The sequence below is a fragment of the Parabacteroides chinchillae genome (genome assembly GCF_900108035.1).
Lineage (GTDB): Bacteria > Bacteroidota > Bacteroidia > Bacteroidales > Tannerellaceae > Parabacteroides > Parabacteroides chinchillae.
This window is the reverse complement of sequence record NZ_FNVS01000016.1, coordinates 1-96,703: the sequence shown is the minus strand read 5'-3', so window position 1 is coordinate 96,703 and position 96,703 is coordinate 1. Positions and strand designations below refer to the sequence as shown.

The 96,703-nt window shown below is 40.7% G+C and carries 79 protein-coding genes and 1 tRNA gene; 46 read left to right on the top strand and 34 right to left on the bottom strand.

What is annotated here, in order from left to right; all coding sequences use genetic code 11:
• The first annotated feature begins 30 nt into the window (after nucleotides 1–30).
• From C4S38_RS12740 to C4S38_RS12720, 5 genes are all read left to right on the top strand, one after another.
• Entirely contained in the window at nucleotides 31–276 is a 246-nt protein-coding gene (locus tag C4S38_RS12740; protein WP_103984026.1) for a hypothetical protein, read from the top strand.
• Between the two features lie 151 nt (nucleotides 277–427).
• Nucleotides 428–1,612: a glycoside hydrolase family protein gene (locus C4S38_RS12735; protein ID WP_103984025.1), complete on the top strand. Its 1,185-nt coding sequence runs from the start codon at nucleotides 428–430 to the stop codon at nucleotides 1,610–1,612.
• Between the two features lie 28 nt (nucleotides 1,613–1,640).
• Complete coding sequence (locus C4S38_RS12730) at nucleotides 1,641–4,391, top strand: heparinase II/III family protein (protein WP_103984024.1); 2,751 nt, start codon at nucleotides 1,641–1,643, stop codon at nucleotides 4,389–4,391.
• Between the two features lie 222 nt (nucleotides 4,392–4,613).
• The gene (locus C4S38_RS12725) at nucleotides 4,614–7,706 is read left to right on the top strand and encodes a SusC/RagA family TonB-linked outer membrane protein (protein ID WP_103984023.1); all 3,093 of its coding nucleotides are present in this window, start codon (nucleotides 4,614–4,616) and stop codon (nucleotides 7,704–7,706) included.
• An 11-nt stretch (nucleotides 7,707–7,717) separates the two neighbouring features.
• Nucleotides 7,718–9,319 (top strand): RagB/SusD family nutrient uptake outer membrane protein, encoded by a 1,602-nt coding sequence (locus tag C4S38_RS12720; RefSeq protein WP_103984022.1) that lies wholly within the window; start codon nucleotides 7,718–7,720, stop codon nucleotides 9,317–9,319.
• A 154-nt stretch (nucleotides 9,320–9,473) separates the two neighbouring features.
• On the opposite strand, the gene C4S38_RS12715 is transcribed toward C4S38_RS12720, so the two are convergent.
• The gene (locus C4S38_RS12715; protein WP_103984021.1) at nucleotides 9,474–10,484 is read right to left on the bottom strand and encodes an aspartate-semialdehyde dehydrogenase; all 1,011 of its coding nucleotides are present in this window, start codon (nucleotides 10,482–10,484) and stop codon (nucleotides 9,474–9,476) included.
• A 129-nt stretch (nucleotides 10,485–10,613) separates the two neighbouring features.
• Here C4S38_RS12715 and C4S38_RS12710 point away from each other — a divergent pair, with 129 nt between their 5' ends.
• Nucleotides 10,614–12,953, top strand: a complete 2,340-nt coding sequence (locus tag C4S38_RS12710) for a lamin tail domain-containing protein (RefSeq protein WP_103984020.1) — start codon at nucleotides 10,614–10,616, stop codon at nucleotides 12,951–12,953.
• Nucleotides 12,954–13,026: 73 nt separating this feature from the next.
• A complete protein-coding gene (locus C4S38_RS12705) occupies nucleotides 13,027–14,187 on the top strand; it encodes a clostripain-related cysteine peptidase (protein WP_200817976.1) in 1,161 nt (386 codons plus the stop codon).
• A gap of 171 nt (nucleotides 14,188–14,358) precedes the next feature.
• Here the strand turns inward: C4S38_RS12705 and C4S38_RS12700 are convergent, their stop codons facing one another.
• The 3 genes from C4S38_RS12700 to C4S38_RS12690 form a co-directional block, all read right to left on the bottom strand.
• Complete coding sequence (locus tag C4S38_RS12700; protein WP_103984018.1) at nucleotides 14,359–15,909, bottom strand: sulfatase family protein; 1,551 nt, start codon at nucleotides 15,907–15,909, stop codon at nucleotides 14,359–14,361.
• Nucleotides 15,910–16,208: 299 nt separating this feature from the next.
• Nucleotides 16,209–16,967, bottom strand: a complete 759-nt coding sequence (locus C4S38_RS12695; RefSeq protein ID WP_103984017.1) for a helix-turn-helix domain-containing protein — start codon at nucleotides 16,965–16,967, stop codon at nucleotides 16,209–16,211.
• A gap of 108 nt (nucleotides 16,968–17,075) precedes the next feature.
• Complete coding sequence (locus C4S38_RS12690; RefSeq protein ID WP_103984016.1) at nucleotides 17,076–18,605, bottom strand: glycoside hydrolase family 10 protein; 1,530 nt, start codon at nucleotides 18,603–18,605, stop codon at nucleotides 17,076–17,078.
• A 164-nt stretch (nucleotides 18,606–18,769) separates the two neighbouring features.
• Between C4S38_RS12690 and uvrA the strand changes: the two genes are divergently transcribed.
• The 6 genes from uvrA to C4S38_RS12660 all read left to right on the top strand — a co-directional run bounded on the left by uvrA (nucleotide 18,770) and on the right by C4S38_RS12660 (nucleotide 26,953).
• The gene (uvrA, locus tag C4S38_RS12685) at nucleotides 18,770–21,568 is read left to right on the top strand and encodes an excinuclease ABC subunit UvrA (RefSeq protein ID WP_103984015.1); all 2,799 of its coding nucleotides are present in this window, start codon (nucleotides 18,770–18,772) and stop codon (nucleotides 21,566–21,568) included.
• A gap of 23 nt (nucleotides 21,569–21,591) precedes the next feature.
• Complete coding sequence (locus C4S38_RS12680) at nucleotides 21,592–21,936, top strand: translation initiation factor (RefSeq protein WP_103984014.1); 345 nt, start codon at nucleotides 21,592–21,594, stop codon at nucleotides 21,934–21,936.
• Nucleotides 21,937–21,941: 5 nt separating this feature from the next.
• A complete protein-coding gene (locus C4S38_RS12675) occupies nucleotides 21,942–25,190 on the top strand; it encodes a UvrD-helicase domain-containing protein (RefSeq protein WP_103984013.1) in 3,249 nt (1,082 codons plus the stop codon).
• A gap of 70 nt (nucleotides 25,191–25,260) precedes the next feature.
• Entirely contained in the window at nucleotides 25,261–25,932 is a 672-nt protein-coding gene (locus C4S38_RS12670) for a phosphatidylserine decarboxylase family protein (protein ID WP_103984012.1), read from the top strand.
• Between the two features lie 11 nt (nucleotides 25,933–25,943).
• On the top strand, nucleotides 25,944–26,645 hold the full coding sequence (locus C4S38_RS12665) for a CDP-alcohol phosphatidyltransferase family protein (protein WP_103984011.1): 702 nt from the start codon (nucleotides 25,944–25,946) through the stop codon (nucleotides 26,643–26,645).
• Between the two features lie 47 nt (nucleotides 26,646–26,692).
• Nucleotides 26,693–26,953, top strand: a complete 261-nt coding sequence (locus C4S38_RS12660) for a DUF4834 family protein (protein WP_099463781.1) — start codon at nucleotides 26,693–26,695, stop codon at nucleotides 26,951–26,953.
• A gap of 23 nt (nucleotides 26,954–26,976) precedes the next feature.
• Here C4S38_RS12660 and C4S38_RS12655 read toward each other — a convergent pair whose 3' ends face one another.
• A complete protein-coding gene (locus C4S38_RS12655; protein WP_099463780.1) occupies nucleotides 26,977–27,417 on the bottom strand; it encodes a nucleoside deaminase in 441 nt (146 codons plus the stop codon).
• Nucleotides 27,414–27,641: a hypothetical protein gene (locus C4S38_RS12650; RefSeq protein ID WP_099463779.1), complete on the bottom strand. Its 228-nt coding sequence runs from the start codon at nucleotides 27,639–27,641 to the stop codon at nucleotides 27,414–27,416. The genes C4S38_RS12655 and C4S38_RS12650 overlap by 4 nt, the downstream gene beginning before the upstream one ends.
• A gap of 69 nt (nucleotides 27,642–27,710) precedes the next feature.
• On the opposite strand from C4S38_RS12650, the gene C4S38_RS12645 reads away from it, so the two are divergent.
• From C4S38_RS12645 to C4S38_RS12630, 4 genes are all read left to right on the top strand, one after another.
• The gene (locus tag C4S38_RS12645; protein ID WP_099464095.1) at nucleotides 27,711–28,076 is read left to right on the top strand and encodes a YraN family protein; all 366 of its coding nucleotides are present in this window, start codon (nucleotides 27,711–27,713) and stop codon (nucleotides 28,074–28,076) included.
• 19 nt (nucleotides 28,077–28,095) lie between these two features.
• Entirely contained in the window at nucleotides 28,096–28,449 is a 354-nt protein-coding gene (locus C4S38_RS12640; RefSeq protein ID WP_103984010.1) for an MmcQ/YjbR family DNA-binding protein, read from the top strand.
• Nucleotides 28,439–29,188, top strand: coding sequence for a biotin--[acetyl-CoA-carboxylase] ligase (locus C4S38_RS12635; RefSeq protein WP_394340855.1), 750 nt, complete (start codon nucleotides 28,439–28,441; stop codon nucleotides 29,186–29,188). The genes C4S38_RS12640 and C4S38_RS12635 overlap by 11 nt, the downstream gene beginning before the upstream one ends.
• A 96-nt stretch (nucleotides 29,189–29,284) precedes the next feature.
• On the top strand, nucleotides 29,285–30,211 hold the full coding sequence (locus C4S38_RS12630; protein WP_103984008.1) for a PfkB family carbohydrate kinase: 927 nt from the start codon (nucleotides 29,285–29,287) through the stop codon (nucleotides 30,209–30,211).
• Nucleotides 30,212–30,307: 96 nt separating this feature from the next.
• On the opposite strand, the gene C4S38_RS12625 is transcribed toward C4S38_RS12630, so the two are convergent.
• Together C4S38_RS12625 and C4S38_RS12620 are read right to left on the bottom strand one after the other, a co-directional pair.
• Entirely contained in the window at nucleotides 30,308–31,534 is a 1,227-nt protein-coding gene (locus tag C4S38_RS12625) for an MFS transporter (protein WP_103984007.1), read from the bottom strand.
• Between the two features lie 89 nt (nucleotides 31,535–31,623).
• Complete coding sequence (locus C4S38_RS12620; protein ID WP_103984006.1) at nucleotides 31,624–35,439, bottom strand: PAS domain-containing hybrid sensor histidine kinase/response regulator; 3,816 nt, start codon at nucleotides 35,437–35,439, stop codon at nucleotides 31,624–31,626.
• A gap of 216 nt (nucleotides 35,440–35,655) precedes the next feature.
• Here C4S38_RS12620 and C4S38_RS12615 point away from each other — a divergent pair, with 216 nt between their 5' ends.
• The 3 genes from C4S38_RS12615 (at nucleotide 35,656) to C4S38_RS12605 (ending at nucleotide 38,904) form a co-directional block, all read left to right on the top strand.
• Nucleotides 35,656–36,156, top strand: a complete 501-nt coding sequence (locus C4S38_RS12615; RefSeq protein WP_200817977.1) for a GNAT family N-acetyltransferase — start codon at nucleotides 35,656–35,658, stop codon at nucleotides 36,154–36,156.
• A gap of 359 nt (nucleotides 36,157–36,515) precedes the next feature.
• Nucleotides 36,516–37,739 carry a site-specific integrase gene (locus C4S38_RS12610; protein ID WP_009860060.1) on the top strand — a complete coding sequence of 408 codons (1,224 nt, stop codon included), beginning with the start codon at nucleotides 36,516–36,518 and terminating at the stop codon, nucleotides 37,737–37,739.
• Between the two features lie 25 nt (nucleotides 37,740–37,764).
• Nucleotides 37,765–38,904 carry a PDDEXK nuclease domain-containing protein gene (locus C4S38_RS12605; protein ID WP_103984004.1) on the top strand — a complete coding sequence of 380 codons (1,140 nt, stop codon included), beginning with the start codon at nucleotides 37,765–37,767 and terminating at the stop codon, nucleotides 38,902–38,904.
• Nucleotides 38,905–39,032: 128 nt separating this feature from the next.
• Here the strand turns inward: C4S38_RS12605 and C4S38_RS12600 are convergent, their stop codons facing one another.
• Nucleotides 39,033–39,782, bottom strand: a complete 750-nt coding sequence (locus C4S38_RS12600) for a DeoR/GlpR family DNA-binding transcription regulator (RefSeq protein WP_103984003.1) — start codon at nucleotides 39,780–39,782, stop codon at nucleotides 39,033–39,035.
• 222 nt (nucleotides 39,783–40,004) lie between these two features.
• Between C4S38_RS12600 and C4S38_RS12595 the strand changes: the two genes are divergently transcribed.
• The gene (locus C4S38_RS12595) at nucleotides 40,005–40,877 is read left to right on the top strand and encodes an EamA family transporter (RefSeq protein ID WP_103984002.1); all 873 of its coding nucleotides are present in this window, start codon (nucleotides 40,005–40,007) and stop codon (nucleotides 40,875–40,877) included.
• Between the two features lie 120 nt (nucleotides 40,878–40,997).
• On the opposite strand, the gene C4S38_RS12590 is transcribed toward C4S38_RS12595, so the two are convergent.
• From C4S38_RS12590 to C4S38_RS12555, 8 genes are all read right to left on the bottom strand, one after another.
• Nucleotides 40,998–41,717, bottom strand: a complete 720-nt coding sequence (locus C4S38_RS12590) for a hypothetical protein (protein ID WP_103984001.1) — start codon at nucleotides 41,715–41,717, stop codon at nucleotides 40,998–41,000.
• Nucleotides 41,718–41,721: 4 nt separating this feature from the next.
• Nucleotides 41,722–42,648, bottom strand: coding sequence for a relaxase/mobilization nuclease domain-containing protein (locus tag C4S38_RS12585; protein WP_103984000.1), 927 nt, complete (start codon nucleotides 42,646–42,648; stop codon nucleotides 41,722–41,724).
• Entirely contained in the window at nucleotides 42,614–42,997 is a 384-nt protein-coding gene (locus C4S38_RS12580; protein ID WP_004310825.1) for a MobC family plasmid mobilization relaxosome protein, read from the bottom strand. Before C4S38_RS12580 ends, C4S38_RS12585 begins: the two co-directional genes overlap by 35 nt.
• A 147-nt stretch (nucleotides 42,998–43,144) precedes the next feature.
• A complete protein-coding gene (locus C4S38_RS12575; RefSeq protein WP_103983999.1) occupies nucleotides 43,145–44,110 on the bottom strand; it encodes a toprim domain-containing protein in 966 nt (321 codons plus the stop codon).
• Nucleotides 44,111–44,271: 161 nt separating this feature from the next.
• The gene (locus tag C4S38_RS12570) at nucleotides 44,272–45,345 is read right to left on the bottom strand and encodes a P-loop NTPase family protein (protein WP_103983998.1); all 1,074 of its coding nucleotides are present in this window, start codon (nucleotides 45,343–45,345) and stop codon (nucleotides 44,272–44,274) included.
• A 5-nt stretch (nucleotides 45,346–45,350) separates the two neighbouring features.
• The gene (locus C4S38_RS12565; protein WP_004310673.1) at nucleotides 45,351–45,638 is read right to left on the bottom strand and encodes a helix-turn-helix domain-containing protein; all 288 of its coding nucleotides are present in this window, start codon (nucleotides 45,636–45,638) and stop codon (nucleotides 45,351–45,353) included.
• A gap of 124 nt (nucleotides 45,639–45,762) precedes the next feature.
• Complete coding sequence (locus C4S38_RS12560) at nucleotides 45,763–46,671, bottom strand: hypothetical protein (RefSeq protein WP_103983997.1); 909 nt, start codon at nucleotides 46,669–46,671, stop codon at nucleotides 45,763–45,765.
• A gap of 236 nt (nucleotides 46,672–46,907) precedes the next feature.
• Nucleotides 46,908–46,991, bottom strand: a tRNA-Leu gene (locus C4S38_RS12555).
• A gap of 152 nt (nucleotides 46,992–47,143) precedes the next feature.
• On the opposite strand from C4S38_RS12555, the gene C4S38_RS12550 reads away from it, so the two are divergent.
• Complete coding sequence (locus tag C4S38_RS12550) at nucleotides 47,144–48,226, top strand: mannose-1-phosphate guanylyltransferase (protein ID WP_099463773.1); 1,083 nt, start codon at nucleotides 47,144–47,146, stop codon at nucleotides 48,224–48,226.
• A 139-nt stretch (nucleotides 48,227–48,365) separates the two neighbouring features.
• A complete protein-coding gene (gene msrB / locus C4S38_RS12545) occupies nucleotides 48,366–49,430 on the top strand; it encodes a peptide-methionine (R)-S-oxide reductase MsrB (protein WP_103983996.1) in 1,065 nt (354 codons plus the stop codon).
• Here msrB and C4S38_RS12540 read toward each other — a convergent pair whose 3' ends face one another.
• The 5 genes from C4S38_RS12540 to aroQ form a co-directional block, all read right to left on the bottom strand.
• The gene (locus C4S38_RS12540; RefSeq protein ID WP_103983995.1) at nucleotides 49,431–50,660 is read right to left on the bottom strand and encodes an FtsX-like permease family protein; all 1,230 of its coding nucleotides are present in this window, start codon (nucleotides 50,658–50,660) and stop codon (nucleotides 49,431–49,433) included. It abuts the gene before it with no gap.
• 8 nt (nucleotides 50,661–50,668) lie between these two features.
• Nucleotides 50,669–51,004, bottom strand: a complete 336-nt coding sequence (gene rbfA, locus C4S38_RS12535; RefSeq protein WP_099463770.1) for a 30S ribosome-binding factor RbfA — start codon at nucleotides 51,002–51,004, stop codon at nucleotides 50,669–50,671.
• Between the two features lie 12 nt (nucleotides 51,005–51,016).
• Nucleotides 51,017–51,643 (bottom strand): O-methyltransferase, encoded by a 627-nt coding sequence (locus tag C4S38_RS12530; protein WP_099464093.1) that lies wholly within the window; start codon nucleotides 51,641–51,643, stop codon nucleotides 51,017–51,019.
• 9 nt (nucleotides 51,644–51,652) lie between these two features.
• A complete protein-coding gene (gene pyk, locus C4S38_RS12525) occupies nucleotides 51,653–53,110 on the bottom strand; it encodes a pyruvate kinase (RefSeq protein WP_103983994.1) in 1,458 nt (485 codons plus the stop codon).
• Between the two features lie 124 nt (nucleotides 53,111–53,234).
• The gene (gene aroQ, locus C4S38_RS12520; RefSeq protein ID WP_103983993.1) at nucleotides 53,235–53,651 is read right to left on the bottom strand and encodes a type II 3-dehydroquinate dehydratase; all 417 of its coding nucleotides are present in this window, start codon (nucleotides 53,649–53,651) and stop codon (nucleotides 53,235–53,237) included.
• An 85-nt stretch (nucleotides 53,652–53,736) separates the two neighbouring features.
• On the opposite strand from aroQ, the gene xerD reads away from it, so the two are divergent.
• Complete coding sequence (xerD, locus tag C4S38_RS12515; protein ID WP_200817975.1) at nucleotides 53,737–54,666, top strand: site-specific tyrosine recombinase XerD; 930 nt, start codon at nucleotides 53,737–53,739, stop codon at nucleotides 54,664–54,666.
• Here the strand turns inward: xerD and hflX are convergent, their stop codons facing one another.
• On the bottom strand, nucleotides 54,667–55,884 hold the full coding sequence (hflX, locus tag C4S38_RS12510; protein ID WP_103983992.1) for a GTPase HflX: 1,218 nt from the start codon (nucleotides 55,882–55,884) through the stop codon (nucleotides 54,667–54,669).
• Nucleotides 55,885–55,956: 72 nt separating this feature from the next.
• Here hflX and C4S38_RS12505 point away from each other — a divergent pair, with 72 nt between their 5' ends.
• Together C4S38_RS12505 and C4S38_RS12500 are read left to right on the top strand one after the other, a co-directional pair.
• The gene (locus C4S38_RS12505) at nucleotides 55,957–57,771 is read left to right on the top strand and encodes a T9SS type A sorting domain-containing protein (RefSeq protein WP_146059485.1); all 1,815 of its coding nucleotides are present in this window, start codon (nucleotides 55,957–55,959) and stop codon (nucleotides 57,769–57,771) included.
• Between the two features lie 51 nt (nucleotides 57,772–57,822).
• Entirely contained in the window at nucleotides 57,823–58,044 is a 222-nt protein-coding gene (locus C4S38_RS12500; protein WP_099463764.1) for a hypothetical protein, read from the top strand.
• Nucleotides 58,045–58,413: 369 nt separating this feature from the next.
• On the opposite strand, the gene ispF is transcribed toward C4S38_RS12500, so the two are convergent.
• The 7 genes from ispF to C4S38_RS12460 all read right to left on the bottom strand — a co-directional run bounded on the left by ispF (nucleotide 58,414) and on the right by C4S38_RS12460 (nucleotide 68,436).
• On the bottom strand, nucleotides 58,414–58,890 hold the full coding sequence (gene ispF, locus C4S38_RS12495) for a 2-C-methyl-D-erythritol 2,4-cyclodiphosphate synthase (protein ID WP_103983990.1): 477 nt from the start codon (nucleotides 58,888–58,890) through the stop codon (nucleotides 58,414–58,416).
• 8 nt (nucleotides 58,891–58,898) lie between these two features.
• Nucleotides 58,899–60,095 carry a type IX secretion system outer membrane channel protein PorV gene (gene porV, locus C4S38_RS12490; protein ID WP_103983989.1) on the bottom strand — a complete coding sequence of 399 codons (1,197 nt, stop codon included), beginning with the start codon at nucleotides 60,093–60,095 and terminating at the stop codon, nucleotides 58,899–58,901.
• Nucleotides 60,096–60,163: 68 nt separating this feature from the next.
• Nucleotides 60,164–63,553: a type IX secretion system sortase PorU gene (gene porU / locus C4S38_RS12485; protein ID WP_103983988.1), complete on the bottom strand. Its 3,390-nt coding sequence runs from the start codon at nucleotides 63,551–63,553 to the stop codon at nucleotides 60,164–60,166.
• Nucleotides 63,554–63,563: 10 nt separating this feature from the next.
• Nucleotides 63,564–64,178: a fumarylacetoacetate hydrolase family protein gene (locus C4S38_RS12480; protein WP_103983987.1), complete on the bottom strand. Its 615-nt coding sequence runs from the start codon at nucleotides 64,176–64,178 to the stop codon at nucleotides 63,564–63,566.
• Between the two features lie 2 nt (nucleotides 64,179–64,180).
• On the bottom strand, nucleotides 64,181–64,831 hold the full coding sequence (locus C4S38_RS12475) for a redox-sensing transcriptional repressor Rex (protein WP_103983986.1): 651 nt from the start codon (nucleotides 64,829–64,831) through the stop codon (nucleotides 64,181–64,183).
• A 1,087-nt stretch (nucleotides 64,832–65,918) separates the two neighbouring features.
• The gene (locus tag C4S38_RS12465; protein WP_103983985.1) at nucleotides 65,919–67,373 is read right to left on the bottom strand and encodes an aminoacyl-histidine dipeptidase; all 1,455 of its coding nucleotides are present in this window, start codon (nucleotides 67,371–67,373) and stop codon (nucleotides 65,919–65,921) included.
• A 49-nt stretch (nucleotides 67,374–67,422) separates the two neighbouring features.
• Nucleotides 67,423–68,436 (bottom strand): lysylphosphatidylglycerol synthase transmembrane domain-containing protein, encoded by a 1,014-nt coding sequence (locus C4S38_RS12460; protein WP_103983984.1) that lies wholly within the window; start codon nucleotides 68,434–68,436, stop codon nucleotides 67,423–67,425.
• A gap of 96 nt (nucleotides 68,437–68,532) precedes the next feature.
• Here C4S38_RS12460 and rsmA point away from each other — a divergent pair, with 96 nt between their 5' ends.
• The 8 genes from rsmA to C4S38_RS12420 all read left to right on the top strand — a co-directional run bounded on the left by rsmA (nucleotide 68,533) and on the right by C4S38_RS12420 (nucleotide 74,620).
• Nucleotides 68,533–69,336, top strand: coding sequence for a 16S rRNA (adenine(1518)-N(6)/adenine(1519)-N(6))-dimethyltransferase RsmA (gene rsmA / locus C4S38_RS12455; RefSeq protein WP_103983983.1), 804 nt, complete (start codon nucleotides 68,533–68,535; stop codon nucleotides 69,334–69,336).
• Between the two features lie 18 nt (nucleotides 69,337–69,354).
• A complete protein-coding gene (mgtE, locus tag C4S38_RS12450) occupies nucleotides 69,355–70,701 on the top strand; it encodes a magnesium transporter (RefSeq protein WP_099463756.1) in 1,347 nt (448 codons plus the stop codon).
• Nucleotides 70,702–70,900: 199 nt separating this feature from the next.
• Nucleotides 70,901–71,239 carry a CidA/LrgA family protein gene (locus C4S38_RS12445; RefSeq protein ID WP_103983982.1) on the top strand — a complete coding sequence of 113 codons (339 nt, stop codon included), beginning with the start codon at nucleotides 70,901–70,903 and terminating at the stop codon, nucleotides 71,237–71,239.
• Between the two features lie 3 nt (nucleotides 71,240–71,242).
• A complete protein-coding gene (locus C4S38_RS12440; protein ID WP_103983981.1) occupies nucleotides 71,243–71,941 on the top strand; it encodes an LrgB family protein in 699 nt (232 codons plus the stop codon).
• Between the two features lie 170 nt (nucleotides 71,942–72,111).
• Nucleotides 72,112–72,675, top strand: a complete 564-nt coding sequence (gene efp / locus C4S38_RS12435) for an elongation factor P (RefSeq protein WP_099463753.1) — start codon at nucleotides 72,112–72,114, stop codon at nucleotides 72,673–72,675.
• Nucleotides 72,676–72,739: 64 nt separating this feature from the next.
• Nucleotides 72,740–73,420, top strand: a complete 681-nt coding sequence (gene radC / locus C4S38_RS12430) for a RadC family protein (RefSeq protein ID WP_103983980.1) — start codon at nucleotides 72,740–72,742, stop codon at nucleotides 73,418–73,420.
• Between the two features lie 85 nt (nucleotides 73,421–73,505).
• The gene (locus C4S38_RS12425) at nucleotides 73,506–73,823 is read left to right on the top strand and encodes an SUF system Fe-S cluster assembly protein (protein ID WP_103983979.1); all 318 of its coding nucleotides are present in this window, start codon (nucleotides 73,506–73,508) and stop codon (nucleotides 73,821–73,823) included.
• A 17-nt stretch (nucleotides 73,824–73,840) separates the two neighbouring features.
• Nucleotides 73,841–74,620, top strand: coding sequence for a UDP-2,3-diacylglucosamine diphosphatase (locus C4S38_RS12420; RefSeq protein WP_103983978.1), 780 nt, complete (start codon nucleotides 73,841–73,843; stop codon nucleotides 74,618–74,620).
• Nucleotides 74,621–74,696: 76 nt separating this feature from the next.
• Here C4S38_RS12420 and C4S38_RS12415 read toward each other — a convergent pair whose 3' ends face one another.
• The 4 genes from C4S38_RS12415 to folP form a co-directional block, all read right to left on the bottom strand.
• Nucleotides 74,697–75,896, bottom strand: a complete 1,200-nt coding sequence (locus tag C4S38_RS12415; protein WP_103983977.1) for an acetate kinase — start codon at nucleotides 75,894–75,896, stop codon at nucleotides 74,697–74,699.
• A gap of 26 nt (nucleotides 75,897–75,922) precedes the next feature.
• Complete coding sequence (pta, locus tag C4S38_RS12410) at nucleotides 75,923–76,939, bottom strand: phosphate acetyltransferase (RefSeq protein ID WP_103983976.1); 1,017 nt, start codon at nucleotides 76,937–76,939, stop codon at nucleotides 75,923–75,925.
• Between the two features lie 125 nt (nucleotides 76,940–77,064).
• On the bottom strand, nucleotides 77,065–77,850 hold the full coding sequence (gene cdaA / locus C4S38_RS12405; protein WP_103983975.1) for a diadenylate cyclase CdaA: 786 nt from the start codon (nucleotides 77,848–77,850) through the stop codon (nucleotides 77,065–77,067).
• Nucleotides 77,851–77,866: 16 nt separating this feature from the next.
• On the bottom strand, nucleotides 77,867–78,715 hold the full coding sequence (gene folP / locus C4S38_RS12400; protein ID WP_103983974.1) for a dihydropteroate synthase: 849 nt from the start codon (nucleotides 78,713–78,715) through the stop codon (nucleotides 77,867–77,869).
• Between the two features lie 92 nt (nucleotides 78,716–78,807).
• Between folP and C4S38_RS12395 the strand changes: the two genes are divergently transcribed.
• From C4S38_RS12395 to C4S38_RS12345, 12 genes are all read left to right on the top strand, one after another.
• Nucleotides 78,808–80,091 (top strand): UDP-N-acetylmuramoyl-tripeptide--D-alanyl-D-alanine ligase, encoded by a 1,284-nt coding sequence (locus tag C4S38_RS12395; RefSeq protein ID WP_103983973.1) that lies wholly within the window; start codon nucleotides 78,808–78,810, stop codon nucleotides 80,089–80,091.
• A gap of 213 nt (nucleotides 80,092–80,304) precedes the next feature.
• Nucleotides 80,305–81,015: a UMP kinase gene (gene pyrH, locus C4S38_RS12390; protein ID WP_103983972.1), complete on the top strand. Its 711-nt coding sequence runs from the start codon at nucleotides 80,305–80,307 to the stop codon at nucleotides 81,013–81,015.
• Between the two features lie 154 nt (nucleotides 81,016–81,169).
• A complete protein-coding gene (locus C4S38_RS12385; RefSeq protein ID WP_103984028.1) occupies nucleotides 81,170–83,887 on the top strand; it encodes a hybrid sensor histidine kinase/response regulator transcription factor in 2,718 nt (905 codons plus the stop codon).
• A 458-nt stretch (nucleotides 83,888–84,345) separates the two neighbouring features.
• Nucleotides 84,346–85,023, top strand: coding sequence for a TonB-dependent receptor plug domain-containing protein (locus tag C4S38_RS16095; RefSeq protein ID WP_234999372.1), 678 nt, complete (start codon nucleotides 84,346–84,348; stop codon nucleotides 85,021–85,023).
• Nucleotides 84,948–87,506 (top strand): SusC/RagA family TonB-linked outer membrane protein, encoded by a 2,559-nt coding sequence (locus C4S38_RS12380; RefSeq protein ID WP_317044665.1) that lies wholly within the window; start codon nucleotides 84,948–84,950, stop codon nucleotides 87,504–87,506. The genes C4S38_RS16095 and C4S38_RS12380 overlap by 76 nt, the downstream gene beginning before the upstream one ends.
• A gap of 21 nt (nucleotides 87,507–87,527) precedes the next feature.
• Nucleotides 87,528–89,249, top strand: a complete 1,722-nt coding sequence (locus C4S38_RS12375; RefSeq protein WP_103983971.1) for a RagB/SusD family nutrient uptake outer membrane protein — start codon at nucleotides 87,528–87,530, stop codon at nucleotides 89,247–89,249.
• Nucleotides 89,250–89,368: 119 nt separating this feature from the next.
• The gene (locus tag C4S38_RS12370; protein ID WP_394340854.1) at nucleotides 89,369–90,976 is read left to right on the top strand and encodes a DUF4980 domain-containing protein; all 1,608 of its coding nucleotides are present in this window, start codon (nucleotides 89,369–89,371) and stop codon (nucleotides 90,974–90,976) included.
• Between the two features lie 25 nt (nucleotides 90,977–91,001).
• On the top strand, nucleotides 91,002–92,585 hold the full coding sequence (locus C4S38_RS12365; RefSeq protein WP_103983969.1) for a glycoside hydrolase family 32 protein: 1,584 nt from the start codon (nucleotides 91,002–91,004) through the stop codon (nucleotides 92,583–92,585).
• A 16-nt stretch (nucleotides 92,586–92,601) separates the two neighbouring features.
• The gene (locus C4S38_RS12360; RefSeq protein ID WP_103983968.1) at nucleotides 92,602–93,471 is read left to right on the top strand and encodes a carbohydrate kinase family protein; all 870 of its coding nucleotides are present in this window, start codon (nucleotides 92,602–92,604) and stop codon (nucleotides 93,469–93,471) included.
• Between the two features lie 5 nt (nucleotides 93,472–93,476).
• A complete protein-coding gene (locus tag C4S38_RS12355) occupies nucleotides 93,477–94,637 on the top strand; it encodes an MFS transporter (RefSeq protein ID WP_103984027.1) in 1,161 nt (386 codons plus the stop codon).
• A 232-nt stretch (nucleotides 94,638–94,869) separates the two neighbouring features.
• Nucleotides 94,870–96,045, top strand: a complete 1,176-nt coding sequence (locus C4S38_RS12350) for a 6-bladed beta-propeller (RefSeq protein ID WP_103983967.1) — start codon at nucleotides 94,870–94,872, stop codon at nucleotides 96,043–96,045.
• Nucleotides 96,046–96,329: 284 nt separating this feature from the next.
• The coding region (locus tag C4S38_RS12345; protein WP_146059484.1) for a hypothetical protein at nucleotides 96,330–96,703 on the top strand (374 nt) is incomplete at its 3' end.

Below are 96,703 nucleotides of genomic sequence, written 5' to 3'. Positions count from 1 at the left end.
CAAAATACCTTATTCATTTGATGCATAATTATGAGAGACTTAAATATAACAATAACAACAAAAAGGCAACGCACTGAATTATTGATCTTTGGTGTTTGTTTTGTACTGGCTTTCTTGCTGAATATCATTTCTATTATAGCCTTTGGTACGGAATGGAAAGAAGCATTTACACAGTTGCTATGGGTGCTTTGTCTAAGCATTGCTTTTTATGCTATTGCACTTTTCTTCCGTATCCTTTATTGGTTGATTTGTAATGTATTCGGGAGGAAGAAATAACAACTTATAGATGATAGATTGTCGGTTAGTTTGTAGAAAACTTTTATACTTACCGGTATAAAGAGTTTCGACCGGTCGGTATAACGACATTCTACAAAACGGACGCTTCTATCAGAATATTGACCACTAATAAAAGTAAATACGGATAAAAATGAGACAAATACTATTTGCCTTTTTGATTATACTTCTTCAGGTTACTATGTTACATGCCGGAGAATTGCAGAATAAAAACCATTCCGTTGCGGTTAAACCCGAAGACTTTGAAGGGAAAAACATCTCGGAACAGATATCTAACGCTCTGGATTTTATAAAAGAATGCAACGGTGGCACAATCCTGTTCAAAGACTCTCCGGTTTATCTTATATCAGAGGCAATTGCTTTGCCGTCTAACACAACGATGATTGTTGACGGATGTAAAATAAAGCTTGCCGATCAGGTGTTCGACAATATTATTCGTTCAGGAAATCTGGATATAGATGAAAATGATCCGAATGGGTATGTCAAGCAATTATTGCCTGCCGAGAACATTAAAATTATAGGATTGAACGGAGCAATAATAGAAGGTGCCGAAAATTTTTATGAAGGAGTAAACCCTAAGACGAAGGTGAAAGAAAAATGGTTGGGTGATTATTGGGGTTGGAGAAACTTTACGATATTGTTTTCTTATGTCGACGGATTTGAAATATCCGGATTGAAAGTACAGAAAACGCATAGTTGGGGAATTGTATTGACTAACGGATGTAAAAACGGATATGTTAATAATATAGATTTGCACACAACTGTTAAAAATGGCGATGGAGTAAGTATAATTCAGGGAGGCTCTGATATTGTGATTGAGAATATTACAGGAGAAACTTCTGATGATACGATAATCCTCGCTGCTTTTGACGAAACCCGGTGGAGCAATAATAAATATGTATTTCCTCTTCTTCCGGTAAGATATTCGGATTATTCTTATGGAGGCGACATACATGATATTACCTGTCGTAATATTGAAGCATCCGGTGTACATCACGTGATGATTCTGTTGCCTTCACAGCCTAAAATTTATAATATTTATTGTTCTAATATAAGCGACGGACCGAAAGGCGGAAAAAGAAAAGTTGTACGTATTTATGGAAATGGGCAATATGGACAAGGCTTTAAACCTGGAAATATGTATAATATCTTTATGAATGATATTCGCTCTTATAAGTCGGATATTGCTTTGGAATTTCTTGCTCCGGTATATAATTCGCATTTCAATAAAATCACACAACTTAACCCGAAAGGAAAAGATGTACAACTGGATCCAGGAAATGTAAATGTGAGGATAACCAATTCGGTAAAAAAATAATAATAGGATAAAGCAGAAAATTGCAACAATGAGTACATGTAAAAACCACATATTATTTTTTCTTGTTTTTTTTACAGCATGCATGGCTGTTACGGTCCTTTCTGCAGAGAATTATTCTCTGCAGAAAAGAACCGCAGAAGATGAAAAATATAAAGCGACTCTAACTGTAGACTATGCCAAGAATAACAATAAAACCACTAATGTAATCTATAAGACTGCTTCTCCGAAAACAAAATTATTGACTTTAAAAAAAGGAGTGAGCGAAAGAGTAAATACTGATACCGAAACCGATCCTGATATAGTATATAAAGTTAAGGTTCCTGAAGCCGGGAGGTACAGGTTATTTGCGGATGTGATTAGGCACGAGGTCATTAAACCCGGAATGAATGTAGAGACACGTTTGGTTAAGATTCAAATAAACAATCAACGTGTAACGAGACGTATCGTATCGAACCTGCATGAATATTCCGGGCATGATCTCGGCATATTTAATTTGGAAACAGGCCAGGAGTTAAAACTTTGGTTACCGGAAAAAATATCATTCGAAGCAATTCGTATAGAGAAATATGTTCCTCTGGAAGTACCGGCTGATGCTGCCAGTTATGTTCCAACGGTTGTTCCGCCTACAGACAGACCAAGACTATGGGTTAACAAGAATAATATTGCAGATGTAAGAGAGAACTTAACGAAAGGTGAAAATCTTGCGATATGGCAAATAGTAGAAAAAACAGCGAAAGAACCATTCCCTTTTCAATTCAATATACGGAAAGAAATATTTTATAATACGGAACTGGAAGACGCAGTCATTATTAAGTCTTTCTATTATCTTATGACCGGCAATCGCGAGATCGGAAAAGAAGCTGTTCGATTGGCGGTTGATTATTTATCAGTTTTAGAATTCGGTAATGTTAAATCCGGAGATATTACGCGTGAAATAGGAAAAGCTATTTATACGGCGGCAATTACTTACGACTGGTGTTATAACTTGCTGGACGAAAAAGATAAGCAAAGTCTTTATGATAACATGATGCGTCTTGCTCCGGATATGGAGATCGGGTGGCCTCCTTTCAAAGAGCATGTAGTAAATGGACATGCCAGTGAAGCTCAGGTAAACCGCGATTTTTTAGCGATGAGTATTGCTATATATGATAAAGACCCTGAACCATATCGTTATATCTCTTACTTGCTTCTGGAACATCTGATTCCTATGAGGGCATTTGAATATCAATCACCCCGTCATAATCAAGGTTTTGATTACGGGGCATATAGACATGGGTGGGAAATGCATGCTGCATGGATGTTTTATAGAATGACCGGAGTCCGCGTGTTTAACGATAATGTTGCTGATCTGCGGAAGTACTGGTTATATATGCGTCTCCCTGCTGGGGAGCGGATGTATGATGGGGATAAATTTTCCAAAACGCATTTTGCTTACCCCGAAACCTTATTGTTGGACTATTCCTATGCTGATGATGCTGTAACGAAAGGTGAATTTGAACGTCGTGGCGGATTGGAAAGAGCTAAAGACAATCCTGTTCTTTTTTTATTGGTGAATAATCCTGATTTAAAAGCAGAACATGATTTAACTTCTTTACCGTTATCTACAGAGTTTGGCCCTGTATTGGGAAGCCTGATTGCAAGAACCGGATGGAATATGGATAAAACAAGTAATGATGTGGTTGCCGAAATAAGAGGTGGAGGTTATCATTTCGGAAATCATAAACATGCCGATGCCGGTTCTTTTCAGATTTATTACCGTGGTCAACAAGTCGCAGATTTGGGAATATATGGAGCGTATGGCACACCATATGATTTCAACTTCTATAAAAGGTCTGTTTCTCACAATATGATACTTGTTAAAGATCCTGATGAAAAGTTGGCTAACAGAACAAAAATAAATGATGGAGGAAGCCGGTTTAATCAAAGAAATCCGAAATCACCCGATGAGGCTAAAAATGACCCCTGGTTTGATTACGGAACCGTACTTTCTGCAGATTTTGAAGCAAATACTCTGAAACCGTCATATAGTTATTTTAAAGCAGATTTGACCGCTGCTTACTATAGTAAAGTTGCTAATTATACCCGTAGTTTCTGTTTCCTTAATATGAATAGGGAAGATGTTCCGGCTGTAATTATTTTGGCAGACGATCTGTTTGCGTCCAAAGACAACTTTGATGCTTATTGGAAGATAAATACATTGAATAAACCAGGCCGTCTCGGTACCGACGTTGTATTACAAAATAATAAAGACGGCTTTGTTGGTAAGACCCATATTAATATGTTACTTCCATTACCGGAAAACCGGGAGATCGAAATTTCCAGCCTGAAAGATTCTTCTAGTGTATTAGGCCCTCAGTATCAGATTAAATCATCTTATCCCGAGGCAAATGGTTATCAGGTTGTTGCTTTTCCGAAGAAAAAAGAAAAGCACAATCGTTTCCTGACTGTTTTTCAAATGACAGCAGACAATACAAAGCCTATGCCTGTAGACTTTAAAGAAGAAAATGGCCAATATATTATATGTTTGCAAGATCGTATGGTATGCTTAAGCTCCGGTTATCAGCAAATACAAAGTCCGTTTACCTTAAAGGTTGATCAAAGTTCGGAATCCCAGATATTAATAACTGATTTGAAACCCGGTTTTTGGAATGTACAAAGCGAGAATGGGGCGATAAATATTAACTTCAAAGTTAAAACGGGTAAGAATACTATTTTCTTTAGAGGCGGTAAGGGAAGATATTTAATTACTCCCGGTCGCTCTTATGAGTTGGGTAAATAGTTAGAAGTTATTTGATTATAAAAAAAATTCCAGATAATACAGAATGACGTGATTTGAAGAATCTTTAGCTCGAATGTACTATTGAGAGGGTGAAAGAATCAATAGTTTTGCAAATCAAATGAAAGGAAGATAGATAACTGTTATTCTTCAAATTTGCTTTACGCTAATGGATAAGTAAAGATTGATTATTTCCTATAATCTAATGTCTAATTATAAATTAATATGAAAAACTACAAAAGATCTATTTTAGGAGTATTTCTTGGTTCCGCGATGTTGGGTTTACCCAATGTTGCTGCTTACGCGCATGTACCAGATAAGGTAGATGACAGCAGCAAAATTGGAATGCCGTCTCCTGCGCAACAAAAACAGTTGAGGGGTAGTGTCAAGGATGAAGCGGGCGAACCACTGATGGGTGCTAGTGTGGCTGTGAAAGGTACCACTAATGGAACAATGACTGATATGGACGGTAATTTCTCTCTTTCAGTAAGTCCGGGTTCAGTGCTTGTTATTACTTATCTCGGTTATCTGCCAAAAGAAATTACTGTTGATTCCAAAAATACCTATAATGTTGTACTGGCCGAAAATTCTCAAATGATTGATGACGTTGTGGTTGTAGGCTATGGAACGATGAAGAAACAGAATTTGACAGGTGCCGTATCTGCTGTTAGATTTGATGAATCGATGGAGAGTCGCCCTACAATGAATCTGTCTTCGGCATTGACCGGCCTGAGTGCAGGTTTAAATATCTCTCAGACATCGGCAGCTCCCGGATCTGAAGAAGTCTCTATTCTGGTAAGAGGTAAAGGTACAATGAATAATTCGGAACCTTTGGTTATTATTGATGGTGTACCGGGAGCATTAAATGATGTAAATCCGAATGATGTAGAAAGCGTATCTGTGCTTAAAGACGCTTCTTCTTCTTCAATCTATGGTTCCCGTGCTGCTAACGGTGTAATTCTGGTTACTACAAAGAGAGGAAAAGAAGGTAAAGTAAATGTTTCTTATAATGGTTATGTTGGATGGCAAAGTGCAGCGAAAACGGTCGACTTTGTAAGCGATATGGCTACTCACATGAGTTTGGTAAACGAAGCAGAAGGTTTTGAAAAGTATTCAAATAGTCTGATTGATCAATGGAGGCAAGAATCTGCCGCAGGTAATCCTCTGTATCCGAATACCAATTGGTATGATGAAATGCTTAAGACCTCAGTTTTGACGGAGCATAATCTGAATGTAAGAGGTGGTAGCGAGAAAATGAATTACTCATTGTCTCTTGGCTATTTGGACAATCAGGGAATTATTGATAATTCCGGCTCTAAAAAGTATTCATTCCGTTTAAATGTAGATTCAAAAGCAACAAGTTGGCTTGATTTGGGTGCCAACGTGTTTGGCTCATGGTCGGATAGTAAACCTATTAATACAAAAGACTTTTTCAACTACATCAGAAATACAACTCCGGGAGTTATTCCTCAATATGAGGATGGCCGTTATGGTGGAACTATGTTCAAAGACCTGGCAGAAGTTAGTAACCCGCGTGCTTATGTAGATAATATACGGGGTAACTATCAAAGACAAAAATTAGGATTGAAATTCTATGGAAAAGTGAAGTTCCTGAAGTTCTTTGAATGGGAAAGTAGCTTCGGCTTTAATTATGATAACAGATATAACTGGGAATATACCAATCCTTATTCTCTATGGGATTTCCAGTCTGGATATGAATACCAGCCAAAATCCAATATTGATAAACTGTTTAATGGTACACGAAGAGACTATTCAACTATTCTGAATACCCTTTTGCGTTTCAACTATTCATTAAATAAGGAGCATAACTTCGCGGTTTTACTTGGTTTCGACCAACAATATAGTCGTATGGATAAGTTTGATGCAAAGAAAAGCGATATACTTGGAAATGATGCCATATATATTATGGATGCCGGTGTTGAGAACGAATCTATAACCGGATCTGGAACCGATGATGCTCTCCGTTCTTATTTCGGACGTGTCAACTACGATTATAAAGGAAAATACCTTTTAGATATCAGTGCCCGTTATGATGGTTCTTCCAGATTTGCTCCTGCTAACAGATGGGGATTCTTCCCTTCTTTCTCTGCTGGTTGGAGATTAACAGAAGAATCTTTTGCCCAACCTTTGAAGACTGTTTTTGATGATATCAAGATCAGAGGTTCATGGGGTAAATTAGGTAACAACAGAATTGGAGATTATGCATATCAGGTTGTATATGGCTCTTCACCTTATTCTTTTGGCGGACAACTTCAGCAAGGTGTGGCTCCTGTAGAGTTGGCAAACAATAAAATTAAATGGGAAACAACAGCAATTACTAATATTGGTGTAGACTTTGTCTTGTTTAATAACAGACTATCCGTAAGTGCTGAGTATTATAATAAGAAAACCAGTGATATCTTAACACGTATTCCTATTTCATTGACAATGGGAAACTTTACTCCACCTTGGCAGAATATTGCAGAAATGACCAATAAAGGTGTGGAATTGCAATTGACTTACCATGGCAATGTTGGAAAAGATTTCTCATATAGCGTTAGTGGTAACTTAGCTACAGTGAAGAATGAAGTAACCAAGTTTAATGGCGACAGATCCATAGATAAAGCTATGATTACTATGGAAGGTAAGCCTTATAACAGTTACTACGTTCTTGAAGTAGATCATATCATTCAGGATCAAGCCGAAATAGACAAGTTGTTGGCTGACGGATATACTTTCGGAAGTGATATAGGCGGTACACCTAAACCTGGTGATTTCTTATATAAGAATACAAATGACGATAAAGCATTCAATTTGGAGGATCGCGTAGCAAAAGACTTTTCTTCCCTGCCTAAATTAACTTATGGTATTAGCATTAGTGCTGCATACAAAGATTTTGATTTTAATATCGTGGGACAAGGAGTCGGCAACGTAAAAGGTTATTGGGGTAATGACGGATTCAATACGTTCAATATTAACGAAGGATTCTTGATCAGAGAGAATGTTTTAAATCATTGGACTCCTGAAAACAGATCAACGGAATATCCTCGTTTGCAGACCTCAGGTTCGGCACTTAATACGGCATATAGCGATTATTGGTTGTATAATACTTCTTATTTCAGAATTAAGTCCATACAACTTGGATATACTTTGCCTAAACGATTGACATCTACCTTCTTGGTTGATAGATTGAGAGTATATACGAACCTTGAGAATTTCTTTACCTTTACAAGCTTCGACGGATATAACCCTGAAAACACAGATATATCTTATCCGTTAATGAAACAATGGGTAGTTGGTTTAAACGTAACATTTTAAATGAATAAGATATGAAAAAAATAATAATATCAATTATAGCATCTATATTCCTTCTGTCTTCTTGCAGTGATTTTCTTGACAGAAATTCATTGGTAGGACTTTCGGAAGGAGGATTTTGGAAATCGGAAGAAGATGCGATAATGGGCGTAAATTCATTATATAATGCGAATCGTGAATTTACAAACAGCATCGTAATATATGGTATGATGGACGACTTTACTGATATTTCGTACCAGTCATGGGCTACCGGATTGACAACCGGAAATTTCCCTACGAATGCTGTCTTTTATGAAACTTCATGGGGTATATTCTATAAAGGCATTTACCGTGCGAACACTGCTATTAAGCAGATTCCGGGTATCGAGATGTCGGAAGCTGTAAAGAACCGTACAATGGGTGAAGCAAAGTTTTTCCGTGGATATTTCTATTTTAAACTATGGGATTATTTTGGAGGTGTGCCTATTTATGATTATCCGATGAATGCAGACGAAGCTGATAAGCCTCGTAATACAGAACAGGAAGTGTATGATTTTATTGTGCAGGATATGACAGATGCTATTTCTTTATTGCCTGAAAGTTATGGACAATCAGACAAAGGCCGTGCTACAAAATGGGCTGCATTGGCAATGAGAGGTAAAGCACATCTGTGGGCTAAACAATATGACAAGGCTGCTGCCGATTTTAAAGAATTGATGGAAAAGAGCGACCGCAAGTTGGTGGATGATTTCCATTCACTATTCCGTGTTGCAGGAAATAATAACAGCGAAGTTATTTTTGATGTACAGTATGTTGCCGAAGCAAAACAAGGTATAGCAACAGACCGTAATTATGGAAATTCGGGAGGTGCAACATCCGGATCGCAGCGTACCCGTCCTACTCCGGCACTGGTAAATGCTTTTGAAATGGTTGACGGAACCTCTTTTGATTTCAAAAATTATAAAAATGCAAAAGGTACTACTTTTGATCCTAACAATCCGGAAGACTGGAATGATGAAGCCTCTGTTAGAAAATTGTTTGAGAACAGAGACCCTCGTATGCATCAGGCAATTATTGTTCCCTGGTCTGAATTTGAAGGAAAAAGTGGAACGCTCCTTTATAAATTTCCGGTTGATAAAACAGATCCGGGTGCTTTTGTTCCGGTTTGGGCAAATGGTAGCTATTCATGGAGAAAGTTTGTGGAAACAGGTTCTACATATACATTGCAGGATAATATGCCTCAGAACTTCCCTCTTATCCGTTTGGCCGATGTTATGTTGATGTATGCTGAAGCTCAGAACGAAGCTGTTGGTGCAGACCAATCTGTTTATGATGCAATAAATGCTGTTCGTAAAAGGGCAGGTATAAAAGAACTTCCTGCCGGGTTGAGTCAAGCTCAGATGCGTGAGAAAATTCGTCATGAAAGAATGGTTGAACTTTGCGGTGAAGGACAGAGATATTCGGATATCCGCCGTTGGAAAATAGCGAAAGATGTAGTGGATGGTGTTTGGATGACTGAATTTACAGGTGTGAAGATCCGTCAGAGAGGATTCCCTGATCACTACTATTTGTGGCCAATTCCTCAAAAAGAAATGGATTTGAATCCAGCTTTGAAGCAAAATCCGGGATGGAATTAAAATAAGTGGATAGTAATGTGTTGACCCCCGAAAGTTATTTCTAATTTTCGGGGGTATTTTTTTTATCAGAAGATAGACAGGTAAATAAGAAAAGAGGCCAACTAACTTTTTATTGTTAGCAGGCCTCTTTTATCTTGTAATATCAGGAAGTAAATTACCCTATATTCTTTACCTTAATCAGATATTCTGCAATCTGAACAGCGTTCAAGGCTGCACCTTTCTTGATTTGATCGCTTACTGTCCAGAATGTTAAACCGTTCGGATTTGTAAGGTCTTTTCGTATGCGGCCAACATAAACAGGGTCTTCTCCCGCAATGAATAATGGCATCGGGTAGTCTTTTTTTGCCGGCTCGTCTTGCAATACGACACCTTCTGCTTCAGCAAATGCTTTGCGGGCTTCTTCGATGCTGATAGGACGTTCTGTTTCAATCCAGGTAGATTCGCTATGAGCGCGCATAACAGGTACACGTACGCAAGTAGCACTTACTTCAATATCCGAATGCATGATCTTGCGGGTTTCGTTATACATCTTCATTTCTTCTTTTGTATAACCGTTTTCCAGAAATACGTCTACATGAGGAATGACGTTGTAGGCCAGCTGATAAGCGAATTTCTCCACTGTCGGTTCTTCGCCTTTCAACAGTTGCTCATATTGTTTTACCAATTCGGCCATAGCTGTGGCACCTGCACCACTGGCAGCCTGATAGGTAGATACATGTACGCGTTTGATATGCGACAGATTTTCGATTGCCTTCAACGCAACAACCATTTGAATGGTAGTACAGTTAGGGTTGGCAATGACACCGCGCGGACGATTCAGTGCATCTTCCGCATTGACTTCGGGAACGACCAAAGGTACATCGTTATCCATACGGAAAGCACTTGAATTGTCGATCATGACAGTACCGAATTTGGTGATTGTCTGCTCGAATTCGCGTGATGTACCTGCACCGGCCGAAACAAAAGCAACATCAATTCCCTTAAAGTCGTCGTTATGTTTAAGTTCCTTGACAGTAATCTGTTTACCACGGAAGTTATAAACATGTCCGGCACTGCGGGATGAACCAAAAAGGATAAGCTCATCCATCGGGAAGTTTCTTTCGTCGAGTACTCGCAGGAATTCTTGTCCTACGGCTCCACTTGCTCCAACAATTGCTACTTTCATTTTGAGCACTAATTAATTTGTTTGTAGAAAAAAATGTTATAATTTTACGTTGCATAGAAATATAAGTCTCTTTATGCTACAACGTTTTGAGGCACAAAGATATGCAAATTATAACAAAACCATATAACTATGAGACAAATTATTATTATTATCTTCTTGTTTCTGCCTTTTTGTGTTTTTGCACAACTCATCGAATCATTTGACGGACCAGATGTAAATTCTGGTAATCCCTGGGTTGCCCCAAAAGGCTTTTTTCGTATTGATAATGGATTGCTCCAATTTGACGGAAGTCGTTTAACCGGAGATTTTTCTTGCTATGTTCCTGTAATATACTCGAAAAATATGGAATGGCAGATAGATGTAAGTCTTTCTTTTAAGTCTTCAAATTCTAATCATGCCCGTATTTATGTATATGCAACCGATAGTCCGGCTTCAGTCCTTTATTATTTGCAAGTGGGACATAATGACCATAATGTCTCTCTTTATCGACAAAAGGGAAACGGAACTCCACAGCGAATTATTAACGGACGGAAAGATCTGCTAGGTACAGGCGCCTCTTCCGTGAAAATAAAACTAACGATGGAAAATGAGAGAATATGGACACTTTATACTTCTGTAAATGGAAATGTTTACAAACAGGAGGGACAACCATTTACAGATAATCCCTTGTCCAATATACGTCCCGGGGGCTATTTCAATATTACTTGCCGTTGCAAGGCCTCTTCTTTAAAGAATATGGTCTATGCATTTGATAATATCAGAATCATATCTGAAATAACTTCAACTCCAACTGTCCCCGAAAAGGAACCCGGCGGACAACCGGATGATAAACCTTCTACCGGAACTTCTATTCCCAAGCTTTTATCTTTGGCGGAGGAAGACCAATATTCGCTACTCCTTTCATTCGATCAGAAAGTGGATGCACGAAAAAGTGTGTTCCTGTTAGATGAAGATAAAGCCAATGAGGTCTATATTTCGGATGACGAGACAATGCTGAAGCCTGTTTGGGTAACCAGCCGACAAAAAGCAGCCGGTTATACATTGACTTATTCCGGGATAGTAGCAAAAGGAAGAACAGATGAATGTAAAGGAAATAAAGCTTTCGTTTCGACATTGGGAAATGATCCCGATGATTTTGAAAATGATCCTGATGGTTTTGAAAAACCATCGGGATGTTTTATTTGCATCAATGAGATCATGGCCGATCCCAGCGGATTGGATGTTTTGCCCCGGACAGAGTATGTGGAATTATATAATGCTTCTGCTACTGCCTGCCAACTGGAAGGGTGGATGTTTGTTTATAATGATATATCTGTTAAACTTTCGAGTCTATTGCTTCCTGCCGGAGGTTATGTGGTACTATATAAGGAAGGAAGGGAGGTGAAACTTGATCCTGCGGGTAACGAAATGCCTCTGGTTAAGTTTCCGGCACAACTGGCAAATAATGGCAAAACGCTCCAACTGAAATCCCCGACTGGCGAATTGATTGATCAAATTACATATCCGAAAGCTAAACCCGGTATTGCCTGGGAGCGTTCAGGACAAGGTTTGTATCTGTCTACCGATTCTAAGGGTGGAACTCCCGGTGCGGTAAATTCACGTCCGGATAACCCCCAACCTCCGACTGATTTGGAAGACACTTCTGTGAATCCTTTCGAGATGGTTTTTAATGAATTGTTGCCGGACCCTTATACCGGCGGTAGCGAGTATATCGAATTATATAACCGCTCAGACCGGAAATTGTCGGTAAAGGGACTGTCTATTGCCACCCGGAAGTCAGACGGTGCGTTAAGTACACATTATCCGTTGTCGTCGGTTCCTTTCGACATAGAGCCGAAAGGGTATCTTTTGTTGACAAAAGATGTAGAAGGTATTTCTTCTTTTTATCTTGTTTCTTCACCGGAATCGTTGCATCAGCAGAAATTGCCGGTATTGGCAAATACTTCATCTGCTTTGGTGCTGTTTCGGACGAAAGATGAAGAAGTGATAGATGAAGTTGCTTATTCTTCCAAATGGCATGCGCCTTCTGTAAAGAATGGGAAAGGTGTTTCGTTAGAGCGGATTGATCCGGATGCTGCAACGCAGGATGCTGCCAATTGGACATCGGCGGCCGAAACTACCGGCTCAGGTACACCGGGTTATCGTAATTCTCAATACAAAACAACAGGAACCGGGCATCCTGTTTCTGTTGAAGCTCCTGTATATTCCGAACTTACCGGAGAGTACACAATCCTTTATTATATGGATAAACCCGGATATAATTGCAGGATGTGGGTGTTTGATACAACTGGCCGGCGGTTGGCGGAAATAGCCAACCATGAACTGCTTGGAGTTGAGGGAAGATTGCTATGGAACGGTATAGGACAAAATGGTTGCCGGCCTTTGCCGGGAATCTATATATTGTATATCGAACTATTCCATCCTGACGGGACAACCAAATCCTATAAAAGGGTGTTTCTTATTCATTAAAATAGAGCTGGCCGGCAGGTAAGGACTGTTTTTTACTATCTTTGTATCCCTAACTAAATTTAAAGTTTGAGTCATGAAATATAATGTACTCTGTTTTCTTTTGTCATTTGCTATGGTGTTCTGTTCATGCAGCCGTGATGACGAACCGGTTAACAAAGCCCGTACTGTGTTAGTATATATGGTTGCCCAAAACTCATTGTCCGGTTTTGCTTCGAAGGATTATGAGGAAATGAAGCAAGGCATGCAGGAGGTAGATCCGGCATCTTGTAATCTGCTGGTGTATATAGATGATAATTTCGCTCCTCGCTTGCTGCATCTTACTAAAGATAAAAAAGGACAGGTTGTAGAAGAAGTGGTGAAAGAGTTTGGCGAACAGAACTCATTAGATATATCTGTTATGAAAGGTCTTCTGTCTGATGCTTTTCAAAGATATCCGGCCGAAAGTTACGGCCTTGTTCTTTGGTCTCACGGCGAGGGCTGGCTGCCTAAAAGCATGATGCGCTGGTGGGGGCAAGATGGCGATGACTATATGGATATTTCGGAACTACACGAAGTGTTGCAAAGCATCCCGCACCTGGATTTCCTCTTTTTCGATGCTTGCTTTATGGAGTCTGTAGAAGTTGCCTATGAATTGCGGGACTGTATGGATTATTTAATTGGTTCTCCAACCGAGATTCCGGGTCCGGGAGCTCCTTATCAGCTGGTTGCCCCCGCTTTCTTTGTTAAAGAAAATGCAGGATTGGCAATTGCCACTGCTTATTATGAATACTATAATGGATTGTATAAAGGTGGCGCCGGGCTTAGTAATTCTAACTGGACGGCCGGTGCTTCGGTGGCTGTGCTAAAGTGTAGTGAGCTGGAGCACTTAGCTTCTGCCACGGCAAAAGTGCTTCCTAAGTATATCCAAAACAAACAGGATATTGCTGTTTCCGGTGTGATGTGCTATGATAAACGCTACATGCAGTATTATTATGATTTGGAACGCTTTATTTATAAATTAACGGGGGGCAACAGCGATTATACCGAATGGAAGTCTGCATTTGATGCTGCCGTGATTTATTGGAAGACTACTCCGAAGAACTTCTCCGGACTGGTTCAAAGTATGTTTGCAATGGATCTTGATGCCGGCGGTGTTTCCGGATATGTTCCCCGCTCCTCGATGGCATCCGTAAATGCGTTTTATCAGAACTTGGCATGGTATAAAGTGGCTGGCTGGTCGCAAACAGGCTGGTGATGCCCGGGAGGCATTGACATTCCCCTGACGAAACCATCCCCCTACCTAGGGAGGTCTTTTCTCCTTACCTAGGGAGATCTTTTCCCCCTACTAGGGGAGATTCTTTCTCCCTACCTAGGGGGATTGGTCTGACAGGGGAGGTCGGGACGCCGGCCTCTTCACCTTCTGCTTCTATTTTTCAGGTGTAACTGTTTTATTTCTTGCTCCGGCCAGAATGCCTTGTAGTTTGTAAACCACTTGGGGGTGTAGGAGGGCTTGGTTGTTTTGCTCGCCCTCTTTTGTCATATCGTAGAGTTGAGGGTCTCTCGAATATCCGGTTTCTACATTCTCCCGCGGCATAAGCGGAGCGCCTGCGCTTGGTTCGATATACTTCCAGTCTTTTGTGCGTACGGATAGGGCGCGGTTTAATGCCTGTTCTATTACCCAGGGACGTCCTTCATTATCTTTGCCTAACCAGGCATTGAGGTAGTCGTAACTGTCGGGAGCGCTTCCTTTGGGCAGGCGCGAATTGGTTAATGCCGCCAATGAAGCAAGCCAGTCGATCTGGCAAACCAGGGCATCGGATACGGTGGCTTTCTTAATTTCTTTTGGCCAATGTACGATTGCCGGGATGCGTGTCCCGCCCTCAAATGCGCTGTATTTGTTGCCTCGTAGCGGGCCGGTTGGTTTATGGTCGCCCAATAATTCTACGGCTCTGTCTGCATAACCATCATCTACTACCGGGCCGTTGTCGCTGGATAGGATAATTAATGTATTCTCTGTTAAGCCCAGTTCGTCCAGTGTTTTCATTAATTGTCCTACTGCCCAGTCGAATTGGGCAATTGCATCTCCGCGTAGTCCCATCGGGCTCTTGCCGCGGAAACGGTCGTGCGGAAAACGGGGTACATGCACATCGTTTGTGGCAAAGTACATGAAGAAGGGTTTGCCTTTGTTTGATCTTACAAAGTCTATTGCATGTGTTGTGATAGAGTCGGCAATGTTTTCGTCTTTCCAAAGGGCTTTGCCGCCTCCTCTCATAAATCCGATACGGCTGATACCGTTAACGATAGACATATCATGCCCGAAGCTGGGCTTCTGGTTGTATAGGAGTTCGGGGTTGTCTCTTCCGGTAGGTTCTCCCGCAAAGTTCTTTTCGTAGCTTACCTCGATGGGGGCAGACGGATCGTAGTTTGCTACCTTGCCATTTTCTATAAAGACGCAGGGTACACGATCGGCTGTGGCGGCCATTATATATGAATAGTCGAAACCTAAGTCGCCTAAGGCTGTTGGCAGCGGAGCATTCCAATCCTGTTCTCCGGTTTTATCACCTAAGCCCAGATGCCATTTTCCTATCGCGGCTGTGGCATATCCTGCATTTTTGAACATGTCGGCTATTGTGTAGCGTTCGGGGCGGATAATCATACCTGCATTGCCGGCGGCAATATCTGTGCCGGGCACACGCCATGCATATTCGCCAGTGAGCATAGAATAGCGTGAAGGCGTACTGGTAGAAGCTGTTGCATAAGCGTTGGTGAAGCGGATGCCTTCGTTTGCCAGCCGGTTTACATTTGGTGTTTGAACACGTTTGGCTCCATAACATTCCAGATCTCCGTAACCTAAATCGTCGGCATAAATAAGGATTACATTGGGTGTTTTCTGTTGCGTTTGTTGTTGTTTCTGGGCATGTATTATACCGGTAGCCAGAAACGAGGCTCCGATACCCAGGATAAGTGTTGATTTCATGTTGGTAAATATTCTATTTCTTGTTTAGTTCGTAAAGATATGAATATTTACCGGATGGTTGCTGTTCCTGTGTTATCTTTCCATGCTTCGACACTTTGATTGAATTCAACACCGGTAGATGTAACAGTAACACTGATTGTTGTTGTACCTGCTTCTAATGTAGCAGTTGGCGTGAATTGATAATCTGTACCGTCTTTTTACATTCTCCCAAATCAGTATCCAGAAGTATTCTATTTAAAAACGGACTAAATTGTTTTTTCTGCTCAATAAGTTGTGAAATGTATGATATTTGTTGATTTTTATATGTTTCCGATCCTTTCATTACGTATGGTACGTGGTGATTTGCCAAAGTTGGCCCGGCAGAAATGTGAGAAATTGGCCAATGATTCGAATCCGTATTTATAGCAAATTTCGGAAATACTTTGGTTGGTGGTGATAAGATCGTTGTGAATGTCCTGGCATTTCTTTTTAACCATCCATTGATATGCAGGCTCTCCGAAGGTTTCTTTAAAAATACGCCGGAAGGTAGGGAGGCTATAGCCTCCTAGTTGAGCAAAAGATTCAACATCTTTTGCTTTCAGGTAATTTTGCATTACAAAATATTTAAAGCTCTTGGTGTATCTGTAAATCGGGGCATAAAAAGTAGCCAGTTCTTTAAGAGGATAATAACAATTAAGTATGTATATTAATTCGGTTCCTTTCGCTTGAAGGAAGTTGCAACATAACATAGCGTCGTTTATGTATTTCTTCATTCCTTCCAGATATAATACGAGTGGAGTACAGGAATTCATTACTATGGGAGTAACGGTCATGTTTCCGGCCATGGTTTCCCCGCTCAGAAAGCGGTCATTACATACGTTTTGCGGACGGTCGAAAAGGTAAAGAATACATTCGCATGATTCGAGAATGTGGAATTCTACCCGCGAACCTATCGGTTGAAGGATAAATTGTCCGCTCGAGAAAGTAGTCATCGGATGTTCTTCACTTTTTACAAGTACTTTGCCGGAGATGAGAAAATAGATAGTGTTCTGCATACATCTGGCCTGAGGTATCATCATTCCCCTAGGATATGCACGGTATTTGAATATATTCGTCTGGTAAGACTTGCACGAAGAACAATCCGTGAATTTGGCCTATCTTTGATCGGACATAATTATATGAGCGACTTAGAGTTTAACTTTCTTACTTTTTCCTTTTTTTGTTTCATTATGGAAACGATCTACAGCTGTTACTATATAGCGATATTTACGCTTACCATCATTGTAAGGTAACAGATAATTCGTTTTACGTGTAATGGCAGCTATTTTAGCCGGATTACTTAAATCTACCGGTTCTTTATCATCAAAACGGTAAATTACAAAATAGGATGCGAGTTCGGGGTTGGTCTCACTCTGTTCTGCTATCCAATGGAGCATATAGCCTTGCGGAGTCCATTCTGTTTTTAGTTTCTTTACTTCCTGCGGAGCACGGTTGTGCATGTGTGTGTATGCCGGAATTAATGCCGGATAGCGATGATAATTTCGTTTCAAGCTGTCGGCAACGCCTTTGTTGTTCCATAAAATTTCGTTGGCCGGCCAGAAACAATTACCACTGACATGAGGTAAGGCTCTTTCATAACGCATCTTTCGTGTCAGCTCATTGGCTTTCATTGTGCGGGCTACATCTTGCCCGATATAAAGATGACTTCCGTTTGTATTTTTGTCCCACCATTTAATTAGTGTGATATAGTCTGCTGCCGGATGCCCTATTTCCCAGTATATTTGTGGCATGTTGTAGTCTATCCATCCTTGCTTTACCCAATAAAGTATGTCGGCATATAAATCGTCATAATTTTGTAGACCGTTGGTTTCGCTGCCGGAGTTGTCGGGGGTATTTTTCTTGTTCCTATAAATACCGAACGGGCTGATACCGAACCGTACCCAGGGTTTGGACAGCAAAATGGTGCGTTTGATCTCTTTTATCAGTTTATTTACGTTTTCTCTGCGCCAGTCATTCCGTTGGGCTTCTGTATATCCTTTGCGCAAACCGTACTTGTAGAAACTGTTATCGTCGGGAAAAGAAAGCCCTGCTGCCGGGTATGGATAAAAGTAATCATCCATGTGGATGGCATCTACGTCGTAGCGGGTAACAATATCACGAACAACCCTACAAATAAACTGACGGCTTTCGGGTAATCCCGGGTCGAAAAGTATTTGTTTGTTATAAGTAACAAACCATTCCGGGTGGCGATAGTAGATATGTGAATCGGCAAATTTGGTATTACCGGCAGTGCTCACCCGGTAAGGATTTAGCCAGGCATGGAATTCCATGTTTCTTTTGTGGCATTCTTTAATGAGAAAGGCCATCAGGTCGAAGTTGCCGGCTGGAGCTTTTCCCTGTTCTCCCGTATAAAAACGGCTCCAGGGTTCTATTTCTGATTTATAAAAAGCATCTGCTTCCGGACGTATCTGAAAAATGATGGCATTAATGCCGCAATTTTGTAGATAATTAAGTTTACGAATGAAATCTTTTTTCATTTGAGATGGAGTCATGTCTTTGTATTCGCCCTGAAAAGCTGTTTGAATCCATGCTCCTCGGAATTCTCTTTTTGCTTCTTTTTGGCCTGTCGTTTGACGCGGAATTTCCCGGACGGTTGAACATGAAGACATAGCAATAGATAATATCGCCAATAGCAGACGGAGATATTTTATATACATTGTTCTATTTATTTGTTTTTATGTACGAAAACTCAACAAAAATACATGAATATCTTTTAAAAACAAAAGGTTTCGTAACTTCTAATGTGAATACTTATTGATTGTTTGTCAAAACGGCATTACTTTTCTAACTTTGCAAGTTAAGAAAAATAGGAAAAGGTATTATGTCTGAGAGCAATTCTATATTTATAAAAGGTGCACGTGTTAATAATCTGAAGAATATCGACGTGGAAATTCCACGTGATAAGCTTGTGGTGATAACCGGTTTGTCTGGTAGCGGAAAGTCTTCATTAGCTTTTGATACTTTGTATGCGGAAGGACAAAGGCGGTATGTTGAAAGCCTTTCGGCATATGCCCGCCAGTTTCTGGGCAGGATGAGTAAACCGGAATGTGATTATATTAAAGGTATTCCTCCTGCAATAGCCATTGAGCAAAAGGTAAATACCCGTAATCCGCGTTCTACGGTAGGTACATCAACTGAAATATATGAATACTTACGTCTTTTGTATGCCCGTATAGGGAAAACCATATCTCCTGTTTCCGGTGAAGAAGTAAAGAAACACCAGGTTAGCGATATTGTTAATATGGTGTTGGCTTATCCTGATGGGACTCGTTTTGCTGTTTATGCTCCGGTTGTGTTGCCTGAGGGACGAAGTATGAAGGAACAATTGGAGATTTTACAAAAAGAAGGATATACGCGTCTGGCAATTAATGATAATGTTTATCGTATAGGAGAAGTGATTGGAGATGAAGCGTTGCAGAACTCCCAAAATGTTGAATTGCTGATCGACCGTTTGACCATATCGGATGACAAGACATTGAAAAGCCGTTTGGCAGATTCAGCAGAGACTGCTTTTTTTGAAGGGCATGGCACTTGCATAATCCGTATCTATACTCCTGAAGAAACGGTGACGAAAGAATTCTCCAAACGGTTTGAAACGGATGGTATAGTTTTTACGGAGCCTACGGATATGATGTTCAGTTTTAATAATCCTCTAGGAGCGTGTCCGGTATGTGAAGGCTTCGGCAAGATTTTGGGCATAGACGAAAATCTTGTGGTGCCGGATAAAAGTTTGTCGGTGTATCAGGGAGCTGTTGTATGTTGGAAGGGAGAAGTAATGGGCGAATGGCTGAAGGAGTTTGTAGCCAAAAGCGAAAAATACAAGTTCCCAATTCACCGGCCTTATTATGACTTGACGGATAAGGAAAAAGATTTACTTTGGCATGGTGCTCCGGGATTGCATGGCATTGATGATTTCTTCAAATTTGTGGAAGAAAATTTATATAAGATACAATACAGGGTTATGCAGGCGCGCTATCGTGGAAAGACTACTTGCCCGGTTTGTAAAGGCGCCCGGTTGAAACCTGAAGCCCTTTATGTACGGATAGGAGGAAAAAACATAGCTCAACTGGTAACATTGCCTATTACAGAAGCAAAAAGTTTTTTTGATAATCTGGAGCTCGATGAAACGGATGCAGCTGTAGCTAAACGCTTGCTGACAGAAATAAACAGCCGTCTTCAATTTCTTTTGGATGTAGGTTTGGGGTATCTTTCATTAGACCGTCTGTCATCTTCTCTTTCGGGAGGAGAGAGCCAGCGTATTAATCTTGCTACTTCTTTGGGCAGTAGCTTGGTTGGGTCTCTTTATATATTGGATGAACCAAGTATCGGTCTTCATTCAAGAGATACGGATTTGCTGATTAATGTATTAAGGCAGTTGCAATCGTTGGGCAATACGGTAGTTGTGGTGGAGCATGATGAGGAAATAATCCGTGCTGCTGATTACATTATAGACATTGGGCCTAAGGCCGGACGGTTGGGGGGGGAAGTCGTGTATCAGGGAGACATTAATAATCTGCAAACAAATAGTGAAAGCCATACGGTGCGATATCTGACTGGTGATGATAAAATAGATGTCCCTTCTTTCCGTCGTCCTTGGAATAATTATATAGAAGTAAAAGGAGCACGTAAGAACAACCTTAAAGGAATAGATGTAAAGTTCCCATTGAATGTAATGACTGTTGTGTCGGGTGTCAGTGGATCAGGCAAGAGTTCATTAGTGCGTGATATTTTTTATGAAGGAGTAAAGCATTATCTGGATGAAGCTGCCCGGTTAATGGTTGATTGCTCAGGTTTGGAAGGGGATATGCATATGATACAATCGATAGAGTTTGTAGACCAGAATTCGATTGGGAAAAGTTCGCGTTCCAATCCGGTAACTTATATAGGCGCTTATGATGAAATACGTAAATTGTATGGAGATCAGCCTTTGGCAAAGCAGATGGGGTATAATTCGGCTTATTTCTCTTTTAATAAAGAAGGCGGACGTTGCGAAGAATGTAAAGGTGAGGGTAAAATAACTGTTGAAATGCAGTTTATGGCCGATATAACATTGGAATGTGAAGCTTGTCATGGTAAACGTTTTAAATCCGAAATCCTGGAAGTGGAATACTGCGGAGCTAGTATTTATGATGTATTGGAAATGACGGTTAACCAAGCTATCGAGTTTTTTGGACAGTCTTCCGGATCGCAGGAGAAGAAAATCGTTAAAAAGTTGAAACCTCTTCAGGATGTGGGCTTGGGATATATTAAACTGGGACAGACTTCCTCCACTTTGTCGGGTGGGGAAAACCAACGTGTGAAACTGGCATATTATCTGGGGCAAGAGAAACAGCAGCCTACTTTATTTGTCTTCGATGAACCGACAACCGGACTTCATTTTCATGATATTAAAACGTTATTAAAAGCATTCAATGCTTTGATAGATAAAGGGCATACTGTTGTTATCATTGAACATAACATGGATGTGATTAAGTGTGCTGACTATGTGATAGATTTGGGGCCAGAAGGAGGAAAAGCCGGAGGTGGTTTGGTTTGTACCGGAACGCCTGAAGATATAGTGGCTTGTAAGGAATCGTATACAGGTAAATATTTAAAAGAAAAATTAGATATTGCTTTATAGTTTTAATCTGATAAAATGTTGATATGAAGAGTAATGACTGGAAAGGCCGTTTAGGGGTAATGTATTCTACCAATCCGGATTTTCAATATAATACAGAAGATGGGGAGGAAGAAGAAACGCTTCCGAAAGAAAAACAACAGTTGCGTATTTCCCTGGATAAACGTAATCGGGGAGGGAAGGTAGTTACGTTAATAACCGGTTTTCGTGGAACTCCAGACGATCTTACTTCTTTGGGAAAACTCCTGAAAGTGAAGTGTGGGGTTGGTGGTACCGCAAAAGACGGTGAGATTGTTGTACAGGGTGATTTACGTAATAAGGTACTTGAAATTCTGCGGAAAGAAGGATATATCAAGAGTAGAATTATATAAATAATATGTTAACGGTTTACAAAGCTTCTGCCGGTGCAGGAAAAACACATAAACTTACGGGTGAATACCTTTTGTTGCTTTTTACGCAACCGGGGGCATATAAGCGTATTTTGGCGGTAACCTTTACTAATAAGGCTACCGATGAGATGAAAAACCGTATTGTCGAGGAGCTCTATAATTTAGCATCCGGTAATAAATCCGATTATGTCAGTCTGTTAATGTCTGCTAACTCTCTTACCGAAAAGCAGGTCAGGCAACAAGCCCGGCGAATTTTAATTCTTATTCTTCATGATTATTCGGCATTTAATATAAGCACGATCGACCGTTTCTTTCAGCAGACAATGCGTGCCTTCACCCGTGAGATCGGTTTACAGGGTGGCTATGGAATAGAAATGGATCAGGAATTGGTCTTGGCAGAGTCGGTAGATAAATTGCTGGCCGATCTGGAAAAGCCTGAAAGTAAAGAATTACTGGGGTGGCTTCTCCGTTTTGCGGAAGAGAAGATAGAAAATGGCGGAGAGTGGAATCTGCGCCGGGATATTATGGCTTTGAGCCGTGAGGTATTTAAAGAGAGTTATAAGGCTTTTAGTGATGAGGTGTCTCGGGATATTGAAGATAAAGACGCACTGGAAGAGTATAAAAATGACTTATATGCTATTATCCGCTCTGTAGAAAGGGAAGCAAAGCGTTTGGGAGAGAAGGGAATGGCATTGCTTAAGCAATATGGGCTCCAACCTTCCGATTTCAAAGGAGGAAGCCGTTCACCTTTGTTCTTCTTCGAAAAACTGGCTAACGGAGAGATGAAAGAACCTTCTGCTACTTTTATGGGGCTGGCAGATAATCTGGACGGTTGTTTTACAAAAACAACCTCACAATCCCTCCGTTTAGTTATAGGATGTGCATTTGAAGGAGGACTGAACGAATGCATAAAGGGAGTGGTATCTCTTTTTTCCGATCTGACTGCTTATAATACGGCTAAAGAAGTGGTCCGTTTTTATTATACACTGGGAATTTTGACAGATGTATCACGACAGATTGCTGCATATCGTGAAGATAAAAATGTAATGTTGATTGCCGATACGACCGAATTGCTGAATAAAATCATAGATGGTAGTGATGCTCCGTTTATTTATGAAAAAACAGGAACTCATGTAGATCATTATATGATAGATGAATTTCAGGATACCAGTGGTATGCAGTGGAATAACTTCCGTCCGCTTATTCAGGAAAGCATGGCACACAGGTATGCAAACCTGATTGTGGGGGATGTAAAGCAGAGCATCTACCGTTTTCGTAATTCTGACTGGAAATTGTTGGATGAACAGGTACAAAATGATTTTATTCATGAAGAAATCAAAGAAGATACTTTAAAGGAGAATTGGCGTAGTTGCCGTCATATTGTGGAAGTAAATAATGCTTTGTTTTCTGTTACTCCAGCCTTGCTTCAACATTATTATAACGAAGCTCTTGATGCGTCTTCTTTGAAAACTGAAGAACGGATAGGTTATTTTACCAAGATCATGTCTGCTTATAAGAAAAGCTATCAGCAGATTCCCGCTCCTTTTCAAAAAAAAGATGGACATGTGAAAATAGAGTTTTTAACCGGTGAAGATGATAAGGATTGGAAAGAAGAAGCTCTAGAAAGACTTCCGGGGGTATTAGAACAATTGCAGGATAACGGATATACGTTGAAAGATATAGCAATCTTGGTACGTACCAATATGGAAGGTGCTATGGTGGCTGATACGTTGTTGTCTTATAAGGAAATGCATTCTTCAGAACAGTATCGTTATGATATAATATCAGATGATGCGTTGTATGTCAGTAGTTCGCCGGTTGTGCGTTTTCTCGTAGCAACATTACGTTATTTAAAAAATCCTGAAGATTTGACAAATGAACAGATTGCTACATTTTCCTATATTGTTTTGTCTGGTGGATGGCAAAAGGATGCAGAACTTGTATCGTCTTTTTCTATTCCTGCAGATATAAAACAAGAGTTGCTAGGGCTTTCACGTCAATCTTTATATGAGATAACGGAAGGCTTGTTCCGGTTGTTTGCTGAGCGATTTCCTGATAATGAACAAGTTTTTGTGCAAGCATTCTTGGATATGGTTTCGGAGTATAGCCAAAAAGAGAGTCCGGATTTAAATCGTTTCTTGAAATGGTGGGATGAAACGGGATATAAGAAAACAATTGCTACACCGGATGAACAGAACGCTATTCGTATACTTACCGTACATAAATCTAAGGGGCTGGGCTTTAAGGTTGTAATTATACCGTTTGGAGACTGGGAAATAGATCATAAGCCATCTAAACCTGTTATTCTTTGGTGCCATCCGGATAAAAGACCTTTTGACCGTTTGCATTTGGTTCCGGTGCGCTATGGGCAGGCATTGGGTAGTACAATCTTTGCAAAAGACTATTTCAAGGAACGGTTGCATGCCTTTATTGATAATCTGAATACATTATATGTTGCTTTTACCCGTGCTAAAGAAGAATTATTGGTCTTTGCGCCCCGGCCTAAGAAAATGGATGAGAAGAGCGGAGATATAGAGAAGATTACTTCTATAGGAGATTTACTTTGGGCAGGATTGAATACTCAGGTAGATGATGTGGAAGAAGGAGAGCCATTAATAAATTTGCCGTATTCTTTCAATATTGCAGATGGAGTGTTTGAATTGGGAAACTGGTGGCATCCGTCTGAAGAACAGAATAAAAAAATGGGCGTTGAAGAAATTTCGATGGACCGGATTCGTTCGGTTTCTTCGGATGACCGTTTGCAATTACGTTTACATGGAAAAGGATTCTTTTTTGATAATGAACGCCGTAAGCACGGAGCATTAATGCATGAAGTGTTAAGTGGTATCCGTACTGAAAAAGATATACCTGTTGCTGTAGAGAACTATCGTTTGGCTGGTGTGGTAAATAGGGACGAAGCCGAGAAATTATGTGTCCGGCTATCTGATTTGTTGAATCAACCTGAGGTTGCACCATGGTATGATGGATCGTCACGTGTTTTGAATGAGGTAGATATTCTTTTTGGAAAAGGTCTTTCCAAACGTCCTGATCGCGTGATGATAAATGGAAATGAAGCAGTTGTTGTCGATTATAAATTCGGGGAAAAACAAGAGAAACGCCATTATAGTCAGGTTAAAAATTATTTGAAACTGATTCGCCAGATGGGATATGAAAAGGTAAGCGGCTTTTTATGGTATGTCGAACTAAATAGGGTGGAAGCGGTTAATGAATTATGATATATTTTTGATATTCCGTAAAAATGAATATTTTTGCAAATTCTTATTATCAAACGCAGTAGAATAAAGGATGAAAGTACATAGAGAAGGAACAGGACTATTATTGACGTTGTTTACAATATTATTTATTGTGAATGTCGTCTTATACCACACAATCGGTAAGGGCGGGCTGTTCTATTCTGTTGCATTGATTTCTACCATATTATTTTTATTGGTATTGAATTTCTTTCGTAGTCCTTTCCGTCGTTTTCCTTATGATTCGGAAGGGCTGGTGATTGCCCCTGCCGATGGGACGATTGTTGCAATTGAAGAAGTTATGGAAAATGAGATATTGCATGAAAAACGTTTGCAAATCTCTATTTTTATGTCAATTTTCAATGTTCATGCCAACTGGTTTCCTGTAAACGGAACAGTGAAGCATGTGTCTCACCAGAACGGACGTTTTATGGCGGCTTACTTACCTAAGAGCAGTACGGAGAATGAGCGTTCGGCAGTTGTTATTACTACTAAAAACGGTATTGATATTCTGGCGAGGCAAATTGCCGGAGCAATGGCACGGCGTATAGTTACTTATGCAAAACCCGGAGAAAAGTGCCATGTAGACGAACAAATGGGATTTATTAAGTTCGGTTCCCGCGTGGATGTTTATTTACCGGTGGGAACAGAAGTTTTGGTAGAAATGGATCAGAAAGTTACCGGAAACCAAACTCCTATAGCCCGTTTAAGTAAGTCTAACGGATAATAAAGGAAAGAATGAGTATCAAGAAATATATACCTAATACAATAACCTGCTTTAGTCTTATATCAGGTTGTGTAGCCAGTGTTATGGCTTTAAACGGTGATTTACTGCTTGCTGTTGTCTGGATTATCATTGCTGCTGTGTTTGATTTTTGCGATGGTTTTGCCGCACGCATGCTGAAGGCTTATTCCGCAATAGGGAAAGAACTGGATTCATTGTCTGATATGGTTAGCTTTGGTGTTGCCCCCGGAATGGTATTATTTTGGTTGCTTTGTCAGGTAAGTCCTGTATTGCCTTTGGGGTCTTTGAATGAATATATTCCTTATCTGGCATTTGTTATTCCGGTTTTTTCGGGATTGAGGCTGGCTAAATTTAATATAGATGAACGACAGACTACTTCTTTCATAGGTTTGCCTGTTCCGGCGCATGCTTTATTCTGGGCTTCTGCCGGTTATTCTGTTTTACCCATCATACATGTTAATGAATGTATTTTTGCATTAGCAGCTATTATATTATCTTTTGTAACTTCTTTATTGCTGGTTTCGGAGATACCAATGTTTTCATTGAAAATAAAATCTCTTTCCTGGAAAGGGAATGAGTTGCGTTATATATTAGTTGTCTGTGCTATTCTATTCGTTGCTTTGTGGGGATTTCTCGGTATATCGGGAACCATTCTGCTCTATATAGTCTTGTCTATTTTTAACAGAAACAGATAAACAAGATTTCTTATCTTTGTGTTAATAAACTAACTAAGGATCGCATTATGTTTAAATTTTTATTTGTCATATTTTTCTTTTTTATCCTGTTGGTATTTCTGATGGGCTTTTCTATTTTGAGAACATTTAAAAGAATATTATTTGGTAGTGGCAGTAATAGCAATTCGAATGAAAAGCGCCATCGTGGGGGCAATTCAAGCAATACTTCCAATAATATGTATCAGGATGAAAACCAAAGAAGTCAGCAGCGAAAGAAAATCTTTGCGAAAGATGAAGGAGAATATGTCGATTATGAAGAAGTTAAATAGTGATTTTTACTTAGATATATTCCTTAACGTCGTTGTTTGAAAAAAGCTTTCATCTCTGCAGCGCAATCTACTTCTAATACTCCACTCTTTACGATAGCTTTTGGGTGAAATGCATCGGGCGCATATTTTTTATACCCTCTTTTTTCATCAGAAGCTCCATATATTATTTTGTTTAATTGCGACCATCCGATTGCCCCGGCACACATAATACAAGGCTCTACAGTAACATATAAGCTGCATTCTGTTAAATATTTGGCTCCAAGTACACCTACTGCCGCTGTTATAGCAAGCATTTCAGCATGTGCTGTTGGATCATTCAAACGTTCTGTCTGATTATGTGCACGGGCTATTATCTGATTATTACAAACAATAACAGCTCCTACCGGAACTTCACCTTCTTCCGCTGCTATACGGGCTTCGGCTAATGCCTGTTTCATGAAATATTCGTCGTCGAAAGGTTTCATCTCCGCATTTCGTTTTCGTTAAACAACGTAGGATAATCCTCTTCCAGGGTTTTAAGTATATGAGACATTATAGTTTCACGGTACCAACGTGATTTATTGGCAATTCTGTATTTTGTAAGGTAGCGGGAAATGGTTTTATGCTCGTCATCATTAAGCATAAAAGTAACCTTATGGATGCGTGGGTGATTCGGTTGTGCAATAGAATATTTTCGTACCTTTTTCATACATTTGCAAATGTACAAGTGAAAGCTTAAATAAAAAAGAAAATAGCTATATTTGTGCAAATTAATCAAATGGCTGAACGAAACGAAACAGGGAAAGATGGTGAAGTTTTTGCCCGCGAATTTCTGATAAAACGCGAGTATACAGTGTTGGAAACCAATTGGCACTGGCATCATTATGAACTCGATATTATTGCAGTTAAAGATAATGAGTTGGTGATTGTTGAAGTAAAAACACGTTCAGGAAATTTTCTGCTTTCACCGGAGGAGTCCGTAGATAATAAAAAAATACGGCGAATCGTTTCTGCTGCGGATGCTTATGTCCGTAACTATAATATTGGCCTGCCTGTCCGTTTTGATATAATTACATTGGTTAAGACGGAGAGAGGTTATCGTGTTGAACACATCGAAGATGCTTTTTACGCACCGTGTCGTTAATTTGGAAATAACAGGGAATATGAATATTGAAGAAGTCCGGGAATATTGTTTGTCGCTGAGAAACGTAACAGAATGTTTGCCATTTGATGACGTTTCTTTGGTATTTAAAGTGGAAAATAAGATGTTTTTGTTGCTTCCTTTGGATGCGCTAGAGCCATGCCTGTCTCTTAAATGCAGTACCGATTATGTAGAAGATCTCAGAGAACGTTTTAAAGCTGTGGAACCTGCATGGCATTTTAACAAGAAATACTGGAATACTATTTATTTGGAACGTGATATGGGAGATGGAGATATAAAATACTGGATTTGTCATTCATACCGTGAGGTTATTGCTAAACTCCCGAAGAAAATACGTGATTTATATAATGAATAATTCAAAGACCATTCCCCAGATTATCCGTTTGGAAGAAGCTTCTTCAACGAACCATTATCTTCGTGACCTGCTGGCCAGAGGGCCGTTGCCGGAAGGCAGTGTTGTTGTAACTGAAAATCAAACGGCAGGCCGCGGGCAAATAGGTAATGTCTGGGAATCGGAACCGGGTAAAAATCTTACGTTCAGCCTTGTTCTGTATCCGGATTGTATTCCTGCCAACCGCCAGTTTCTGATATCGCAAATAGCAGCATTAAGCGTTAAAGAAACATTGGAGGCTTATACCGGAGACGTCACTGTTAAATGGCCGAATGACATTTACTGGAAAGATAAGAAAATATGTGGAATGCTGATTGAAAACGATTTATCAGGGCATAATATGTATTGTTCCGTAATAGGTATAGGCATTAATGTTAATCAGAAAGTGTTTCGTAGTAACGCCCCTAATCCGGTTTCCCTTTGGCAAATTGTAGGTGAAGAAACGGATAAAGAAGCCATTTTGAACCGTTTCTTGCATATTTTCTATAACTATTATCTTTGGCTGTTGCAGGAAAAGCAGGATGAGATTCGCAACTTGTATCGTAAGTCTCTATACCGGGGAGATGGATTTTTTTCGTTTGCTGACGAACATGGTATTTTTGAAGCATCTGTTTATGATATTGAATTAACCGGTCATCTCATTCTTCGTTTACATAATGGCGATTTAAGGCGGTATGCATTTAAAGAGGTTTCTTATGTATAATGCTGATAATATTGGTCAAAAACGTGAATAATAGTCCCGTTTAATATAATGAATTACTGATTTTCACTAATTTTGCTGCTTCAAAAATAGAAACTAATGAATATACATGACCTTTGTTGCGTGGGACATATCACGCTTGATAAGATTGTGACTCCCAAGAAAACGGTACATATGCCCGGAGGTACGTCTTTTTATTTTTCACATGCCATCAAGCATTTTGACGACATAGATTATACGTTGGTAACAGCTTTGGCTGAATCGGAGATGGAAACAGTTCATGAACTTCGTTCCGAAGGAATAGATGTAGCTGTAATGCCAAGTAAACATTCTGTTTATTTTGAGAATATTTATGGGGAAAACCAGGATAACCGTAAGCAGCGGGTTCTGGCCAAGGCGGATCCTTTTACAATAGATTACCTGGAGAACATAGAAGCTCGTATATTCCACCTGGGAAGTTTATTGGCAGATGATTTTTCGTTGGACGTAATTAAATATTTATCGCAGAAAGGACTTATTTCTGCTGATTCGCAAGGCTATTTACGTGAAGTAAGAGATACAAAGGTATATGCGGTAGATTGGGCGGAAAAGACGGAGGCACTGAAATATATCCACTTCCTGAAAGCGAATGAACATGAGATGGAAGTTTTGACCGGTTATACGGATGTACCTAATGCTGCTAAGCAACTTTATGCCTGGGGAGTGAAGGAAGTGTTGATTACCTTGGGTAGTATGGGGTCTGTAATTTATGATGGTAAGACGTTCTGCAAGATTCCCGCTTATAAACCGAAAGATATAGTAGATGCTACCGGTTGTGGAGATACTTATATGACCGGTTATCTTTATCAACGAGCAAAGGGAGAGAGCATAGAAAAAGCTGGTTGCTTTGCCGCAGCAATGTCCACATTGAAGATAGAAGGCAGTGGCCCGTTTAAAGGAACAAAAGAGGATGTTGTCCGTTGTATGGAAACAGCCGGACAAACATTGCCGGATTTGAATATAACATTTGGTTCAAGCAGGAATTAAACAAAGGAGAAAAAAGATCCCGATCATTTTATAAAAAGTCCCCGATGATTTGAAAAAATCATCGGGGACTTTTTATATATATCCGATTCATATATTTTATTTTCCTTTTGGCTCTTCCACTTTGAATGCTTTGCAGAAGGTGGTCATCAGCAGAATACATAATCCTAATACGCCTACTGCCATATATGCATATTTCATATTGAAAGCCTGGGATATTGCACCTATTAACAGTGGTGCTATGAGTGAACCAATAAAGCTGATACTGGATAAAATGGTAAGGGCTATGCCTACCGGAGTTTTCGATTTTGCACCTACCAAACTATAGATGGTTGGTACCATACATGAAATACCTAAACCTACTAACATAAAGCCCAGCGAATTTACAATTACCTTGATTGCCATAGAGCCGAACAATCCGGCAAACAAAGCCGAAGTGAAAAAGCCTATGAAAATGAATGCGCCTGCAAGCTGTAATACGCGTTGTTTACCTAATATATGATAAGCATAGTTAGTAAGAAAACGTCCGGCTGTCATCATCACCATAAAGACCAGAAAGCCTATCTGAAGGGACTTGGGGACTTGTAATACAGATTCGAAATAAACTCCGCTCCAGTCGAACATCGCACTTTCTACAACCAAAGCAAATAGTCCGACAATTCCTAATTGAATCAATAATATTTCCGGCTTTTTCAGGAAACTGGTTAAAGCCGGGGCTTCAGCTTTTTCTTCTTGTGGTTCCGGTTCTATGTCATTCTGCAAATATTTTCGACCGAAAAGGGTTATTAGAAGGATAATAATGGTTATCAAACTAAAATGCCAGAAGGGTTGTACGCCGGATATAATCATAATAAAACCGATTAATGCTCCAAAGCAAGCAGCCAGACTCCATCCTCCGTGGAAAGATGCCATAATAGTACGCCCATAAAGACGCTCTATGCCGATACCCTGTGTGTTAAGTGATATATCGCATAAGTTCCAGAAGACTCCGAAACAAAAGAGGAAAGCACCTAACATGTAGATATTGAATGCCGTCCCGATGGCAAATAAAGATAATGCATAGCCCAGAATGCTTATTTGTACCATTATACGACTTCCTAATCTGGAAACCAGATATCCGGCTAATGGTATGGCTACAAACTTGCCGACGGGTATGAGGAATAATACCAATCCCCAGTAAAATGCGTAATTTACTTCAAAAACATCCTTTATATCCGGTATACGGCTTGCCCAGCTTGAAAAGCATAGTCCCTGGGCTAAAAAAAAGGTTAGGACAGCGTAACGTATTTGTTCTTTTGGGAAAGAACTTCGTTTTTCTATTTCCATTTCCTGTAGTTAGTTCATTATGATTTAATAATTCCACAAAAGTAACCTTTTAGGCTTAATAAAAGGCATAACCGATTATGTTATTTTGGTCATAATAATGCTTTTAATAGTTCTTTTAGCTGTTTTTTGTTGACCGGTTTAGCCAAAAAGTCAGTACAGCCGGCATTCAGTGCTTGTTTGCGATTGTTGTCGAAAGTATATGCCGTAAGGGCTACGATTGGGATATTAAGATCATGTTTGCGTATTTCTTTTGTGGCTTCCAGGCCATTCATAAGCGGTAATTTTATATCCATTAAGATCAAATCAGGATGGGTTTCATGATATAACCGCACTGCATCTTTGCCATTTGAGGCTCTTATTATCTGATAATCCTTTTTCAAGATATGAAGTAACGATAAATAATTGTCGTTATTATCTTCTGCAACCATGAGTGTGTATTGTCTGTTGGCTACCTTGTCCTTAGTTGAAATTTTTATTTCTGCTTTTTGATCTTTAACTGTGGTTGCAGGTCTGGATGGTTTGGTTTTGCATGGAAGTGTGAACCAGAATAAAGAACCTTTGTTTAATTCGGAATCTACTCCTATTTCGCCCCCTAAATGGTGGATAATTGACTCGCAGATAGAAAGTCCTAATCCGGTACCTTGCACAAAACTGTCGAATTTGGCAAACCGGTTAAAGACAAAAGGTATATTTTCGGGAGAAATTCCTTTGCCCGTATCTTGCACATAGAAGCGTAAGCTATCGGCTGTATAAGAATAGCCCATCCGGATTGAGCCGGAGGTAGTGAACTTGCTGGCATTACTGAGGAAATTGGAAATAACTTGTGTCAACCTGTTTTTCTCCGAATAAATTATACAGGATTGTTCCGGCAAGTCTGTTTCCAGAGAGACGCCTTTCTTTATGCGGTATTTATAAATTTGTTCCAGATCATAGAATATCGTGGAAACATTTACGTCGGAATAGTTAAATTCAAGTTGTCCGGCTTCAATTTTAGATAAATCGAGAATATCATTTATAAGTTGTAATAATAACTCATTGTTTGCTTCGATAATATGGCTGTATTCTTCAATTTCGCTACGGTCATCCGTTTCAATGATGAGGTTTGAAAATCCTACGATAGCATTTAAAGGAGTACGTATCTCGTGGCTCATGTTTGCAAGAAATGCACTTTTTAAACGGTTCGATTCTTCGGCTTTATTTCGTAACTCAATGAGTTCGTCAGTCATTTTTAAGTCGGTTATATCCCAACGCACGCCTATTATACGGCATACTTTGCCTTCTTTATCACGTTCAAAAACGAGGCCATGTATTTCATACCATCGCATTTCTTTTCCGGGGAAAGCAACCCGTACCTGGATATCCATTGATTTAATGTCTCCACTTATTAAATCCTTTATGCCGTCTCTAAGAAGATGCATGTCTTCTTGATTCATGTATGTCAGGTATTTATCCAGTGAAACGTCGGTATATTCAAAAACAGCCGGATTGGGCGATGAGAATATATTGGTGCTTATATTATATTCCCAGGGTATAATTTGGGCTGCATCAAATGCAAACTCTAATTTGAATTTATTCTCTTCCTGCTCTTTTTGTTTCCTGATTTCTTCTGAAATGTCTTTTTCTGTGCCGACTACGCGTTTTACTTCTCCTGTTTTTCCGGAACGGATAATCATCGCATAGGTTTCGTAAAAATTGTATGAGCCATTACGCATGAAACGGAAAACCTGTCTTTGTTTTTCTTTTTCTCCGCAGGAAAGCTGTCTTATAAATTCACGGTATTTATCTACGTCGTCGGGATGTATGAATTCCATACAATGGTCAAGTGAAAAGCCATTTCCCGTAACCGATTCTTTATATAAGGAAGAAAACCATTGCTTTTTTACGTCATACATCCATGCAGATAATGAACCGGCATCAAGTGCTATAGATAGCTCTTTTCTTGTATTTTCCAGTTCCAGTTCTTTTTTTCGTATTTCTGTTGTATCTACAATAACAGATATGATATAAGAGGAACCATCGTTGTTGAGCAACCTGCTTTTGGTGATAATGCCCCATTTGCAAGGCTGTTTTGTTTCTTTATCTGTAATAATCCGTTCGAAAGAAAGAGGTGTTTTGCTATTGGAAGTCATAATATCTTCCTGACGGAATAATGCAGCTTCCGGATCATGGACTTCAAAATCGTTTTTGCCTAGCAAATCGCTACTATTAGTGTCTCCATAAAATTCGCAGGCTTTATCGTTGTAGAAAAGGTAACGAAATTCGTTGGACATATCCTTTACCGACAATCCGATTGGCAGGTTGTCTATGACGGATTGTAAGAATGTCTGTAATTTTAATACTTTACGTTCTGCTTCTACATGTATGGTAACATCGTGACAGAAATAAATAACATTGTCTTTGTTAAATGGAACAGTGCGTGCACGGCCATAATGAATGTTGTCGTCGATTTTTACTTGATAATCGAAAGAAAATACTTGCTTTGTGTCTTTTGTGCGGATTAAATTTTTAGTAATTATGGAAGCCGCTTCTTTAAATGCTTCTATTGGAGCGATGGCATCTTGTAAGCTTTTTCCTATCATCTCCTGCCAATCAAGACCTAATAAAACATTTTCCTGAGGGTTGATTATGTCTGTTATTTTTAGTGAAGAATCAAAAATGAATGCCATATCCGGCATTGCTTTTAATAGCCTCATCATGCGTTGATTTGCTATTTTATACTGTTCTTCTTTACGTTTGCGGAAATGGAGGATAACAATAAATAATATCGACATGAGTACAATAACCATTACAAATAAAAATACTTCCATCGGATATTCTTTAATGAGGGAAGGAGCCTCGTTGTAAAATATAGTGTTTGGAGGAAGATTTTTAGGATTGATACCATAATATTGTAATGTCGGATAATTAATATGGTATTGAGGCAATGATGGTGTCATTTGGAAAGAAGGACTGTTCTTAATCCCTTTTGTCAAGACATCATAAGTAAGGTTGGCAATGTCGTTTCCCAGATTTTTTCCTAGAATAAAATAGCCTCCTAAGAAATTTAAACTTGAAAAATCCTGGTCACGTACTTGGTAAAGTACGTGAGATTTAGAACGGGATAGTTCGTTATGCAACATGGTATAAGCATGAGGATAGTGGTTGACGTCGGTATACCAACCCGCTGATAATAATGCATGACGGCTATCCATATTTGATATGGAATCGATTAGTTGTGTCGTGGAAAGTTTGTCTCCACTTAAAAAGCAAACATCCAGTGAATCGATTTCATCAAACAACGAACACAGGTAATCGGAAAAGTATCGTAATGAATATCGGTTGTCATAGTAAAAAGCAACATAGCGCACTTCGGGTTGCAGTTTTTTTATTAGTTGCAGATTTTCTTTGATGAAATCGTTGTAAAAATATCCTGTAACCTGGGAATTATCGAATGTAGTTTCCATTTTAGGGAACTGTGTTATGTTTGTGATAGAATCTGTTTGGGCCAGCTTCTCATAATCTATAAATATAGGTTTGACGTTTCCTAGAATGACCGGAATAGTATGCCATTCCGGAATACATACTTTGCGATATACACTCCATGCTTCATTGCCCAGCAATACGACAGCTGACGGCGGTTCTTGATAAGCTTTGAATAGCTGTTTCATCCAAATAGCCCATGTTTTGAAATTTGGTGAAGATTCGCTATCCATATATTCAATTGAAATTGAAACGTCGGTTTTGTCTTTTAATGTTTTTTCAAAAGAGGAAATAATATTTATGCCTCCTTCTTTTAAAGGAGAATATGAGCTTATCAATAATACTTTTTCCTTTTTGCCTGTATTTTGATTCGCCAAAGTAGTTTCCGGACACAATATAAAAGCTAGTATTAATACTAGTAATGTTTTTATAACCCCAATTTCCATTCTTGTTTTATAGAGTGTACAAAGATATGTATAAATCAATATGGTTGCATTGAAAATCGTTGAATTTTATAAGATTTAATTAATTATTCAAATTTATGATAATAATATGATACTTTTATTATCTTTATCGGGGTTGTGGATTATCGGTTTTTATAACATCGGGGTATTTAGGAATGGCGATAATTCCTTGAATGCTCTGGAAATCAATAAACAATGATGAATATAAGAAATACAACGTTAGCCGATTTAAGTCATGTGATGGAAATCTATGACTACGCTAAAAGATTTATGCAAGAGCATGGCAACGGGAATCAGTGGATTAATGGTTATCCTTCAACGGAATTGATTGTTAGGGAAATAGAAAAAGGGCATAGCTTCGTTTGCGAAGATGAAAAAGGGGAAATAGTCGGGACATTCTGCTATATAGAAGGAATAGATCATACTTATTTACGTATTTATGAAGGTAAATGGCTTAATAATGAACCTTATGCGGTGATTCATCGTATGGCATCAAATGGAAAACAAAAAAATGTATCTTCCGAATGTTTGGAATGGAGTTTTAGGAAATGTAATAACATCCGTGTGGATACGCATCGCGATAATGTTGTAATGCAGGCTATTTTAAAAAAACATGGCTTTATGCAATGTGGTATTATTTATGTTGATAACGGAACAGAGCGGTTGGCCTTTCATAAAGTGATAGATTGTCAGCCTTAGTTTTTTATATTCTTATAATCCTTGGTTTAATTCTTTTCCCGGATACGCTTTGTAGAAAGAAAAAATCCTGACAACCAATCGGCCATCAGGATTTCTTTAAGTACCCAGACCCGGTACAAACCATAGAAATCATAGGAAAATAAAAGAATTTATCTTCCTTATTATCAATTACTTGAATGTTTCCTATTTTCTCTATTTTTGCCATATTTTGCCCATTTTCCGTTATTCAGTACACTTTTAGTACACTTTGAAATATCATTTTCTTTTGTACCTTTGCAATATCGGAAAACAAAAGAAAATCAACTATTTAGCGTAATCACCCGGTTATGGTACCTAAATCGGGATAAAACCTCTAAACAATGGCAAAGTTAGAAAATAAAACGAAAGAAAACCCCAAGTTAGAGCAAAATAAGCTCTCGGATGGTAGAATCAGCCTTTACTTAGAATATTATTTAGGTAGAGAGGAAAAGCCCGTATTAGATGAAAACGGCAATCAAGTGTACTATGATAGTGGAAAGATGCAAGGTAAGCCCAAGTTTGCAGTAAAGCACAACAGGCGAAAAGAAAACCTTAGTCTGTATCTGATAGATAAGCCCCGTACCCCTGCGGAACGCCAGCAGAACAAAGAAACATTGGAGCTTGCCACAAAGATACGTGCGGAGCGTGAGCAGGAGTTTAAAGAAAGTATGTTAGGCTATCGGTTAAAAAAAGATAGAACGGTCAATTTCTTAGACTATTTCCAAGCCTATATCAACAGTTATACCAAGAAAGATATTCGCATGGTACAAATTGCGCTTAGCCGTTTTAAGGACTTCTTAAAAGAACAATACCCCATGAATGAGTTTAGTATCAAGCCGGAACTTATCACCAAAGAAATGATGGAGCAGTTTGTTGCCTATCTGCAATCCCGAAGTGTGGGTGAGGGTGCTAAAAGCATTTACCAGCGTTTCAAGAAAGTTATTCGATACGCGATTGACCACGATGTAATGTTGAAAGACCCATGTAAAAGCGTTACCTGCAAAGTGGATAGCCAAATGCTTCGGAAAGATGTTCTCTCTCCCGAAGAAATCCAAAAGTTGGCAGCTTGCCATTATGACAACGAGAACCCGAATGTCAGACGTGCTTTTATCTTCTGCTTATACTGCGGTCTGCGCTTCTGTGATGTAAAAGACCTTACCTATAAGAATGTGGATTACGCTAATCGGTTATTGAAATTTGAACAAAGCAAGACAAAGGGACATTCTGCCAGTAGTGGTGTGGTTATTCCTCTGAATGATGGTCTATTGTCTATCATTGGTGAAGCCCCGGCAGATAAAAACTGTTTGATATTCGATTTACCTACTTACGAAAGTTGCTGTAAATCAGTAAAGCGTTGGGTAAAGAGAGCCGGGATAGACAAACATATAAGCTGGCATTGTGCCCGGCATTCGTTTGCCGTGAACATTCTGAACAATGGGGCTAATATCAAAACCGTAGCCAGCCTTTTAGGGCATAGCGGATTGAAGCATACGGAGAAATACACCCGTGCGGTGGATAAATTGAAAGAGGAAGCAATAAACAGCTTGCCCGAACTAAAGTTTTAACCATAAAAGACTTATCTTTGTAACTATGAACTTTGAAGCATTAGTAAAACATATCAGCACGATACAGAACACGTTGCAGGCACAAGCCGCACACGCTGTAAACCTTGCCCTTACTTCCCGTAACTGGCTTATGGGGTGCTATATCGTGGAGTTTGAGCAGAACGGAGAAGACCGTGCCGCCTACGGTGAACAATTGTTGAAAAAACTGGAACAACGACTGAAAACAAAAGGTCTGAATGAACGTAGATTCCGTGAATTTAGGCGGCTGTACCTCGTTTATCCACAACTAAAAGAACCTGTTACACAACACATTGCATCACAAATTCAAATTCGGCAGTCATTGACCGCCGAATTCACTGAACCAATTCGGCGGTTGGTGACCGCCGAATCTGAAAATGGCGTTTGGAAACTATCAACAGAATACCCACAAACCGAAACGTGGATGATTCCGGCTGATAGATTATTCAACAGATTATCTTCCACCCATTTAAATACCATATCGGGAATTGAGAACCCGGTAAAACGTGCTTTCTATGAAATGGAAACCATGCGTGGCTGCTGGTCTGTAAAGGAGTTAGAGCGACAAATCGCATCTTTATATTACGAACGTAGCGGACTATCCAAAAACAAAGAAGCCCTCTCCGCTTTAGTCCAGCAACAAGCAACCTTATTACAACCTAAAGATGTTATCAATACCCCTGTTACTTTGGAGTTCTTAGGGTTGAATGAACGTGCATTAGTGACGGAAAACGATTTGGAACAATCCATTCTTGACAACTTGCAACGCTTCCTATTGGAAATGGGACATGGCTTCTGCTTTGAAGCCCGGCAAAAACGCATCTTGATTGATGAAGATTATTTCTTTGCCGACCTTGTGTTCTATCATCGTATCTTGAAATGTCATGTTATTGTAGAATTGAAGATAGACAAGTTCCACCATGAGTATGCTTCGCAACTAAATATGTATCTGAACTATTTCAAAGCGGAAGTGATGCAGCCGGATGATAATCCACCTATCGGTATTCTGCTTTGCACTGAAAAGGGAGATACATTAGTAAAGTATGCCACTGCCGGATTAGACCCGAATATCTTTGTACAAAAGTACATGATAGAACTTCCAAGCGAGGAAGAAATAAAAGCATTCATCGCTTCCTCAAATTACTAACCTGTCATCAAAAATAATACTGGCGAGAAGAAAAATACTGTTTTTCTTTTCGCCAGCACGTATATTTTGCTGCTAATAGAAAAAGGTTTAATCCGTTTTGGATATATAAACAAAAGTACAAACTAAACTTATAGAACTTGATATGTATAAGAAGTCCAATTTTGTTTGATATAATCCACCTTGCAATTCTCCGTAACGATATAATCTATTTCAGCCAAAGAAGCAAAGGGGTAATTCCGTGCTGTATTTAGTTTTTCACCCGACACAAGGACAACTCGCTTGCCACCTTGTTTTATCATGCAACGTTTTATAACGGCTTCTTCCCTATCTGCTGTGGTCAAACCTTTCTGTGGATGAATATCACTTACCCCTATGACAACCCAATCAGGATAAACAGACTGTATCATTTGAAAGACCGACACACCAACTGTCACTTGTGAGGGAGAAAACACCCTACCCCCTAAAAGAATTAAATCGACATTCGGATAGCTGGAGAGTTCGTTAGCAATGGGTAAAGAATTTGTATATATCGTAAACTTCTTGTCTTTAGGCAATTGTCGCACAACTTCTAAATTAGATGTACCTCCGTCTATCAATATCACATCTCCTTCTTTGAATAGAGGAACTAATTTAGCCGCCATTTCTTGTTTGATGAGAGTGGCTGTATTTAACCTTTCCGAAAACTGTATGGAAATGCCAGATTTGGCGATTGCACCTCCATGTACTTTGGTAAGTAATCCCTGATTTTCCAACTCTACCAAGTCTCTTCTCAATGTATCATCAGAAATATTTAATTCTGCACTCAAATCGGTAACAAAGATTCGGTTATCCTTGTTTATTCGGTCAATTATATACCTATGTCTTTCTTCTTTCAGCATAATCCTGCATCGTTAATGTTGCATATTTCCGCAAATATACTTATCTTCAAACAAAAAAATCAGTATTTTGTGATGTTTTTAAATATAAAATGCGGATTTATGCAACATTGTATGTTCTTGAGGATAAAATACAAAGAACTGGCAGAAAAACCGCATTCATTCTAATTCTCCATTTGCTGGTTTCTTAGAAAAAAACAGTTAAACAATATTAATATAAGAACAATGTTTGCAACAACTCTTTCACTCCTTTTACGCATCCTATCCAATCCGATAGGAAACGTGTTTCAAAAGAAACTGACTGAAAAACAAAATCATCCGTTATTGGTCAATTTTCTGACTTTTTTCATCTTAAGTATTTTTTGCATTATCCCGGCATGGCAGTTGGATTGGAAACAAGTTTCCAACTATAGTTGGTATTATGGAGCCGTAGCCGGAATATTTGGTGCAGTAGGCAATGGGCTTTTAGTAAAAGCCTTGCAAGGGGGAGATTTGTCCATCTTAGGACCTATCAATTCCTACAAATCAGTAGTGGGTATCTTGATAGGTATTATCTTTTTGCATGAAATTCCTAACATTTGGGGAATTATCGGCATTGTTCTCATTATTTATGGTAGTTACTTTGTACTGGATACTATGGAAGAACATTTTTCTTGGGCTTTACTGAGAAATAAAGAGATACAATACCGCATTTGGGCAATGATATTGACAGCTATCGAAGCCATATTTATAAAAAAGGTGATTCTTTATTCCTCCACTACGATTTCTTTTTTCTTTTGGTGTTGGTTCGGAGCATTTTTTTCTTTTGTACTCTTATTCTGTTTCAAAGTTCATTTTCCAAAAGAATTGAAGAAGATAAAGTATAGCCATTTACCAATGTACGGTTTGTTGGTTTTATGTATTGGAACGATGCAATATACTACTAATTATGTTTTCTCACATATGAATGTAGGTTACGCCTTAGCCTTATTCCAATTATCCACTATAGTAAGTATTATCTTAGGGTATAAGATATTCAAAGAACAGAATATTAAAAAGAAACTGTTAGGTGCAATAGTGATGGTTGTTGGTTCAATAGTTATTATTATGCTAAACTAATGCAATTAGTTTTTATCATTCAAAGTAAGTATCAAAAACCTGCAATACACAGAAAGAAAAAGAAGTGAATCTGAAAAGCCGGAATGGTGAATGTGCTTCATCCGTCCCGGCTTTCCCCGTTTATGGCTTGCCCAACTTATCGGCTTCCTCCTTTAGCTGTTCGGCTTGCTCGTTCAACAGCCTTGCACGTTCCAGTGCTTCCGCCTGCTTTTGGCTGCGGTATTCAAAATCCATCACGGAATCGGTCAAACTTCGGATAAAGCCGTTATCCCGTTGCCATTTGAACTTGTTTTCCAGCATATCAAAAGTTTCTCCGTCTGCCTGTCCTTGCATCAGCAAATAGCGGTATTTCATATCGTTGTCCTGCAACTGCTGCATACGTTCAGCCAAACGGACATTCAAGAATATGGAAGCGGAACAGATAACCAGCACTGCCGAAAAAAGAAACAATCCCGGACGAATCCAAGAAGCGACCTTGTTGTAAATCCGTTGATAGAGCGGTAAGGGCGCAGCTTCCTCTTTATCCGTCTTGCAAGAGCCCAAAGCATCAATCATTACCTTGAAACAACGGTAGGTTTCCAATACTATTTTCTTGGTGTCCTCGATATGTTTCTGCTGACCCTGCATCCTGTTCCTTATCTCGTCAAGCTGGCTTCGGATAGCCTGCAAATCCTTTTCGGGAATAGCCGGGTTACTGTGCAGTTCCGACAATGCCTGTTCGATTGCGTTCAGTCTTTCGAGAGTTTCCTCCCGACTGGCTGGCGTTACCTGTGCTTCCTGCTTCTCTTTCAGTTCTGTGACCATTGAGAGAAGCCCCTCTAAAATCAAATTTTCCTCCATACGCTTATAACTTTAGTTGTTTTTTCTTTTTTTTCTTCTTCTTTCTCAAAAAGGAATCATCGGGCATTTCATCAGCCGGGGCTGACAAACCGGAAAACAGACCGCCAAAACCTGTTATAAAAGAATTATCCGCTTTGTCGGGTGCTGATACTGATTTCTGAACAGGTGCAGTAACCGTCTGCTTATTGCTTCCGACTGTCGTCTGCCCTACATCCCCAAAACGTTTATCCAGTTTGGAAAAACTGAAATTGCGGTCTATCTCCGAACCCTTGAACGTGTATTCGCCTTTGGAAAAGGAAACGCCTTGTATCTCGTTTGTCTGTCCCTTGTACTTGAACTGGACAGTAATACCCTTTTCCGCTAACCGCTCCTGTAACTGCTGCCAGTTCTTGGACTTCTCGATTTCATTCTTTACAGCGTTGTAAATCTCGTATTTCGATTTGTCCGGCTCTTTCAAGCGGTGCTGCTTCACCTGTTCTTTCCCACCAGCGAAATAAAGCCCGTGCTTGGCTTTCAGCTTCTTGCATACCTGCTCGTTGCGGTACATATCGTTTTTGTCCGAAATGGTCTTGCCGTTGTTGTCTATACGGTTGAACACGATATGCACGTGCGGATGCTCCCGGTCTTGATGGCGCACGATGATATACTGCGTATCGGTGATTTTCATCTCACGCATATATTCCTGCGCAAGCTGTATCATCTTCTCGTCTGTCAATTTGGGCGCATCCACTGCCGAATAGCTTAGCGCAATATGTCCGACCGGCTTTTTCAAGTCGGGATTCATCCCGGTCTGCATACAGAAGCTGCGGATTATATCTCCCCGGCTTTCTGTCAGTACCCCGTCCGCATGGAGCAAAGCCGCCTGTTCCTTGCCCAGTACATAGTTCACGCAGCCCTTAAACCCGCTTCCCTTTTTTATTTTTCCAATCATCCGACAACTGGTTTATAATTTCGACAATCCTGTTTTTGAGTTTCACCAGTTCCACCGCCACCAGTGCGAAACCTCCGGCATTCGCCCGGTGCGCCAACTGGTTGATGTTGTTGGCTTCCCCTGCCAGTTTGCGGATGGTGTCCGCATCCTGCCTGTTCAGCCGGGGTATGACCTCTGCCGAAACAACCGCTTGCCGTACATACTCACTGACACGCAACCCGGCTTCCCCGGCTCGCTTCCTGATGGCGTAATACTGCAACTCGGTCAGCTTCGTGCTGACTACCCGTTGCTGCTTCTCTATCCGTTTCTTTGCCGGACGTCCCCCCGGCTTATCCTTTATATTCGTCATAGGTTTTTACATTTAAATGATATCTTAAAAATTGCGACCAACGGGAGAAATTTTCTTTGCTGTCAAGCAAAGCAAGGTAGTTTCGGTTTACCGAAACATAACCTTGCTCTCCAAATTAAACCGCCTGCCGCTGGTAATCCTGCCGGACTAAATGCCCCTGCCCCTTTTCTGTCTTGGGGCGGCACGTTGTCCGGTTTCCTGCTTTATCGCCTGCGCTTGGCTGGTACTGTTCTTCTGTTCCTGCTTCCTGCCGCACAGGTAATCGTTCAAGTCCGAATAACCCCTATAATTGTCCGAGAAGTCACGCACACGGTAGGAGTATTCCAATTCGATAGCCCGTGTCGCTTCATATCCTGCCTTGTCATTGTCAAGCATACAGTGGATGCGTTCATACGGGTACAGCACGTCAATAGCTTTCGGCACATTGACAGTAGAGTTGAGTATGACATAATCCTGCCTGTCAAGGTCGGGCATGGTCGGACAGTTCTTCATCCGGAGCGTGAGGAAAGAAAGATAGTCCATAAAACCCTCGAATACCAAACACTTCTCTCTCGGCTCTCCCTGCTGCCGTATATGGGTGATGTCTTTCGGGGCGATGCAGCCTTTGAAAAAGGAATTGCGAACCTCGTAACCTCCTGCCATGTTCGGGAAACCGATAGCAAAGAACGGTCTGCCGTTATTGGTAAAATGGAGTTCCTTACATTCTCTTTTTGCCAGTTCGATATTGATACCCCGTCCCTGCAAGTAACGGAGCAATGCCGGATGGGTCAAGTCACGGACTTCCAAATGTTGGAAACTCGGTTCTGTCCTACGCTGGGGAAAAGAAAAACTGACCGGGCGGACGTGCGGTGTCTGTTCCGCTATCCGGTTTAAAAGGTATGGCAGGCTGTCGGAGCAATAGAGTTCCTTTGCCAGTGCAATGATGTTGCCGCCCTTGCCTGCACCAAAGTCATACCAAAGGTTGCGGTCAGTGTTCACCTTGAAAGACGGTTCGTATTCTTCCCTTAACGGTGATTTGTACCATAAGCCGTTGCCCTGCTGCTTGACAGGAGAGTAGCCTAAACTGTGCAGATAGTCTGCGATGGGTATTTGTTTCACATCTTCGATATTCATAACATTTTCTTTTTTTGGGATTAAAAAATAGTTGAAAAGTGCGCCAGTCCTGTTTAGTCCGTTATATATATCCGTACCATACTAAACCTGCCTGTTCCGATACAGGGAAATAGTAAGTCCGTTCCTCTTATATATACACCCGGACTAAACCAAACTGACTTTTAATAATGGAAATCGGGATTATAGCGGTAGCCCTTGCCCTCTTTCACAATCATGCGCTTGTTCACAAGAAACTTGTTAAGTTCCACATGGATATTGCGTCCACGCTTGTAGCCGATACTCGCATAACCCTGTTTCAAGGTCTTTAGGACATTCTCGTAACCATATATAATCTGTTTGCCAAAACCGTTTTCCAAAGCTATCCTGTGTTGTTGCTCCGTCAGTTCTGCCAGTGGAAAGCCCCTGTCTTGGCTGGGCTGCTTGAATACATAACCGTCCACAGCTTCCGGCAATGCGTTGTCATTGATACGGAATGCGAACGGGTCAAACTCCCGGTCACGTATGTGCATCGCCTTTACCTCGCTTATGTTGCCGTCCTGCTGGCTTTTCGTGATTTGCAGGATGGTTTCAGCCTTGTTGTTCAGTTCCGTACCGATATGTCCCCTTGTGTTATCATCCCCCTTGTTCAAATGCAGTACGGTATGGATATGCAGGTTATATCCGCTTGACCAGCGCATCAAGAGGTTGATTAGGTCAGTCGATTCGCTGGGGCTGTTGATGTCATACATCAAGTCACGGATTCCGTCAATGATGAGTAACCCCACATCGGGCATATTTTCAAGCATATAGCCGATAATCTGTTTCCGCTTGTCGGGGGTCTGCTCCCTTAGCACGATGAAAACAAAATCGTCCCTGTCCTTGTCGGTAGGCAGTCCGGCAAGCCGCAAAATACGCTCCATGACCTTATAGCAATGGTATTTGCTCTGCTCGGTATCTACATAGAGGATTTTCCGCTTGTTCGGTGGCAGGTATGCCGAATACTTCAGTACCTCGTCATTCTTCAACGCTGCCGCAACGATAGCGGAAATGTTGAATGTCTTTTTGCTCTTGGCTTTACCCGTGGATGCGCTGAAATTACCCAGCGTGCCAATGGTAGAGCCGTTCACCCAAAGTATTTCGGGCGGCACCTCGTAAGTGTCCGTTACCTTTAGATGAATGGTTTTCCAAAGGGCTGCGAAATCCTCTTTCTGCATGGTGATGTCCTGCCTGGCTTCTGTCGCTTTTCTATTTTCCATAGCCGTTATTTCTTTAGAGGACGGTTAAGGATATACTTCTGCGCTTCCTGCTCTATCTGCGCCTGCGTCTTGACCGGGTTCTGACGTAACCATGCTTCCAATTCCGCTTTCTCAAAATAAAGCATTTTGCCCTGCGGCTTGTAATGGGGTATCAAGTTACCCGAAGTCAGCTTGTACAGGTAACTTTTAGAAAGGTTCAAAAACTTGCTCGCTTCATCGAAGCTAAGCACGTTCTTTGAAAGGAACAACATTTTTTCGAGTTCGGAAACTCTTAACTCTAAATCTCTTTCCATATTGTTTAGGAATTTAGGTGAAACAATATGAAGGTGCGCACCCTCGTTTTTTTGTTAACGGGGGCAAAGTTAAGAGCTTGAAAATGAAGTCTAATTGACCTTTGTTTGAGCGTTCAATCTATGCTCAACCTTTTTGCAGTTGTTTGATGTATTTGTCTATGATTTCATATCCTTTCGGATAGATGTTTTTCGCTTGGTCTGTCGCACTCGACAGGTCAGTACGTGTAAGCGGTTCACCTTTTATCTTCTTCAATATCAGCTTATTGTTTGCTATGACAGACTGCCATTCATAAACGATGTAATTATAACAGCTAAGTTGCATCATAAGATAGGCTAACAGACGGGTATTATTAACTTTCAATACCCCATTCAGTTTGCAGTTGAAAAAATCGGTAAGTATTTTGGCACTGACGGTAGTAGTAAACATATTTGCTTCATTCACACAGTCGGTCAGAAGTTTGATTTCATTGGCTTTCAACGTGGACTTGAAAGGATTGCTTTTGCCCACAATCTTGGTTGGATTAGTATCTGCACTTTCCTCTTTCTCTTTTGGCAAGGCTTGCTCTTGGATGGCAACCGCATCTGTATAGTAATTGCTTTCCTGTTCTTGCAGATAGCGCAAATACTTGGAAAGCACGATAAGATTAACGATAATGGACAAATAGGGAAGCCGCCCATCATAACAGGACGGTTCATGCAAATATGCGTCCATATCAAAATCAGAGCAGCGGAAACCGATATACTTTTTTCTTTCATCAGAATTCAAGTCCTCAAAATAACCGCTTTCCCACAAAAAATCGGGAATATACATATCCAATACAATGTTACGCACGACACGGTATTTTTGTTGGATGGCTACAATATTTTCAGTCACACGGAAAATTTCTTGTCGCAAATAATCCTTTAGCTGGGCTTGCGTCAAATATTCACGTTTTAAAAATAGTGCATCTACTTTAGTTTTATAGTCATGAGCTATACAACTATCTAATATCTTCTGTATTTCTCTGAAATTGGTTTCTATATGATTTTCCATAATCGTGTGCCTTTAAACGTTCTTACTACAAATATAAGGTAAGAATCTCACTTTTCCCGAAAACATCGGCAATAATAAGGAAGAAAAGATAGGATAAGCGTTAAGAAATTATAAAGATATGGGGAAGAAAACTATTAAAGTACACCTTTTCTTTGTATTCGTCATTCAGTACACATTTAGTACGCCCTATAAAAGCAGAAAACCCTGATAATCAGGTGATTATCAGGGTTTATTTGTACCCAGAGCCGGGATCGAACCGGCATGGAAGTGAATCCACTGGTGTTTGAGACCAGCGCGTCTACCAATTCCGCCATCTGGGCATCTCTTGTTTTGAAATGCGTTGCAAAGGTAGGCATATTTTTGAACTTCGCAAGAGTTTTGTCGTTTTTTTTCAAATAATATATGGTGGAAGAATAAATAACAGATTATTTCGTTAGCTTTGTGGTGGATGTATAATTAAAACAGCTATATCATGAAAGATAATTACTGCGTTATCATGGGAGGAGGAATCGGTAGTCGTTTCTGGCCGTTTAGCAGAGAAAGTTATCCGAAACAGTTTCTGGACTTCTTTGGTACCGGTCGGTCGTTATTACAGATGACTTTCGATCGTTTTTCTAAAATTATTCCAACTGAAAATATTTATATCGTAACAAATGAACTGTACGCAAAACTTATCAAGGAACAATTACCCGAATTAAAAGACAATCAGATTTTACTCGAACCTACTCGTCGTAATACGGCTCCTTGTATTGCGTATGCGACTTATCATATAAAAGCATGTAATCCGAATGCAAACATAGTGGTTGCTCCTTCAGATCATCTTATATTGAAGGAAGATATTTTTTTGCGAGATGTGCAGAAAAGTCTGGATTTTGTAAAAGAGAATGAAGCGCTGGTGACATTAGGTATTAAACCGAGCCGTCCGGAGACTGGATATGGCTATATCCAAAGTAGTGATACGATGCTTGGCGATTTTACGAAGGTGAAGACTTTTACGGAGAAACCGAATCTGGAGTTGGCTAAAGTGTTTTACGAAAGCGGAGAATTTTTCTGGAACTCCGGTCTGTTCGTGTGGAACGTGAATACGGTGCTGTCTGCGTTCGAAAAGTTCCTGCCTGAAATAAGCGCTCGTTTTGATCTGGGAAAAGAGAAATTCAACACACCGGAAGAACGTCATTTTATACATGAAAACTTTCCTTATTGCCCTAATATATCAATAGATTATGGTGTGATGGAAAAAGCTGATAACGTATATATGCTTTGTGTGGATTTTGGTTGGGCGGACTTAGGAACCTGGGGATCTTTATTTGATATAGCACATAAAGATGAGAATAATAATGCTGTTCTTAAGAATAATAAGGCCCTGATGTATGAAAGTTCGAATAATGTCGTGGCTTTTGAAAATCCGAACCGTTTGGCTGTAGTGCAAGGTATTAATGACTGTATAATTGCCGAATCGGGAAATGTATTGCTTATCTGCAAGAAAGAAGATGAGCAGCGAATCAAGCAATATGTTGCAGATGCACAGATTAAGTACGGAAAAGAGTTTAATTAAACATAAGTATAAAAATTGCGGGTGAAAAGTGGTCTTTAATTCTAAAGGCCACTTTTTTTCTTTTATGGTTTGTCCGAATAAATCTGTGTTTTATCCGAAATATTTTTCTTTAATCTTGTTATATTAAAAACGGAGAGTCATGAGAAATATGTTTATTATTGCAATATTGCTGATAGGTAGTATTGCTGCTGTAAATGTACAGGGCGAAGTGGTTAACAATTTAAATATACAGGAGAAAAATGTAATGAAGAATCAGAGTGAAATATATTTTGCCGGAGGTTGTTTCTGGGGAACAGAGCATTTTATGAAACAAATAGATGGCGTAACGGCTACGCAAGTAGGGTATGCAAACGGGAATATTGATAATCCTACTTATGAACAGGTCTGTACGGATAAAACGGGCTTTGCAGAGACAGTGAAGGTGAAGTATGATCCGCAAGAAGTGAATTTGAGTCTGTTGATCGATCTTTATTTTAAGACAATTGATCCAACCAGCTTGAATCGTCAGGGAGGCGATCGAGGGTCACAATATAGGACCGGTATTTATTATACGGATGAAGCTGATTCGCCAATTATCCAATCTGCTATTAAAGAGTTATCCAAGAAGTATTCAAAACCTGTACTTGTTGAAGTAAAGCCGTTGAAGAACTTTTATCCGGCAGAAAATTACCATCAGGATTATCTGGATAAACATCCGGACGGTTATTGCCATATTAGTCCTGATCTGTTTGATTTTGCCAGGAAAGCGAATGCTCCTATCTCTTATACAAAGCCGGATGATGCAACACTCCGTAAGAAACTGACAACTGAACAATATGCTGTTACGCAGAAAAATGCAACCGAACCGGCTTTCCATAATGAATATTGGAATGAACACAGGGACGGCATTTATGTAGATATCACAACTGGCGAACCTTTGTTTGTCTCAACAGATAAGTTTGATTCGGGTTGCGGATGGCCTAGCTTCTCCAAACCTATAAAGAAAGATATTATAAAAGAAAATGTGGATACTTCGCACGGTATGGTGCGTACGGAAGTAAGGAGTAAAACGGGTGATGCTCATCTGGGGCATTTGTTTAATGACGGACCTGCCGAATTAGGAGGAATGCGTTACTGCATAAATAGCGCTTCGCTGCGTTTTATTCCGAAGGAGAAGATGAAAGAAGAAGGTTATGCCGGTTACTTATATTTGTTGGGAAAATAATTAACGGGCCTGTAACCACTTTTTGCCCAAATAACGAACAGGATACCAGGCTGCCAGGAGTCCGATAGTTAATACCGTAATAAATACGGTAATAATATCCGTCATTTCCAAACGAACAGGATAAGCGTCGATAATAAAAGCTCCGGCAGTCTGCCCCAGTTTTATTAAACCTAACTCTTGTTGCAACAGGCATAAAATTATACCTATTGTTATGCCTATCAAAGCACCGAATCCTGAAATCATCCAACCTTCAAACAGAAATATGCAGCGGATCAACTTATCGTCTGCTCCCATGTTGCGTAGCGTACGTACGTCTTCTTTCTTCTCGATCATTAACATAGAGAGCGAGCCAACAACGTTAAACAAAGCTATGGCCAGGATAAAACTCAATATCAGAAATGTCATCCATTTTTCTACCTGCATCATCTTGAAAGACGCATCCTGTTGTTCAAAACGGTCTTGAACTTTGAACTTGTCCCCTAATATCTCTTTTATCTGTTTTTTTACGGACGAAAGACTTGCACCATCAATCAGCTTTAGTTCTATGGCTGTAACCTCTTTGTCGTAATGAAATAAATTGCGTGCCAGATCCAGCGAAACAATCATAAGCCCTTCATCATAGATTTGTTGGTTAATGCAGAATACGCCGCCAATATAAGCATACTCTACATTAAAAGAAGCGGCCGGATTAGCCATGTTTACTTTCTCGTCCCGTTTGGGTGCATAAATTTCCATTGGAGATACAAAACCTGCATTAATTCCCAGTGCAGAGGCTAGTCCTATACCTAATGTAGCATAGTCTACGACATCTTCTCTGAGTGCAAATCTTCCGTCTACCAAAACACTGTCTATTCGAGCCAGATTTTCAAACTTATTATCTACTCCTTTAATCACGGCTACATTCTGCCGGTCACGATAACGAACCAAGGCATTGTCTTGTAATACTTCGCTGAAAATCGCAATTTCAGGAAGTGATTTTACCTTTTGTATCTCTTTCGTTGTGGGATCAAAAACTTTTCCTGTATTGGGAGTAATTTTTAATTCCGGATCAAAACTGCTAAATAATGCAGAGACAAGGTCGTTGAACCCGTTATATACAGAAAGAGCACAAACAAGAGCTATAGTAGCTACTACCACACCACAAACCGATACCATCGAAATGATATTGATGGCATTGTGCGATTTCTTCGAGAACAAGTATCTCCGGGCTATATAAAACGGGAAGTTCAAGGTGAAAGCTACTGTTTCAGGAGTTTGTCAATATTGTCGATATAGTCCAGAGAATCGTCAATGTAAAAACTTAGTTCCGGAATTTTGCGTAACTGTTTTCCTGTGCGTTGTCCCAAATCAAAGCGAATCGCTTTTGTGTTTGTCTGAATGGCTTCCAACAATTCCTTTGACTTTTCCGAAGGAAAGATGCTCAGGTAAGCACGCGCTACGCCCAGGTCTGCACTTACGCGTACACGACTAACTGATATCAAAACACCATGCATACCTTGTGTTTGCTTCTGAAATATGTCGCTTAACTCTTTTTGGATAAGACGCTCTATTTTGTTTAATCTAGTACTTTCCATAATCTCTATATTTTATTTTTTCCAAATCATTGTAAGGCCGTCACGTAAGGGTAGAATTACTTTTTCTATCCTTTCATCTTTCTTGATCTTTTCATTAAAAGCCAGAATACCGATGGTTTGTTTGTCCGACGTATGTGGCTTTTCCAGTACTTTGCCGTCCCATAATGTGTTGTCTGCCAAAATCAGACCTCCGGGGCGGACTTTTGGGAATATCATGTCGTAATACTCCGAGTACAAGCGTTTGTCTGCATCAATGAATACCAGGTCGAATGTTTCATCCAGTTGAGGAATAATTTCCATGGCGTCGCCGATGTGTAGACGGACTTTGTCTTTATGTGGCGAAACAGATAGGTATTTCTGAATGAAATCTTCCATTTCATCATTGATTTCCAATGTATGGATCAATGAATCCTCTTCCATACCTTCTGCCATGCAAAGAGTGGCATACCCTGTGTAAGTACCGATCTCTAGCACCCTGCGAGGACGTAGTATACGGCAAAACATTTTCAGTATTCTGCCCTGCAGATGTCCTGATAACATTCGCGGACGAAGAAGATTCACATTTGCGTCCCTGTTCAGGGTAGAAAGCAAAGCTCCTTCTTCATCGATGTGAGTTAGTATGTACTCGTCTATTGTCACGTTATTCAATTATTCTTTAAAAGTAGGCAGTTGATAATTGTCTCCTGCTTCTAATACTTTACCTACATTATTGATTTCGAGGAAAGTTGTTCCTCCTCCTTCTCCGAAGCTTCCGCTTAAATAAGCAACCATATCGTTATTGGTGATACGTCCGCTCTTTATTAACTGGTTCAAAGCATCGTAGAAATAGCCCCGGCGACTATCGTTCCAAGGTTGATATACTGCCCAAACACCATAAGATAAAGCCAGCATACGCATCACACGTGCATTGTAACAGATCGAAAACACAGTAGATGTACCGCGGAATGCTGCCAGAAACCGTGCTGTACGCCCTGTATAGCTATCTGTAATAATTGCTTTTACATGTAGTTTGGAAGATGATTTTACGGCTTGTTTTGCCAGATATGAGGTAACATCCAGGTCATTTCCTTCGATAGGTACACGAATATCGTTAGCTGCCAACTTCGTTTTCTCTGCTTCACGGGCAACCTTCGTCATTGTTTGTACGGCCTCTAAGGGATATTTGCCGTATGCAGTTTCGCCACTTAGCATTAACGCATCTGTACGATAATAAATTGCATTGGCAATATCTGTTACCTCCGCACGGGTTGGGCGAGGATTGTTTATCATGGAATGAAGCATCTGTGTAGCTACAATAACCGGTTTTTTTACCTCTACACATTTACGGATAAGTGTGCGCTGGATACCCGGTATTTTTTCGGCGGGTACCTCGATACCCAGGTCTCCGCGGGCAATCATTACGCCGTATGCCACTTCCAGAATCTCATCTATATTGTCAACTCCTTCCTGGTTTTCAATTTTTGCGATGATTTTGATCGGGCTGTTATATTCGTCCAGTATGCGTTGTATATCTAATACATCCTGTTTGTTGCGTACAAAGGAGTGGGCAATAAAGTCCAGTTCGTTGTTAATAGCCCAAAGGATGTTTTTACGGTCTTTTTCTGTTAAAGACGGAAGGTTGATACGGACACCCGGTACATTTACACTTTTGCGGTTACCCAGTGTTGCATCGTTTCCTACTTCGCAAAGCAGATAGTCGGGATGTTTTTCAATAACTTTTAGTTCCAGGTCTCCATCATCTATCAACACATCGCTGCCAATAGTTAAGTCTGATGCGAAATTCTTATAAGATACATAAATGCACTCATGCGAAGTTTCCTTGTCCGGATCGCCTGCAACTTTAACGTGTTCTCCCGTTTTAAATGAAATTGGTTCTTTATTTACTGCCACAGTGGTACGAACTTCGGGGCCTTTTGTGTCCATCAGTATGCCTATGCGGTCGGATACTGTACGTGTGTTAGTAACAACGCGGCTTAAGCCTTCTTCCATCATGTGTGCCGTATTAAGGCGCACAACATTCATACCTGCCTTGTATAGTGAGTCGATAAAATCAACATCACAGCGTTGGTCAGAAATAGTAGCAACAATCTTCGTATGCTTTAACATATACCTTTTATATTATAACCTTATTATTTATCTTTTATACTTATTCTAAAAAATGTTTCTTTCGGAAGAAATCGGATTTTCTTTCGAGAGAAATTGGAATTTCTTCCGCATGGAGGTGTTTTCTTTATAGAAAAGATTCAAGTGCCAACCGGTATGAATCCAGGCCGAACCCGAGGATAACCCCTTTGCAGGCGGCAGAAATCATAGAAACGTGGCGAAAAGATTCCCGGGCATGTACATTCGAAATATGTACTTCAACGACAGGTGTTGTTACCGCCTTTATTGCATCATGTAAAGCTATGGACGTATGTGTGTACGCTCCGGCGTTCATGATGATACCATCGTAATCGAAACCTACTTCATGAATTTTATCAATCATCTCACCTTCTATATTGCTTTGGAAATAAGCAATTTCACATTGAGGATATTTGTTACGCAATTCGCTCAGATATCCTTCAAATGAAGTGTTTCCGTATACTGTAGGCTCGCGTTTGCCCAGCAGGTTCAGATTCGGGCCGTTGATGATTTGAATCTTCTTCATTTTGTTGTAAGTTTATTACCTTTGCATTACCCTTCCGGGTTGAAAATATCCGGCAAAGGTAGTGATTTTATTTGACACATACATAATGGCACACTTAACAATGCAACAGTCGCAACAACAAAAGGAAATAATTAATAAATATCAAATCTATCTCCGTCTCGAAAAATCCTTGTCTGCCAATTCGGTGGATGCCTATCTGACGGATCTGGACAAACTGATCTGTTTTGCAGGGAGTGAGGGATTGGGAATAAAGGAGATTACTTATGAAGATTTACAACAGTTTGTTGCACAATTGCGTGATATAGGTATTCATCCCCGTTCTCAGGCCCGCATTATTTCCGGCATCAAATCCTTTTATCGTTTTCTATTGCTGGACGATTATATAACAACCGACCCTACGGAATTGTTAGAATCCCCGAAGATTGGTTTGAAGCTTCCTGAAGTGCTGACTGTAAATGAGATAAATAATATTTTAGATACAATAGACCTGTCATCGCCTGAAGGTCAGCGTAATCGTGCCATGTTGGAAGTGTTATATAGCTGCGGGTTGCGTGTGTCCGAACTTACTTCATTGCGTTATTCTGATGTTTATTTTGACGAAGGCTTTATCAAAGTGGAGGGAAAAGGAAGCAAGCAACGTTTGGTTCCGATTTCCGATACGGCTATTAAAGAGATAAAGAATTATTTATATGACCGGAATCGTGTTGCCGTGAAAAAAGGATTTGAAGATATTTTATTCCTTAGCCGCCGGGGAACGGCCCTGTCGCGTATTATGGTCTTTCACGTAATTAAGCAACAAACGGAAATGGCCGGTGTGCAGAAAAATGTAAGTCCGCATACATTCCGTCATTCTTTTGCCACTCATTTGTTGGAAGGGGGTGCAAATCTCCGTGCCATCCAGGAGATGCTGGGGCACGAGAAAATTACTACCACTGAAATTTATACACACATAGACCGTGAATTTCTGCGCAAAGAAATTCTGGAACATCATCCCCGCAGTAAGCATAGGGAATAGTTATATTTCCTCTTCATCGTATTGTTGGAAAAGAAAATCGTTATAAGGGAAGCGGGTTATGTGAATTTGCTTTACCCGTTCGTACAACATGCTTTTGAGTGCATCTATATTTGTGCGTTCTTTTGCTGAAATGAAGATGCAGTTATCCTGTAATTTGTTCATCCAGGTGCGTTTCAGTTCATCAAGATCAATGTTTTCGCGTGTACGGGGAGTCAGATCGTCTTCGTCTTTCGGCACAAAAGTGAATGCGTCTACTTTGTTAAAGACCATAATCATGGGCTTTTCGGTTTTATCTATTTCTGCCAGGGTTTTATTAACCACTTCAATTTGCTCTTCAAATGTAGGATGCGAAATATCAACAACATGTACCAGCAAATCGGCTTCGCGTACTTCGTCTAAGGTCGATTTGAAAGACTCCACTAATTCTGTCGGCAGCTTACGGATAAAACCAACCGTATCGGATAACAGGAATGGAAGGTTTTCGATTATCACTTTGCGGACGGTCGTGTCGAGAGTTGCAAACAGTTTGTTTTCTGCAAAAACTTCGCTCTTGCTTAACAGGTTCATTAAGGTTGATTTGCCAACATTGGTATAACCGACCAAAGCTACGCGAACCATTTTTCCGCGGTTCTTTCTTTGAACACTTTTTTGTTTGTCTATGTCAACCAGATCGTTTTTCAGTTTGGATATTTTATCCAGGATAATACGTTTGTCCGTTTCCAACTGTGTTTCACCCGGACCACGCATGCCTACGCCGCCACGCTGCCGTTCAAGGTGAGTCCACAAACGGGTTAAACGGGGTAACATATATTTATATTGAGCCAGCTCTACTTGCGTCTTTGCGTGGGCGGTTTGTGCCCGCCGGGCAAAAATATCGAGAATCAGGTTTGTGCGGTCTAATATTTTTACCTGTAGCTCTTTCTCTATATTACGAAGCTGCTTGGATGAAAGCTCATCATCAAAAACAACCAGTCCTATTTCATTTTCGACAACATATTCTTTTATCTCTTGTAGTTTACCTGTGCCGACAAAAGTTACCGGATTAGGATAATCCAGTTTTTGCCAGAACTTTTTGACGGTTTCGGCACCGGCCGTATCTGCAAGAAACTCCAGTTCGTCCAGATACTCTTTTACTTTTTGTTCGTTTTGATCGGGAGTAACCAACCCGACTAGCACGGCTTTCTCTGTCTGTGCTTCTGAGATAATAAATTCTTTCATGCGGCAAAGATAATAAATTCAATAATTTGTATACATTTGTAGACGTATTTACAAACCAAAATTATAGTAACTATGATAAAGAACAGTTTACGGGCTATAATGTATGTTTCTTTGTGCTTATTAATGGTAAACTTCCCTTTGCATGTTCAATCCCAGATTCCGGTTCCCGGTCAGTGGAACAATTTCGTACAGGATGTTTCACAGAATATACTGGTAAGAGATACTTTTCTGTTTCAATCTTTTGAGAATGATTTATCAGATACATGGAGTTATACGAAAACAGAAAATGTTAACCGTATAGATGTTTTTTCTTTATACGGAATTAAAGGACAAGGAGGAAAATATTCTTTAAAAATGCCTCCCGCATCCCAAGTTACGTTTACTTCGTTTGGACAATCGCCTTTATACACTGATATTCGTATTAATGCAACATTTGCCGCCAAAGAGTTAAGTAAAGGTGATAAATTATTTGTAAAGGCTGAAAGAAATGGAAAAACAGATCAATGGGAATGGTGCCGGTCTGGCTCAGATAAATACACGTTTCCTTACAGGACCTTGGCGACTCTTCCTGATAAATTGGGGAATCCGGTTCAGATTCCCGGAAATCCGTCTGATATAGTCTTGTTTACGCCTGGTACCAATTGCGGCAATTGCTATTGCATAGATAGTGTTTATGCATTTGGACTTATTCCCCAATATTCTCTTTTTACGGATAAAGGCGATTGGAGTGATGAAGATTTATGGACACATCTTCCGGCTTTGCGCCACCGCAATGCGTTGGTAAACGGCGATGTTTCTATCCTTTCGGATGTGCAATGTAAAGATTTGGCTGTTGGTAATGGGAGCGTTTATATAGCAAAAGATGCGTCTCTTGCCGTAAGTAATCTGATCCTTTATTCTTCGGATAAGGATGCAAAGGTCGATGTAGACGGACATCTTATTGTTCGAAAGCAGGTTGCAATAGAAAAAACTTTTAAGGAAAAAGGAAAATGGTATTTCCTTTCTTTTCCTTTTGATGTTTATTTGTCAGATATCGAGCCGGATTTTGAGCTAAAGGACGATGCACCTAATGACGGGGGAAACTATTTTTATGTATGTTGTTATAATGGTGACAGGAGGGCTTCTTTGGGAAGAAGTAATGACAATTGGGAGGTTTTAAAGGTAGATAATGTTTCCGGTTCCCAACCTGTCTTTGAAAAAAATAAAGGTTATCTGATAGCATTGGATAGCAAGGCTTCCAACCAAACACTTCGGTTTTCTTCGGCTATTGGAAAGTTGCCTTCTGATTTTGGAAAAAGCATGTCTGTGCCAATAAAAGCTACATTGGATGGCATAAAGGATGAAGATAACGGCTGGTATTTATGTGGAAATCCTTTACTGTCTCTTTTGCCGTTAAGGGCTATTGAATCTAATCCGTTATTAGACGGTTATGTTTATGTGTATGAAAGAGGAGATTATAAGCCTTATCCTATCGGCAGCAATTATGCTTTGCCTCCTTTTGCTGCTTTTTTTGTGAAAACACAGGCAGATACGGAGCTTGTTATCAATAATCAGTCCGGTTCGGACAATTGTGTACTGCTATCTATGCCCGATCCTTTATCGTCGATAAACTTGGAGCCGGGCAACAAAACAACGCCATTGCATACAGGAGCAGACTTCAATCAAAGGAATATAATTAGTTATATGGATGGTGACCGGTTAATCCTCGAGAATATCCCGGATAAGGGAAATATCCGGATTATGGATTTGGCCGGCAAGGTGGTTTTACAGAAAAAGATAGGAAAAGGCTGTTCGTCAATTAATTTGCCGCTGTGTCCGGGTTTATATATCCTAAAGATTGAAATGGAATGTTATTGTGCTTGCCATAAGATAGTTAAAGCCGGATAGGAAATAAAACAATTTGTATCTTTGTTACCTGTTAATGTAGAATAAGACAATATGAAAAAGGTAAATATTACCAGTATAGCATTGCTGGTATATCTTATAATTATGAGCGTGATTGGCTGGCCCGGCAATAATCCGGAAAATGGCTATACGGAATACTTTTGTATAATCGGGGCTACGTTGGCTGTTATTCTTTTACTTCGCTTTCTCCAGATCAAACGTCTTAAAATGCGTGGTAAAATAAATCATCCTGATGATTCTTCCAAAACATCCTGATGATTTAATAAAATGATCGGGATGATTATAAAAAGAAAACGCCAAAGAGTATTCCATCTAGTTTGAAATACCCTTTGGTGTTTGTCTGCCATTCCTTCTTCACAGAAGTTGTGGCAGATAGAACTTCATTTTTGTACTTTAGTATTAATATTCCACTTTTTCGCCCTCACGGGGTATTTGGTACATATTTCTATGTTATCCGCGTGGTTAATTAGAATTATGTGATTATAAATAAGTACAAGTCAAACAGGGGAGAGCGGAAAGTTGTTGCGAAGTTGAGATTAATTAACTTGTGGTTTTGGAGATAAAAAATGCTTGCCCTTTTGAAAAAGAAGACAAGCAGTCTATGAAAAAATAGTTGTATTGTTTTTATTTTTGGATAAGAACCGTAGCGTAAGCGGCAATACCTTCCTGCCGTCCGGTAAAACCTAATTTTTCTGTTGTTGTAGCTTTTATGGATATGTCGTCTGCATCTACTTGCATTACCTTAGCCAGGATTTGCTTCATTTCGGGAATATGCGGATTCAGTTTCGGACGTTCGGCAGCTATGGTTGCATCTATGTTTCCTAGTTCATATCCGGCATTACGGATCAGCTTCATCGTGTCACGAAGTAGTATTTTGCTGTCTATGTTTTTGTATTCGCCGGCTGTGTCGGGAAAATGAAATCCTATGTCACGCATGTTTGCCGCCCCTAACAGGGCATCGCAGATGGCGTGGATTAATACATCGGCATCACTATGCCCAAGCAGTCCTAGTGTATGCTCTATTTTAATTCCTCCTATCCATAGTTCGCGATCGGGAACTAGTGCATGTACATCATAACCGAAACCTACTCTGATCTTCATATTTTCTATTATCTGAACAGATTTCTTATGCCATCCATATCGAATGAAAGAGAGAAACGGAGGGTTTGATCCAATGGGTTGCTTTGTACAGTACTTACAAGGTAAGCTGCGTCCAGTTGGAATACACTCATACGGAAACCGGCACCTACTGAGAAATACTGTCTGTTACCCATATTCTTGTTTTCGTAATAATAACCGCCGCGTACGAAGAACTGTTCGTTGTAGCTGTATTCTAAACCGATTGAAGCCATTATTTCCTGCAATTCTCCTTTGAAGCCGTTTGGATTATCGCCAAAAGATTTGAAGATGCCGGATATGGAAGACAAAGATCTGTAATCTTCAAGCCTTTTTTGAAATTCTTCGTCTGTTTCGTCCGGGTTTTTATCCCCTTTTGTCGGATAGTTTGGAACCAGATATTTGCTGATGTCTAAATAAGCGCCTATACGGTTATAATCGTCTATCGGGTATAAAAGACCTGTTCCGACAGTTAACTTGGCAGGAAGGAAACGGCTGGTTTCTCCTCCGTCGAAAGATATTTTAGAACCAATGTTGGAAGCGTTAAATCCGAAACTCCATAAACATTCGCTATTACCAAGAATTACATATTTCTCAAGATAACCGGCAATGTCGGCAGCAAATGCGTTTCCTGCAGTTTGTCCGTCTGAACGTGAGTCGGCGCCTAAGTCCGAGCGTATGTATCGTAGAGCTACGGCCATAGAGAAGTTTTCCGAAAGCTTACGGCTGTAGCTGGCATCTACTGCCATTTCGTACGGGTTTAGTGTGACTCCGCTACCGCCTTGCCCCATATATTCCGAGTCGGATATTTCTCCAAGTGAGAAATAGCGTACAGAGGCACCGATAGCTTGCAGGTCGCTATCTCCGATTTTATAATAACCGGCAAGGTTCACCAATGCTACGTCATTAACCAACTTACGTAACCACGGAGTATATGACAATGAAACTCCGGCTTTACTGTAATTGAATGCGTATTTTGCAGGATTCCAATATTGGGAGTTTACGTCTGGCGTTGTAGACACGCCATTGTCACCCATAGCACCTCCGCGTGCATCCGGAGCAATAGACAATGATGGTACGGCCGTCTGGATAGGTGCAAATTGGTTTTTATCTTGTGCCTTTACTACAGCGGTTGCAGCAAACAGACAGAAGGATATAAGGAGTAAATAAATTCTCGATACTTTTCTCATACTGAAATTACTATTAATAAAAGAACGGACAATTGTTCGTTCCTACATATAACTGATTTACCGATTCTTTATTGTGCAAGAATGACTAATTTCTTTGTTTTTGTAGCTTCTTTAGAATGGTTAGAACTTATTGCCGCCCGGTATAAATAGATTCCGGGGTGCAGCCTGGCTCCGTTGTTATCGGTCAGGTTCCAGGTTACTATATAAGCTTTGAATAGTTCGTTCGAACCTGTTTCACTATGATTCCATAACAGTCTTCCTGCCATATCGTAGATCATAATATTTACGGCAACGTTGGTCTCCGGCCGGTTATGATACAGGCGGAATTCCACTTGTTCGCGGGCTGGATTCGGCGTACCGATTAGTTCGTACAGATTGGGTTTTAAACCTTCAACTACTTCAAAGCTGAAGGTTTTAGTCGTCGAATTGTTCTGTATATCCCATACTTTAAATTCTGCCGTATGAATACCCGGATTTAATGCAGGGATAGAGAATGTCACAAATCCTTCGCCCTCTTTACCCGGAACAGACTCATAATAACTGTTCAGGTTATAATTTAAAGCGGATTGGTTGTCGATTGTCAGTGTGATGTCATGCCCTACGCTGTTGCCGGTGATATTAACACCGCTTTTATCCCAAAGTTGGGCAACAAATAAAGGAGTCGTGTTTACTTGTCCTCCATCCGTGAAAGTGGAGTCGTTCAAATACAGGGCTTTGATTTCCGGGCCTTCTGTGTCTTTTTCCGTGTCATCAGATGTTCCTCCTACAATGAAGTTGATAAAAGACCCTTGCGCTTCTGTCCCTTTTGTTTCGTCGGAAGCATATAGGTTCATTTTACCATAATCGTTTGAATAGGAAATATCTTTGGGTACGGTGAAGGTGAAGCTGAACTTGCCGTTGCGTACGGAATCATTTCCTATAAATATCGTGTTCGGATAGTCGGTAAAAGAAAACGTCTGTCCTATATTGTTATTATCCAGTGTTGTAATTGTACGCTTACTGTCTAACACCGTCGGATTTACTATTCCTGTGAAATCCTCGGCTTTTTCTCCGTTGGGAGTAGTGATTTCTCCTTCTACAGTGACTTTTTGTAATGCTTTTAAAATAATAGGAGAACCGTCAACCGGTTCGCCATTGACGGATGTCACTTTTGCATGGTATTCCGGATAACTCAGTTTCATGGCGGGGTCTCCAACCAACAGGAAATTAAGCTTGTTGGAATCATTCCCCAGATTGCGTTTGGTTATTTTAATCACGTCTCCCAATGTTATACGCCGTCCGTTTTCTTTTTCAAATAAATTGGCAAGCAATTCCATGTTGATATTGAAATTCGGGCCGGATAAAACAACTCTTGTTGTGGAGAACAAAGCTATACCTCCGCTTTTTTTATTCAGGAAAACACTTTCGCCTGCAGATGTGGTTGGGGCATCGAACCGGGTAAAGTCGCAGGTAGCCGTAATCCATAAAGGCAGATTGGTATAGGTGGACTGATTGATGTCGCTTTGTGTTATTACATGTTCATCGGCTAAAGCTTCTGTGCCTCCGTGCCCTGTGTAATTAATCAACATTAACCCGCTTTTCAGAAGCTGTTGAATCTTCTTGTTTACATCGGGATAGGAGCTTTGCCCGCTATGATCTTTCTTGTAAGCGTCAAGGAATATTTTGTTGACAAGAAATTCCGGGTGGTTTCCTTCAATATAATCGGCTTCCTTATTTGCCTGATTCATATGATTTGTCGTAAATGTATCGGCATTGTTTCCGTCATCTGCAATAAAAGCAACTTTGTTTTTCCATGAACCGAATTGTGTATTGTTCATGTAGGCAATTGTTTTATCGACCATCAGGGTGGCTTCTTCTACTGTGCGTACGGGGAAGCGCCCAATTCCTATCTGTAATTTATCATTTGATAAATAGCTGCCCGATTGATCTTCCAGAAAACCGAAATAATCTTCTGTTACGTAAGAGTTTATGTCAAGGGAATTAGTGGATTGATAGGTGAGTAACATGTTTTCCTGAGGTATGTCTTTCAGGTCTTCACAAAGAAAACGGTTATCGTAGACACCATCGCCAAATAGTAATAAATATTTGGGCGCATCCGTTTCAGAAGTGCTGCGGTCGTAAAACATTTTCATGAAACGGCGGATGGCTGTGGCATCCGGTGTACCGCTCGAAAATTCGTTATATATCTTTTCCGGTTCTACCACTTCTACAGTCAGGTTATCGCGTTGGCGGTGTTCTTCCGCCAGACGTTCTGCCTGGCTTTTGAGGGTAGGAGCTGCTATAATCACCATATCTGTTTGTCCTAACTTGTGCAAATCTTGTGCAGCAACATAGCCATTGGCTCTTTCATAGCTGGGAAAAGTTTTGTCCGGTTGTACCAATGCAAATTCCCGTAACTCTCCTTGTGGAATGGTGAATGAAAGTTCTGTGCCGTTTAATGAAGTTTCCACTCGTTGTGGATTTTGGCTGTCTGTTATATCAAATACCAAAGTACTTGCATTTGCATTTTTGATGACGAAACGGGTGGTATTCCCCTTAGATGCCAAGCTACGGAAAAGTGTACTTGCTCCATAGGGTTGTAGAGTACGTTTTACTTGTAGCCTGATGTAATCGAGGTGTACGTTTGTATGTCCGCTTGGGTTATAACTAACAGTGACTTTTGGTGACTCACTTTTATCTCCTGTCCATGTAGCAGTGCCGGTTCTGGCTATGGCTTTTATATATTCCGGATAGTTATAACCATTGGCTGCAGGAATCGTTAAGTTTAGCAGATCTTGATTACTAATACTTAATGTTGCCTTTCCCGCACTTGAAGCTCCTCTGGCGATGAAGCGCATTGTGACTTTTGCGTCATCATTAGTGATACCCGGAATGGAGGGCATCGACAGGGTTTTTGTACGTGTCAGGCTGAAAGATTCACCAAATAAGTCCCGTCCGGATTTATTGACCGATATAAGATCTTCTTCATGGACAACATAATCGTCAAAAGTATTGACAACTAATGTTGCTCCTTCACCGGAGGCAGCAGTTGTCATTTCTTTTGTTTCTGTATTATCTGTCAGGAAGTAACATCCGTATAGTGAATACGGATTGTTGGTGTGTGCAAAAGTTCCGCTTCCTGAGTCATATTCCCATTTACGTACCCCCTTGCCATAAAAAAGCAGGTAGTCTGTTCCTTTGTAAACGGGAACAGTAGGAAGGTCGTCCAGGTAAGGTTTACGGAAGTCTTCATCCATGATCCATCCTCCGTAACCGTGGACGGAAACTTTTGAAGGATCGGAGAAGCCCATGTTCTTTAAGTCGGAAAAAGAGAGCTTGTACATCCCGTTTTCCTTTATTTTTATCTTAACCCATTTCCCTTGTGATAAAACGGAACTGGATGTATAGCGATCGCTGCCTGCCCATGCAGAGGACAAGAAGCAAAGACTTATCAGTAATGTGTATATAGTTCGTAACATAAATCAGTTATTACCGTACATAGAAGTCCAGCAATTTCCGTTCGCCGATATATCCTTGCAGATGGTCATCAATCTTAACCGGTCCTACACCGACGGGAGTTCCCGTATAAATCAGGTCCCCTATTTTCAATGTGAAGAAACGGCTAACGTAAGCAACAATTTTGTCTACAGAGAAAAGCATATCCGACGTATTGCCTTCCTGAACTTTCTGTCCGTTTATTTCCAGATGGAAAGGAATGCGGTCAATATCACCTGCTCTATCCAACGGGATAAACGTTCCTACTGCGGCCGAGTTGTCGAATGCTTTGCTGATTTCCCAAGGTAGTCCTTCTGCCCGTAATTTGTTTTGCAAATCGCGCGCGGTAAAATCGATGCCGACTGTTACTTCATCGTAGTAACGATGTGCAAACCGTTCGGCAATATTCTTACCCAGCCTGTTTATCTTTATTACAATTTCCGTTTCATAATGAATCTCGGACGAGAAATCGGGAATAAAAAAAGGTTTCCCGTCTTTCAAAAGAGACGAATCTGATTTCATAAAGATCGTAGGTTCTGATAATTCTAACGAATGATGTAGCTCTTTATTGTGGGCTGCATAATTCATTCCTACAGCAATAATTTTCATTTTTAGTGATTTATTGAATTCATCCGGTTGAACATAACCGCTAAATGTGCATACATGGAAGTATTTTGTACCACGATATGTTCCGGTACGCGGATACGGAAAGGTGTAAAATTCCAGAGAGCCTTGATTCCTCCGGCAATGATTTGTTCGGTAACCTCTTGTGCCTTTTCAACAGGAACCGTAATAATGCCGATTGTTGCTCCGTATTCCTTTTGTTTGGCAGGAAAATCATCGATATGGAATACAGGGATGCCGTGAATGCGTGATCCGGCCAGTTCGGGGCGGACGTCGAAACCTGCCACTATTTCCAATCCGTATTGATTCAGACCGGAGTCGTGTAATAACGCTGCTCCCAGGCTTCCTACACCGAAAAGGAAAGCTTTGTGTTGCACCGTGAAGCCCAGAAAGTCTTCCAAAACGTCTACCAGTGCATTTATATCGTAACCGACTCTGGTTTTTCCCGATATGTTTACAAATGACAGATCTTTAGCAACCTGGCTGGCGTCTACATTAATTTCTTTGGCAATTTGAGTAGACGACACAAATGTTTCCCCTTTCCCTTTCATCAGTTTTACAAAGGCGAGATACCACGGCAATCTTCTGAGTGTGGGTTCCGGGATTTTCCAAATTTCTTTCATTTCATCGCTGGCCATTGCTATATATTTAATGTAAGAGCACAAAAGTACAATAAATTTTAAATTTGACCGATATTCTTAGAGAAGCACTTACGTTTATTAACATGATTTTTAATGCTGTCTATTTGCAATGGTTTCAGAGTCCCGTATTACACAAATACAGACTTTGGATATGTCTCCCACCTTGTCACCTTCTTCGGGGCTTATCCCCAAATTGCAAAACGATCTGATATTGATTCTATATTATTTCACCGCTGTCTCAAAATCATACCTGTAACGCTTTAGTGCTTCCTGCGAACGTTTTTGTCACTTTTGGCTTGACCCAAAAGTAACCAAAAGGTCAAGGCTACACCGTCCGGGCTACTTCGGCAAAAGACTTCGCTGAACCAGCGGAACTCGCTTCGCTCAGACAGCCGCTGGTTTCGTCGCTGCGTCTTTTACCTGCGTTTAACGCCCGGCCGCTGATGCCGCTAACAAGAAAGCTAGGCTAAGCGCAGCTTTCTTTAGGGATGGCCGATATGGTCTGTTCTTTTATGGCTTTAGCCTAAGCTCAATTGCCGTCTGCTTCAGCTGACGGATTAAAGGAATATCTATCTTGATTGGCTTTAGCCAAATTTCTTTCTGGGAATTCTATGTCATTTGTATGCAATAAACAGCTTATTCAAGCATCAGGGAAAGTGTTTGCGGAAGTGTTAAAATGAAATCCGCATTGACTGTTTTAGGAGTTTGAAAAATGTGTTGATGTGTTGTAATATTGTCTATATTAGCAAATTGTATACTTGTGTAGAATGTCTATAGATATTTTTCACGTTTTGGAATACTCCCCCCCCGAAGGAGGTGACAGAAGGAGACAAAGTGAACCCTTAAATATCCCTTTATTGAGACTATGATCTGATACTTTTTAGGTAAGCTGCTAAATTGAATAGGGTAAGCAACCTATGAGGAAAGGTAGGCAACTAAAAAGGGTACAGATGGTGCAGGCAAGGCACAGATAAACGCAGACCTTACTGATTATTAATAAAAATCTGCGATATTCTGTGTGTTCTGCATCATCTGCGTTCAATATTAGCTTTTAGACATGTTTCCTTGATAATTCCGGAAAGAGTCAGATTCTTTCTAATGTAGCCTTTATAAATTCCCAAACCCGTTGTACGGATGAAATGCTGACGCGCTCGTCAGGAGAGTGGGGATGTTGTAAGTCCGGCCCGATGGAAATCATGTCCATTTCCGGATATGCTCCCTGTATGATGCCGCATTCGAGACCGGCATGCATAACCTTTACCGATGGTTTTTTACCGTATAAATCCTGATATACTTTCTCCATCAGATTCAGGACAGGTGAGTCTATGTTGGGTTGCCATCCATTGTAGGCTCCGCCATATTCCACTTTTGCACCGGCCAGGGCAAAGATGCTTTCCAGGCTGGAACAAACAGCATATTTACGGCTTTCGGAAGAACTTCTTACTAATATCTTTATCTCGATCAATTCGTTAGCTGTATGCACAATTGCCAGATTGGATGATGATTCCACTGTGCCGGGGAAATCATGCAGCATGCTGATGACACCGTTCTGGCATCCTTCGATAGCGTTGATCAAATCGTCTTGAATTTCTTCCGGGATCAGAGTTGACGGCATATCTGTCATTTCAGCCACAAAACTTATATTGTCTTCTATACCTTTGTATTCGGTACGGAAAGTGTCCTGGTAGTCTGCTATCAATTCCCAAAGGGATTCTACATTATCTCCCGGAATTGTTATCGTGGCAAATGCTTCACGTGGAATGGCATTGCGTAAGGAGCCTCCTTCAATGGAAGATAAACGTGCTCCATAATCGCAGACAGCTTCTTTCAGGAACCGGAACATTAATTTGTTGGCGTTTGCCCGTCCCAGGTGGATATCTACACCGGAATGTCCGCCTTTTAATCCGGTCAGGCTTAATTTAACGGCTGTATCGCCTTCCGGTATATATTGATCTTCTTTAAATTGGAAAGAGATATTCAGGTCTGCACCACCGGCGCAACCTACAAACAACTCTCCTTCTTCTTCCGAATCGCAGTTTAACAGAATATTGCCTTTCAGGAAACCGGATTTCAGCCCGACTGCTCCATCCATGCCTTCTTCTTCGTCTATGGTAAAGAGTGCTTCCAAAGGACCGTGTTGTAAAGAGTTATCGGCTAGTGCCGCCATAGCGAATGATGCCCCTATCCCATTGTCTGCTCCTAATGTCGTTTCATGAGCTTTTACCCAGTCTCCGTCTATGTAAGCATCTATAGGGTCAGTAATGAAGTTATGTTTTACTGATGCATTTTTTTGCGGAACCATATCGAGATGTGCCTGCAAAGTAACGGTCTTGTGTCCTTCTCTTCCGGAAGTAGCCGGTTTGCGGATCAAAACATTTCCTACTTCGTCCTGCAGGGTTTCTAATCCCAAGCTTTTTCCAAATTCGACTACATAACGGGTTACGGCCTCCATGTGTCCGGTTGGACGAGGAATTTGTGTAAGGTCATAGAAATAACCCCATACATGCTTTGGTAATAGATTTTTGATTTCTGCTGACATAGAAGTTACTGATTTAAGTTTATAACTCTTATTTAATACATGATTGTATTCATTCTGAAACAACAGCTGTTTTTTGTGTTCCTTTGTTGGTTAGCGGCAATGCTATTACGCCAAACAAACCACAAAGCCCTGTCCATACCGTCTGTACAGTGTGTACGACTAATGCAAAAGCTGCAGCGTCACTCTCGTTTACCCCGAAACAAACTAATGTTGCAATAACCATGAAGTGCCACGGACCGATGCCTCCCTGTACCGGAACGGCAACGCCTATACTACTCATCGTAAATGCTATTAATCCGACGGAAACTCCCAAGTCGCGGGTAAAATCGAATGCATAAAACGTGATATAGAAATAACAGAAATAGCCAGCCCAGATAAGCACTGTCTCCAACAAGAAACGAACTTTGTGTTTCATCAGCCAGATGCTTTTCATCCCTTCCCAAACATTCAACAACAGGGTCTTCGCTTTCTGTACCAGCGTAAAGTTACTCATATAAGTGAATATAAACCAAATTCCGACGCAAAAAACTATCAGAATCACATAAATCCAGATAGAATTGAACATAGATTGGAAGCCGTCAAGCAGTGCCGGGTTCTTGGCAAAGAAACTCGTGAAGAAATTAATGTTGAAGATGAATATCATCAAGGTAATAAGCCCGACCATGATTGTATCGCTTACACGGTCTATTAACAGGGTGCCCAGCAATTTGGAGAATGGAATCTTGTCGTATTTCGTAATCACACCACAACGCCATACTTCCCCGACGCGGGGCAGTACGAGGTTTACAGCATAATTACCTAATACGGCATAGATAACGTTGCTCATCTTGAACCGCTCGCCCAGCGAACTGATCAGCAATCCCCATCGGAGACCGCGTATTATATTGGCAGCAAGGCCGAATAATAAGGAAAACAAGATTATGTCATAACGGACACCTTCTTTTACTACTCTCCATATCTCACTGACATCCATCTTTCGATATAAAAACCAGAGCAGCAAACAGCCGAAAACCAGAGGTAAGCATATCTTAAGAATCGTGCGTAGAATGCCTTTAAAATCCATTACACGTAGGGTTCTTTTAATAATTTGTTGTATTTTTGTGCGTCTGCAAAGATACAATATTATTTAGATACGAAACACAATCTATTAAATAACTGGATGAGATTAGTTAAACCGAAAAAGGCATTAGGACAACATTTCCTTAAAGATTTGCAAATTGCCCAGCGTATTGCTGATACAGTAGCCGACTATAAAGGTACACCGATATTGGAGATAGGTCCTGGTATGGGAGTGCTTACCCAGTTCTTGCTGGAAGCAGGGCAAGATCTTACAGTTGTGGAACTTGACCGGGAATCGGTAGCTTATTTGGAACAGAATTTTCCTGCTTTGCGAGGGCGCATTATAGGAGATGATTTTCTGAAGTTGGACCTTTCCAAACTCTTCTCAGGGCCGTTTTGTGTGATTGGAAATTATCCGTATAATATATCCAGCCAGATATTTTTTAAGGTTCTTGATTATAAAGAACAAGTACCTTGTTGTTCCGGAATGTTGCAGAAAGAAGTGGCCGAACGCTTGGCTGCCGGTCCGGGTAGCAAGACATATGGCATATTAAGTGTATTATTGCAGGCATGGTATGATGTAAGTTATCTGTTTACAGTCAGCGAATATGTTTTCGATCCGCCCCCAAAGGTGAAAAGCGCCGTTTTGCGTATGGTGCGTAATAACCGGAAGGAATTAGGATGCGATGAGAAATTGTTTAAAACCGTTGTCAAGACCTCTTTTAACCAACGTCGCAAAACGCTGCGCAATTCAATGAAACCTCTTTTAGGCAAAGATTGTCCGGATTATGTATTGCCTATTTTTGATAAGCGCCCCGAACAACTTTCTGTAGAACAGTTTGTAGAGCTTACCCTGATTTGTCAAAAGAATAATGTGCTTGGCCGGATAACCCCTGCCCGATAGAAGAAACAACACGTTGCCATGATTGAATTAACGAAAGAATACATCGAGAACCTGAAAAATATCATCGAACGGAAAGAAGATGATAAAGCGCGCGAATTGTTGCACGAATTATATCCTGCAGATATTGCCGAATTATATCAGGAACTGAATCTTCGGGAAGCTATTTATCTCTATCTGCTGATGGACGGAGACAAAGCAGCCGACGTGTTGATGGAACTTGACGAAGAAGACCGTCATAAATTACTGAAAGAACTTCCGAGTGAATTGATTGCGAAGCGTTTCGTGGATAACATGGAAACCGACGATGCAGTTGATTTGATGCGTGAATTGGATGAAGACACGCAGGAAGAAATCTTGTCGCATATAAAAGATGTTGAGCAGGCCGGTGATATCGTAGACTTGTTGAAATATGACGAAGATACGGCCGGAGGTTTGATGGGTACTGAAATGATCGTTGTAAACGAAAATTGGAGTATGCCCCAATGTATTGACGAAATGCGTAAACAGGCTGAAGAGATGGACGAGATTTATTACGTATATGTAATAGATGACGACGAACGCCTGAAGGGTGTTTTGCCTTTGCAACGGCTTATCACCAATCCTTCTGTTTCCAAGATCAAACATGTAATGAAGAAGGATCCGATCTCCGTACATGAAAGTGACAGTATTGAAGATGTATCGCAGACTATTGAGAAATACGACTTGGTTGCGTTGCCTGTAGTAGATAGTATCGGACGTTTGGTTGGTCGTATTACTATTGATGACGTAATGGATGAAATCCGCGAGCAACATGAACGTGAGTACCAGTTGGCTTCCGGTATTTCCCAGGATGTGGAGACATCCGATAATGTGTTTATGCAAACGGCTGCACGCTTGCCTTGGTTACTTATCGGCATGATTGGCGGGTTAGGAAATTCGGTGATTCTGGGAGGCTTTGAGAGTAGTTTTGCGGCTAATCCTAAAATGGCTTTGTTTATCCCGTTGATCGGTGGTACGGGCGGAAATGTAGGAATACAGTCTTCTGCTATTGTGGTGCAAGGCTTAGCTAATAATACATTGAAAGAAGGACATATAGTTTCGCAAATATTAAAAGAATCTGTTGTTTCGCTTATTAACGCCAGCATTATCAGTCTGGTAGTATTTATATATAACTTTTTTATGCTGGGTGACAGAGCTATTACGGCGTCTGTGTCACTTAGTTTATTTGCCGTAGTCATGTTTGCCAGTATCTTCGGGACACTTGTGCCGATGACATTGAACCGGATGAATGTGGATCCAGCCCTGGCTACCGGCCCTTTTATAACGATTACTAACGATATTATAGGTATGATGATTTATATGTTTATCACCTCTGCATTAGCCTGATTTATCAAACCATCGTTACACACGCTTTTTTGTATCGCAAAAACTCATTCCGATGATTTGGAAAAATCATAGTTATGGGTTTGAAAAGTTATAACTATGAATCTGTTTTGTTAAACATAGGTTAATGTCTTATGTTGTAGAACATGTTTTTTGTTTATGTGTTATCTTTGCAGTCACTAAATAATTAGGTAAAAGGTTTATGCTGGCACAAGCGTTTTATATTTTATTCTTCTACTTTACGGGAGAGTTTATAAGCTATTTCATAGACGGTTTTATACCGGGTAGCGTGATAGGCATGGTGTTGCTCTTTCTGGCTCTTGCTTTTAAATGGGTAAAACCGGATAAAGTGAAACGGGTATCTACTATATTGACACAGAATATGAGCCTGTTCTTTGTTCCTGCGGCTGTGGGATTGATGGGCTCAGTGGGTATTCTTTCCCAGTATTGGGCGGTTATTCTTACGGCATGTGTGGTGAGTACGATTTTAGTTATTGCCAGCGTTGCTCTTGTGCAACAGAAAATGGAGAAAGGAAAATAGACGATGAATATGTTGGCTGATTCTGAAATATTTGCCCTGACCTTGGTGTTGGGAACTTATTTGGCGGCGATGGCTTTGTATAAGAAGACCCGTGTCAGCCTGTTGCATCCTTTGATAACCTCCGTGTTTGTAATTATAGTCGTGCTGCAAGTGCTTGGTGTTCACTATGAATCGTTTCAACAACATACGCATTTGATCCACTTTTTGCTTGGCCCTTCCGTTGTAGCATTAGGATATGTCCTGTACGAACAGATACAATACCTGAAAGGAAATGTAATCTCGATCCTGACCTCGGTATTTGTAGGAGCTATCGTTGGTATCGTAAGCGTAATTATAATAGGTAAAGTAATGGGAGCGGACCAGGCTTTAATAGCCACCCTTCAACCTAAATCGGTGACAACACCCATTGCTATGGGCATTGCAGAAAAGGCCGGAGGTATCCCTTCTTTAACAGCTGTTATTGTTGTTGTGGTAGGTATTTTTGGCAGTATAGTCGGGCCTGTTGTAATGAAAGTTTTAGGTATAGAAAGCCATATAGCCAAGGGGTTGGCACTAGGCGCTTCGTCGCATGGAGTAGGGACATCTGTTGCCATCCAGCTGGGAGCTATAGAAGGAGCCTTGAGCGGATTAGCTATTGGCCTGATGGGTATAATGACTGCTGTTTTGGTTCCTTTGATTGGCTTAATTCTGTCGATGTTCTGAATAAACAACCACGGGCATTTTCTCCTTCCAAATCATATTAGATTGATTTGCAACTCTTTTCAGAATAAAAATACGGCAATATGTTGTTACTTTCGTTTGAAAGCACTACTTTTGCACCCGGAAAATGACGAATTAATTCAATCGTATTACATAAATAAAAAATATAAAGTATGATCAATTCACAAGACATTAAGAAAGGAACTTGTATTCGTTTAGATGGAAAGCTATATTTCTGCGTGGATTTTCTTCATGTAAAACCAGGTAAGGGTAATACTATCATGCGTACGAAATTGAAAGATATTGTAAATGGCGGTACGCTTGAACGTCGTTTCAATATTGATGAAAAACTGGAAGATGTACGTGTTGAACGCCGTCCCTACCAGTTTTCATATAATGAAGGCGAACATTATCACTTTCTGAATCAGGAAACATGGGAAGATGTTATTATCGATAAAGAACTTATTAATGGTGTTGAATTCATGAAAGAAGGTCAGGTTGTTGATGTTGTTTCGGATGCTTCAACAGAAACTGTTCTTTTTGCTGATATGCCTGTAAAAGTACAATTGAAGGTTACTTATACGGAACCGGGTGTTAAAGGCGATACTGCAACAAACACATTGAAGCCGGCAACAGTGGAAACCGGTACGGAGGTTCGTGTTCCGTTGTTTATTTCTGAAGGTGAAACGATCGAAATCAATACACAGGACGGTTCTTATGTAGGACGTATCCGTTAATACTATATAGAGAAATAGGGGCGGCTAAAAGCCGCCCTTTTCTTTTTTATACCAAATACAAGCTATGAAAATAACAGATTGGGCGATAGAAGATCGTCCGCGTGAGAAATTACTTCATAAAGGAGCATCTTCCTTAAGTGATGCCGAGCTTCTGGCTATTCTGATTGGTTCTGGAAATCTGCAGGAAACGGCAGTTCAACTGTCCCAGCGTATTCTTCATTCTGTTGATAATAATTTGAATGCATTAGGCAAATTGTCCGTAAACGATTTAATCTCATCTTTTAAGGGTATTGGCGAAGCAAAAGCAGTTACAATTGCTGCTGCTTTGGAATTGGGTAAAAGACGCAGAGGTTGTGAACCGGTTCAACGGTTGGTTGTTCAGGAAAGCCGTGCGGCTTATTCTCTTTTTTATCCCTTGCTTTGTGATTTGCCATACGAGGAACTATGGATTGCTTTACTGAATCGTGCAAACAGAGTTATTGAGAAGGTTAAAATTAGTCAAGGTGGAGTGGGGGAAACCCATGCAGATATTCGTCTGATACTGAAAGCAGCTATCCAATCGCTGGCTGCAAGTATTATTCTTTGCCATAATCATCCTTCGGGAGTTACCCAGCCAAGTGCACAGGACGATGCGTTGACACAGCGGCTAAAGCAGGCGGTGCAGTTGGTGGATATCCGTTTATTAGACCACATTATCATATCAGACGACCGGTTTTATAGTTATACGGATGAAGGCAGGCTCTAGTAAAGTAGCTTTTAATAAACTTTTCAATGTATAGAGAGGTTCTTTAGTTAACTATTTCGTAATTTTGCATTTAAATAGAATTAAAATGAACAACGAATTCCTCCAGACAGAAGAAGCTATTGTTACCATGCTTAAAACCGTATATGATCCGGAGATACCGGTAAATGTGTACGATCTTGGCCTTATATATAATGTAGAGATTGACGACGATAAGAATGTTCGTATAGATATGACGCTTACGGCTCCTAATTGCCCTGCAGCCGATTTCATTGTGGAAGATGTCCGTATGAAAGTAGAATCGGTGGACGGTGTGAACAATGTGGAAGTGAACATTGTGTTTGAGCCGGAATGGGATAAAGATATGATGTCTGAAGAGGCTAAGTTGGAACTGGGCTTTTTATAATTCCTCCCGAAAGAAAAATGAACTCCTCCCGAAAGAAAATATATTTTGCTTCGGATGCCCATTTAGGCGCCCGTTTCCACAAAGACCCGTTGGCGGTTGAAAAGAAGTTGGTGCGCTGGTTGGACAGTATAAAAAAAGATGCTGCAGCTGTTTGGCTGTTGGGTGATATTTTCGATTATTGGTACGAGTATAAATATGTTGTTCCGAAGGGACATACGCGTTTTCTTGGTAAATTGGCCGAGTTGTCGGATAATGGAATTGAGATTCATATATTCATTGGAAACCATGATATATGGATGTTTGACTACTTGCCTCAGGAAATAGGCGCTGTCATTCATCGTGAACCGCTTACCATTGATTTATTGGGCAAACGCTTCTTTTTAGCACATGGAGATGAAGTGGATTATCGTAGTAAGCTTTTTCGTCTGATCCGGGCTGTTTTTCGCAATAAATTCTGTCAGTGGTTGTATGCGGGTATTCATCCCCGGTGGACATTTGGTTTTGCCTTAGGTTGGTCATTGAGTAGCCGTAAAAGTGGTTTGAAGAAAGAAGCTCTTAATGGTAATGTAAAAGCATATCAAGGAGAAGCAGGAGAGTACCTGATTTCTTTTGCAAAAGAATATTTGAAGGTGCATCCGGATATAAACTTCTTTGTTTTCGGGCATCGTCATATCATGCTGGATTTAATGTTGTCTAAGACGAGCCGTTTACTTATTACTGGCGACTGGATGCAATATTTCTCTTATATAGAATGGGACGGCGAGTCTCTCTCCTTGAATCAGTTTGAAATAGAATAAAAAAACAGTCCCAACCGATGCCGGGACTGTCTAAACACTAATCCTTTGTGTTTTGTAAGCTGTGAGGATTAGGATTTTATTTGTTTAATATATCCATCGTGTCGGAAGCAATCATATATTCTTCGTCAGTAGGAACAACAATAATAGTAACTTTACTGTCCGGAGCGCTGATTACCATTTCTTCGCCACGCATACCTTCATTTTTCTTCACATCGATTTTCATGCCCATATATTCCATGTTTTCGCAAACAACACGACGGGTTGCCCATTGGTTCTCTCCAACTCCACCAGTCCATACAAGGATGTCGCAACCACCTAAAACAGCTGCATAAGCACCGATATATTTCTTAATACGATAATTGTATACGTTTAATGCCAGGATAGCCTTCTTGTCTCCGTCGGCTATTGCGGCTTCGATTTCACGCATATCGGAAGACAATCCGGAAAGTCCTAGTACGCCGCTTTGTTTGTTTATCAGGTTAGACATGCCTTTAGCATCCAGACCTTCTTTGTCCATCAGGAATGTCAGTGCACCGGCGTCTACGTCTCCGCAACGGGTACCCATCAATAAACCTTCTACCGGAGTTAATCCCATGGAAGTATCTACGCATTTACCGTTTTTGATTGCAGCAATAGAACCTCCGTTGCCTACGTGGGCTGTGATAATACGTTGTTTTTCGTATGGGACGCCTAATATTTCGCAAGCACGTCTTGATACATAACGATGGCTTGTCCCATGGAATCCATAGCGGCGGATACCGTATTTCTTATAAACGGAATAAGGAAGTCCGTACATATAAGCGTAATCCGGCATTGTCTGATGGAAAGCCGTATCGAATACACCTACCTGGCGAATACCCGGAATCAATGAGCTCATCGCACGAATACCTTTCAGGTTAGGAGGGTTATGAAGAGGGGCCAGATCAATACATTCTACCACTTTTCCAATCACTTCGCTTGTGATTTCAACACTTCCGCTGAATGCTTCTCCTCCGTGTACTACCCGGTGTCCAACAGCGTCTATTTCATCATATGATTTGATGCAACCATATTTTTCGTCGGTTAATATGCTTAGAATAAACTGAATTGCGGCATTGTGTTCCGGCAATTCTTTTTCCAAGATCACTTTTTCTCCATTAGGCAATGTGAATTTGAGAAAAGAACCGGGTAATCCCAGTTTCTCGACACCGCCTTGAGCCAGTACTTCATGTTTGTCCATGTCAAACAATTTGTACTTTACAGAAGAACTTCCGCAGTTAAGAACTAATATCTTCATGTGTTTATATTGTTATTTTGTGATTCTTACTTTTTTGTAGCTTTCAAACCTATCGATTGGTTGCAGGCTATAGCAACCATCTTGTAAATATCGTCTACCGAACAGCCACGTGACAGATCGTTTACAGGAGCAGCCATTCCTTGAAGGATAGGGCCTACAGCTTCTGCATCTCCAAGGCGTTGTACAAGTTTATAAGCAATATTGCCTACTTCCAGAGTAGGGAATACCAATACATTTGCTTTGCCGGCAACTTCACTACCCGGTGCTTTTAAAGATGCTACCTTTTCAACTAATGCAGCATCAGCCTGAAGTTCACCGTCAATTTTCACGTTCGGAGCCATTTCTTTGGCCATCTTGGTAGCTTCTACAACTTTGTCTACCATTTCGTTTGAAGCACTTCCTTTGGTAGAGAAGCTTAACATGGCAACCTGAGGTTCCATACCTACGATATCCCGTGCTGTTGCAGCTGTTGCGATTGCAATGCTGGCCAGTTCGGGAGCTGTGGGGTTAGGCATTACAGCACAATCGGCAAATACAAGTATGCCGTTTTTACCGTATTCCTGTTTTTTTGTGAACATGATAAATGCACCTGAAACGCAGCTCATACCCGGAGCTGTTTTTATAATTTGTAATGCAGGACGCAAAACATCGCCTGTTGTGTTTTGGGCGCCGGCGATTTCTCCATCGGCATCTCCCGATTTGATCATCAAACAGGCAAGAAACAACGGTTCTTCAACCAATACGGCTGCTTTCTCCGGAGTCATGCCCTTTTTCTGACGTAATTGGAAAAGCAAATCGGCATAAGCTGCCTTCTTTGCATGATTTTTAGGGTCGACGATGGTTGCTTCGTTAATGTGGTTCAATCCAAAATCTGTAGCAAGTTTTTTAATTTCGTTGGGATTGCCGATCAATACAATGTCTGCTACTTTGTCGGCCAATAAGCGGTCGGCTGCTTTCAGAGTTCTTTCCTCTGTTCCTTCGGGAAGAACAATGCGCTGCTTGTTAGCTTTAGCGCGTGCAATGATGTCTTGCATTAAGTCCATAATAGGAATTTTTATATTATTTTGTAATTGTCACCGTAATCGGTTACAAAAGTATACAATAATGCAATATGGAGTTTGCAAAACGAGCAAAAGAATTACATGTTAAGTTGTCACTTTCAGAACTTTTAACAATAGTTTATCACTTCCCGTTCGCCTGAGAGTATTTGTTGGAGCTCTTCTGCAGTCACATTCACACTTAGCTTACCTTTGTGGGCTACTGATATTTTTCCGCGTTCTTCCGAAACAATGATAACGAGGGCATCTGTTTCGAGTGACATGCCTAATCCTGAGCGATGCCGCAATCCCATATCTTTGGGTAGGGAAGCGTTTTGTGCGACAGGAAGGATGCAGCCTGCTGCTTTGATACGGTTGTCTGCAATGATCATGGCTCCATCATGTAGAGGGCTGTTTTTGAAGAAAATATTTTCTATCAGGCGTGCATTAACATCGGCATTAAACATTTCCCCTGTATGTTCGTATACCGATAAGTCGATATCCTGTTGAATGACAATCAATGCTCCTGTTTTTTTACGTGCCATATTCATACAGGCAAGTACAACCGGTGCTATGAACTTACCTTCTTTTTCTTTGGTTTCATCCTTTTTCGAAAACAATTTGCCCAAGAATTTCCATCCGCGGTGTGAGCCTAGAGCCACCAGAAAGCGCCGTATTTCGTCTTGAAATAAAATAACCAGTACCAGAAACCCTACACTGATGAACTTATCGAGTATGGCTCCCATCAGTCTCATTTCCAGAACTTGCGAAACGAGTATCCATACTATAATAAATGAAACGACGCCACTGAAGATTGCCAGTGTACCCGAACTTTTCATTAATTTATAAGTCTGGTACAGGAAGAAGGCTACCAGTAGTACATCAATCAAATCTTTTATGCCAAAGTGCATCCACATAATAATAATAGATCGTTTACAGTTGACAATTGACAGTTAGTTTCTCTGTAATTCTGACAGCTTCTACGGCGGCTCTTACATCATGCACACGTAGAATATCAGCGCCGTTGAGCAAAGCAAATGTATTTAAAACAGTTGTCCCGTTCAAACTTTCGGTTGGCGTTCCGCCCAGATATTTATAAATCATGCTTTTACGCGAAATACCAACTAGTAACGGTAGTCCGAATAATCCGAATTCTTTCAAATTGCTCATTAGTTCATAGTTCTGGTCCACTGTTTTACTGAAACCAAAACCGGGATCCAGTATAATATCGTTAGCTCCCATCAAGTGCAGGCGTTTCACCTTTTCTGCAAAATATTGTATGATTTCGCTCATCATGTTTGTGTAGTTTGTATGCTGTTGCATGGTTTTGGGTGTGCCTCGCATGTGCATCATGATATAAGGAACACGCAAATCGGCAACGGTTTCAAACATGTTTGGGTCTAATTCGCCGGCTGATATATCATTTATAATAGCCACCCCGTATCGTTCTATGCAACGGCGTGCAATATCTGCACGGAACGTATCTACCGAAATAATAACATCCGGGTACTGTTTGTTCAATATTTCCAGAGCCATTTGCAGTCTTTTCATCTCTTCTTCGGAAGAAACGTCTATTGCATCCGGACGGGATGAATATCCTCCTATGTCAATTATCGTTCCACCTTCTTCCAGGATTGTTTGTATGCGCTTTTCTATCTCAGCTTCCGATTGTTTCCGGCTTCCGGCATAAAAAGAATCGGGTGTGATATTCAATATCCCCATGACTATAGGCTTTTTCAGGGAAATGAGAGTGCCTTTAATATTGAGTGTTTTATAATTCATCTTTATAATCGGTAACAAACAATTTCCTACAAAAGTACGGAAATAATATAATATGCGTTACTTTTGCTATCCAATAAAATGCTAATAATGCTATGAATATTTCAGAACTATACGAATTGTTTTTACATAATCCGAAGATTACAACTGATAGTCGTAATTGCCCCAGAGGATCATTGTTCTTTGCTTTAAAAGGCGACAAGTTTGACGGGAACCAATATGCGGCGAAAGCTTTGGATTCCGGTTGTTCGTATGCTATAATAGATAATCCGGCCTATGTTACCGGCGAGCGTACTATATTGGTGAATGATGTGTTAGTCACTCTTCAACAGTTGGCTCATCGTCACCGTAAAATTTTAGGTATTCCTGTTATTGGAATTACGGGAACAAATGGCAAGACAACGACAAAAGAGATACTGGCAGCAGTTCTTTCTACAAAATATAACTTGCTTTATACGGAAGGAAACCTGAATAACCATATCGGTGTTCCTCTTACTCTGTTACGTTTGAATCATGATCATGAAATGGCCGTGATAGAGATGGGAGCCAGCCATCCGGGAGATATAAAAGAACTGGTTAATATCGTTCAGCCGAATTACGGAATTATTACAAATGTTGGACGGGCACATCTGGAAGGTTTTGGTTCTTTTGAAGGTGTGGTTAAGACAAAAGGAGAGCTTTACGATTATATGCGTGCCAGCAAAGGGAAAATATTCATCAAAAAAGAAAATGCCGATTTACAGGCTATAGCCAAAGGTATTGAACAGATTACTTATGGCGAAAGTGAAGAAGCATTTGCTTCGGGGCATGTGGTTAGCTGCAACCCTTTGTTAGTATTTGACTGGAAGCAACAAGGTAAGATACATACGGTAGAGACTCACTTGATAGGTGCTTATAATATAGACAATGTTTTGGCTGCAGTTGCAGTAGGACGTTATTTTAAGATTCCGGCTGAGCGTATTAGCCGTGCTATTGCTAACTATGAACCGACAAATAATCGTTCGCAATTGAAAGAAACCGGGCATAACAAACTGATTATCGATGCTTATAACGCCAACCCCAGCAGTATGAAGGTGGCTTTGGAAAATTTTGCTTCTATGCCGGTATACCCGAAAGCGGTTATACTTGGTGATATGAAGGAGTTAGGACCGTCTAGTGATGAACTGCATACGGAAATAGTAGAATTGGTAAAAGCCGCTAAGTTTGATAAAGTATATCTTTGTGGTGATCATTTTGCAAAAGTTGGAAAAGAGTTTTCTCCTTTTGTGGAAACTGAAGAGCTAATAACAAGCCTCCGGGAGCAACCTTTGAAAGGATATCACATCCTGATTAAAGGGTCTCACGGGATGGCTTTGGAAAAAACGATAGAGTTTCTATAACGTAAATAGCAGCCCTCGCTTTCCGCTGAAAGACGGGCTGCTATTTTAAGTTAGGAATAAAGTTTTGGTGATATTTTTATCTTAAAAAAACAGGAAGATTACCAAACTTGTTTCACGACAAAAATAATATCGGAATATTACAAAATGATTTCATTTTTTGTACAGTCTTGTTAAATGTCTACTTTTGTTCAATCATATTAAAAACCAATAGATATGGCTCAATACAAACGAATTCTTTTAAAATTAAGCGGCGAATCGCTGATGGGTGGCAAGCAATATGGCATAGACGAAGTCCGGTTGAATGAATATGCTTCTCAGATTAAAGAGATTGCTGAAATGGGTGTACAAATAGGTATCGTTATAGGCGGTGGAAATATTTTTCGTGGTTTGAGTGGTGCATCTAAAGGATTTGACAGGGTAAAAGGCGACCAGATGGGTATGTTGGCAACCGTAATCAACAGCCTGGCACTTAGTTCGGCTCTGGTTGCACAAGGAGTGAAGGCAAAGGTGCTTACTGCTATCCGTATGGAGCCGATTGGCGAATTTTATAATAAATGGCGTGCTATTGAATTGCTGGAACAAGGCAATGTCGTTATCATGTCGGGCGGTACAGGAAATCCGTTCTTTACTACAGATACAGGTTCTTCTCTGCGGGGGATTGAAATAGAGGCGGATGTCATGCTGAAAGGAACCCGGGTGGATGGTATTTACACCGCTGATCCGGAAAAAGACCCTACGGCAACAAAGTTCTCTGAAATTACGTATGATGAAATTTATACCCGTGGATTAAAGGTTATGGATTTGACCGCTACTACCATGTGCAAAGAAAATAACCTGCCTATTATCGTATTCGATATGGATACAAATGGTAATCTGAAAAAAGTAATGAGCGGGGATAATATAGGTACGCTGGTACACAATTAGTGTTTTTACTAAGTCATCCCGGTCATTTTATAAAACCATCCCGATGATTTTGTAAAATGACCGGGATGACTTAGCACTCTTCTTTAAACTGCCTGGCGGCAGTATCTGGAAATGTCAATTCTGTAAATCTTTTCAACCTTCTCTGATGATAGTTATGAAGCAACCGTTTAAACTTTTTCTTTCCATTACTGTACTGGCATCTTGCTTATTCTCGTGTACCACATCCGAGAAGAATGATAAAAAGTTCGTAATCGGTCTTTCGCAGTGCATGCTGGATGATGCGTGGCGCCAAGCTATGCTGAAAGAGATGGAAATAGAGGCATCCAACTACGATAATCTGGAAATTATAATCAAAGATGCACATAGCGACAACAGCACCCAGATACGCCAGATCAGAGAATTGATAAACGAGAAGGTGGATGTGTTAATCATCTCCCCATTCCAGTCGCAGCCCATCACCGAAGCGGCCGAGGAGGCTTACCGCGCCGGAATCCCTACGATTATTACAGACCGGAAAGTAAACACAGACCTTTATACCACCTTTGTGGGTGCAGACAACTACGAAATAGGCTACGAGGCCGGAAAATATGCTTCCAGATACCTGCCTCCCAAAGCAACAATCCTGGAGATATGGGGATTGGCAAGCTCGTCGCCTGCGCAAGAACGCCATCAGGGATTTATAGATGCTCTGGTTAAACGCTCCGATCTTTATTTCCGTAAAGTGGAGGGAGAATGGGTCTATGATACTGCCAGAGTACGTCTGGCTTCATTGGAATGGCCTTTCAACGTTGATTTTGTATATTCTCACAACGACATGATGGCCATTGCCGCCCGCGAATATTTTTTGGAAAAAGATTCCGTATTAGGGGACAGCCTGCCTATTATTGGAGTGGATGCCGTACCCGGGGCCGGTTTGGAAGCCGTTGCCGACGGACGCATCAATGCCTCTTTTTTATATCCTACAGGTGGCGAGCAGGTGCTCCGTACCGCTGTGAAAATATTGAACGGCGAGCCGGTGGATAAATTTATCCCTCTGCAAACGGGCGAGATCGATAAGTCCGCTGCCCACTCCATGCTGATTCAGGCATCGCGCTTGCTGAACTACCAGAGACGTATCGAGCAGCAGCGCGGCAATATAGAATCCTTGCTCAATCGTTTCCAATTTCTGCAAGGCTCGCTCTGGATCATCACAACACTGATGATAGGCTTCGTTCTCCTTTCTTTTTACGTCTTTTCCATTAACCGGAAGATGAAAAGGAAGAACCGGGAGCTGCGCGAAATCAACCGTAAAGAAGAAGAACAACGCCAGAAACTCATCTCCCTTAATGCCGAGATCAAGGAGGTGACTGCCCAGAAGCTACAATTCTTTACCAACGTTTCGCACGAAGTACGTACTCCCCTCACGCTGATACTGGGCCCGCTGGATCGCCTGATGGGGTTGATGCACGACTCTCCCTACCTGCCCGATCTGCAATTGATACAGAAAAATGCGAACCGGCTGTATCGCGTAATCAATCAGATACTGGACTTCCGCAAGATAGAAAACAAGCAGGAGAAATTGAAGATACGGCAGACCGAGATTGTTTCGTTTGCCAGCGAAGTAAAGTCATATTTCGATAGCATGGCCGTAGTACGCCACATTACCTACACTTTTGCCTCGGGCGTGAAGTCGCAGGAGATATGGATCGATCCGGATAAGATAGAGAAGGTTTTGATGAACCTTCTTTCGAACGCCTTTAAATTCACCCCCGATGGTGGGAGCATAGCTGTCGAAGTGGCCGATGCGGGAGAGTGCATACATATTAGCGTGAAAGATACCGGACAGGGCATCTCTGCCGAGAAAATCCCTTATTTGTACGACCGTTTTTATACCGAGAATGCTACAGAGGGAACTGGCATCGGGCTTCACCTGGCCAGGGAATATATGTTGATGCACAATGGAGACATCAGGGTGGATAGCCTGCCCGGAAAAGGAACAACGTTTATTGTCAACCTGTATAAGGAGAAAAAGCATTTTGTTGATGCCGATGTAACCGAAGTGCCGCAAATGGCTTGCGATGCTGCTATGCTCGACAATACCGGCGAGAAGGAAATGCTTTCCCGGAAATATCCTTACACCATTCTGGTGGTGGAAGATGACAACGAAGTGTGTACCTTCTTGAAAGAAGGGCTGAGCGAGAATTTTAGTGTGGTAACCGCTTCCAACGGCGTGGAAGCTCTTCATGTTTTGCAACATGAAGATATTGCCATATCCTTTGTTCTTAGCGATGTGATGATGCCCGGCATGAATGGCTTCGACCTGTGTCGCACCATCAAAACTACCCTTTCGTGCAGTCACCTTCCGGTGATGCTGCTTACGGCTCTTTCTGACGAACGGCAGCAGAAGCATGGAATTTCGGGTGGAGCCGACGATTATATACAGAAACCTTTCAATATGGATTTTGTCAAGCTCAAAATCATCCGTGTGTTGGAAGAGCGTGAGCGTTTGCGCGAACAACTCCTCCGAAAGCTGGAAAACGGCAATCTGCTGCTCGACAAACCGGGTAAACCCGAAAGCATGGACGATGCGTTTATGCGCCGCTTTGTAGAGCGTATTGAAGAGGGCTATCCCGATCCTGATTACAACGTGGAAAAACTGAGCGATATGCTAGGCTTGTCGCGCGGACACCTCTACCGCAAGATAAAGGAGCTTACCGGAACCACACCGGTGGACTTCCTGCGCAATTACCGTCTTTCGAAGGCCGCTGCGCTGCTTCGCGAACGGAGATACACGGTGAGCGAGATAACGTATCGCACCGGATTTTCGTCGCCGGCCTATTTTACCAAGTGCTTTAAGGCTGTGTACGATGTAACGCCTACCGAATTTGTGTAGGATACAGCCCCGTCGATAGTTGTTTTTGTTGCATTTTTGTGTCGGGCGGACTCAGTGAACGCTGACATATTATTTTGTCTCCGTATCAATTTTCAAAGTTTCCCAAAAGACGATATTATTATCTTTATATCCTTGCAAAGATAATAATATCGTCTTTTTATAATGTTTGTACCCATCTGATGAGAGAAAAATTGTCTTCCCGGAAACTTTGTAGGTTGGTTGTGCTTTTCATAAAGCGGAGACGTGTTTTATGTTAATGGAAGCAATGGTAGTACTTTTGGCCGGATATCAAATTTGTATTATTACTGTAACAAATGTAGCATTCTGCGTCCGATGTTACATTTGTAATATATCCTGGTTGTTTTGTTATCAACTCCGTATAAATGGCGCGTCTATATTTGCCGCATATCAATTTTTTGGATCTAGTTATTATTGTTGAACTATTAAATTTAATCTTTATGAAGAGATTGCCGCTTGCAAAGTGGTGCTTCTGGGTTGCCCTGCTATTTATTACGCAATCCATGTACGCACAGCAGATTTCGGTAAAAGGTACAGTTATTTCGGGAACGGACAACTTCCCTATAATTGGTGCTTCTGTAGTTGAAAAAGGAACTACAAACGGAACCATCACCGATTTGGATGGAAACTTTACTCTCTCAGTGCCCAAAGGGGCAACAATTCAGATCAGCTATGTAGGTTTCATTACACAAGACATGGCTGTAACGTCAAACAAAGCGCTCAACATTATTCTAAAAGAAAACGTACAGGCATTGTCTGATGTGGTAGTTACCGGATATTCTTCCCAAAAGAAAGCCGATTTGACCGGTGCCGTATCCGTTGTGAAAATGGACGATATCAAAGATATCAACAGCAGTAATGCTATCAAGTCTTTGCAGGGACGCGTACCCGGTCTTAGTATAAAGAATACCGGTCAGCCTAACGGCGACGTGGATGTTAAGATTCGTGGAGTCTCTACTTTGGGAAACAGCAAACCTCTATATATTATAGACGGTATTCCCAGCACCCGCTCGATGAATGAAATTGCTACTTCCGACATCGAATCTATTCAGGTTTTGAAAGATGCTTCTGCTGCCACTATCTACGGATCGCGTGCTGCCACGGTGTTATTATCGTAACAACCAAGAAAGGCAAAGCTGGTGGTACACATGTAGACTTCCGTGCTTCCGTAACGGCTCAGCAATGGCAACGTTCGGTTGATTTGTTGAATGCCGAAGAATACGGTTTGGTTAATTTCCGTGCAGGTGTTAACGACGGTTCTATCCTGAACACAACAACCTTGAGCAACGGACAACCTAACACAGGTATGAACAAATATACATATATGTATGACGTTGCCTGGAATAACGGTATTCCTACTTTGAATAACATTATTATGCCCGAATTCCTTGACGTAGCCGGCACTCCGGTGATGCGTGCAGGCGACACGGACTGGGTGAAGGAAATCAGCCGCACAGGTTTGATGCAGAACTATAACGTAACTGTTACTTCAGGTACCGACAAAGGACGTGCTTTGTTCTCCGTAGATTATTATGGCAACAACGGTACGGTGAAAGGTACTTACTTCGACCGTGTAACTGCCCGTATCAATAGCGACTATAAACTGATTAACGACCGCGTTACTATCGGCGAGAACCTGTCTTTGTCTAAAACACGCAGTTCTGTTATCAGCGACCGTACTTTGCAGGAAGGTGCAAAGAATATCCAGTCTATCGTTCCTATCCATTCACTGGACGGCGGTTGGGGTGGTCCTGCCAGCAACATGAGTGACCGTCAGAATCCGGTTCGCCTGATTGAAGATAACAAACAGAACCATGAAGATGTATTCCGCATCTTTGGCGACGTTAACTTGACAGTAGATATTTTGAAGGGGCTTACTTTCCGTTCTAAATTCGGTATCGACTATACCGGTTGGTGGAAGCGCGATATGCAGAAGACATATCAGTCCGGTTTCATGTCTGACAAGACTGCGCGTTTGAATACATATGCAAATTATGGCGGTAACTGGATTTTGAGTAACACGTTGCAATATAAATTAGACCTGGGCAAGAGTAACTTTGATATCCTGGTTGGTCAGGAAATGTTGAAATACAGACTGGAAGATATGAGTGCCGGCCGCGATGGTTTCTTACTGGAAAATGAAGATTATATGTATTTGTCTGTTGGCGATGGCAACTTGCGTAATGGCGGTGGTGCTACGGCTTATGCTCTTTCTTCTTTCTTCGGAAAGATCAACTATAGCTTCGATAATAAGTATCTGGCTTCTGTAACTGTTCGTCGTGACGGTTCTTCACGATTCGGTGCTAACAACCGTTGGGGTACTTTCCCAGCATTCTCTTTAGGATGGCGTGTTAGTGAAGAAGGTTTCTTTGAAGGTGCAAAGAATGTTGTTTCAGACTTGAAACTTCGTTACGGTTGGGGTATGACAGGTAATCAGGAAATAGACAATTATGCTTCATACGGTTTGTACCAGGCCCGTTACTTTACAGACCCTGCTTTCAACCGCGACCAGGGTACGGCTTACGATATCACAGGTGCAGGACAGGGAGAACTTCCTTCAGGTTTTGTGCGTACACAATTGCAGAATCCTGATTTGAAATGGGAAGCTACCACACAGAATAATGCCGGTATCGATTTCGGCTTGTTCAACCAGATGTTCACCGGTTCTGTAGACTACTTCTTTAAGAAAACAAACGACATCCTCGTTAAGCCTCCTTATATTGCAACAATTGGCTTCGGTGGAGACCGTTGGGTGAACGGGGCTAGTATGGAGAACAGCGGTTTTGAATTCTTGCTTACTTTCAATAAGAAAATTGGTGAGGTAGAACTGAATATTTCCGGTAACATTGCCAGCTATCGTAACAAGATTACAAAATTACCGGAAGACGTAATCAATTCTTATGCCGGTAACGGTAACGACCAGACAATTCTGGGACGTCCCTGGAAATCTTTGTTCGGTTATGTAGCCGACGGTATTTTCCAGAATCAGGAAGAAGTAGATGCTCACGTAGGCCAGCCGGGTAAAGGTGTGGGACGTATCCGCTACAAAAACTTGAATGGCGATAATGTGATCAACGATGAAGACCGTACATGGTTAGGCGTAGAAGATCCGGACTTCCTGTATGGTCTGAACCTGAGTGCAACCTGGAGAAACTTCGACGTTTCAATGTTCTGGAACGGACAGGTAGGCTCTCATGCAAATGTAAATAGCATTAAGGCGTTTACCGACTTCTACGGTTTCTTTGGCGGACAAAATTATGGTGCCCGTTTGCTGGACGCTTGGAGCCCTGCGAATCCTAACTCTACGATTCCTGCTGTTTCGGCAAACAATGTAAATGATGAAGGCCGTTTCTCTACATACTTTATCGAAAATACTTCTTTCTTGAAGCTGGCTAACTTCGAGATTGGTTATACTTTGCCGAAGGCTTGGCTGCAGGCAGCACGTATGCAGAATGCACGTATTTATGTATCCGGACAGAACTTGTTGACAGTTAAGAAGGGCTGGGGCGATAATGCCTTTACGGGTGTAGACCCTGAAACACCAGATTTCGCATATCCGGTTCCGCGTGCTTTCACTTTGGGTGTTAATGTTTCATTTTAAAACTAATTAGCGAATACAATTATGAAGACTTTTAAATATATGACATTGGCAGCTGCCTTGCTGCTTCCTATGGCAGCTTGCGACTCTTTCCTGGATGTCAATCCGCAGGGGGTTGCCAGCACGGACGACCTGAATACCGTGGAAAATATAGAAAAAATGGTCATTGCTGCTTACTCTGCATTGGGTAACGACAACTTTAGCGATGGTATGCATGCATACTGGCCTTATGGCGATTTGCGTGCAGGGGATGCTTATAAAGGAGGTGCCGGTACTGGTGATATGGGCGACTTCCATCTTTTTGAAACGTTTGTTTATCTGCGTGACGATAATGGCTATCTGGATAAAAAATGGTATAATGAATATGTCTGTATAGCCCGTACTAATGACGCTTTGTCTCGTATCAATGCGATGGATGCAACTGTATTCCCTCTGAAGACTACACGTGAAGCCGAAGTACGTTTCTTGCGTGCACACTTCTATTTCGACCTGAAGATATTATTCAAACAGATGCCTTGGATTGATGAGAACGATAAGACTGAGGATTATATCAATATTTCCAACGTTGAATATACCGACAAGCAACTTTGGGATATGATTATTGCCGAATTCCGCTTTGCTGCCGAAAATCTGCCGGAAAAACAAGCGGAGATTGGACGTATTAATAAGAGCATTGCCCAGGCTTATCTGGCAAAAGCGCTCTTGTATGCAGCATACGAACAGGACGAAAAGAATAATGTCGTTAATATAGACAAAACAAAGTTGCAGGAGGTAGTAACTCTTTGCCAGGGATTGTCGGGCAAATATTCTTTAACTTCCGATTTTGCTGAAAACTTCCTTTGTGAAACTGAAAACGGACGCGAATCTGTATTTGCCGTACAATTCTCAACTGGCGACGGAACACTATACGGCCGTTTGGATTGGGGTGCAATGTTGAATTATCCGATGAATCCTGAATATGGATGCTGTGGTTTCCACTCCCCTTCCCAGAATATGGTGAACGCATTCCAGACAGACGATAATGGCCTTCCTTTGTTTGATACTTATAACAACAACGACTTGAAGAATGCCGAAGATTTGTTGAAATACAACATTGACCCGCGTTTGAATCATACGGTAGCTATTCCGGGTGCTCCTTATAAGTATAACCCCGAGTTTATCTTTGAAGCAAGCTGGACCCGTGATCCGAATACATACGGAAACTTCATGTCTATGAAAGAAGTTGTGTTGCCTGATTGCCCTTGTTTTGCTTTCTCATTACCGTTTATGTCAAGCTCTAAGAACCGCGATATTATTCGTTACGACGATGTTCTTTTGTGGGAAGCTGAAGCTTTGATCGAATTAGGCCGTCAAAACGAAGCATTACCTATTATAAATTCTCTTCGTGAAAGGGCAGCTAAGAGTACGGCACGCTTGGTGGATGTTCAGGGCGATCCTACGGGAAAGTTCAAGATTGCCACCTATCAGCCCGGTGTAAATTGTCCGGCATGGACGCAAGACTTTGCACGTAAAGCATTACGTTGGGAACGACGCTTGGAATTGTCTCAGGAAGGTTCGCGTTTCTTTGACCTGGTTCGTTGGGGTATTGCTGACAAAGAAGTGAATAGCTACTTTGCTACGGAAAAAACACGCCGTACCTATATGGGTGAAGCGAAGTTCACAAAGAACAAGGATGAGTATTTCCCAATTCCGAAGAATCAGATTAACTTTAGCAAGAAATTGTATAAACAAAACTACGGTTGGTAAACAAAGTTTGTGATAAGCAGGCTTTTGATAGTCTGCTTATCTTTCATTTATAATATCTCTTTAATTCTAAATACGTATAACGCATGAATTACAGTAAATTGTTGACTTTAACAGGTGCCATGTTAACCCTGTCCTGCATAGTGAGTGCAGAAGATATCAAGATGAAAATTACTAAGAAATATTTGAATCTTCCTGTCTCCCAGAAGGTAGACCGCGCCGTAATGACATTAAGCGCAGATGGTAAAGAGCAGGCTTTTGATATACGCCTGGCACCCGCCAACCCAGACTATTGGGTGTTCTGCGATGTCTCTCAATATAAAAATAAGAATATAGTTATCTCTTATAAAGGAGATAATACCGGGATGGATAAGATATATCAGGCCGATGAAGTTGCCGGACACGAAAATATGTACAAAGAAGAAAACCGTCCTTTAGTACATTACACGCAACGCAGAGGCTGGAATAATGACCCGAACGGTCTGCTTTATTATGATGGCGAATATCATTTGTTCTATCAGCATAACCCGTATGAACGTGAATGGGGTAATATGCATTGGGGACACGCGGTAAGTAAAGACCTTATTCATTGGGAAGAACTTCCGGTAGCCCTGTATCCGGACGAACACGGAACGATGTTCTCTGGTTCTGCTGTGATAGACTACAATAATACGGCTGGTTTTAATAAAGGTAATACACCGGCTATGGTAGCTATCTATACTGCCGATCAACCGCAGAAACAGGTGCAGTGTATCGCTTATAGCCTGGATAAAGGACGTACGTGGACGAAATATAAAGGAAATCCGGTGATAGACTCGTTTGACAAGTGGCAATCACGGGATACCCGCGACCCGAAAGTATTTTGGTACGCACCGGGTAACAATTGGGTTATGATCCTGAATGAACGCGATGGGCACTCAATTTATAATTCGTCTAACTTGAAAGATTGGACATTCCAGAGTCATGTGACCGGTTTCTGGGAATGCCCTGAACTGTTTGAACTGGCAGTGGATGGCAATCCTGACAATAAAAAATGGGTAATGTACGGAGCTTCGGGAACCTATATGATCGGTTCTTTTGACGGAAAGACTTTTACACCGGAAGCCGGTAAATATTATTTCACTTCAGGTGCTATCTATGCAGCGCAAACATTTACTAATATACCTGAAAGTGACGGACGCCGCATACAGATTGGTTGGAGTAACATAGACCATGCAGGCATGCCGTTCAAAGGTACAATGACGCTGCCTACTTCTTTATCTTTACGTACCACTAAAGATGGTGTCAGATTATTCAGCGAGCCTGTAAAAGAGGTGGAAATGCTACAAACGAAAGCGTTTGACAGAAAAGACCTGACAGTTCAGCAAGCAAGCAAGATGTTGCAGCCGTATAACAATGCCGGAGCTCTTCGTATACGTACCACATTGAAGTTGTCTCATGCAACCAGTGCAGGCCTGAACCTGTTTGGACAACGTTTATTAGATTATGATATGAATTTTAATCGCGTAAACGGAGTATTCTATTCCCCTGAAGACAGAACAAGCATGGAAATCACTGTTGATATTATTCTGGACAAGACAATGGTGGAAGTATATGTAGATGGCGGTGCCTACGCTTATTACATGGAACGTAAAGCTGATCCGAACAATAAGGAAGGATTCCATTTCTGGGGTCATAATATTGAAGTGAAGAACCTTGAGGTTTATATGCTTCAGTCCATTTGGAAATAACAACAATCTGATAAAACACAAACAAATGAAAGGTTTATTACATTGTGCACTGGCTGCCGTTATCGGATTTACAGCCTGTACGGGAAACAAAACAAATAAAAATACTGAAACAGCGGAGGTAACTTCGCTGTTTCAGGAAAAATACCGTCCGCAAATTCATTTTTCACCGGCGGAACATTGGATGAACGACCCGAATGGAATGGTGTATTATGAAGGAGAATATCATCTTCTTTACCAGCATTATCCCGAGAAGTCTGTTTGGGGACCTATGCACTGGGGACATGCGGTAAGTAAAGATTTGGTACACTGGGAACATTTGCCTATTGCCTTGTATCCGGATAGCCTTGGATATATTTTCTCGGGAAGTGCAGTGGTAGACTGGAATAATACATCCGGTTTCGGAACAAAAGAGAATCCTCCGTTGGTAGCTTTCTTTACTTATCATAATCCGGATATAGAACAAGCCAAAGAAATTGAAGTCGAATCTCAGGCTATTGCTTATAGTACGGATAAGGGTCGTACGTGGACGAAATATGATAAAAATCCGGTGATTAAGAATCCGGGTATTCGTGATTTCCGCGATCCGAAAGTAATCTGGCATGAAGCGAGCAAACGGTGGATTGTAGCTTTGGCTTCGGGACAAGAGATACGTTTCTATTCTTCTCCGGATTGTAAAGACTGGACTTACCTGAGTAATTTTGGCAAAGGATACGGCTGTCATGACGGAGTGTGGGAATGTCCGGATTTGATTCCTTTGAAAGTAAAAGGATCGGATGAGACTAAATGGGTTTTGATTGTAAATATTAATCCGGGTGGTCCGGCCGGCGGTTCTGCCACACAATATTTTGTAGGAGATTTTGATGGTAAAACATTTACCAGCAACCAGAAAAAGACATTTTGGATGGATCACGGACGCGATAATTATGCAGGAGTGACTTGGTCTGATGCACCGGATGGTCGCCAAATTCTGATAGGTTGGATGAATAACTGGCAGTATGCAGGTGATAAACCGTGTGTTAAATGGAGTGGCGCAGCTACTTTGCCCCGCGAATTAGGTTTGGTCAAAGATGGGCCGGTTTATTTATTGACTTCGGAGCCGGTAAAAGAAATAAGTACTTTGTATGGTGAATCCGTAGACCTGAAAGATATTAATGTCAGTAAATCGGAAGTACTGTCTGATAAGTTCGATTTTGCAAAAGCTCCGATTGAGCTTAAACTGACTTTTAACCAGGAAAATAATACCCGGTTGGGTTTTGCTTCCCGTTATGGTGTACGATTGAAGAATGGAAAAGGCGAATATATAACCATAGGATATGAGAATGTAGACAAATTGTTTTATGTAGATCGTACGAATGCAATAGGAGAAGTTTTTTCAGATAAGTTTGCCTCTATCCATTCGACACCTTATATTGTTAATACGCCGACTGTAGAATGGACATTGTTGATAGATGTAGCTTCTGTGGAATTTTTTACGGCAGAAGGCCGTATTGCCATAACGGATGTGTTTTATCCGTCCGAACCATTTGATACGATAGAAGTCTTTACGGAAAATGGAGATATACAAATAACAGAAGCTAAAATTACAGAGTTACATTCAATTTGGAAATAGATATAAATTTATACTCATGAAAAAGAATAAACCAGTAGTGGCAGGCATTGGCGAACTCCTGTGGGATGTGCTTCCCACAGGAAAAAGGGCTGGCGGTGCTCCTATTAATTTCGTGTATCATGCTACCCAGTTAGGAGCGGAAGGATATGCTATCAGTGCAGTAGGCAATGATGTTTTTGGTACGGAAATTTTACAGGAACTGGATAAGAACCACATCAGTTATTATATCAGCACAGTAGAATATCCTACAGGTAGTGTTATGGTGGAGTTGAAAGACGGAATACCTTCTTATACTATTATAGAGGGGGTAGCCTGGGATCATATACCACTTACACAAGATGCGATCGATTTGATGAAGAGAACTGATGCCGTATGCTTCGGAACTTTGGCACAACGCGCTCCTGAATCGAGGGAGACTCTTCGTACATTACTGAGCTATATACCGGAAGATTCTTTGCGCTTTTTTGATATAAACATCCGCCAGTCTTATTATTCCAGAGAGCTTATAGACTCATTGCTTGAACAAGCTAATGTGTTTAAAATAAATGATGAGGAACTGGAATTGCTCCGTTCAATGTTCAGCTTGGAAGGTTCGGTTGATGATGTTTGCAACTGGTTTATGGAAGCTTATTCTCTGAAGTATCTTATTTTAACTGCCGGTGCCGATTTCAGCACGATATACTCTACGGGAGAAAAATCTACGATTCCTACCCCTAAAGTAAAGGTTGCAGATACTGTTGGAGCCGGCGATTCTTTTTCCGGTGCATTTGTTTATTCCATATTAACAGGCAAGTCTCTGCGTGAAGCTCACCAAAAAGCTGTTGAGACAGCTGCGTTTGTTTGTACACAGGAGGGGGCATGGCCTCCATATCCAAATAAAGAATAATGAGTATGAAAGAAAAAGGAATGTCGTGGAAGTTGATCCCGGTGATGCTTACGTTCTTCACTATGGGATTTGTTGATTTGGTAGGAATCGCTTCCAATTATATAAAAGCGGATTTGAACTTGACAGACTCGGAAGCAAATATTTTCCCGTCTTTAGTGTTTTTCTGGTTCTTGATCTTTTCTGTTCCAACAGGAATGTTGATGAATAAGATCGGGCGAAAAAAGACTGTGCTGTTAAGTTTGGTTGTAACTTTTCTTTCGTTGCTGATTCCTGTTTTCAGTGATACATATATGGTAATGCTTGTTTCCTTCTCTTTGTTGGGTATAGGAAATGCATTGATGCAAACATCACTGAATCCATTACTTTCAAATATAGTCAATGGAGATAAACTGGCAAGTACTCTTACTTTCGGACAGTTTATAAAAGCAATTGCATCGTTCCTGGCGCCTTATATTGCTATGTGGGGGGCAACAATGGCTATACCTTCTTTCGGCTTGGGATGGAGAGTGTTGTTTCCTATTTATATGGTAATAGCAGTGGTTGCTGTTTTCTTATTGGGGGCAACTTCTATCTATGAAACAAAAGAAGAAGGAAAGCCTTCTACATTCGGAGAATGTTTGGCATTGCTGGGTAAGCCGTTTATTTTGCTATGCTTTATTGGTATTATGTGTCATGTGGGTATTGATGTAGGTACAAATACTACAGCCCCGAAGATTTTGATGGAACGTCTGGGTATGACTTTGGCTGATGCAGGTTTTGCTACCAGTTTATATTTTATTTGCCGTACGGCCGGATGTTTTTCGGGTGCGTTTATTATGCGGAAAATATCTCCTAAGTCATTTTTTATTTTCAGTGTGGTACTGATGCTGATAGCTATGGTTGGTTTATTCTTGTTCCATTCATTGTCTATTATATATATATGTATAGGCTTGATCGGCTTTGGAAATTCGAATGTTTTTTCCATTATATTCTCCCAGGCTTTACTTTATATGCCGAATAAACAGAATGAAGTTTCAGGACTTATGATTATGGGACTATTCGGAGGAACAATATTCCCGTTATTGATGGGAATTGCTTCAGACATGATGGCCTCACAGACAGGAGCCGTGGCTATTTTGAGTATTGGAGTTATTTATCTGCTCTATTTATGGAGAAAGCTGAATTAAGATAACTATTTCTTTGCCCTTTGTCATAGAGGGGCAACCCCTTTATAAAATGATCCCGATGTTTTTTTAAAATCATCGGGATCATTTTATTAAATCACCTCGATGATTTCAAACCGTTTTTTTAATCATTTTATTTGATAAACAGTATATTTGTATAATATGGTTATAAGATGAACACGAAAACACTAATAAGTTGTTGCCATGTGAAAAAGTAAACAAAAATATTACTGTCATGAAAAGATCATTTACAATTGTAGCAATAATTCTGTTTGTTATGTCAGGGTGTGGAGGGAACAAACAGTCAACAAATGAGCTCGTCATAGTTGATGTTACAAAGAATTATCCTGAAAAGGAACTGATATTACAGGATTTTATGGATGTGGAATACATCCCGTTGGAAACAAATGATGAGTTTGTTACCCAAGGTAAAGTAATGGCCGTTGGTGCAGAAGTTATATTAATAACAAACTGGATCAACGATGGGAATTTGTTTGTTTTTGATAGAAAAACCGGCAAAGGCTTGAAGAAGATAAACAGGAAGGGGGAAGGTGGCGAAGAATATGTGGGTATTACTGAGATTGTCCTGGATGAAGCAAACAAGGAAATATTTGTTATAGCCTACACCGGAAGTAAAATCTCAGTATATGATCTAGACGGAAATTTTAAAAGGAGTTTCAAAGCCGCAGGTACGGATTCTCATATAAATACATTTAATTACGACCGGGAAAATTTGATTTCTTATGTACCGGATAATAGTCTGGAAAACCCGTCAAACGTCATACATCCATATTATTTAATCTTTTCCAAGCAGGATGGAAGTATCACCCGGAAAATATCAATTCCTTTTGATGAAATTAAAAGCCCGGTCGCAAGAGACGGGGAGGCTTGGGTTGTTCCAGTACCAACTGCTGTGTACCAAATAATTCCGGATCATGTCAGTTGGGTACTTATGGAGACATCATCCGATACCATATACCACTATTTGCCGGATGCTAATACGACAATCCCCCTTATCGTAAGAACCCCCTCCATACACACCATGGATCCTCCTGAATTATTTCTTATACCAAGCGTTTTTACCGACCGTTATTATTTCATGAGCCTGTTGAAAGCGGAATTTAACTTTGCAATAGGGAGAGGGTTTCCATCTTCCGGATTGATGTACGATAAGCTGGAAAATTCTTTATTCATACCTAAAATATACAATGGTGATTATACCAGCAAAAGAGAAGTGGATATGACGTCGAGACCTTTAGATCAGGAATTCATAATCGGACAGTCATTACAAGCCCACGAACTTGTCGAGGCCTACGGGAAAGGACAACTGAAAGGCAAACTGGAAGAAATTGCAGCCGGATTGAATGAAGAATCAAACCCGGTAATTATGTTGGCTAAGTATAGGAAATAAACATAAATAGGGGCGATCAAAATATAATATTCTGAATGTATAAATAAAATTGAATGGAAACCTTAACATCAAAAAAGAACTAAAGCAAATAAAAATAGCGATGTAAGCAACTTATGTAATATATCAGAGGATGACAATACTATAGTTATATCTGTTGAATGACTGCTACTAATTGGTTTTTAATTTAATGACATTTTAATGACATTATCTTAATAGGCTTGTTTATGGTATTTTAATCCATTAGTTTTGGAAAAATAAATAATTTAACCTTAGATGTCTCATATATGCCTATAAACTACTCTTCAATATTATATATAGGAACACAGGAAGGACTGGATACTTGTTCAAGAGAAATATCCGGCTATCTGGCTAAGTTGTTATCTGCCCATTATCAACTTCATCTGTTGGGAGATTTGTTTTCTGAGCAAAGCTATGAACAGGGACAATCTTACGATCTGATTATCATTCAAAATTCGCTTAGCCTTATACGCTATAGAAAACAGCTTAAGCGGTTGGGTAAATCTCCTGCATTGTTTATTGCTACAACGAACCGTTTAGATAGTTACATTGCTCCGTTTAAAAATCTGTATGGAGTACTGAATATGAGTGATGCAGCCTTGCCGGCTTTTGGTATACCGGAAGAAATGATGCTTCATTT

Excerpts from the sequence above, each read along its gene's own strand:
- C4S38_RS12625 (WP_103984007.1), bottom strand. The coding sequence starts at position 31,534 with ATGGAAATAGAAAAACGAAGTTCTTTCCCAAAAGAACAAATACGTTAC.
- C4S38_RS12610 (WP_009860060.1), top strand. The coding sequence starts at position 36,516 with ATGGCAAAGTTAGAAAATAAAACGAAAGAAAACCCCAAGTTAGAGCAA.
- C4S38_RS12645 (WP_099464095.1), top strand. The coding sequence starts at position 27,711 with ATGGCTGAACGAAACGAAACAGGGAAAGATGGTGAAGTTTTTGCCCGC.
- C4S38_RS12740 (WP_103984026.1), top strand. The coding sequence starts at position 31 with ATGAGAGACTTAAATATAACAATAACAACAAAAAGGCAACGCACTGAA.
- pyrH (WP_103983972.1), top strand. The coding sequence starts at position 80,305 with ATGGCTCAATACAAACGAATTCTTTTAAAATTAAGCGGCGAATCGCTG.
- C4S38_RS12585 (WP_103984000.1), bottom strand. The coding sequence starts at position 42,648 with ATGATTGGAAAAATAAAAAAGGGAAGCGGGTTTAAGGGCTGCGTGAAC.
- C4S38_RS12665 (WP_103984011.1), top strand. The coding sequence starts at position 25,944 with ATGAGTATCAAGAAATATATACCTAATACAATAACCTGCTTTAGTCTT.
- C4S38_RS12500 (WP_099463764.1), top strand. The coding sequence starts at position 57,823 with ATGAAAAAGGTAAATATTACCAGTATAGCATTGCTGGTATATCTTATA.
- ispF (WP_103983990.1), bottom strand. The coding sequence starts at position 58,890 with ATGAAGATCAGAGTAGGTTTCGGTTATGATGTACATGCACTAGTTCCC.
- folP (WP_103983974.1), bottom strand. The coding sequence starts at position 78,715 with ATGAATTATAAAACACTCAATATTAAAGGCACTCTCATTTCCCTGAAA.
- aroQ (WP_103983993.1), bottom strand. The coding sequence starts at position 53,651 with ATGAAGAAGATTCAAATCATCAACGGCCCGAATCTGAACCTGCTGGGC.
- C4S38_RS12580 (WP_004310825.1), bottom strand. The coding sequence starts at position 42,997 with ATGACGAATATAAAGGATAAGCCGGGGGGACGTCCGGCAAAGAAACGG.
- C4S38_RS12720 (WP_103984022.1), top strand. The coding sequence starts at position 7,718 with ATGAAAAAAATAATAATATCAATTATAGCATCTATATTCCTTCTGTCT.
- C4S38_RS12690 (WP_103984016.1), bottom strand. The coding sequence starts at position 18,605 with ATGTATATAAAATATCTCCGTCTGCTATTGGCGATATTATCTATTGCT.
- C4S38_RS12675 (WP_103984013.1), top strand. The coding sequence starts at position 21,942 with ATGTTAACGGTTTACAAAGCTTCTGCCGGTGCAGGAAAAACACATAAA.
- C4S38_RS12425 (WP_103983979.1), top strand. The coding sequence starts at position 73,506 with ATGAACAACGAATTCCTCCAGACAGAAGAAGCTATTGTTACCATGCTT.
- C4S38_RS12730 (WP_103984024.1), top strand. The coding sequence starts at position 1,641 with ATGAGTACATGTAAAAACCACATATTATTTTTTCTTGTTTTTTTTACA.
- C4S38_RS12575 (WP_103983999.1), bottom strand. The coding sequence starts at position 44,110 with ATGAATATCGAAGATGTGAAACAAATACCCATCGCAGACTATCTGCAC.
- porV (WP_103983989.1), bottom strand. The coding sequence starts at position 60,095 with ATGAGAAAAGTATCGAGAATTTATTTACTCCTTATATCCTTCTGTCTG.
- C4S38_RS12420 (WP_103983978.1), top strand. The coding sequence starts at position 73,841 with ATGAACTCCTCCCGAAAGAAAATATATTTTGCTTCGGATGCCCATTTA.
- mgtE (WP_099463756.1), top strand. The coding sequence starts at position 69,355 with ATGATTGAATTAACGAAAGAATACATCGAGAACCTGAAAAATATCATC.
- C4S38_RS12365 (WP_103983969.1), top strand. The coding sequence starts at position 91,002 with ATGAAAGGTTTATTACATTGTGCACTGGCTGCCGTTATCGGATTTACA.
- efp (WP_099463753.1), top strand. The coding sequence starts at position 72,112 with ATGATCAATTCACAAGACATTAAGAAAGGAACTTGTATTCGTTTAGAT.
- cdaA (WP_103983975.1), bottom strand. The coding sequence starts at position 77,850 with ATGTGGATGCACTTTGGCATAAAAGATTTGATTGATGTACTACTGGTA.
- C4S38_RS12355 (WP_103984027.1), top strand. The coding sequence starts at position 93,477 with ATGAAAGAAAAAGGAATGTCGTGGAAGTTGATCCCGGTGATGCTTACG.
- uvrA (WP_103984015.1), top strand. The coding sequence starts at position 18,770 with ATGTCTGAGAGCAATTCTATATTTATAAAAGGTGCACGTGTTAATAAT.
- C4S38_RS12605 (WP_103984004.1), top strand. The coding sequence starts at position 37,765 with ATGAACTTTGAAGCATTAGTAAAACATATCAGCACGATACAGAACACG.
- C4S38_RS12705 (WP_200817976.1), top strand. The coding sequence starts at position 13,027 with ATGAAATATAATGTACTCTGTTTTCTTTTGTCATTTGCTATGGTGTTC.
- xerD (WP_200817975.1), top strand. The coding sequence starts at position 53,737 with ATGGCACACTTAACAATGCAACAGTCGCAACAACAAAAGGAAATAATT.
- C4S38_RS12505 (WP_146059485.1), top strand. The coding sequence starts at position 55,957 with ATGATAAAGAACAGTTTACGGGCTATAATGTATGTTTCTTTGTGCTTA.
- C4S38_RS12710 (WP_103984020.1), top strand. The coding sequence starts at position 10,614 with ATGAGACAAATTATTATTATTATCTTCTTGTTTCTGCCTTTTTGTGTT.
- C4S38_RS12480 (WP_103983987.1), bottom strand. The coding sequence starts at position 64,178 with ATGAAAATTATTGCTGTAGGAATGAATTATGCAGCCCACAATAAAGAG.
- pyk (WP_103983994.1), bottom strand. The coding sequence starts at position 53,110 with ATGTTAAAGCATACGAAGATTGTTGCTACTATTTCTGACCAACGCTGT.
- C4S38_RS12650 (WP_099463779.1), bottom strand. The coding sequence starts at position 27,641 with ATGAAAAAGGTACGAAAATATTCTATTGCACAACCGAATCACCCACGC.
- C4S38_RS12695 (WP_103984017.1), bottom strand. The coding sequence starts at position 16,967 with ATGATGATACCTCAGGCCAGATGTATGCAGAACACTATCTATTTTCTC.
- rbfA (WP_099463770.1), bottom strand. The coding sequence starts at position 51,004 with ATGGAAAGTACTAGATTAAACAAAATAGAGCGTCTTATCCAAAAAGAG.
- C4S38_RS12630 (WP_103984008.1), top strand. The coding sequence starts at position 29,285 with ATGAATATACATGACCTTTGTTGCGTGGGACATATCACGCTTGATAAG.
- C4S38_RS12375 (WP_103983971.1), top strand. The coding sequence starts at position 87,528 with ATGAAGACTTTTAAATATATGACATTGGCAGCTGCCTTGCTGCTTCCT.
- C4S38_RS12350 (WP_103983967.1), top strand. The coding sequence starts at position 94,870 with ATGAAAAGATCATTTACAATTGTAGCAATAATTCTGTTTGTTATGTCA.
- C4S38_RS12615 (WP_200817977.1), top strand. The coding sequence starts at position 35,656 with ATGAATATAAGAAATACAACGTTAGCCGATTTAAGTCATGTGATGGAA.
- C4S38_RS12565 (WP_004310673.1), bottom strand. The coding sequence starts at position 45,638 with ATGGAAAGAGATTTAGAGTTAAGAGTTTCCGAACTCGAAAAAATGTTG.
- porU (WP_103983988.1), bottom strand. The coding sequence starts at position 63,553 with ATGTTACGAACTATATACACATTACTGATAAGTCTTTGCTTCTTGTCC.
- C4S38_RS12600 (WP_103984003.1), bottom strand. The coding sequence starts at position 39,782 with ATGCTGAAAGAAGAAAGACATAGGTATATAATTGACCGAATAAACAAG.
- C4S38_RS12440 (WP_103983981.1), top strand. The coding sequence starts at position 71,243 with ATGAATATGTTGGCTGATTCTGAAATATTTGCCCTGACCTTGGTGTTG.
- C4S38_RS12560 (WP_103983997.1), bottom strand. The coding sequence starts at position 46,671 with ATGGAAAATCATATAGAAACCAATTTCAGAGAAATACAGAAGATATTA.
- C4S38_RS12680 (WP_103984014.1), top strand. The coding sequence starts at position 21,592 with ATGAAGAGTAATGACTGGAAAGGCCGTTTAGGGGTAATGTATTCTACC.
- C4S38_RS12670 (WP_103984012.1), top strand. The coding sequence starts at position 25,261 with ATGAAAGTACATAGAGAAGGAACAGGACTATTATTGACGTTGTTTACA.
- hflX (WP_103983992.1), bottom strand. The coding sequence starts at position 55,884 with ATGAAAGAATTTATTATCTCAGAAGCACAGACAGAGAAAGCCGTGCTA.
- C4S38_RS12700 (WP_103984018.1), bottom strand. The coding sequence starts at position 15,909 with ATGAAATCAACACTTATCCTGGGTATCGGAGCCTCGTTTCTGGCTACC.
- C4S38_RS12395 (WP_103983973.1), top strand. The coding sequence starts at position 78,808 with ATGAATATTTCAGAACTATACGAATTGTTTTTACATAATCCGAAGATT.
- C4S38_RS12655 (WP_099463780.1), bottom strand. The coding sequence starts at position 27,417 with ATGAAACCTTTCGACGACGAATATTTCATGAAACAGGCATTAGCCGAA.
- C4S38_RS12415 (WP_103983977.1), bottom strand. The coding sequence starts at position 75,896 with ATGAAGATATTAGTTCTTAACTGCGGAAGTTCTTCTGTAAAGTACAAA.
- msrB (WP_103983996.1), top strand. The coding sequence starts at position 48,366 with ATGAGAAATATGTTTATTATTGCAATATTGCTGATAGGTAGTATTGCT.
- C4S38_RS12475 (WP_103983986.1), bottom strand. The coding sequence starts at position 64,831 with ATGGCCAGCGATGAAATGAAAGAAATTTGGAAAATCCCGGAACCCACA.
- C4S38_RS12465 (WP_103983985.1), bottom strand. The coding sequence starts at position 67,373 with ATGTCAGCAGAAATCAAAAATCTATTACCAAAGCATGTATGGGGTTAT.
- C4S38_RS12360 (WP_103983968.1), top strand. The coding sequence starts at position 92,602 with ATGAAAAAGAATAAACCAGTAGTGGCAGGCATTGGCGAACTCCTGTGG.
- C4S38_RS12725 (WP_103984023.1), top strand. The coding sequence starts at position 4,614 with ATGAAAAACTACAAAAGATCTATTTTAGGAGTATTTCTTGGTTCCGCG.
- C4S38_RS12370 (WP_394340854.1), top strand. The coding sequence starts at position 89,369 with ATGTTAACCCTGTCCTGCATAGTGAGTGCAGAAGATATCAAGATGAAA.
- C4S38_RS12595 (WP_103984002.1), top strand. The coding sequence starts at position 40,005 with ATGTTTGCAACAACTCTTTCACTCCTTTTACGCATCCTATCCAATCCG.
- C4S38_RS12570 (WP_103983998.1), bottom strand. The coding sequence starts at position 45,345 with ATGGAAAATAGAAAAGCGACAGAAGCCAGGCAGGACATCACCATGCAG.
- C4S38_RS12460 (WP_103983984.1), bottom strand. The coding sequence starts at position 68,436 with ATGGATTTTAAAGGCATTCTACGCACGATTCTTAAGATATGCTTACCT.
- C4S38_RS12445 (WP_103983982.1), top strand. The coding sequence starts at position 70,901 with ATGCTGGCACAAGCGTTTTATATTTTATTCTTCTACTTTACGGGAGAG.
- C4S38_RS16095 (WP_234999372.1), top strand. The coding sequence starts at position 84,346 with ATGAAGAGATTGCCGCTTGCAAAGTGGTGCTTCTGGGTTGCCCTGCTA.
- C4S38_RS12715 (WP_103984021.1), bottom strand. The coding sequence starts at position 10,484 with ATGAAAGTAGCAATTGTTGGAGCAAGTGGAGCCGTAGGACAAGAATTC.
- C4S38_RS12640 (WP_103984010.1), top strand. The coding sequence starts at position 28,096 with ATGAATATTGAAGAAGTCCGGGAATATTGTTTGTCGCTGAGAAACGTA.
- C4S38_RS12620 (WP_103984006.1), bottom strand. The coding sequence starts at position 35,439 with ATGGAAATTGGGGTTATAAAAACATTACTAGTATTAATACTAGCTTTT.
- radC (WP_103983980.1), top strand. The coding sequence starts at position 72,740 with ATGAAAATAACAGATTGGGCGATAGAAGATCGTCCGCGTGAGAAATTA.
- C4S38_RS12660 (WP_099463781.1), top strand. The coding sequence starts at position 26,693 with ATGTTTAAATTTTTATTTGTCATATTTTTCTTTTTTATCCTGTTGGTA.
- C4S38_RS12385 (WP_103984028.1), top strand. The coding sequence starts at position 81,170 with ATGAAGCAACCGTTTAAACTTTTTCTTTCCATTACTGTACTGGCATCT.
- C4S38_RS12550 (WP_099463773.1), top strand. The coding sequence starts at position 47,144 with ATGAAAGATAATTACTGCGTTATCATGGGAGGAGGAATCGGTAGTCGT.
- pta (WP_103983976.1), bottom strand. The coding sequence starts at position 76,939 with ATGGACTTAATGCAAGACATCATTGCACGCGCTAAAGCTAACAAGCAG.
- rsmA (WP_103983983.1), top strand. The coding sequence starts at position 68,533 with ATGAGATTAGTTAAACCGAAAAAGGCATTAGGACAACATTTCCTTAAA.
- C4S38_RS12735 (WP_103984025.1), top strand. The coding sequence starts at position 428 with ATGAGACAAATACTATTTGCCTTTTTGATTATACTTCTTCAGGTTACT.
- C4S38_RS12590 (WP_103984001.1), bottom strand. The coding sequence starts at position 41,717 with ATGGAGGAAAATTTGATTTTAGAGGGGCTTCTCTCAATGGTCACAGAA.